The organism is Streptomyces sp. NPDC090088, from assembly GCF_044747345.1.
GTDB lineage: Bacteria > Actinomycetota > Actinomycetes > Streptomycetales > Streptomycetaceae > Streptomyces.
In genome coordinates this window covers 115,344-229,093 of the sequence record NZ_JBIVDZ010000009.1, presented here as the reverse complement: position 1 = coordinate 229,093, position 113,750 = coordinate 115,344, and the positions used below count along the sequence as shown (strand labels likewise).

At 71.2% G+C, this 113,750-nt stretch carries 105 protein-coding genes and 7 tRNA genes (1 of these 112 only partly in view); 87 read left to right on the top strand and 25 right to left on the bottom strand.

Annotation, left to right across the window (positions count from 1 at the left end):
- The 8 genes from ACIPSJ_RS37925 to ACIPSJ_RS37890 form a co-directional block, all read left to right on the top strand.
- A protein-coding gene (locus tag ACIPSJ_RS37925; protein WP_359222681.1) for an ATP-binding cassette domain-containing protein crosses the window boundary here: on the top strand, nt 1–24 show its 3' end. Its footprint begins 1,011 nt before the window's first position; only the last 24 of its 1,035 coding nucleotides appear in the window; the start codon falls outside the window, past its left edge; the stop codon is at nt 22–24.
- Nucleotides 21–746 carry a methionine ABC transporter permease gene (locus ACIPSJ_RS37920; protein ID WP_401352736.1) on the top strand — a complete coding sequence of 242 codons (726 nt, stop codon included), beginning with the start codon at nt 21–23 and terminating at the stop codon, nt 744–746. Before ACIPSJ_RS37925 ends, ACIPSJ_RS37920 begins: the two co-directional genes overlap by 4 nt.
- Nucleotides 747–813: 67 nt before the next feature.
- Nucleotides 814–1,650: a MetQ/NlpA family ABC transporter substrate-binding protein gene (locus tag ACIPSJ_RS37915; protein WP_401352734.1), complete on the top strand. Its 837-nt coding sequence runs from the start codon at nt 814–816 to the stop codon at nt 1,648–1,650.
- Between the two features lie 156 nt (nt 1,651–1,806).
- Nucleotides 1,807–2,436: a GNAT family N-acetyltransferase gene (locus ACIPSJ_RS37910; RefSeq protein WP_401352732.1), complete on the top strand. Its 630-nt coding sequence runs from the start codon at nt 1,807–1,809 to the stop codon at nt 2,434–2,436.
- 112 nt (nt 2,437–2,548) lie between these two features.
- The gene (gene cbiE / locus ACIPSJ_RS37905; RefSeq protein WP_401352730.1) at nt 2,549–3,775 is read left to right on the top strand and encodes a precorrin-6y C5,15-methyltransferase (decarboxylating) subunit CbiE; all 1,227 of its coding nucleotides are present in this window, start codon (nt 2,549–2,551) and stop codon (nt 3,773–3,775) included.
- A gap of 344 nt (nt 3,776–4,119) precedes the next feature.
- Nucleotides 4,120–7,812: a nicotinate-nucleotide--dimethylbenzimidazole phosphoribosyltransferase gene (cobT, locus tag ACIPSJ_RS37900; protein ID WP_401352728.1), complete on the top strand. Its 3,693-nt coding sequence runs from the start codon at nt 4,120–4,122 to the stop codon at nt 7,810–7,812.
- Nucleotides 7,813–8,021: 209 nt separating this feature from the next.
- Nucleotides 8,022–9,254, top strand: a complete 1,233-nt coding sequence (gene cobA, locus ACIPSJ_RS37895; protein WP_359222686.1) for a uroporphyrinogen-III C-methyltransferase — start codon at nt 8,022–8,024, stop codon at nt 9,252–9,254.
- 92 nt (nt 9,255–9,346) lie between these two features.
- Complete coding sequence (locus tag ACIPSJ_RS37890; RefSeq protein WP_093505269.1) at nt 9,347–10,165, top strand: RNA methyltransferase; 819 nt, start codon at nt 9,347–9,349, stop codon at nt 10,163–10,165.
- Nucleotides 10,166–10,171: 6 nt separating this feature from the next.
- Here ACIPSJ_RS37890 and ACIPSJ_RS37885 read toward each other — a convergent pair whose 3' ends face one another.
- Nucleotides 10,172–11,497, bottom strand: a complete 1,326-nt coding sequence (locus ACIPSJ_RS37885) for a protein kinase (protein WP_401352725.1) — start codon at nt 11,495–11,497, stop codon at nt 10,172–10,174.
- Between the two features lie 196 nt (nt 11,498–11,693).
- On the opposite strand from ACIPSJ_RS37885, the gene ACIPSJ_RS37880 reads away from it, so the two are divergent.
- The 4 genes from ACIPSJ_RS37880 to ACIPSJ_RS37865 all read left to right on the top strand — a co-directional run bounded on the left by ACIPSJ_RS37880 (nt 11,694) and on the right by ACIPSJ_RS37865 (nt 14,069).
- Entirely contained in the window at nt 11,694–11,969 is a 276-nt protein-coding gene (locus tag ACIPSJ_RS37880; RefSeq protein ID WP_355711013.1) for a hypothetical protein, read from the top strand.
- Nucleotides 11,970–12,176: 207 nt separating this feature from the next.
- Nucleotides 12,177–12,353: a hypothetical protein gene (locus ACIPSJ_RS37875; protein ID WP_046726640.1), complete on the top strand. Its 177-nt coding sequence runs from the start codon at nt 12,177–12,179 to the stop codon at nt 12,351–12,353.
- Nucleotides 12,354–12,729: 376 nt separating this feature from the next.
- Nucleotides 12,730–13,656, top strand: coding sequence for an aminoglycoside phosphotransferase family protein (locus ACIPSJ_RS37870; protein ID WP_359222688.1), 927 nt, complete (start codon nt 12,730–12,732; stop codon nt 13,654–13,656).
- Nucleotides 13,657–13,799: 143 nt separating this feature from the next.
- Nucleotides 13,800–14,069, top strand: a complete 270-nt coding sequence (locus ACIPSJ_RS37865; RefSeq protein ID WP_401352722.1) for a zf-TFIIB domain-containing protein — start codon at nt 13,800–13,802, stop codon at nt 14,067–14,069.
- Nucleotides 14,070–14,123: 54 nt separating this feature from the next.
- Here ACIPSJ_RS37865 and ACIPSJ_RS37860 read toward each other — a convergent pair.
- The 5 genes from ACIPSJ_RS37860 to ACIPSJ_RS37840 form a co-directional block, all read right to left on the bottom strand.
- Nucleotides 14,124–14,195: transfer RNA gene (locus ACIPSJ_RS37860), tRNA-Val, on the bottom strand.
- A gap of 34 nt (nt 14,196–14,229) precedes the next feature.
- Nucleotides 14,230–14,301: transfer RNA gene (locus ACIPSJ_RS37855), tRNA-Val, on the bottom strand.
- Between the two features lie 35 nt (nt 14,302–14,336).
- A tRNA-Val gene (locus ACIPSJ_RS37850) sits at nt 14,337–14,408 on the bottom strand.
- Between the two features lies 1 nt (nt 14,409).
- Nucleotides 14,410–14,483, bottom strand: a tRNA-Cys gene (locus ACIPSJ_RS37845).
- Between the two features lie 38 nt (nt 14,484–14,521).
- A tRNA-Gly gene (locus ACIPSJ_RS37840) sits at nt 14,522–14,594 on the bottom strand.
- 178 nt (nt 14,595–14,772) lie between these two features.
- Here ACIPSJ_RS37840 and ACIPSJ_RS37835 point away from each other — a divergent pair.
- The 3 genes from ACIPSJ_RS37835 to ACIPSJ_RS37825 are packed head-to-tail and all read left to right on the top strand — an operon-like array spanning nt 14,773 to nt 17,522.
- Complete coding sequence (locus ACIPSJ_RS37835; protein ID WP_401352720.1) at nt 14,773–15,825, top strand: chorismate-binding protein; 1,053 nt, start codon at nt 14,773–14,775, stop codon at nt 15,823–15,825.
- Entirely contained in the window at nt 15,822–16,643 is an 822-nt protein-coding gene (locus tag ACIPSJ_RS37830; RefSeq protein WP_359222691.1) for an aminodeoxychorismate lyase, read from the top strand. Before ACIPSJ_RS37835 ends, ACIPSJ_RS37830 begins: the two co-directional genes overlap by 4 nt.
- Before the next feature lie 54 nt (nt 16,644–16,697).
- The gene (locus tag ACIPSJ_RS37825; RefSeq protein ID WP_401352718.1) at nt 16,698–17,522 is read left to right on the top strand and encodes a GNAT family N-acetyltransferase; all 825 of its coding nucleotides are present in this window, start codon (nt 16,698–16,700) and stop codon (nt 17,520–17,522) included.
- A gap of 158 nt (nt 17,523–17,680) precedes the next feature.
- Here the strand turns inward: ACIPSJ_RS37825 and ACIPSJ_RS37820 are convergent, their stop codons facing one another.
- Complete coding sequence (locus tag ACIPSJ_RS37820) at nt 17,681–18,199, bottom strand: DsbA family protein (protein ID WP_359222693.1); 519 nt, start codon at nt 18,197–18,199, stop codon at nt 17,681–17,683.
- A gap of 245 nt (nt 18,200–18,444) precedes the next feature.
- On the opposite strand from ACIPSJ_RS37820, the gene ACIPSJ_RS37815 reads away from it, so the two are divergent.
- Both ACIPSJ_RS37815 and ACIPSJ_RS37810 read left to right on the top strand, forming a co-directional pair.
- Entirely contained in the window at nt 18,445–18,891 is a 447-nt protein-coding gene (locus tag ACIPSJ_RS37815; RefSeq protein WP_359222694.1) for a hypothetical protein, read from the top strand.
- A 165-nt stretch (nt 18,892–19,056) separates the two neighbouring features.
- Nucleotides 19,057–19,209: a hypothetical protein gene (locus ACIPSJ_RS37810; RefSeq protein WP_355711021.1), complete on the top strand. Its 153-nt coding sequence runs from the start codon at nt 19,057–19,059 to the stop codon at nt 19,207–19,209.
- A gap of 56 nt (nt 19,210–19,265) precedes the next feature.
- On the opposite strand, the gene ACIPSJ_RS37805 is transcribed toward ACIPSJ_RS37810, so the two are convergent.
- Nucleotides 19,266–19,826 carry a CGNR zinc finger domain-containing protein gene (locus ACIPSJ_RS37805; protein ID WP_401352715.1) on the bottom strand — a complete coding sequence of 187 codons (561 nt, stop codon included), beginning with the start codon at nt 19,824–19,826 and terminating at the stop codon, nt 19,266–19,268.
- A gap of 267 nt (nt 19,827–20,093) precedes the next feature.
- On the bottom strand, nt 20,094–20,507 hold the full coding sequence (locus ACIPSJ_RS37800; protein WP_004002642.1) for an SsgA family sporulation/cell division regulator: 414 nt from the start codon (nt 20,505–20,507) through the stop codon (nt 20,094–20,096).
- A gap of 191 nt (nt 20,508–20,698) precedes the next feature.
- Between ACIPSJ_RS37800 and ACIPSJ_RS37795 the strand changes: the two genes are divergently transcribed.
- Both ACIPSJ_RS37795 and ACIPSJ_RS37790 read left to right on the top strand, forming a co-directional pair.
- Nucleotides 20,699–21,163 (top strand): TIGR02611 family protein, encoded by a 465-nt coding sequence (locus ACIPSJ_RS37795; RefSeq protein ID WP_359222696.1) that lies wholly within the window; start codon nt 20,699–20,701, stop codon nt 21,161–21,163.
- A gap of 75 nt (nt 21,164–21,238) precedes the next feature.
- A tRNA-Val gene (locus tag ACIPSJ_RS37790) sits at nt 21,239–21,310 on the top strand.
- A gap of 303 nt (nt 21,311–21,613) precedes the next feature.
- Here ACIPSJ_RS37790 and ACIPSJ_RS37785 read toward each other — a convergent pair.
- Nucleotides 21,614–21,745, bottom strand: coding sequence for a hypothetical protein (locus ACIPSJ_RS37785; protein ID WP_401352713.1), 132 nt, complete (start codon nt 21,743–21,745; stop codon nt 21,614–21,616).
- A 206-nt stretch (nt 21,746–21,951) separates the two neighbouring features.
- Here ACIPSJ_RS37785 and ACIPSJ_RS37780 point away from each other — a divergent pair, with 206 nt between their 5' ends.
- From ACIPSJ_RS37780 to ACIPSJ_RS37750, 7 genes are all read left to right on the top strand, one after another.
- A complete protein-coding gene (locus tag ACIPSJ_RS37780) occupies nt 21,952–23,238 on the top strand; it encodes a substrate-binding domain-containing protein (RefSeq protein ID WP_359222697.1) in 1,287 nt (428 codons plus the stop codon).
- Between the two features lie 8 nt (nt 23,239–23,246).
- On the top strand, nt 23,247–24,215 hold the full coding sequence (locus ACIPSJ_RS37775) for a carbohydrate ABC transporter permease (protein ID WP_401352710.1): 969 nt from the start codon (nt 23,247–23,249) through the stop codon (nt 24,213–24,215).
- Nucleotides 24,212–25,084, top strand: a complete 873-nt coding sequence (locus ACIPSJ_RS37770; RefSeq protein ID WP_359222698.1) for a carbohydrate ABC transporter permease — start codon at nt 24,212–24,214, stop codon at nt 25,082–25,084. The genes ACIPSJ_RS37775 and ACIPSJ_RS37770 overlap by 4 nt, the downstream gene beginning before the upstream one ends.
- Nucleotides 25,085–25,088: 4 nt before the next feature.
- The gene (locus tag ACIPSJ_RS37765; RefSeq protein WP_401352708.1) at nt 25,089–25,676 is read left to right on the top strand and encodes a hypothetical protein; all 588 of its coding nucleotides are present in this window, start codon (nt 25,089–25,091) and stop codon (nt 25,674–25,676) included.
- A gap of 97 nt (nt 25,677–25,773) precedes the next feature.
- Nucleotides 25,774–28,512, top strand: a complete 2,739-nt coding sequence (locus tag ACIPSJ_RS37760) for a Tat pathway signal sequence domain protein (protein WP_401352706.1) — start codon at nt 25,774–25,776, stop codon at nt 28,510–28,512.
- A gap of 121 nt (nt 28,513–28,633) precedes the next feature.
- A complete protein-coding gene (locus ACIPSJ_RS37755; protein WP_401352704.1) occupies nt 28,634–29,080 on the top strand; it encodes an SRPBCC family protein in 447 nt (148 codons plus the stop codon).
- 39 nt (nt 29,081–29,119) lie between these two features.
- A tRNA-Val gene (locus tag ACIPSJ_RS37750) sits at nt 29,120–29,194 on the top strand.
- A gap of 326 nt (nt 29,195–29,520) precedes the next feature.
- On the opposite strand, the gene ACIPSJ_RS37745 is transcribed toward ACIPSJ_RS37750, so the two are convergent.
- A complete protein-coding gene (locus ACIPSJ_RS37745; protein ID WP_359222702.1) occupies nt 29,521–29,736 on the bottom strand; it encodes a hypothetical protein in 216 nt (71 codons plus the stop codon).
- Between the two features lie 363 nt (nt 29,737–30,099).
- Nucleotides 30,100–30,825, bottom strand: coding sequence for a 3'-5' exonuclease (locus ACIPSJ_RS37740; RefSeq protein ID WP_359222703.1), 726 nt, complete (start codon nt 30,823–30,825; stop codon nt 30,100–30,102).
- Nucleotides 30,826–30,994: 169 nt separating this feature from the next.
- Between ACIPSJ_RS37740 and ACIPSJ_RS37735 the strand changes: the two genes are divergently transcribed.
- The 3 genes from ACIPSJ_RS37735 (at nt 30,995) to thrS (ending at nt 34,880) form a co-directional block, all read left to right on the top strand.
- Complete coding sequence (locus tag ACIPSJ_RS37735; RefSeq protein ID WP_355711031.1) at nt 30,995–31,561, top strand: DUF4365 domain-containing protein; 567 nt, start codon at nt 30,995–30,997, stop codon at nt 31,559–31,561.
- On the top strand, nt 31,558–32,793 hold the full coding sequence (locus ACIPSJ_RS37730) for a hypothetical protein (protein ID WP_359222704.1): 1,236 nt from the start codon (nt 31,558–31,560) through the stop codon (nt 32,791–32,793). Before ACIPSJ_RS37735 ends, ACIPSJ_RS37730 begins: the two co-directional genes overlap by 4 nt.
- 110 nt (nt 32,794–32,903) lie before the next feature.
- Nucleotides 32,904–34,880 (top strand): threonine--tRNA ligase, encoded by a 1,977-nt coding sequence (gene thrS / locus ACIPSJ_RS37725; protein ID WP_401352701.1) that lies wholly within the window; start codon nt 32,904–32,906, stop codon nt 34,878–34,880.
- A gap of 30 nt (nt 34,881–34,910) precedes the next feature.
- On the opposite strand, the gene ACIPSJ_RS37720 is transcribed toward thrS, so the two are convergent.
- Nucleotides 34,911–35,570 carry a potassium channel family protein gene (locus tag ACIPSJ_RS37720; protein ID WP_401352699.1) on the bottom strand — a complete coding sequence of 220 codons (660 nt, stop codon included), beginning with the start codon at nt 35,568–35,570 and terminating at the stop codon, nt 34,911–34,913.
- 67 nt (nt 35,571–35,637) lie between these two features.
- Between ACIPSJ_RS37720 and ACIPSJ_RS37715 the strand changes: the two genes are divergently transcribed.
- Nucleotides 35,638–36,198, top strand: coding sequence for an HIT domain-containing protein (locus tag ACIPSJ_RS37715; protein WP_355711035.1), 561 nt, complete (start codon nt 35,638–35,640; stop codon nt 36,196–36,198).
- Between the two features lie 54 nt (nt 36,199–36,252).
- Here the strand turns inward: ACIPSJ_RS37715 and ACIPSJ_RS37710 are convergent, their stop codons facing one another.
- Both ACIPSJ_RS37710 and ACIPSJ_RS37705 read right to left on the bottom strand, forming a co-directional pair.
- Nucleotides 36,253–37,896: a hypothetical protein gene (locus tag ACIPSJ_RS37710; RefSeq protein ID WP_359222707.1), complete on the bottom strand. Its 1,644-nt coding sequence runs from the start codon at nt 37,894–37,896 to the stop codon at nt 36,253–36,255.
- A gap of 161 nt (nt 37,897–38,057) precedes the next feature.
- The gene (locus tag ACIPSJ_RS37705) at nt 38,058–40,256 is read right to left on the bottom strand and encodes an elongation factor G-like protein EF-G2 (RefSeq protein ID WP_355711037.1); all 2,199 of its coding nucleotides are present in this window, start codon (nt 40,254–40,256) and stop codon (nt 38,058–38,060) included.
- A 280-nt stretch (nt 40,257–40,536) separates the two neighbouring features.
- Here ACIPSJ_RS37705 and pgsA point away from each other — a divergent pair, with 280 nt between their 5' ends.
- The 18 genes from pgsA to ACIPSJ_RS37615 all read left to right on the top strand — a co-directional run bounded on the left by pgsA (nt 40,537) and on the right by ACIPSJ_RS37615 (nt 58,828).
- Nucleotides 40,537–41,214, top strand: coding sequence for a phosphatidylinositol phosphate synthase (gene pgsA / locus ACIPSJ_RS37700; RefSeq protein ID WP_359222708.1), 678 nt, complete (start codon nt 40,537–40,539; stop codon nt 41,212–41,214).
- Complete coding sequence (locus ACIPSJ_RS37695; RefSeq protein ID WP_359222709.1) at nt 41,211–42,119, top strand: phosphatidylinositol mannoside acyltransferase; 909 nt, start codon at nt 41,211–41,213, stop codon at nt 42,117–42,119. The genes pgsA and ACIPSJ_RS37695 overlap by 4 nt, the downstream gene beginning before the upstream one ends.
- Nucleotides 42,116–43,276: a glycosyltransferase family 4 protein gene (locus ACIPSJ_RS37690; RefSeq protein WP_401352696.1), complete on the top strand. Its 1,161-nt coding sequence runs from the start codon at nt 42,116–42,118 to the stop codon at nt 43,274–43,276. The genes ACIPSJ_RS37695 and ACIPSJ_RS37690 overlap by 4 nt, the downstream gene beginning before the upstream one ends.
- Before the next feature lie 136 nt (nt 43,277–43,412).
- Nucleotides 43,413–43,955, top strand: coding sequence for a hypothetical protein (locus tag ACIPSJ_RS37685; RefSeq protein ID WP_365685188.1), 543 nt, complete (start codon nt 43,413–43,415; stop codon nt 43,953–43,955).
- Between the two features lie 105 nt (nt 43,956–44,060).
- Nucleotides 44,061–44,966, top strand: a complete 906-nt coding sequence (gene pdxS / locus ACIPSJ_RS37680; RefSeq protein ID WP_355711042.1) for a pyridoxal 5'-phosphate synthase lyase subunit PdxS — start codon at nt 44,061–44,063, stop codon at nt 44,964–44,966.
- On the top strand, nt 44,966–45,568 hold the full coding sequence (pdxT, locus tag ACIPSJ_RS37675; RefSeq protein WP_401352693.1) for a pyridoxal 5'-phosphate synthase glutaminase subunit PdxT: 603 nt from the start codon (nt 44,966–44,968) through the stop codon (nt 45,566–45,568). Before pdxS ends, pdxT begins: the two co-directional genes overlap by 1 nt.
- A 52-nt stretch (nt 45,569–45,620) precedes the next feature.
- Nucleotides 45,621–46,373: a YebC/PmpR family DNA-binding transcriptional regulator gene (locus ACIPSJ_RS37670; RefSeq protein WP_401352691.1), complete on the top strand. Its 753-nt coding sequence runs from the start codon at nt 45,621–45,623 to the stop codon at nt 46,371–46,373.
- A 160-nt stretch (nt 46,374–46,533) separates the two neighbouring features.
- The gene (gene ruvC / locus ACIPSJ_RS37665) at nt 46,534–47,073 is read left to right on the top strand and encodes a crossover junction endodeoxyribonuclease RuvC (protein ID WP_359222714.1); all 540 of its coding nucleotides are present in this window, start codon (nt 46,534–46,536) and stop codon (nt 47,071–47,073) included.
- Nucleotides 47,070–47,675: a Holliday junction branch migration protein RuvA gene (gene ruvA, locus ACIPSJ_RS37660; RefSeq protein ID WP_359222715.1), complete on the top strand. Its 606-nt coding sequence runs from the start codon at nt 47,070–47,072 to the stop codon at nt 47,673–47,675. Before ruvC ends, ruvA begins: the two co-directional genes overlap by 4 nt.
- A 27-nt stretch (nt 47,676–47,702) precedes the next feature.
- Nucleotides 47,703–48,776: a Holliday junction branch migration DNA helicase RuvB gene (ruvB, locus tag ACIPSJ_RS37655; protein ID WP_355711046.1), complete on the top strand. Its 1,074-nt coding sequence runs from the start codon at nt 47,703–47,705 to the stop codon at nt 48,774–48,776.
- 242 nt (nt 48,777–49,018) lie between these two features.
- The gene (yajC, locus tag ACIPSJ_RS37650) at nt 49,019–49,558 is read left to right on the top strand and encodes a preprotein translocase subunit YajC (RefSeq protein WP_359222716.1); all 540 of its coding nucleotides are present in this window, start codon (nt 49,019–49,021) and stop codon (nt 49,556–49,558) included.
- Between the two features lie 140 nt (nt 49,559–49,698).
- Nucleotides 49,699–51,486, top strand: a complete 1,788-nt coding sequence (gene secD, locus ACIPSJ_RS37645; protein WP_401352688.1) for a protein translocase subunit SecD — start codon at nt 49,699–49,701, stop codon at nt 51,484–51,486.
- 3 nt (nt 51,487–51,489) lie between these two features.
- Nucleotides 51,490–52,596 (top strand): protein translocase subunit SecF, encoded by a 1,107-nt coding sequence (gene secF, locus ACIPSJ_RS37640; RefSeq protein ID WP_359220443.1) that lies wholly within the window; start codon nt 51,490–51,492, stop codon nt 52,594–52,596.
- Nucleotides 52,593–53,132, top strand: coding sequence for an adenine phosphoribosyltransferase (locus tag ACIPSJ_RS37635; RefSeq protein WP_359220441.1), 540 nt, complete (start codon nt 52,593–52,595; stop codon nt 53,130–53,132). The genes secF and ACIPSJ_RS37635 overlap by 4 nt, the downstream gene beginning before the upstream one ends.
- A gap of 227 nt (nt 53,133–53,359) precedes the next feature.
- Nucleotides 53,360–55,885 (top strand): RelA/SpoT family protein, encoded by a 2,526-nt coding sequence (locus ACIPSJ_RS37630; RefSeq protein ID WP_401352686.1) that lies wholly within the window; start codon nt 53,360–53,362, stop codon nt 55,883–55,885.
- 90 nt (nt 55,886–55,975) lie between these two features.
- Nucleotides 55,976–57,298: a serine/threonine-protein kinase gene (locus ACIPSJ_RS37625; RefSeq protein ID WP_359220435.1), complete on the top strand. Its 1,323-nt coding sequence runs from the start codon at nt 55,976–55,978 to the stop codon at nt 57,296–57,298.
- Nucleotides 57,299–57,330: 32 nt separating this feature from the next.
- A complete protein-coding gene (locus tag ACIPSJ_RS37620; protein ID WP_359220433.1) occupies nt 57,331–57,708 on the top strand; it encodes a hypothetical protein in 378 nt (125 codons plus the stop codon).
- Nucleotides 57,689–58,828, top strand: coding sequence for a caspase family protein (locus ACIPSJ_RS37615; protein WP_359220430.1), 1,140 nt, complete (start codon nt 57,689–57,691; stop codon nt 58,826–58,828). Before ACIPSJ_RS37620 ends, ACIPSJ_RS37615 begins: the two co-directional genes overlap by 20 nt.
- Nucleotides 58,829–58,899: 71 nt before the next feature.
- On the opposite strand, the gene ACIPSJ_RS37610 is transcribed toward ACIPSJ_RS37615, so the two are convergent.
- Nucleotides 58,900–60,129, bottom strand: a complete 1,230-nt coding sequence (locus ACIPSJ_RS37610; protein ID WP_390972731.1) for a DUF349 domain-containing protein — start codon at nt 60,127–60,129, stop codon at nt 58,900–58,902.
- 135 nt (nt 60,130–60,264) lie between these two features.
- Nucleotides 60,265–61,086 carry a peptidylprolyl isomerase gene (locus ACIPSJ_RS37605; RefSeq protein ID WP_359220425.1) on the bottom strand — a complete coding sequence of 274 codons (822 nt, stop codon included), beginning with the start codon at nt 61,084–61,086 and terminating at the stop codon, nt 60,265–60,267.
- A gap of 177 nt (nt 61,087–61,263) precedes the next feature.
- Here ACIPSJ_RS37605 and ACIPSJ_RS37600 point away from each other — a divergent pair, with 177 nt between their 5' ends.
- Together ACIPSJ_RS37600 and hisS are read left to right on the top strand one after the other, a co-directional pair.
- Nucleotides 61,264–61,977, top strand: a complete 714-nt coding sequence (locus ACIPSJ_RS37600) for an MBL fold metallo-hydrolase (protein WP_359220422.1) — start codon at nt 61,264–61,266, stop codon at nt 61,975–61,977.
- 13 nt (nt 61,978–61,990) lie between these two features.
- Nucleotides 61,991–63,253, top strand: a complete 1,263-nt coding sequence (gene hisS / locus ACIPSJ_RS37595; protein WP_401352682.1) for a histidine--tRNA ligase — start codon at nt 61,991–61,993, stop codon at nt 63,251–63,253.
- Between the two features lie 67 nt (nt 63,254–63,320).
- Here the strand turns inward: hisS and ACIPSJ_RS37590 are convergent, their stop codons facing one another.
- Both ACIPSJ_RS37590 and ACIPSJ_RS37585 read right to left on the bottom strand, forming a co-directional pair.
- On the bottom strand, nt 63,321–64,169 hold the full coding sequence (locus ACIPSJ_RS37590; RefSeq protein WP_359220416.1) for an ABC transporter permease: 849 nt from the start codon (nt 64,167–64,169) through the stop codon (nt 63,321–63,323).
- On the bottom strand, nt 64,166–65,032 hold the full coding sequence (locus tag ACIPSJ_RS37585) for an ABC transporter ATP-binding protein (RefSeq protein ID WP_359220414.1): 867 nt from the start codon (nt 65,030–65,032) through the stop codon (nt 64,166–64,168). Before ACIPSJ_RS37585 ends, ACIPSJ_RS37590 begins: the two co-directional genes overlap by 4 nt.
- 145 nt (nt 65,033–65,177) lie before the next feature.
- On the opposite strand from ACIPSJ_RS37585, the gene ACIPSJ_RS37580 reads away from it, so the two are divergent.
- From ACIPSJ_RS37580 to rpsD, 3 genes are all read left to right on the top strand, one after another.
- The gene (locus ACIPSJ_RS37580; RefSeq protein ID WP_359220411.1) at nt 65,178–65,834 is read left to right on the top strand and encodes a vitamin K epoxide reductase family protein; all 657 of its coding nucleotides are present in this window, start codon (nt 65,178–65,180) and stop codon (nt 65,832–65,834) included.
- A gap of 43 nt (nt 65,835–65,877) precedes the next feature.
- A complete protein-coding gene (locus ACIPSJ_RS37575) occupies nt 65,878–67,233 on the top strand; it encodes a replication-associated recombination protein A (protein ID WP_401352679.1) in 1,356 nt (451 codons plus the stop codon).
- 304 nt (nt 67,234–67,537) lie between these two features.
- The gene (rpsD, locus tag ACIPSJ_RS37570; RefSeq protein WP_355725830.1) at nt 67,538–68,152 is read left to right on the top strand and encodes a 30S ribosomal protein S4; all 615 of its coding nucleotides are present in this window, start codon (nt 67,538–67,540) and stop codon (nt 68,150–68,152) included.
- Nucleotides 68,153–68,179: 27 nt separating this feature from the next.
- Here the strand turns inward: rpsD and ACIPSJ_RS37565 are convergent, their stop codons facing one another.
- Nucleotides 68,180–70,345: an ATP-binding protein gene (locus ACIPSJ_RS37565; protein ID WP_401352676.1), complete on the bottom strand. Its 2,166-nt coding sequence runs from the start codon at nt 70,343–70,345 to the stop codon at nt 68,180–68,182.
- Between the two features lie 151 nt (nt 70,346–70,496).
- Here ACIPSJ_RS37565 and ACIPSJ_RS37560 point away from each other — a divergent pair, with 151 nt between their 5' ends.
- From ACIPSJ_RS37560 to nusB, 13 genes are all read left to right on the top strand, one after another.
- The gene (locus ACIPSJ_RS37560) at nt 70,497–70,937 is read left to right on the top strand and encodes a DUF948 domain-containing protein (RefSeq protein WP_355725835.1); all 441 of its coding nucleotides are present in this window, start codon (nt 70,497–70,499) and stop codon (nt 70,935–70,937) included.
- A 12-nt stretch (nt 70,938–70,949) separates the two neighbouring features.
- Nucleotides 70,950–71,294: a hypothetical protein gene (locus tag ACIPSJ_RS37555; protein WP_359220402.1), complete on the top strand. Its 345-nt coding sequence runs from the start codon at nt 70,950–70,952 to the stop codon at nt 71,292–71,294.
- Entirely contained in the window at nt 71,294–73,966 is a 2,673-nt protein-coding gene (gene alaS, locus ACIPSJ_RS37550; protein ID WP_359220400.1) for an alanine--tRNA ligase, read from the top strand. Before ACIPSJ_RS37555 ends, alaS begins: the two co-directional genes overlap by 1 nt.
- Nucleotides 73,967–73,980: 14 nt before the next feature.
- Entirely contained in the window at nt 73,981–74,445 is a 465-nt protein-coding gene (gene ruvX / locus ACIPSJ_RS37545) for a Holliday junction resolvase RuvX (RefSeq protein ID WP_123978522.1), read from the top strand.
- Nucleotides 74,446–74,567: 122 nt separating this feature from the next.
- On the top strand, nt 74,568–76,313 hold the full coding sequence (gene mltG / locus ACIPSJ_RS37540) for an endolytic transglycosylase MltG (protein ID WP_359220398.1): 1,746 nt from the start codon (nt 74,568–74,570) through the stop codon (nt 76,311–76,313).
- 49 nt (nt 76,314–76,362) lie between these two features.
- Nucleotides 76,363–77,202 carry a shikimate dehydrogenase gene (locus ACIPSJ_RS37535; protein ID WP_401352673.1) on the top strand — a complete coding sequence of 280 codons (840 nt, stop codon included), beginning with the start codon at nt 76,363–76,365 and terminating at the stop codon, nt 77,200–77,202.
- A 202-nt stretch (nt 77,203–77,404) separates the two neighbouring features.
- Nucleotides 77,405–78,589, top strand: a complete 1,185-nt coding sequence (aroC, locus tag ACIPSJ_RS37530) for a chorismate synthase (protein WP_359220394.1) — start codon at nt 77,405–77,407, stop codon at nt 78,587–78,589.
- A 14-nt stretch (nt 78,590–78,603) separates the two neighbouring features.
- Nucleotides 78,604–79,107 carry a shikimate kinase gene (locus ACIPSJ_RS37525; protein ID WP_355725896.1) on the top strand — a complete coding sequence of 168 codons (504 nt, stop codon included), beginning with the start codon at nt 78,604–78,606 and terminating at the stop codon, nt 79,105–79,107.
- A complete protein-coding gene (gene aroB, locus ACIPSJ_RS37520; protein ID WP_359220392.1) occupies nt 79,104–80,195 on the top strand; it encodes a 3-dehydroquinate synthase in 1,092 nt (363 codons plus the stop codon). The genes ACIPSJ_RS37525 and aroB overlap by 4 nt, the downstream gene beginning before the upstream one ends.
- Nucleotides 80,196–80,313: 118 nt before the next feature.
- Complete coding sequence (locus ACIPSJ_RS37515) at nt 80,314–81,138, top strand: Pro-rich N-terminal domain-containing protein (RefSeq protein WP_359220390.1); 825 nt, start codon at nt 80,314–80,316, stop codon at nt 81,136–81,138.
- A 273-nt stretch (nt 81,139–81,411) separates the two neighbouring features.
- Nucleotides 81,412–82,518: an aminopeptidase P family protein gene (locus ACIPSJ_RS37510; RefSeq protein ID WP_359220388.1), complete on the top strand. Its 1,107-nt coding sequence runs from the start codon at nt 81,412–81,414 to the stop codon at nt 82,516–82,518.
- 52 nt (nt 82,519–82,570) lie between these two features.
- Nucleotides 82,571–83,137 (top strand): elongation factor P, encoded by a 567-nt coding sequence (gene efp / locus ACIPSJ_RS37505; RefSeq protein WP_351487768.1) that lies wholly within the window; start codon nt 82,571–82,573, stop codon nt 83,135–83,137.
- A gap of 2 nt (nt 83,138–83,139) precedes the next feature.
- Nucleotides 83,140–83,571: a transcription antitermination factor NusB gene (nusB, locus tag ACIPSJ_RS37500; protein ID WP_355725862.1), complete on the top strand. Its 432-nt coding sequence runs from the start codon at nt 83,140–83,142 to the stop codon at nt 83,569–83,571.
- 249 nt (nt 83,572–83,820) lie between these two features.
- Here the strand turns inward: nusB and bldD are convergent, their stop codons facing one another.
- Nucleotides 83,821–84,324, bottom strand: a complete 504-nt coding sequence (gene bldD, locus ACIPSJ_RS37495; RefSeq protein ID WP_020938842.1) for a transcriptional regulator BldD — start codon at nt 84,322–84,324, stop codon at nt 83,821–83,823.
- Nucleotides 84,325–84,577: 253 nt separating this feature from the next.
- Between bldD and pyrR the strand changes: the two genes are divergently transcribed.
- The 13 genes from pyrR to metK all read left to right on the top strand — a co-directional run bounded on the left by pyrR (nt 84,578) and on the right by metK (nt 98,978).
- Complete coding sequence (pyrR, locus tag ACIPSJ_RS37490) at nt 84,578–85,153, top strand: bifunctional pyr operon transcriptional regulator/uracil phosphoribosyltransferase PyrR (RefSeq protein WP_355725865.1); 576 nt, start codon at nt 84,578–84,580, stop codon at nt 85,151–85,153.
- A gap of 84 nt (nt 85,154–85,237) precedes the next feature.
- The gene (locus ACIPSJ_RS37485) at nt 85,238–86,218 is read left to right on the top strand and encodes an aspartate carbamoyltransferase catalytic subunit (RefSeq protein ID WP_355725868.1); all 981 of its coding nucleotides are present in this window, start codon (nt 85,238–85,240) and stop codon (nt 86,216–86,218) included.
- A 5-nt stretch (nt 86,219–86,223) separates the two neighbouring features.
- The gene (locus tag ACIPSJ_RS37480) at nt 86,224–87,510 is read left to right on the top strand and encodes a dihydroorotase (RefSeq protein WP_359220381.1); all 1,287 of its coding nucleotides are present in this window, start codon (nt 86,224–86,226) and stop codon (nt 87,508–87,510) included.
- A complete protein-coding gene (locus ACIPSJ_RS37475) occupies nt 87,507–88,076 on the top strand; it encodes a hypothetical protein (RefSeq protein WP_393661807.1) in 570 nt (189 codons plus the stop codon). The genes ACIPSJ_RS37480 and ACIPSJ_RS37475 overlap by 4 nt, the downstream gene beginning before the upstream one ends.
- Complete coding sequence (gene carA, locus ACIPSJ_RS37470) at nt 88,073–89,230, top strand: glutamine-hydrolyzing carbamoyl-phosphate synthase small subunit (protein WP_401352667.1); 1,158 nt, start codon at nt 88,073–88,075, stop codon at nt 89,228–89,230. The genes ACIPSJ_RS37475 and carA overlap by 4 nt, the downstream gene beginning before the upstream one ends.
- On the top strand, nt 89,223–92,534 hold the full coding sequence (gene carB, locus ACIPSJ_RS37465) for a carbamoyl-phosphate synthase large subunit (protein ID WP_359220373.1): 3,312 nt from the start codon (nt 89,223–89,225) through the stop codon (nt 92,532–92,534). Before carA ends, carB begins: the two co-directional genes overlap by 8 nt.
- A 156-nt stretch (nt 92,535–92,690) precedes the next feature.
- Nucleotides 92,691–93,797 carry a quinone-dependent dihydroorotate dehydrogenase gene (locus ACIPSJ_RS37460; protein ID WP_401352664.1) on the top strand — a complete coding sequence of 369 codons (1,107 nt, stop codon included), beginning with the start codon at nt 92,691–92,693 and terminating at the stop codon, nt 93,795–93,797.
- Nucleotides 93,794–94,639 carry an orotidine-5'-phosphate decarboxylase gene (gene pyrF / locus ACIPSJ_RS37455; RefSeq protein WP_393537925.1) on the top strand — a complete coding sequence of 282 codons (846 nt, stop codon included), beginning with the start codon at nt 93,794–93,796 and terminating at the stop codon, nt 94,637–94,639. Before ACIPSJ_RS37460 ends, pyrF begins: the two co-directional genes overlap by 4 nt.
- Before the next feature lie 278 nt (nt 94,640–94,917).
- The gene (locus ACIPSJ_RS37450; RefSeq protein WP_003977346.1) at nt 94,918–95,241 is read left to right on the top strand and encodes an integration host factor; all 324 of its coding nucleotides are present in this window, start codon (nt 94,918–94,920) and stop codon (nt 95,239–95,241) included.
- A 60-nt stretch (nt 95,242–95,301) separates the two neighbouring features.
- Nucleotides 95,302–95,895, top strand: a complete 594-nt coding sequence (gene gmk / locus ACIPSJ_RS37445) for a guanylate kinase (RefSeq protein WP_355725887.1) — start codon at nt 95,302–95,304, stop codon at nt 95,893–95,895.
- A gap of 51 nt (nt 95,896–95,946) precedes the next feature.
- Nucleotides 95,947–96,219, top strand: a complete 273-nt coding sequence (gene rpoZ, locus ACIPSJ_RS37440; RefSeq protein WP_005319902.1) for a DNA-directed RNA polymerase subunit omega — start codon at nt 95,947–95,949, stop codon at nt 96,217–96,219.
- A 105-nt stretch (nt 96,220–96,324) separates the two neighbouring features.
- On the top strand, nt 96,325–97,530 hold the full coding sequence (gene coaBC, locus ACIPSJ_RS37435; RefSeq protein WP_401352661.1) for a bifunctional phosphopantothenoylcysteine decarboxylase/phosphopantothenate--cysteine ligase CoaBC: 1,206 nt from the start codon (nt 96,325–96,327) through the stop codon (nt 97,528–97,530).
- A 239-nt stretch (nt 97,531–97,769) separates the two neighbouring features.
- Nucleotides 97,770–98,978 (top strand): methionine adenosyltransferase, encoded by a 1,209-nt coding sequence (metK, locus tag ACIPSJ_RS37430; protein ID WP_359220362.1) that lies wholly within the window; start codon nt 97,770–97,772, stop codon nt 98,976–98,978.
- A gap of 83 nt (nt 98,979–99,061) precedes the next feature.
- On the opposite strand, the gene ACIPSJ_RS37425 is transcribed toward metK, so the two are convergent.
- A complete protein-coding gene (locus ACIPSJ_RS37425; RefSeq protein ID WP_401352659.1) occupies nt 99,062–100,438 on the bottom strand; it encodes an MFS transporter in 1,377 nt (458 codons plus the stop codon).
- Between the two features lie 185 nt (nt 100,439–100,623).
- Between ACIPSJ_RS37425 and ACIPSJ_RS37420 the strand changes: the two genes are divergently transcribed.
- Nucleotides 100,624–102,807 (top strand): primosomal protein N', encoded by a 2,184-nt coding sequence (locus ACIPSJ_RS37420; RefSeq protein WP_401352657.1) that lies wholly within the window; start codon nt 100,624–100,626, stop codon nt 102,805–102,807.
- 301 nt (nt 102,808–103,108) lie between these two features.
- Here ACIPSJ_RS37420 and ACIPSJ_RS37415 read toward each other — a convergent pair whose 3' ends face one another.
- Nucleotides 103,109–103,657 (bottom strand): hypothetical protein, encoded by a 549-nt coding sequence (locus ACIPSJ_RS37415; RefSeq protein ID WP_359220354.1) that lies wholly within the window; start codon nt 103,655–103,657, stop codon nt 103,109–103,111.
- Between the two features lie 316 nt (nt 103,658–103,973).
- Between ACIPSJ_RS37415 and fmt the strand changes: the two genes are divergently transcribed.
- From fmt to ACIPSJ_RS37395, 4 genes are all read left to right on the top strand, one after another.
- Complete coding sequence (gene fmt, locus ACIPSJ_RS37410; protein WP_355720968.1) at nt 103,974–104,906, top strand: methionyl-tRNA formyltransferase; 933 nt, start codon at nt 103,974–103,976, stop codon at nt 104,904–104,906.
- An 83-nt stretch (nt 104,907–104,989) separates the two neighbouring features.
- Nucleotides 104,990–106,408, top strand: a complete 1,419-nt coding sequence (locus ACIPSJ_RS37405) for an RsmB/NOP family class I SAM-dependent RNA methyltransferase (protein ID WP_401352655.1) — start codon at nt 104,990–104,992, stop codon at nt 106,406–106,408.
- Nucleotides 106,409–106,668: 260 nt separating this feature from the next.
- Entirely contained in the window at nt 106,669–107,355 is a 687-nt protein-coding gene (rpe, locus tag ACIPSJ_RS37400; protein ID WP_123978547.1) for a ribulose-phosphate 3-epimerase, read from the top strand.
- A 78-nt stretch (nt 107,356–107,433) separates the two neighbouring features.
- The gene (locus ACIPSJ_RS37395; protein WP_355720960.1) at nt 107,434–108,477 is read left to right on the top strand and encodes a sugar-binding domain-containing protein; all 1,044 of its coding nucleotides are present in this window, start codon (nt 107,434–107,436) and stop codon (nt 108,475–108,477) included.
- A gap of 66 nt (nt 108,478–108,543) precedes the next feature.
- Here the strand turns inward: ACIPSJ_RS37395 and ACIPSJ_RS37390 are convergent, their stop codons facing one another.
- Together ACIPSJ_RS37390 and ACIPSJ_RS37385 are read right to left on the bottom strand one after the other, a co-directional pair.
- The gene (locus tag ACIPSJ_RS37390) at nt 108,544–109,131 is read right to left on the bottom strand and encodes a TetR/AcrR family transcriptional regulator (RefSeq protein ID WP_359220346.1); all 588 of its coding nucleotides are present in this window, start codon (nt 109,129–109,131) and stop codon (nt 108,544–108,546) included.
- Nucleotides 109,132–109,188: 57 nt separating this feature from the next.
- Nucleotides 109,189–110,490 (bottom strand): MFS transporter, encoded by a 1,302-nt coding sequence (locus tag ACIPSJ_RS37385; protein WP_401352652.1) that lies wholly within the window; start codon nt 110,488–110,490, stop codon nt 109,189–109,191.
- 297 nt (nt 110,491–110,787) lie between these two features.
- On the opposite strand from ACIPSJ_RS37385, the gene ACIPSJ_RS37380 reads away from it, so the two are divergent.
- The 3 genes from ACIPSJ_RS37380 (at nt 110,788) to ACIPSJ_RS37370 (ending at nt 113,738) form a co-directional block, all read left to right on the top strand.
- Nucleotides 110,788–111,714, top strand: a complete 927-nt coding sequence (locus ACIPSJ_RS37380) for a Dyp-type peroxidase (RefSeq protein ID WP_401352650.1) — start codon at nt 110,788–110,790, stop codon at nt 111,712–111,714.
- Between the two features lie 112 nt (nt 111,715–111,826).
- Nucleotides 111,827–112,144, top strand: coding sequence for a barstar family protein (locus tag ACIPSJ_RS37375; RefSeq protein WP_359220339.1), 318 nt, complete (start codon nt 111,827–111,829; stop codon nt 112,142–112,144).
- Nucleotides 112,145–112,295: 151 nt separating this feature from the next.
- Nucleotides 112,296–113,738 (top strand): GuaB1 family IMP dehydrogenase-related protein, encoded by a 1,443-nt coding sequence (locus ACIPSJ_RS37370; protein WP_401352648.1) that lies wholly within the window; start codon nt 112,296–112,298, stop codon nt 113,736–113,738.
- Nucleotides 113,739–113,750: the final 12 nt, after the last annotated feature.

The window sequence follows — 113,750 nt, the reverse complement described above, 5'->3', positions numbered from 1 at the left end:
CTGGTGAAGGAAGGTGCCAAGTGAGCTGGTCCGAGATGCAGCCGCTGCTGTCCCAGGCGTGTTGGGACACCCTCTACATGGTCGGCTGGTCCACGGTGATCGCCGTGGTCGCCGGACTCCCGCTCGGTGTCCTGCTCGTCCTCACCGACCGCGGCGGCCTGCTGCAGAACGTACTGGCCAACAAGGTCATCGGGCAGATCGTGAACATCGCCCGCTCGATGCCGTTCATCATCCTGATGGTGGCGCTGATGAGCTTCACCCGCTGGATCACCGGGACGACCATCGGCCGTGAGGCCGCCATCGTGCCGCTCGCCATCGGCGCCATCCCCTTCTTCGCGCGCCTCGTCGAGACGGCTGTCCGCGAAGTGGACGGCGGGCTCGTCGAAGCCGTGCAGTCGATGGGCGGCAACACCTGGACCGTCGTCCGCAAGGTCCTCGTCCCCGAGTCGCTGCCCTCGCTCATCTCCTCCACCACGACCACGGTCGTCGCGCTCATCGGCTACTCCGCCATGGCCGGCACGGTCGGTGCCGGCGGCCTCGGCGACATCGCCATCCGCTACGGCTACCAGCGCTTCGAGACCGAACTGATGTGGATCACGGTGGCCATCCTCGCCGTCGTCATCTCGGTCATCCAGTTCGCCGGCGACTACGCCGCGCGCTCGCTGCACCGCCGCGGCGGCACGTCGGGCCCTGCGCCGAAGCTGCGCCTGCTGAAGGCGTCGGCGGCCACCGGCAAGACCGGCTGAGCCCACCCCTGTTCTCCCCGCACCACCCCTCGCGGGGTCGCTCCACCCTTAAGGAAAGGCACTTTTCGTGCGTAACACCGCCAAGCTCACCACCGCCGTCCTCGCCGCCGGAGCCCTCACCTTCGGGCTGACCGCCTGCGGCTCCGGCAAGGACTCCGCCTCCGGCTCCGCCGACTACAGCGGCCCGCTGGTCGTCGCCGCGAGCCCGACCCCGCACGCCGAGATCCTGGACTACGTCAAGGACAACCTGGCGAAGAAGGCCGGACTCGACCTGGAGGTCAAGGAGTTCACGGACTACATCACGCCCAACACGGCGACCGAGGACGGCTCGGTGGACGCCAACTACTTCCAGAACCAGCCGTACCTGGACGACTTCAACAAGAAGCGCGGCACCCACATCGTGCCGGTCGTCACGGTGCACCTGGAGCCGCTCGGCCTCTACTCCCACAAGGTGAAGAGCGCCGACGCGCTGAAGAGCGGTGCGACGATCGCCGTCCCCAACGACGCCGTGAACGAGGCGCGTGCCCTCAAGCTGCTCGCCGCCAACGGCCTCATCACCCTCAAGGACGGCGCCGGCAGCGAGGCGACCCCGCAGGACATCGCGAAGAACCCGAAGAACCTCCAGTTCAAGGAGGTCGAGGCGGCCCAGACCGCGCGCTCCCTGGACGACGTGGACGCCGCGGTGATCAACGGCAACTACGCCATCTCGGCCGGCATCAAGCCCGCCAAGGACGCCCTCGTCCTGGAGTCCGCGAAGAACAGCCCCTACGGCAACTTCCTCGCGGTGAAGAAGGGCAACGAGAAGGACCCGCGCGTCAAGAAGCTCGCGAAGCTCCTCACCTCGCCCGAGGTCAAGAAGTTCATCGAGGACAAGTACCAGGGCTCGGTCATCGCGTCCTTCTGACGGCACGTATACGGCGTATCGCCACGCACGGGGTCCACTCGGTCACCACGGGTGGACCCCGTCGTGCGGTTCGGTGGTTTCATGCTGCATGCTGGGCAGTTCGCGGGTCCATGAGGTCTGGGCCCGGAAGGATTTCCGAAGGTTACGGAGCGGCGCATGACTAGCACCTTCCCCAACATCTCCATCAGCACGGAGCGGTTGGTGCTGCGTCCCCTCGACGAGGACGACGTGCCCGCCCTGGCCGAGATGATGAACGACGAGCAGGTCGGGGCCTGGACCGACGTACCGCAGCCGTTCACCGAGGACGGCGCCCGGCGCTGGATCGCCGAGTACGCGCCCGCCGAACGCATCGCCGGCCGGGGACTCGACCTCGCGGTCACCGAGTTCCTGACCCAGCGGCTGGTCGGCATCATCCAGCTCGCCAAGACCAACTGGCACGTCCGCTCGACCGAGTTGTCGTACATCGTCGCCCCCTGGGCCCGCGGCGAGGGCTACGCCTCCGAGGCCGCGCTCGCCACCGCGCAGTGGCTCTTCGGCGACCAGAAGCTGGAACGCATCGAGGTCCGCACCGCCGCCGACAACACCGCCTCGCAGCAGGTCGCCCAGAAGATCGGCTGTATCAGCGAGGGCGTGCTGCGCAACGCCTGCATAGTCCACGTCCGCACCGAGGACGGCACCTGGGTGGACGCGCGCACCGACTACATCGTGTGGAGCCTGCTGCCCGAGGACCTGGACGGCGCGGGCGAGGAACTCGCCGAGAGCGGCGGGTTCACCTCCTGGAACTGACGCGACGGGACTCGCCCGCCGCGTTCCGGACACCTCCACCAGGTACTCTCACGGAGCCCGCCCCCTGGGCCCCGACCCTGACGGCCTGCGAAAACCCTGGAGACTGACGACGATGGCCGACCGGGTCACGGTGATCGGCTGGGACGGCTCGCCCCTGACCGCGGCAGCCCGCGGCGCCCTGGGCGCCGCCACCCTCGTCGCGGGCGCCGCCCATCATCTCGCCCTGCCCGAGGTGCCGCCCCGCGCCGAACGCATCCGCCTCGGCAGCGTCGCCCTCGCCGCCCGCCGCATCGCCGGCCACCGCGGCACCGCCGTGGTGCTCGCCGACGGCGACCCCGGCTTCTTCGGTGTCGTACGGACCCTGCGCGCGCCCGAGTTCGGCCTGGAGGTCGAGGTCGTCCCCGCCGTCTCCTCGGTGGCCGCCGCCTTCGCCCGCGCCGGCATGCCCTGGGACGACGCACAGGTGGTCGTGGCACACCGGCGCACCCTGCGACGCGCGGTGAATGTGTGCCGCGCCCACACCAAGGTCGCCGTCCTCACCTCACCCGGCGCCGGACCGGCCGAACTCGGCCTGCTGCTGGAGGGCGTCCACCGCACCTTCGTCGTCTGCGAGGAACTGGGCACCGACCGCGAGCAGGTGCACATCGTCACCTCCGACAAGGCCGCCGACCGCGCCTGGCGCGACCCCAACGTCGTCATCGTCATCGGCGGACCGGCCGGTCCGGTGACGGCGGCCGAGGGCGGCGGCTGGATCGCCGGCCGGGACCCGTCGGTCGGCCCGCGCGGCTGGGTGCAGCCCGACACGGAGTACGGCGACGGAGCCGCGCTCGGCGAAGGGGAAACGGATCTGCTCCGGGCCGCCCAACTCGCCAGGCTGGGGCCCCGGGTCGGCGACCTCGTCTGGGACATCGGCTGCGGCAGCGGGGCGTTCGCCACCGAGGCCGCGCGCGCCGGGGCCGCCGTCATCGCCGTCGACCGGGACCTGACGGCCTGTGTGCGCAGCGAGACGGCCGCCCGGAAGTTCGGCGTCCAGCTCCAGATCGTGCACGGCGGCGCGCCCCACGTACTGGAGAACCTGCCCGAACCCGACGTGGTCCGGGTCGGCGGCGGGGGAGCGGCCGTCGTCACCGCGGTCGCCGACCGCCGCCCGCAGCGCATCGTCACCCACGCCGCCACCCGGGACGCGGCCGAACTCATCGGCCGCGACCTGACCGAGCACGGCTACGACGTCGAATGCGCCCTGCTGCAGTCCGTCGAACTCGACACCAGGGCGTGGACGGAGACCGAGCGGAACGTCGCGTTCCTGCTCAGCGGTGTTCTCCCCGAGCGCGCCCCGTGATCCTGTTGTCATACTGCGCGCGGTAGGCTGGCCGATCGCTGCACCGCACCGGTGGCCCGGAAATTCGTTCGTCAATGTCCGGAAAACACGCCCCTTTTGGGACGGGTGTGGTACGGCAGAACCGGGGACGCGCAACGTGGCGCAGTCCACAGCGGGCTGTCGCGGATCACGCTGTCGCGACGGTCGAACGGCCGGGACAATGCCACTGAATGGCTTTGTCGCCTTTTCCGGCGGGTCGTTCGTGCCGCTGGGCACGCACGCTCGTTCTTCACTGTGGGGCGGTCGGTGCGCCGCCCCGGGTGAGCTGGTCGTAGAAGGCACTAACCGATGGGCGAGGGGTACGCATGACGGACACCGGCCAGGTCCCGGGCGAGGGACTGCCGGAGAGCGCAGGCATGGTGGAACAGCCGGGCGTTCCCGCGCACGGCGCGTACACCTACCTCTCCGAGTCGCCCGCCGAGGACGAAGAGCTGCTGCTCCCCGGCGCCCAGGGCGCCTGGGGCAACGAAGTGCCGCCGCCGGCACCGGAACCGGTCGTGGAGACCGTCCACGAGCCCGGCCCGCACGAGACGGCGGGCCGCGACAGCGGCTCGGTCGACCTCACCGGCGTCCGGCTGCCCAGCTCGGTCCCCGCGTCCCCGATCCTCTCGGTGCCGCACGACCCGGCCGCCGCCCCGGCCCCGCGCCGCCCGCTCCATCTCGGGCCGCCGATCCCGGACACCTCCACCAGCCCGGTCCGTTCCCTGGCCGACCGCGGCCCGGCGGGCGCACCGGTACGGCAGCCGGGCCCGCCGGCCTCCGGCGGCCCCGAGTACCTCGACGCCCAGCCGCTGCGCGAGGCCGTACCGCAGTCCGCCGCGCCCTGGGGTGCCCCGCAGGCGGTCCCGCAAGCCGTCCCGCAGGCCGCTCCGGTGGCACAGGTGGGCGTACCGGCCCCGGCTGCCGAAACGGTTGTTCCAGTGGCGGAGACCGTGTCCTCCACTGCTCTCGCCGCTCCTGCCGCGCCGCCCGCCCCCGCCGTCCCGGCGGCTCCCGCCGTTCTGGTGCCGGAGTTCGCGGTGGGCCCGCAGGTCCCGACTCCCGACCCGTCCGGCATCGCCCACGCGACTCTCGCCCGGCTTGCCACGGAGGCGGGCGTCGTGGGTGTGGCGGTGGAGCAGCCGATGGCGGCGGGCGCGGCCCAGCCGGCCGACGGGAGCGTTCCGGTTCCCGTCGCCGAGCCGGTGGCACCGCAGGCCGTGGCCGCACCGGAACCGGTACCGGCCACGCTCGTCCCCCCGATTCCGCAGGCTCCGCACGGTCACGACCCGGTGCAGGCGCCGGTACCCGTGCAGGTGCCCGGCGACGGGGCGGCTGCCGCTGAGCCCGTCGCGCCCGAGGCCGTGCCCGTGGCCGTGCCCGTGGCCGTGGCCGTGGCCGTGGCCGTCGTGGAGGAGACCGGTCAGCTCGCGGAGCCCGTCGCTCCGGAGCCGGTCACCGAGGCCGTGTCCGTGGCCGCCGTGGCCGCCGAGGCCGTCGTGACCGAGCCGCCGCAGTCCGTCCTGCCGGTCCCGCCGGTCGAGTCGGCCGAGCCGGAGCCGCAGGCCGAGGAGCCGGTCGTACCCGAGCAGGCCGTTGAGCCCGTTCCGGCCCCGGAGACCGTGGCGGCAGCGCCGGTTCCGGCCCCGGAGGCCGTCGTGGCCGAGCCAGTCCAGCCGGTGGTGGCGGCACCGCCCGCGCCGGTGCCGTCCGAGGAGGCCGTCATCGAGGAGTCCGCCCCGCCGGCCCCCGAGCCCGTCGCCGAGGCCCCGCAGGCGCCGGAGCCCGTCGCTGCCGTGGCCCAGGAGGCCGCGGAACCCGTGCCGTTCGCCCCGGAGCCGGTGGGCGCCGAGGCCGCCGCCGAGGTCGTCGTACCCCCGGCCGATGCGCAGCCCGTCCCGCAGGTGGAGGTGCCCCTCGCCGGCCCGCAGACGCAGGGCCCCCCGCCCGAGGAGACCCCGGTGACCCCGGAGCCGCAGGCCGCGGCCGTCCCGGTGGAGCCGGTGCCGGACCAGCCCCTCGGCGAGTTCGTCGCCGTGGACGGCCAGGTGCCGACCACCCCGCACCTCGCCCCGACCCCGCCGCACCCCCTGGTCTTCCCCGCGCAGGACCAGGGCGAGCCGGCGCCGGAACAGGCCGCGACCGTCCCCGCCCCCCGCGAGGCCGAGCCCGGACCCGTGGCGGAGCCCCACCCCGATGTCGTACAGCAAGCGGAGGACCTGGACACCAGGGCCGCCGACCAGGAAGAGAGCACGGCCCCCGTGGCAGAAGCACGACAGTCCACCGGCCCGGCCGCGCCCGCCTACGACGACGCCGAGCGCGAGGCCGTCCTCAAGGTCATGCGCGAACGCCGTGACATCCGCAACGGCTTCCGCAGCGACCCCATCCCGCACGAGGTGCTGCTGCGCGTCCTGGAGGCCGCCCACACCGCGCCCTCCGTCGGCCACTCCCAGCCCTGGGACTTCGTCGTCATCCGCTCGGCCGACACCCGCCGCTCGATGCACGAACTGGCCATGCGCCAGCGCGACGCCTACGCCAAGTCCCTTCCCAAGGGCCGCGCGAAGCAGTTCAAGGAACTGAAGATCGAGGCCATCCTCGACACCCCGGTCAACATCGTCGTCACCGCCGACCCCACCCGCGGCGGCCGCCACACCCTCGGCCGGCACACCCAGCCGCAGATGGCGCCCTACTCCGCCGCCCTCGCCGTCGAGAACCTCTGGCTCGCCGCCCGCGCCGAGGGCCTCGGCGTCGGCTGGGTCAGCTTCTTCGACGAGCGCGAGATGGTCCGCGCGCTCGGGCTGCCCGAGCACCTCGAAGTCATCGCCTACCTCTGCGTCGGCTACGTCGACGAGTTCCCGGACGAGCCCGAGCTGATGCAGGCCGGCTGGTCCAAGCGCCGCCCGCTGTCCTGGGTCGTCCACGAGGAGACGTACGGCCGCCGCGCGCTGCCCGGCGAGGACCCGCACGACCTGCTCGCCGAGACCGTCGCCAGCGTCCGCCCGCTGGACGCCAAGGCGCTCGGCGAGGCCTGGGAGCGCCAGAAGCGGATGACCAAGCCCGCCGGCGCGCTCGGCATGCTGGAGATCATCTCCGCCCAGCTGTCGGGCCTGTCCCGGCAGTGCCCGCCGCCGATCCCGGAGCCCGCGGCCGTCGCGATCTTCGCCGGCGACCACGGGGTGCACGCCCAGGGCGTCACCCCCTGGCCGCAGGAGGTCACCGCCCAGATGGTGGCCAACTTCCTCGGCGGGGGAGCGGTCTGCAACGCGTTCGCCGGCCAGGTGGGCGCCGAGGTGTGCGTGGTGGACGTCGGCGTGGCGACCGATCTCCCGGCCACGCCCGGGCTGCTGCCCCGCAAGGTCCGTGCCGGCACGTCCGACATGACGACCGGTCCCGCGATGACCCGCGAGGAGGCCAAGCAGGCCATCGAGGTCGGCATCGAGACCGCCCGCGACCTGGTGGCCGCCGGCAACAAGGCGCTGCTGACCGGCGAGATGGGCATCGCGAACACGACGGCGTCCGCCGCCCTCATCTCCGTCTTCACCGGCGCCGACCCCTCCGAGGTCACCGGCCGCGGCACCGGCATCAACGACGAGACCCTCGCCCGCAAGACCGAGGTCGTCCGCCGCGCCCTGGAACTCCACCAGCCGGACCCGGCCGACCCGATCGGTGTCCTCGCGGCCGTCGGCGGCTTCGAACACGCCGCGATGGTGGGCCTGTTGCTGGGCGGCGCCTCCCTGCGCACCCCGGTGATCCTGGACGGCGTCAGCGCCGGCGCCGCCGCCCTGGTGGCCCGCGCCATCGCCCCCGAGGTCCTCGCCGCCTGCATCGCCGGCCACCGCAGCGCGGAACCGGGCCACGTGGCAGCCCTCAACAAGCTGGGCCTGCGCCCCCTGGTCGACCTCGACCTCCGCCTGGGCGAGGGCACCGGCGCCCTGCTGGCCCTTCCGCTGGTCCAGAGCACGGCCAGGGCCATGCACGAGGTGGCCACGTTCGACTCGGCGGGCGTGACGGAGAAGTAAGGGACTGAGGTTCCGGCTTCCTCGTAATACGGGGCTGGTGGTTGTGGGCAGTCGTTCCGCAGGGCGGAACGGGTGGGCGCAACCACCCACAGCCATGCACCCGGCAGGCAACGCCCAGCCACCGGACACCTGGCCCGCCGAAACCCCGCCCCGCTTAAAATGCCCACGTCAGGGCTATCGCACCGCCGCCTCAAGAGGAGCCGCACCTCATGGCAGAACACCCCGCCTACCCCGTAGGCCTCCGCCTCACCGGCCGCAAGGTGGTCGTCCTCGGCGGCGGCCAGGTGGCCCAGCGCCGTCTCCCGGCCCTCATCGCGGCGGGCGCCGAGATCACCCTCGTATCGCCCGAGGCGACCCCCTCGGTCGAGGCGATGGCGGACACCGGCGAGATCACCTGGACCAGGCGGCCGTACCAGGACGGCGACCTCACCGACGCCTGGTACGCCCTCATCGCCACCAGCGACCCCGCCGCCAACACCGCCGCCTCCGCCGAGGCGGAGCGCCACCGCGTCTGGTGCGTGCGCTCCGACGACGCCGACCAGGCCACCGCCTGGACCCCGGCGACCGGCCACAGCGAGGGCGTCACGGTGGCCGTCCTCACCACCGACGCACGCGGCCGCGACCCCCGCCACACGGCCGCCATCAGGGACGCGGTCGTCGAGGGCCTCCGCGACGGCACCCTCGTCGCTCCGCACCACCGCACCCGCACCCCCGGCGTCGCCCTGGTCGGCGGCGGCCCCGGCGACCCCGACCTGATCACGGTCCGCGGCCGCCGCCTGCTCGCGGAGGCCGACGTCGTCATCGCCGACCGCCTCGGCCCCCGCGACCTCCTCGCCGAACTCCCGCCGCACGTCGAGGTGATCGACGCGGCGAAGATCCCGTACGGCCGCTACATGGCCCAGGAGGCCATCAACAACGCCCTGATCGAGCACGCCAAGCAGGGCAAGTCGGTCGTACGGCTGAAGGGCGGCGACCCCTACGTGTTCGGCCGGGGCATGGAGGAGGTCCAGGCGCTCGCCGAGGCAGGGATCCCCTGCACGGTCGTGCCCGGTATCTCCAGCTCGATCTCGGTACCGTCCGCCGCGGGCATCCCGGTCACCCACCGGGGAGTCGCGCACGAGTTCACCGTGGTCAGCGGCCATGTCGCACCGGACGACGAGCGCTCGCTGGCCGACTGGCCGTCCCTCGCGAAGCTCACCGGGACCCTCGTCGTCCTCATGGGCGTCGACAAGATCGGGAAGATCGCCGAGACGCTCGTCGCCCACGGCAAGTCCCCGGACACCCCCGTCGCCCTCGTCCAGGAGGGCACGACGGCCGCTCAACGCCGGGTCGACGCCACCCTCGCCACCGTGGCGGAGGTGGTCCGCGCGGAGGAGGTGAAGCCCCCGGCGGTCATCGTGATCGGCGAGGTCGTGAACGTCGGCCCGCACCCGGCGGCCTGAAAGGGCACCCGCCCGGGCACCGACGTAACCCCGGGTAACACAACCCGTTCCAGACCATTGGCACCCCACCCAGGACAAGGCAGTATCACCCTGTGGCCGATCTCATCACCGTTGAGGATCCCGACGACCCGCGCCTGCGTGACTACACGGGCCTGACCGACGTCGAGTTGCGCCGCAAGCGCGAACCCGCCGAGGGCCTGTTCATCGCCGAGGGCGAGAAGGTCATCCGCAGGGCCAAGGACGCGGGCTACGAAATGCGTTCGATGCTGCTGTCCGCCAAGTGGGTCGACGTCATGCGCGATGTCATCGACGAACTCCCCGCCCCCGTCTACGCGGTCAGCCCGGAACTCGCCGAGAAGGTCACCGGCTACCACGTGCACCGCGGCGCGCTCGCCTCCATGCAGCGCAAGCCGCTGCCGACGGCGACCGAACTGCTGCGCACCACCCGCCGGGTCGTCGTCATGGAGTCGGTCAACGACCACACCAACATCGGCGCGATCTTCCGCTCGGCCGCCGCCCTCGGCATGGACGCGGTGCTGCTCTCACCCGACTGCGCCGACCCGCTCTACCGGCGCAGCGTGAAGGTCTCGATGGGCGCGGTCTTCTCCGTGCCCTACGCCCGTCTCGACACCTGGCCCAAGGGGCTGGACTCGGTCCGCGAGGCCGGGTTCACCCTGCTCGCCCTCACCCCGGACGAGAAGGCCCGCAGCCTCGACGAGGCCGCCCCGCACCGCATGGACAGGGTCGCGCTCATGCTCGGCGCGGAGGGCGACGGCCTCTCCACCCAGGCCCTGGTCGCCGCCGACGAATGGGTGCGCATCCCGATGTCCCACGGCGTCGACTCCCTCAACGTGGGCGCGGCGGCCGCGGTCGCCTTCTACGCGGTGACCGCCGGCCGCCCCGAGGCATAGGGCCCGCTACTCCCGCAGGGCCACGGTCTTCGCGGGTGCGGCACCACCGGACACGGCACCACCGGGTTCGACACCCATCCCGTGCGCCGGTCCGGAACAGCCCTGGGCCAGCGCGATCCCCAGCGCCACCAGCAGCGTCACCACGACGAACACGAACAGCCGCTGGCGCAGCAGCCGCGGATTGGCCGGCCGCCGTCCGGTGCCCGTGGGACGCGGCGCCGGACGCCCGCCACCACCGCGCGAGGCGGTCCGGTTGCCGTTCCCGGGCCGGGTGCCGTTGCCGCGCGGCGCGGGGGTGGGACGTACGCCGCCCGGCCGTGACGGCACACCGCCGTTGACCCGCGGACCGCTGCCGCCCCGCGAGGGCGGGTTGGTGCCGCGAACCGGCGTCCCCTGCGTCCGCCGCTGGGTGCGCTGCGGCTCGGGGTAGGTCTCGGCGAGCCGTCCGGTGGGCCGGTCCGCCTCCGCGGCCCGCGGCGCCGGCGGACGTACGTCGGGCAGCCCCTGTGCCTCGCGCGCGGCGATCTCCTTCAGCCGGAGCGAGAGCTGCAGCGTGCTCGGCCGCTCCTCCGGGTCCTTCGCCAGGCAGGCCCGCACGAGCGGCGCGAGCGCGTCCGGTACCCCGTGCAGGTGCGGCTCCTCATGGACCACGCGGTAGAGCATCACCTCGGAACTGCCGTGCCCGAAGGGCGAGTCACCGGTCGAGGCGTACGCCAGGGTCGCGCCGAGCGAGAACACGTCCGTGGCCGGCGTGACCGCGGCTCCGCGCACCTGCTCGGGGGCGAGGAAGCCGGGGGAGCCCACCGCCGTACCGACGTGGGTGAGCGTGGAGGCGCCGGTGGCCCAGGCGATGCCGAAGTCGATGATCCGCGGGCCCTTGGGGGACAGCAGGATGTTGGACGGCTTGAGATCCCGGTGCACGACCCCGGCCTCGTGGACCGCGACCAGCCCCTCGGACAGCGCGGCCCCGACCGCCGCGGCCTCGGCCGCGTGCAGCGGGCCCTCGTCGGCGACCTTGTCGTGCAGCGAGGGCCCGGGTACGTACTGGGTGGCGAACCACGGCCGCTCGGCCTCCAGGTCCGCCGCGACCAGCCGTGCCGTGCAGCCGCCCCTGATCCGCCGGGCCGCCGACACCTCGCGGGCGAAACGCGACCGGAACTCCTGGTCCTCCGCCAGATCGGGCCGGATCACCTTCAGCGCGACCCGCTGCCCCTTCTTGTCGGAGCCGAGGTAGACCACGCCCATGCCGCCGGCGCCGAGCCTTCTGTGAAGCCTGAACGAGCCGACGACGCGCGGGTCCTCGCGCCTCAGGCGCATCATCGCCATGTTCATCCCCGCTGCCCGGTCCGTTTGACGTGGCACAGCTTACGTTTACCGGGCCGCCCGTGCGCAGAGGCCGCGCCCTCTCGGCCCGATGGATTGTCAGTGCCGGGTGCGAGACTTGAGGAGTGGTCAGGAAGGCGCCGTATTCGGCGCCTTTGAGCACCCGTCTGCTCCAACAAGCCGTCACAGAAGGGGGATTGAAGCTGTGAAGGGTGACCGAGTGGAGATAGTCGTCGACGCCGGAGACACGACCCGCACGTACGAGGTGGTGGCGAGCAGGGCGGGCCGCCGGGTGGAGACGGCGGTACGGCGAGGGGTGGTGGAAGTGAGCGAAGTCACGCGAAACGGGACCGTTGTCCGTACCGCCCGGTTCATGGCCACCCGGGTCCTCGCCCTCGTCGAGCAGCCGGTGCCCCGTGAGGACAGCTCGGAAAAACAGGGAAGGACCGGGCACCCCCTCGGGGAAGACCCCGAGACGTAGGACGAGACCGGGTCACCGTCTCCACCCAGGGGAGTAGACCGCAGGTCATGGCTCATCCTCTCGGAGGCCCGCGATTCGATACGAGGGCATGACGCCCGCCGGACGCCGCACGCCTAGATTTGAGGTCAAGCGGCGGGTGCAGCACTCGTCCCCCGAGGTCAGACACCCGCCGCTGCCAGACAACTGAGAACGGTCAGGAGAGGGACCATGGCCCTTACGGCACAGCGGACACACACCACCCGCCCCCGCCGACAGGGCCGTCGCCACCCACTGGTGGCGACGCTCATGGCCCTCCCCCTGGCGGCCCTGCTCCTCCTCGTCTTCGACGGCTGGGAGACGGTGGCCACACAGGCGTCGTCCGTGGGAGTGATGCTGGGGCGCTGAGCGGCGACCCCAGGCCCGGAAGAGCGGTCCGGGCGGGGACATCCACCCATGAAACCCCGTGGGGACGGGGGTGCGGCGGACGGCACAAATGCCGGCGCAGCTGGGGAGCTGCGCCGGCATTGCTTTTTGCGTGCGCGGGCCGGTGCGAACGAGGGAGCGTGGACGTTCCGCAGCGGGCCGCAGCCGTGTCTCACACAGCTGCGGGCATGCGTGCCGCCCGGGGCGGCACGGGCGGGCGCAGCGGCACCCTGCCGGCGCCGGCAAGCGATCCGCCCCGCCCCCAGCCCCCTCCTCGGGCCACGACCCCCACGTACGCTCACCTCACCACCGCAGCGCACCTCACCACCGCGCCGCACCCCCGCACCCCCGAGGCCCCGTGACGACCGCAGACGTACTCCCTCAACTGACCGCCAAGATCAGAGCCGCCGCCCACCCCGACCCGGCGGCGCCCTGTGCCTGCGGCACCACCACCCTCGCCGACCGCCCCGACACCACGGTCCTGCGCCACGCGGAAACCGTCGCCAAGGCACACGCCCCCGGCACCGACCCCGCCGCCCTCGCCCTCCGCCTCGCCACCGCCTCCCTCCTCCCCGACGTCTTCCTCGCCCCGCTCGCGCCCACCCCGGCCACCCTGGCAGGCGCCCGCCCGGTCACCCTCTGGCCGTACGGCGCTCCGATCGACCCGGAGGGCGACCCGGCCGAGGCCCCCTGGGAAGCCGCCGCCTCCCTCCTCGCCCGTCTCCACCGCACCCCGCCCCCTCCCGGCACACCGGCCATGCGCGGCCCCGCCAAGGCCGCCCACGCGATGGCCCGGCTGCGCGAGACGCTGGCCGCCTCGCCCCCGCATCCCGCCGCCCCGCCCGTCCTCCGCGCCTGGTCCGCGCTGCCCGGCTGGGCCCGCGCCGAGGCTCCGATGCCCGGCATCCCCGCCCTCTGCCACGGCGATCTGCACCTCGGCCAGCTGGTCCGGCACCCGGCGCCCGACGGACCCTGGCGGCTGATCGACGTCGACGACCTCGGCGTCGGCGTCCCCGCCTGGGACCTCGCCCGTCCCGCCTCCTGGTACGCCTGCGGCCTGCTGCCGCCCGAGGACTGGACCCGCTTCCTCACCGCCTACCGCGCGGCCGGCGGCCCGGCCGTACCGGAGGACGGCGACCCCTGGCCCGCCCTGGACGTCCCGGCCCGTGCCCTCACCGTCCAGACGTCCGCCCGCTACCTCGCGAAGGCGATCGCGGCGGACCGCCCGCTGGACGAGGTCGAGCAGTCCCTGATCGACGCGTGTGCCCGCATGGCGCCGGAATGATCCCGCAATGCTCCTGAATGACTTTGGTCCCCGCCCGGTTGACCCTCGATTTCCCGAAGTAGGGTGCAACCGACCGGGTGCGGACGGAGTCTGTCCTGGGAGAACCGCGAAGAAGTTTTGACCGGCGAGGAGTTGAGCCGACCATGCAGTGTCCGAAGTGTCATGCGCCGATGCACACCTACAACCGCAATGGCGTCCAGATCGAGCAGTGCAGCGGCTGCCGGGGCATCTTCCTCGACTACGGCGAGCTGGAGGCGCTGACCCAGATGGAGGCCCAGTGGGCGAAGCCCGTCCCGCCGGCCCCGCAGGCCTACCCGGCCCCGCCCGCGCCGGCCTGGGGCGCCCCGCACCACGGCGGTCACCACGGCGGTCACCACAACAAGAGCTGGGCCCACATGCTCTTCTCCAGCTGAGCACCGCACGAAGAAGCCCCGGCCGTTCGAGACGGCCGGGGCTTCTTCATCGTGTGGACGATACTGGGATTGAACCAGTGACCTCTTCCGTGTCAGGGAAGCGCTCTCCCGCTGAGCTAATCGTCCTCGGGGCCATGATCCGAAGATCACGGGCACTGCGTGCGCGATACTGGGATTGAACCAGTGACCTCTTCCGTGTCAGGGAAGCGCTCTCCCGCTGAGCTAATCGCGCGGGATCGGATACTCGATCGTCAGACCAAGATCCAGTGGACGATACTGGGATTGAACCAGTGACCTCTTCCGTGTCAGGGAAGCGCTCTCCCGCTGAGCTAATCGTCCTTGGAGGTGGAGACGGGATTTGAACCCGTGTAGACGGCTTTGCAGGCCGTTGCCTCGCCTCTCGGCCACTCCACCAGGAGTGTAGGGGATCGGGAAGACCCCTGTTTCCTTCGAGCGGACGACGAGGCTCGAACTCGCGACCTCAACCTTGGCAAGGTTGCGCTCTACCAACTGAGCTACGTCCGCCTGTCGTTTCGGTCCGCTCTCGCGTCCCGGCGACGTGTTGAACTCTAGCGGATTCCCCGGCCAGCACAAAAACGCGTTTACGCAGCGTGCTGCGCCGGACCCGGCCGACCACGTGGCCGGGACCCCCTCGGCGACATGCCCGGGCCACCCCCAGGACACCCGCCATAGACTCGACGACGTGCTCCGTCTTCCTCCCCTCGCCCGGTTCGGCGGTCAGGTCGCCACCGGTCTCCTCGACGTCACCCGCGATCCCGCGGCCCTCGACTCCACCGGGTTCTGGGCCGTGTGCGCGGACTTCGAGGGCCGGCTGACCTGTGCCCGCTTCGCCGACGTACGGCAGGAGCCGGTGCCCGCGCCGGTGCCGGGGGAGTGGCACGGCCCGGCGGCCGGTGACTGGGCGTCGTCCCTGGACCGGGCCGCGTACCGGGCGGCCGTGGAGCGGATCCGCGCGCACATCGCGGCGGGCGAGGTCTACCAGGCCAACCTCTGCCGGGTGCTGTCCGCCCCGGTCGCCCCGGACGCCGACGTGGACGCCCTGACCGCGCTGCTGGCCCGCGGCAACCCGGCGCCGTACGCCGGAACGATTCGCCTGCCCGGACACGGCGTGGAGATAGCGACCGCCTCGCCCGAACTCTTCCTGCGCCGGACGGGTCGGACCGTCGAGAGCGGGCCCATCAAGGGCACCGGCCGGACCGAGGCGGACCTGCTGGAGAAGGACTACGCCGAGAACGTGATGATCGTGGACCTGGTCCGCAACGACATCGGGCGGGTCTGCGCCACCGGCACGGTGACCGTCCCCGACCTGTGCGCCGTGGAGAAGCACCCGGGGCTCGTCCATCTGGTCTCCACGGTCCGGGGCGAGCTCCGCGCGGACGCCGGCTGGCCCGAGCTGCTCGTCGCCGCCTTCCCGCCGGGCTCGGTCACCGGCGCGCCGAAGTCCAGCGCGCTGCGGATCATCGAGTCCCTGGAGACCGCGCCGCGCGGCCCGTACTGCGGCGGCATCGGCTGGGTCGACGCGGACCGGGGTGTCGGCGAGCTGGCCGTGGGGATCCGTACCTTCTGGATCGACCGGACCGCCGAGGACGCCGCCATGCTCCGGTTCGGGACCGGCGCCGGGATCACCTGGGGTTCCGACCCGGAGGGTGAATGGCGGGAGACCGAGCTGAAGGCCGCCCGGCTGCTCGCGGTAGCGTCGGGTACGTACGACGTGAACGAAGGGGGCCTCGGGTGAGGATCTGGCTGGACGGCGAGCTGCAGGACGCCGAGTCCGCGCGTGTCTCCGTCTTCGACCACGGGCTGACCGTGGGGGACGGCATCTTCGAGACGGTGAAGGCGACGGACGGCGAGCCGTTCGCGCTCACCCGCCATCTGGACCGGCTGACCCGCTCGGCGCGGGGCCTCGGCCTGCCCGACCCGGACCACGACGAGGTGCGCCGGGCCTGCGCGGCGGTCCTCGCCGCCAACCCGATGCCGCTGGGCCGGCTGCGCATCACCTACACCGGCGGTCACGGACCCCTCGGCTCCGACCGCGGCGACCGCGGGCCCACCCTGGTGGTCGCCCTCGGCGAGACCGGCCGCCGTGCCGACTCCACCGCCGTGATCACGGTCCCCTGGACCCGCAACGAGCGGGGCGCCCTCACCGGCCTGAAGACCACCTCGTACGCCGAGAACGTCGTCGCGCTGGCCCGCGCGAACCGGCACGGCGCCTCCGAGGCCCTGTTCGCCAACACGGTCGGGCAGCTCTGCGAGGGCACCGGCTCCAACGTCTTCGTCGTCCTCGACGGCGAGATCCACACTCCGCCGGTCGCCTCCGGATGCCTGGCCGGCATCACCCGCGCCCTGGCCGTCGAGTGGACCGGCGCCAGGGAGACCGACCTGCCGCTGGACGTCCTGGGGCGGGCCGACGAGATCTTCCTCACCTCCACCCTGCGCGACATCCAGGCCGTGCACCGCGTCGACGACCGTGAACTCCCCGGCACCCCGGGCCCGGTGACCGCCAAGGCGATGCGCATCTTCGACGAGCGGTCGGGCGAGGACCTGGACCCGTAGGGGTTGCCGGAAAATGGGCTGCTGTGCGGCCTCTCCACGGGTAGAACACCCCTGATGACCACGACCCTGCGGCCGACCGAGCCGCTCCAGCACGGCGCCGACGGGGCGCTGTCCCGGCGCTTCCAGGTATGCGTGAACAGCCGGCCCGTCGGCACCCTCCACCTCGGCACCTCGCCGAACCTCGGCGCCCGGGTGGCCCGCATCGTCGACCTGAGCGTCGAGGAGCCCGACCGCCGCCGCGGCCGGGGCACGGTGGCCGCGCTCGCCGCCGAGGAGGTGGCGCGCGGCTGGGGCTGCCGGCAGATCGAGGCGCATGTGTCCGCCGCCGCGGAGCCGGCCCTGCACCTCGTGCGGGCGCTCGGCTACGTCCTGCGCAACCGCGGTATGGAGAAGCGGCTCGGCCGGACCCCGCACGCGCTGCCTGCGGGCAGCCGGGGCCGCGACATGACCGGGGCCGAGTTCGAGGCGTGGCTCGCCCACGAGTCCGAGCACTACGCGCGCGTGTGGATCGGGTACGGCGTGCCGGAGGCCGAGGCCTTCGAGAACTCCCGGATCGGCCACGAGAAACTGCTGCCCCAAGGGCTCGCCACGGACGGCATGCGGTTCAGCGTCCTCGAACACGAGGGAGCCCACGTCGGCGTCCTGTGGGTGGCCTTCCGGGAGAACGGCGCGTGGGTGTACGACGTCGAGGCCGACGCCGCCCACCGTGGCCACGGGCACGGCCGCACCCTCATGCTGCTGGCCGAGAACCAGGTGATCGCCTCCGGCGGAAGCACCCTCGGCCTCAACGTCTTCGCCGGCAACACCCCGGCCGAGCGGCTCTACGACTCGCTGGGGTACGTCACCATGTCGCACTCCTTCTACAAGGACCTGATCTGACCACCAGAACCTGCGCCGACCGCGAGGACTTGAGCCGGCTGCCAGTACCCGGGTCGGCCGCGGGGGCCTGCGCCGACTGTGAGGACCTGAGCCGGCTGCCAGTACCCGGGCCGACCACGAGAACCTGCGCCGACCGAGAGGCCTGATCCGAGTTCCGGTCAGGCCTGCCCGGCCAGCAGCCGGTCCGCGATCTCCTCGACGCGCTCCCGCAGGCCCTGCTGGCTCTTGCCGCCGTCGAGGCGCTCGCCGCCGATGACATAGGTCGGGGTGCCGGTCACGCCGATGGCCTTGCCCTCGGCCTGGTCGGCGTCGACGATCAGGATGTGCCGGCCGTCGATCAGCGCGGTGTCGAACTCCTCGGCGTCCAGGCCGAGTTCACGGGCGACCTCGACCAGGAACGGCTCGCCCCGGCGGTCCAGCTCCTCGACCCGGCCGAGGACCGCCTCGACGTACTCCCAGCCCTTCCCCTGCTCCAGCGCCTCCTCGGCGGCCTGCGCGGCGGCGAACGCGTGCTTGTGCTTCTCCAGCGGGAAGTGGCGCAGCCGCAGCTCCAGCCGGTCGCCGTACCGGGCCCGCAGGGCGCGGACGTCGTCCAGGGCGCTGCGGCAGTCGGGGCACTGGAGTTCGCACCAGACGTCCAGGACGGGGGCGCCGGGGGCGGGGGAGGAGTCGTTCATGAACGCCAGTCTTCCAGGCCGGGCTCCGGCCACCCAATCGAGACGGTGGGCCGCGGCTCGCGGCTGATGAGGTGAGGGCTCGTACCTGGGGTGGAGACGACCCGGAGCGGACCCCGAGATCGCCCTGATTGTCGGGCCTGGGCATGGATCGCACGGGCCGGGCGGTGCACGATGGAAGGGGCGAAGCACCACACGTGCCGCGCCCGAGGCACCGCATGCCCGACCCAGCCCGCCAGGAGGACCGGATGATCGCCGAGACAGTCTGTTCCGCCGTGTCCGCGGCCGGCCTGGGCATCGCCGTGGTCACCGCGTACCGCAAGCGGTATCTGGCGGCCGCCCGCATCGCCGCCTACTCGCTCGTGCCCGTCGGCCTGGTCATGACCGGAGTCGTCGGCTGGCTGGCCGACACCGCCTTCAGCCCGACCGCCTGGGCGGGCTTCGGTGTGCTCGGCGCGGCCTGGGCCCTGTTCTCCACGACCCGTGCCGTGGAGCGCCGGCGCGGTGGCACCCGTGCCGAGCGCAAGGCGGCCGCCCGGGGTGCGCAGCGTGACGCCGTCGCCCCCACCGCCTCGGCCCCCTCGCTGAGCCCTGCCACCCGTCCGGCCGCCAAGCCCGCGGCGACGCCCCGGAGCGGCACCTCGGGCGACGACTTCAGCGACATCGAGGCCATCCTCAAGAAGCACGGCATATGACAGTCACATAAGGCATTGAAACGACACAGTGCGCCCGCGGCACGCACGCAACCGTTCACGGGGCGGGCGGAAGCGAAACGGACATCACGGAATTCGGCGAACTCCCGCCCATTGCGGGCGTGTTGATCGCGCGGCGGGTGTCTTCTAGGTCATCATCGCCGCGAGATGCTGGACACGAAACAGAGCGAGGCCGCGTCGCCGGAGGACGAGCCGCGCGGGTGCCTCTTCGCCCTTTCCCAGCCACCGCTGATGATCTTCCTTGCGGTGATCGGGTGTCTGCTCCTCATGGCTGCGCTGCACGACCTGCTGTGGCTGTGAGCCGTACCCGCCCGTCCCGGCGCCATCCGCCGGGGCAGGCGTCGGCATCCCGCCGATCAGCCCGCCGCCTCCTTGCGGCGCGCCCGGTACGCGGCGACGTGCAGGCGGTTTCCGCAGGTCCGGCTGTCGCAGTAGCGGCGCGAACGGTTGCGGGAGAGATCGACGAAGGCGCGCCGGCAGTCCGGGGCCTCACAGCGCCGCAGCCGCTCCTGCTCTCCGGCGACGACGAAGAACGCGAGCGCCATCCCGCAGTCGGCGGCGAGATGGTCGGCCACCGAGGCGCCGGGCGCGAAGTAGTGCACATGCCAGTCGTAGCCGTCGTGGTCCGTGAGCTGGGGGGTGGTGCCGGCCGCCGCGACCAGCTCGTTGATCATCCCGGCCGCAGTCCGGGCGTCCGGGGCGGCGAAGACCGCCGCGAACCGTCCGCGGATCTTGCGCACCGCCGACAGGTCGAACTCCGACAGCACACCGACATCGCTCATGTCGTGGCTTCGTACGAAATTCTGGAGGGCCGGGACATCGGACAGCCCGTCCAGCGCCGTGTCGTCCTCCGGCGCGGTGTTCACCAGATCCACCACAGCGTCGAGGGAACACCGGGTGTCGTGGGTGATCAGCACGTTTCGCTCCCTGGCCTGGGGGTCGGGCGGGCGCCCGCCGATGGTGGCCGATGGTAGCGACATACGGAGGCCCCGCACCGTGCCCTGCCCCACTGATGGCTGTCCCGTAGAACGGCCGGGGCCCGGCGGAGGTTCCCCAGGGCACACGGACACACCGGCGCCGCCCCGTGACCGAACACGGTGGCGGCGCCGGTGCTGCCGTATGCGGTTGTCTAGGCCCGAGCCGTCTCCCCGAGTGGACGGCGCCGGGCGGCTTTCAGGGGCGGCCTAGCTCTCCGCCAGAATGTGCGAGAGCTCCTGATCGAGATCGAAGTGCCGGTGTTCCGTGCCGGGCGGCACGGCGGCGTCTGTTCGCTTCAGGAAGGACTCCAGGGCCCGCGCCGGGGCCTCGAGCAGAGCTTCCCCCTCCGGGGAGCTCAGGGCGATGCACACGACGCCCTGACCGTGGCTGCGGGACGGCCAGACGCGGACGTCGCCGGTGCCGGTGGGGCGGTGCAGCCCCTCGGCGAGGAGGTCGCGGGCGAACACCCACTCGACGGTCTCCTCGGCTCCGGTGTGGAAGGTGGCGTGCACGGCGTAGGGGTCGGCCGTGTCGTACCGCAGGCCTGCGGGGACAGGCAGGGAGGACTCGCTCGACACAACGAGGCGCAGGTGCAGCTCGCAGCTGACCGTGGTGTTCATAAGCGCCAGGGCCTTTCGCTCAGTGTGCGCTCGGGGATTCGCACGTCGGCGAAATCGACATGCCACCTACGGTGCCGTTGTAAACCCCTCTGAGTGTTTTGCGTGTGTTTACGTAACTCTTCCGGCCGAGAAGCTGAGCATGATCTACGACCATTCCGGTGACCGGAATCGCTCAGGTAGGGTTTGGTCGTATGAATACGGGGAGTAACGAACCGGGCGAGGTCGCCGTGGCCTCGGACGGGAACGAGGCGGACGGCGCGACGGCGGCCGGGGCGCGCGACGAGCGGGGGCTCGGTTCGAGGGCGCCCGGCTTCGTCAAGGCGCGCCGGGTGCTGCACCTGAGCTGGCAGGTCGGGGTCTTCACGGTCGGCCTCGCGGTCGTCGCCGTGGGCATCGTCCTGCTGCCGTTGCCCGGTCCGGGCTGGGTGGTCATCTTCGGCGGCATGGCGATCTGGGCGACCGAGTTCGTCTGGGCGCAGCTGGTGCTCCGCTGGACGAAGCGCAAGGTCACGGAGGCGGCCCAGAAGGCCCTCGACCCCAAGGTGCGCCGCCGCAACATCACGCTGACGACGGTCGGCCTGGTGATCGTGGCCGGCCTGGCCGGGGTCTACCTGTCCAAGTTCGGCGTCGTGATGCCATGGAGGATCGAGGAGTGACCCGACCCTCGGTCGCGGGCCCCGGCGACTGGTCGGGAGCACCCCCTGACATGGGGTAATGTTCTTCCTGCGTCCGGGCGATTAGCTCAGTGGAAGAGCGCTTCGTTCACACCGAAGAGGTCACTGGTTCGAACCCAGTATCGCCCACCGGAACTGCGGCCCACCTGCGAGACAGCAGGTGGGCCGCAGTCGTTCCCGGGGTCTGGGGGAGTGGGGTCGCGGACACGGTCCGTGGTCGACGGGCGGCCGCCGTCGGAGGGTGCGGTCGATCTTCGGGGCGGGCCGCGCGGGCGGGGTGCGGCGGCTGTAGTGGTCGGAGGTGTCCGTCTCTCGTCCGCTCCGGGGCCGTCTGGATCACCGGCACCGGCTCGTACCGTCCCCAGGGCGAGCCGACGGATCCTCGTCGTGACGAGCCGATGGATCTTCGCCGCGGTCGTGGATCCGTGGGGTCTACAGGAACCCCTTGGCCGCCCCGCGGTGGATCTTCGCCGCCCCCTCGCCGTCGGCCCGTCCCGGCGTGAACCGCTCGCCGAGGCCAAGCCGTAACCCCGGCGCCGGTCCGGCCGCCTGACGTTCGGTCACCCGACCGTGCGGCCCTCACCTGCGACGTCATCGGCCTCCCGGCCGCCGCGCCGGTGCGGCGCCACCCCGCTCGGCCGCCCCCGTTCACAAGAAAATCCTGTCCGAATCATTGACGCCTCACCGGGCCCTCCGTAACTTGTGCCAGCAAGCGCTTACTTGAAACGATTCATGCAGACGGCGGCGACGCTGCGGGGAGGGGCCCGACTGTGGGAACCAGCAGGAATGTGGAGCGGCGGACCATCCTGAAGGCGGCCGGTGCCTCGGCGGCCGTGCTCGGTCTGGGAGCGACGACCGCGTGCGGTGGCGGCAGCGGCTCCGGGGACGGCACGGTGACGATCCGTTACTCGTGGTGGGGTGCCGACGAACGCGCCAAGAAGATCAACCAGACCATCAAGCTCTTCGAGAAGAAGTACCCGAAGATCAAGGTGAAGACGGACTTCCAGGACTATCAGTCGTTCTGGGAGAAGTTCCAGACGCAGGCCGCGGGCGGAAATCCCCCGGACGTTTTCCAGAATGCTGTCGGATTTCTTCGGAAGTACGACAAGAGAGGAATTCTGCTCGACCTCAACTCCCAGGTAAAGGCGGGCAACCTGAGCCTGGATCACTTCCGGGCGGGGGTCACCAAGGTCGGCGAGGTCGACGGCAAGCAGCTCGGTGTCCCGGTCGGTTCGAACACCATGGCGCTGGTCATCGACAAGAAGGTGTTCGAGAAGGCGGGCGTGGACCCGCAGACCGGCTGGACCTGGGACGAGTACTTCAAGGCCCTGAAGACCATCCACGACAAGACGAAGATCGCGGGTGACACGGGCTACTTCTCCATCATGTACCTGTACGACCTGTACCTCCGCCAGAACGGCAAGGCCTTCTTCACCAAGGAAGGGCTCGGTTTCGACCAGGCCGACCTGACGGAGTGGTGGCAGGACGGCTACGGCAGGGTCAAGGCGGGCATCGTCACCGACCCGAAGATCGTCGCCCAGGACCAGCCCAAGTCCTCCCTCTCCGCCGGCCACGCGGCCTCCGAGTTCACCTGGGACAACTTCACGGTCCGCTACTCGGCGGAGGGCACCAGCACCTACGGCCTCGGCCCGATCCCCACCACCGACGGCACGCACACCGGCCAGTACCTGGCCTCCCTGATGCTGAGCGCCTCCGCCCGCACCGCGCACCCCAAGGAGGTCGCCCAGTTCATCGACTTCATGGTCCACGACCCCGAGGTCGGCACGATCATGGGCTACGACCGGGGCATCCTGGCCAGCACCGAGCAGTACGCGGCGTTCAAGCCGACCGACACGGTCAGCAAGGAGATCGCCCAGTACGAGGACGACACCGCCAAGGCCGGTGTCCTCGGCACGATCACCCCGCACCCGTCCGGCGCCGACACCATCGAGGCCGCCTTCCTGCGCATCGGCGGCGACATGTCCCAGGGCAAGACCAAGGTCTCCGACGCGGTGAAGCAGTTCTTCTCCGAGTCCGAGGCCGCCTTCCAGGCCTGACCAGTCCGATGGGAACCGCCGTGACGCTCGTCAAGGACACCGCTCCCGCCGCCCGCAGGGCACACCCCGCCGCCCCCGCCACCGCGCGGCGGCGGGGCCGCCGGGAGAACCTCGCCGGCTACCTCTTCATGTCCCCGTGGATCGCGGGCTTCCTCCTGCTGACCGCGGGCCCCATGGTGGCCTCGCTGTACTTCGCCTTCACCGACTACAACCTCTTCAACACCCCGAAGTGGGTCGGCCTCGACAACTTCACCCGGATGTTCGACGACCCGCGGTGGCAGAAGTCGGTCGAGGTCACCGCGAAGTACGTGATCATCGGCACCCCGATCAAGCTGCTGCTCGCCCTCGGTGTCGCCCTGCTGCTCGCCCAGAACCGCCGTGGCCAGGCCTTCTACCGGGCCGCCTTCTACGCGCCGTCGCTGATCGGCGCGAGTGTCTCGGTCGGGTTCGTCTGGCGGTCGCTCTTCTCCGACGGCGCCGTCGTGGACCGTACCCAGTCCTTCCTCGGCTTCCATGTCGGCGGCTGGGTCGGCAACCCCGACTGGATCCTCTACTGCCTGGTCGCCCTGACGGCGTGGCAGTTCGGCGCCCCCATGGTCATCTTTCTCGCCGGACTCAAGCAGGTCCCCAAGGAGCTGTACGAGGCCGCCGAGATGGACGGGGCCGGGCCGCTGCGCAAGTTCTGGAACATCACCCTGCCGATGATCTCCCCGGTGCTCTTCTTCAACGTGCTCCTGGAGACCATCCACTCCTTCCAGATCTTCGGCTCGGCCTACGTCGTCTCCAACACCCAGTGCGGGCCGGCCGACGCCACGCTCGTCTACACCTGTTACCTCTACCAGCAGGGCTTCAAGAACGCGCAGATGGGCTTCGCCGCCGCGATGGCCTGGATGCTGCTGCTCGCGGTGGCCCTGGTGACGGCCGTCCTCTTCTGGTCCCAGAAGAAGTGGGTGCACTACGAGGAGGACGCCCGATGAGCGCGACCACCACCAAACCGTCCCTGCTGAACCGTCGCCGGAGCGGTTCCCTGGGCTGGCACCTCGGCGCCCTGCTGATCCTCGCCGTCATCCTCTACCCGGTCGTCTGGGTCCTCGGGGCGTCCTTCAAGCCCAGCAAGGACATCATCAACAGCCTCACGCTGTTCCCGTCCCACCCGATCCTGGACAACTTCAAGGGGCTCGCGGACGGCATCGCGGACGTCTCGATCTGGACCTTCTTCCAGAACTCCCTCTTCTACGCCGTCGGAGCCGTCGTCGGCGTGCTCGTCTCCTGCTCGCTCACCGCCTACGCCTTCGCCCGCATCCGGTTCGCCGGCCGCAACCTGCTCTTCTCCCTGATGATCGGCACGCTGCTGCTGCCGTACCACGTGCTGCTGATCCCGCAGTACGTGATGTTCCAGAAGCTGGGCTGGATCAACACCTACGTCCCGCTGCTGATCGGCAAGTACCTCGCCACCGAGGCCTTCTTCGTCTTCCTGATGGTGCAGTTCATGCGGAACCTGCCCCGGGAGCTCGACGAGGCCGCCCGGCTCGACGGCTGCGGGCACTTCCGCATCTACTGGTCGATCGTGCTGCCGCTGTGCCGGCCCGCCCTCATCACCAGCGCGATCTTCACCTTCATCAACGCCTGGAACGACTTCATGGGCCCGCTGATCTACCTCAACGAACCCGGCAAGTACACGGTCTCCCTGGGCCTGATGATGTTCCGCGACTCCGACGGCGTGGCCGCCAACTACGGCGGGATGATCGCCATGTCCCTGGTCGCGCTGCTGCCCGTGCTGCTGTTCTTCCTCGCCTTCCAGCGTTATCTGATCGACGGAATGGCGACCTCCGGACTGAAGGGCTGAAGCCATGGCCGACGACGCGCGAGTGAAGCCGACGCCTCTCTCGGACCGGTTCGGTGTCTTCGCCGAGTCTCTGCTCACCGGGGTGTGGATCGCCGTCGCCTCCCTGGGGGTCGTCACCTATCCGGCCGCCTTCGCCGCCGGTGCCCGGCATCTGCGCCGCCGCACCGGTCAGGTGGGCGGTGGCTGGCGGGAGTTCGTGAGCGACTTCCGGGCCGCGCTGCCCGGCGGCGCGCTCGTCGGGCTCGTCGGCTGGGGCGCGGTCGCGGTCGCCTGGGTGGACGTCCAGGCGGTGCGCGCCGGGCTGCCCGGCGGGCCGCTCGTGGGGGCCGTCGGCCTGTTCGCGGTGATCGGCCTCGCGGTCGCGGGGCTGCGCGCGGCGGCCGTCTGGGCGCCCGGCGACCGCTGGCGCACCCTGCTCGCCGCGGCCGGCCGCCGTACCGTCCTCGACCCCGGCGGATCGTTCCTGCTCGTCGGGGGAGCGGTCCTCGTGATCTGTTCCGCCCTGCTCGTCGCGCCGCTGGCGGTCCCCGTGCTCGGTGCCGTCGCGGCGGCGGCCGTCGCCGTGGAGGAGCGCCACCGGCGCCGTCACTGACGGGCTCCGCACCAGGGGCGGCGCCCGGTCGGCGCCGCACCTCTCTCTGTCATGCCCCTGACCACCCTTGCGTGTGCACGGAAAGGAAAGGCGGACTATGTCTCCCATCCCTCGCAGGTCCCTCCTCAAGGCGGCCGCGGTCGCCGGTGCCGCCGCCCAGTTCAGCTGGGCGCTCGGGGCGAAGGACGCGCAGGCCGCGCCCAGAACCGAGGCCGCCGACGCGGATCCGGTGACCCTGGACTGGCTGGAGGACGGCGGCCTCGGCGCCGCGCCCGGCTCGACCGTCGGCGTGCCCTGGCCGATGGGCGCGTTCCAGGAGGACCAGACCTTCGCGCTGACGGACGCGGACGGCAAGGACGTGCCCGTCCAGTCCTGGCCGATCGCCTACTGGCCCGACGGCTCCCTCAAGTGGACCGCCCACGCCGTGAGTTCGGGGAGCGGAAAGCTCACCCTCGCGGCGGGCGACGCGACCGCGCCGGAGAAGAAGGTCACCGTCGACAGGAGCGGCGGCACCATCGACGTGTCGACCGGTGTGATCGCCGTGAAGATCGGCAAGAACGGCTCCACGATCGTCAAGTCCGTCACCCGGGGCTCCACCGAGATCGCCAGGAACGGGCGGCTGGTCCTCATCCGCCAGCCCGAGGTCGAGGACGAGGACCAGGGCACGGTCAAGACCGAGCGCTTCGACGGCGCGATCGACTCCGTCACCGTCGAACAGGACGGCCCGGTCCGCGCGGTCGTCCGTATCGACGGCAAGCACCGCAAGGGAAGCCGGAGTTGGCTGCCGTTCTCGATCCGTCTCTACTTCTACGCGGGCGCCGACTCCTTCCGCATGGTCCACACGATCACCTACGACGGCACGCAGGAGCCCGGCAAGGCCAGTGGCGACTTCATCCGCGGGCTCGGCGTCCGCTTCAGCGTGCCGATGCGCGACGAGGCCTACGACCGCCACATCCGCATCGGCGGCGAGGGGACCGGCCTGCTGCGGGAGGCCGTCCAGGGCATCACCGGCCTGCGCCGCGACCCGGGCGCGGCGGTCCAGGCGGCCCAGTACGCGGGCCAGAAGCTGCCCGACCCGGCCACCTGGGACCAGCGCGTCACCACCCGTCTCCAGTACATCCCGCACTGGGGCGACTACACCCTCTCCCAGCTCTCCGCCGACGGCTTCACCCTGCGCAAGCGCACCAGGAAGGGGTACGGCTGGATCGCGGCCGGCGGCGGCAAGCGCGCCTCCGGATTCGGTTACGTGGGCGGCGCGAGTGGCGGATTCTCCTTCGGGCTGCGGGACTTCTGGGAGAAGTTCCCGGCCCAGCTCGACATCCGCGACGCCCACACCGACGCGGCCGAGGTCACCCTCTGGCTCTGGTCGCCCGAGGCCCAGCCGATGGACCTGCGCTTCTACCACGACGGCATGGGCCAGGACACCTACGCCGAGCAGCTCGAAGGCCTCAACATCACCTACGAGGACTACGAGCCGGAGTTCGGCACCCCCTACGGCATCGCCCGCACCTCGGAACTCCTCTTCTGGGCCAACGAGTCGACGCCGACCCCGGAGGTACTCGCCGACCAGGTCGAAGCGGTCCGGGTCCTCCCGCAACTCACCGCCCCGCCCAAGCAGTTGATCAAGTCCAAGGTCTTCGGCCCGGGCCTCTACTCCGAGCCCGACCGCTCCACCGCCGCCAAGGCGAAGATCGAGGACCACCTGGACTTCCTCTTCACCTACTACAAGGACCAGGTGGAGCAGCGCCGTTGGTACGGCTTCTGGGACTACGGCGACTTCATGCACACCTACGACACCGTGCGCCACCAGTGGCGGTACGACGTCGGCGGCTACGCCTGGGACAACTCCGAGCTCTCGCCCGACCTGTGGCTCTGGTACGCGTACCTTCGAAGCGGCCGCTCGGACATCTTCCGGTTCGCCGAGGCGCTCACCCGGCACACCGGCGAGGTCGACGTCTACCACATCGGCCAGTGGGCGGGCCTCGGCACCCGGCACGGCGTCCAGCACTTCGCGGACAGCGCCAAGCAGCAGCGCATCTCCAACACCACCTACCGGCGCTTCTACTACTTCCTCACCGCCGACGAACGCGTCGGCGACCTCATGGCCGCCAACGTCGACTCCGACGAGACCTTCCTCGTCCTCGACCCGCTGCGCAAGGTCCGCACCGACCCCTACACCCCCGACCGGCACGCCCTGTCCATCGGCTTCGGCACCGACTGGAGCGGTTTGGTCTCGGCCTGGCTCACCGAGTGGGAACGCAAGGGCCCCAAGTGGGAGAAGGCCAAGGCACGCGTCCTGTCCACCATGGAGGGCATCGCCGCCCAGCCCAACGGCTTCGTCCAGGGCAGCGGCCTCTACGACCTCGACACCGGCAAGTTCGCCACCGCGGACACCCCGGTCGTCTCGGTCTCCCACCTCTCGGCGGTCTTCGGCCTCAACGAACTCTGCGCCGAACTCATCCACCTGGTCGACATGCCGAAGTTCAACGAGGTCTACTTCGACTACTGCCGCTACTTCAACGCCACCAAGGCCGAGCAGGCGGCACGCTACGGCTCCAACTTCGGCACCCTGCTGCTCTTCCAGGGCCACTCACGGCTCGACGCCTACGCCGCCGTACAGACCGGCGACGAGACGCTGGCCAAGCGCGCGTGGACGAAGTTCTACAGCTCCGACGGGTACCTGGAGTCCTCGCCGTGGAAGACCGAGCCGCTCTCCGGGCCGGTCACCCTCGTCGCGGGCAGCGAGGCGAGCTGGGTGTCCTCCAACGACACCGCGCTGTACGGGCTCGCCGCCATCGAGAACCTGGCGCTGCTCGGCGACAAGATGCCTTCGTAGCAGGTGAGAGGGGGAGCGCCGTCGCACGGGCGGCGGCGCTCGTACGGTGAGTGTGGTCCAGGTCACTCCATGGAGGCATGAGTACGCGTACTCAGATCGCCTTCCCGGGCAGACTGCGCCCATGGACTGGACCCACTACCGCTTTCTGAGCCTGTGGCAGCTGCCCTACGGGGTCGCGGCCGTCTACCGGGCACTCGAACGCGTCGAGGACTACCCGGACTGGTGGCCCCAGGTGCGTTCGGTGAGCCGCCTGAACGACACCACGGGCGTCATCACCATCCGCTCGGTCCTGCCGTACGACATGACCTTCACCGCCCGCGAGACACGACGCGATCCCGAGGCCGGCCTGCTGGAGATCGCCATGACCGGGGACATCGAGGGCTGGGCCCGCTGGACGGTCGCCGCCGACGGCACCGGCACGCTCGCCCGTTACGACCAGGTCGTCGACGTCAACAAGCCGCTGCTGCGGCGACTGGCCGTGCCCGGACGGCCGTTCTTCCGCGCCAACCACCGGCTGATGATGGGCGCCGGGCGGCGCGGACTGCTCGGGCACCTGCAAGCGGTTTGAACGAAACGCGCCGGTCCCTGTATTGTTCACTCCGGTCCCGGGCGATTAGCTCAGTGGAAGAGCGCTTCGTTCACACCGAAGAGGTCACTGGTTCGAACCCAGTATCGCCCACCATAAAAAGTTCATTGGAACCCGGTACCTTCCAGGGGCCGCCCACCAGGGCGGCCTCTGTCAGTTGCAGGCCGGCGCCCGTCCCCGGCCGGTCGACCGGGGGAAGACGGACGCGGCACGCCACTCAAGGTCATCACACTGCGGCGAACGTCAACGACGTCACCCGGGCCCTCGCCCGCAGCCTCATCTGCCGGCGCCGGCTCAAGAAGGCTCGCTCCTGATCCTGTTGCGAACTCTGAGTGGCGTACGTATCTCGGTGTGAACGTGATGGGGCGGCATGCTCGCGCGGGAGCGCCCCGCGGCGCGTGGCTGCGGGGCGCCAGTGGGCGTTAGTCGACCATCTGCCCGTCGCCCGTACCGCCGACGCACTTCATCCCGACCACCTTTCCGCCGCCGTCCACGCACTCACCCGGGGTGAGGCTTTCGGTGTGGGCGGTGGCGGGGGTGTTGTGGGTGGCGGCCGTGGCCGTGGCGGCACCTGTGAGGCCGAGCCCGGCGAGGGCTGCCGTGGCGATGACGGCGGCGAGAGTTCGTCGAATGCGCATGTGGTTTCCCTTTCACGGATAGCCTCGGTTGGGGCACTACTCAGCTTGATCTTCACCCATGTGGGTGGCGCATTTGGTTACTCCATTCGGGTGAAACCTGCCGGAGTGGCCTTGGGGGCCGTGCTCGCATTCACGTACGCAGGTATCGCCAGTACGACAATCCTTAGCGCCGGTGCCGGCGGATGAGGCTGCAGGCGAGGGGGACGAAGGCGTCAGGATCCGGCGTTTGCGCAGCTCATCGCGGTTCGGGTTCGAGTCGTAGGCCTTGTCGCCGACCAGGTGGTGCAGTCGCCAGGCGAGGCCTTGTCGCCCACTATCGGGAAGGCCGGTCCGCGTGAGCGGACCGGCCTTTCGCGCGGACCGTCACGCGGCCGTCGGCAGGTCCGGCCGGAGTGGCCAGTCCTGGTTCACCGTCTCCGGCGTGCCGCTGCGGGTGAACCATGCCTGGAGGCCGCGGGCCTGCGCCGCGTGCCAGGTCGTCTGCAGGGTGTGCAGTTCGGCGGGGGACAGGCGCTCCAGGCGGGTGGCGAAACGGCGGCCCAGGGCCCGTACGACCTCCAGGGACGCGAGCGCGTCGGCGCCCGCGTCGTGCGCGCCCTCAAGGGTGACCTCGTAGTGCGCGCACAGGTCGGTCAGGGTGCGGCGGCCCTTGCGGTAGCGGTCCAGATGCTTGTCCAGGACCCGGGGGTCGAGGACGAGCAGGGGGCTCGCCTCGAACCAGTGGTCCAGCGAGGACGCCCGATGGCGGCGCAACTCGCGGTCCAGCAGGGTCAGATCGAACGGCGCGTTCATCACCACCAGCGGGCGGTGCATCGCCGCGTGCTCGGCCAGTTCCTCGGCTATCTCATGCATCACCGGCGCCGGCCAACGGCCGTTGCGCTGCAGGTGTTCCTCCGTGAGCCCGTGCACCGCCGTCGCCGCTTCCGGCACCGGCACACCCGGGTTCACCAGCCAGCGGGTCACCCGGGGACGGGTGCCCGGGGCGTCCTGGACGACGACCGCGGCGGACACGATGCGGTCGGTCTCCACGTCCACGCCCGTGGTCTCCGTGTCGAAGGCCGCCAGGGGCCCCTCGTACCAGCACGTCATGCCAATACAACTCCTCGTTCACCCACGGCAGATGACGTTCCGTCTTCTGCCCGTTTGGTGATACCCGGGCCGTTTGCGACGTACGCCGGAAGGACACAACAGGAGTGCGGGTCTTTGCAGTTCAGCGGCCCGCCACGGGGAAACTCTTTGGCTGGGAAGGCTGTTGGTCATGGCGATAGCGCAGCCCGAGCGGGGCGGGCTGCTGCCCGAACGCACGGGCCCCCATCGCGGCACGCTCGCGACCACCGCCTGCATGGAGACACTGCAGGTGGGCTATCTGCATGCCGTCGCGGCGGCGGCCGGCTGCTCGCTGTCGCAGCCGTTTCCGGACAACGGCATCGACTGGCACGTCAGTCATGGCTCGCCCGGGCACACCGTCGACGACGAGGTGACCATCAAGGTGCAGCTCAAGTGCACGTACCAGATCGCGCCCAACCCGCCGGGGCGTTTCTTCTCCTTCACGCTGGACAACGACCACCTGCGCAAGCTCGCCCGCACACCGGTGTCGGTGCACAAGATCCTGGTGGTGATGCTGGTACCGCGCTCCCAGGACGACTGGCTGCGCGCCAGCCACGACCGGCTCGATCTGCGCCACTGCTGCTACTGGGTCAACCTGGCAGGGCAGCCGATCACCGGCCGGCACCGGACCACCGTGCGGATCCCGACTTCGCGCATCTTCGACGACCGGGCGCTCTGCGAGATCATGACGCGGGTCGGGACGGGAGGCAGGCCATGAGGCACCGTCCGTACGAGGAGCAGCTGCGGGAGGTCCGCCCGCATCCCGACGATCTCCACGGGCCGCACTGGAACCATCCCCCCGAGCCCGCCGAGGTCGACCCCGTCGTGCTCGGCGCCCTGCTGCGCCGGCACGGCTGGCAGCGGCGCGGGGGAGCACCGGGCCGGTACGGCCGCTGGACCCCACCCGGGCCGGGCAACACCGGCACCAGCCTGCTGGTACCCGAGAGCCGCGCCTTCCCGGACAGTGACGACCTGCTCGGGGAGGCGCTCACCGCTCTCGTGCGCAGCGGCACGCCCGCCGCCCGTGAGGTGCTGGTCGGGCTCGCCGTGCCCAGCGACGAGATCCGCTGGTGGCGGGATGTCCCGAGCGGACCGGCGGACGCCGCGTCCTGGACGGCCGAGGAGCAGTTGCGCACCGCCGCCCGGCAGACCCTCCTCGCCGGCGCGCTCGCCACCCGCGCGCGGGCCGGCTACTACGGCGCCCGGCACAAGCGCGCCGCCGCCGCGCTGCTCGACTCCGTCCTCGTCGGCTCCGCGGAGGGCGGGCGCGGACTGACCGCCTTCGTGCCCGTCGGCACCGGCCGGCCGCTCGCCGTACGCCTCCACCAGGCGCTGTACGCGGCCCGCGAGGCCATCGACTACCAGCGGGCCACCGGCGGCATGGACGCCTTCGACGGGGCGGTCGAGGCCGGCGTCAGCCGCGAACTGACCGACGCCCTCGTCACGCTCGTACGCGGCACGGAAGGCGCCCGTATCTCCGTCGAGTGGGCACCCGGCGCCGGGGTCCCCGACGACTGCGCGTCGGCCGCCGAGCCCGTCGAGTTCTCGCCCGGCGACCTGCCCGTGCTGCGCGAGGCGAGCGCCCGCTACCTGCGCGACGAACCCTCGGTGGCGGTCCGCGTCACCGGCACCGTGGTCCGGATGCGCCGCTCCGAACCGCGCGGCGAGGGTGCCGTACGACTGCGGGTGCTGGCCGGGGCCGACGTGCCCTACGTCCGGGTCACCCTCGACGAGGAGGACTACCGGATCGCCGGACAGGCGCACATCGTCGGACTCCCGGTGCGGGTGCACGGGCGGCTGGAGAGCCGCGGCGGCTTCCGGCGGCTGTCCGGCGCTTCCGGGGTCGTACCGGTGCAGGTGGAGGAGGCGGAGCGGGACCGGCTGATGAAGTCGCTCCAGGAGAACCTCGACTTCTTCGAGGAGGCGTGCAGCGGCGACGACTGCGACTGAGGGGCGACTGTCGGTAACCGTTTCGCAGTCGGTGGGGCCGGGTCGGTACGATCCGGTATGGCGTGCGCTCCGGTACGGCGCCCGCATCCACCTTCAGTCAGGAGAGACCGGTGTCAGACGTCCGTGTGATCATCCAACGCGATTCCGAGCGGGAAGAACGCGTGGTGACGACGGGCACTACGGCCGCCGAGCTCTTCGCCGGCGAGCGCTCGATCATCGCCGCCCGGGTGGCCGGAGAGCTCAAGGACCTCGCCTACGAGGTACGGGACGGCGAGACCGTCGAGGGCGTCGAGATCTCCTCCGAGGACGGCCTCAACATCCTGCGCCACTCCACCGCGCACGTCATGGCGCAGGCCGTCCAGGAGATCTTCCCGGAGGCCAAGCTGGGCATCGGCCCGCCGGTCAAGGACGGCTTCTACTACGACTTCGACGTGGCGAAGCCGTTCACGCCGGAGGACCTCAAGGCCGTCGAGAAGAAGATGCAGGAGATCCAGAAGCGGGGGCAGAAGTTCTCCCGCCGTGTGGTCACCGACGAGGCGGCCCGCGAGGAGCTGGCGGACGAGCCGTACAAGCTGGAGCTGATCGGCCTCAAGGGCTCCGCGTCCTCGGACGACGGCGCGGACGTCGAGGTCGGCGCCGGTGAGCTGACGATCTACGACAACCTGGACGCCAAGACCGGCGAGCTGTGCTGGAAGGACCTCTGCCGCGGTCCCCACCTGCCCTCCACCCGTCTCATCCCGGCGTTCAAGCTGATGCGCAACGCGGCCGCCTACTGGCGCGGCAGCGAGAAGAACCCGATGCTCCAGCGCATCTACGGCACCGCCTGGCCGTCCAAGGACGAGCTGAAGGAGTACCTGGACTTCCTCGCCGAGGCCGAGAAGCGCGACCACCGCAAACTGGGCAACGAGCTGGACCTGTTCTCCATCCCGGAGCAGATCGGCTCCGGCCTCGCCGTCTTCCACCCCAAGGGCGGCATCGTCCGCCGGGTGATGGAGGACTACTCGCGCCGCCGGCACGAGGAGGAGGGCTACGAGTTCGTCTACACCCCGCACGCCACCAAGGGGAAGCTCTTCGAGACGTCCGGGCACCTGGACTGGTACGCCGACGGCATGTACCCGCCCATGCAGCTCGACGAGGGCGTGGACTACTACCTCAAGCCCATGAACTGCCCGATGCACAACCTGATCTTCGACGCGCGCGGCCGCTCCTACCGTGAACTGCCGCTGCGCCTCTTCGAGTTCGGGACCGTGTACCGGTACGAGAAGTCCGGTGTCGTGCACGGCCTGACCCGGGCCCGCGGCTTCACCCAGGACGACGCGCACATCTACTGCACCAAGGAGCAGATGGCGGAGGAGCTCGACAAGACGCTCACCTTCGTCCTGAACCTGCTGCGCGACTACGGCCTCACCGACTTCTACCTGGAGCTCTCCACCAAGGATCCGGAGAAGTTCGTCGGTTCCGACGAGGTCTGGGAGGAGGCGACCGAGACGCTCCGCGCGGTCGCCGAGAAGCAGGGCCTCCCGCTCGTCCCCGACCCGGGCGGCGCCGCCTTCTACGGCCCGAAGATCTCGGTGCAGGCCAAGGACGCCATCGGCCGCACCTGGCAGATGTCCACCGTCCAGCTGGACTTCAACCTGCCCGAGCGCTTCGACCTGGAGTACACCTCCGCCGACGGTTCCAAGCAGCGCCCGGTGATGATCCACCGCGCCCTGTTCGGCTCCATCGAGCGGTTCTTCGCGGTGCTCCTGGAGCACTACGCGGGCGCCTTCCCGGCCTGGCTGGCGCCGGTCCAGGCGGTGGGCATCCCGATCGGGGACGCGCACGTCGACTACCTGCACAAGTTCGCCGCCGAGGCCAGGAAGAAGGGCCTGCGGGTCGAGGTCGACGGCTCCTCCGACCGGATGCAGAAGAAGATCCGCAACGCCCAGAAGCAGAAGGTGCCCTTCATGGTCATCGCGGGCGACGAGGACATGGCGGCCGGTTCGGTCTCCTTCCGCTACCGCGACGGCTCGCAGGAGAACGGCATCCCGTTCGACGAGGCCATCGCCAAGATCGTGAAGGTGGTCGAGGAGCGGGCGCAGGTCTGATCGCACCCGCTCGCGCGAGGCCCCTGGAGATCAGTTCTCCGGGGGCCTTCCGTCGTTCTCGCTCCCCGAGAACCGCTGCAGCATCCAGGACGAGAAGGACCCGGTGACCGTGCCCAGCAGGGCCAGACCGCAGGCCATCAGCCCCGCGGCGATGAACCGCCCCAGGGTGGTCACCGGGACGTAGTCGCCGTAGCCGACCGTGGAGAGGGTCGAGCAGGTCCACCAGAGGGAGTCGCCGAAGGTCCGGATGTTGGCGTTCGGGGCCGAGCGTTCGGCCTGGTAGACGGCGAGGGCGCCGGAGAAGCCCAGCAGCGAGATCGACAGCGCCGAGTAGGCCGCCACGCGCGCGTGCAGCCCCATCCGGGGCTCACCGTGCCGGCGCTGCATCGCCTCGTACGTCCGCACGACCCGCACCGGCCGCAGCAGGGGCAGCACCAGGACGACGGTGTCCAGCCAGTGCCGTCGTACGAACCCCGGTCCCTCGCGGCTGAGCCGCCAGCGCACCGCGTAGTCGACGCCGAACATCGCCCAGGTCGTGTAGGTGAGTGACAGCAGGACGGCGTGCACGGCCTCGGGCAGGTTCGGCTCCAGCACATGCACCGCGTACGAGCTCAGGAAGACCAGCGACGCGATGCCGAGCGGCAGGTCGGTCCGTCGGTCCCAGCGGTCCAGCCGGCTGTGGTCGTCCATCCGCCCAGCTTCGCCGCCGAGCGGTTTGTGCTGGCCCCGGCGACACGCCGCGAACGGGCGAAGCCATATGCTTTCTGGCATGACGAGTGAGCCGGAGCAGCAGATCGGAGTGGGGACGCAGGACGCGTTCCAGCGCCTGTGGACGCCCCACCGGATGGCCTACATCCAGGGCGAGAACAAGCCGACCGGCCCCGGGGCCGATGACGGCTGTCCCTTCTGCTCGATCCCGGCCAAGTCCGACGAGGACGGACTGATCGTCCGGCGCGGTGAGCATGTCTACGCGGTGCTGAACCTCTACCCGTACAACGGCGGCCACCTGATGACGGTGCCGTACCGCCATGTCGCCGACTACACGGACCTGACCGGCCCGGAGACCGTCGAACTCGCCGAGCTGACCAAGCAGGCGATGACGGCCCTGCGCAGCGCGTCCGGCGCCCACGGCTTCAACATCGGCATGAACCAGGGCACGGTGGCGGGCGCCGGCATCGCGGCCCACCTGCACCAGCACATCGTGCCCCGCTGGGGCGGCGACACCAACTTCATGCCGGTGGTGGGCCATACGCGCGTGCTGCCGCAGCTGCTGGCCGACACCAGGAAGATGCTGGCCGAGGCCTGGCCGACGGCCTAGGCCCGACGGCTCCCCACTCCTGCGGTTCCCCTTCCCCAAGCCGGGGGGAGGGGCTCAGGCGTCGTACTTGTCGGCCTTCTTCGGTGACGCCTCCTGGACCGACCCGCTGAGGGCGCCCGCGCGTGACGTGAACTTGTCGGTGTTGACGTCGTGTTCCTTGAGCACGCTGAGCGCGGCCCGGTGCACCGCGCGGAGTATCGGGGTGGCCGCGCGCAGCGCGTCGTCGGCCATGAAGCGGTGGTTCCAGGGCTGGTCGGCCCAGGCGTGCCGCAGGCCGAACGGCTCGGGCAGGCCTATGGAACCGCCGAGCCACTTCAGCAGCGGCGGGTACCAGCTGACCGTCGCCCGCGCGGCGAGCCGGACCACCTCGTCCGGGGTGACCAGCGGCAGCTTGACGGTCCGGGTCTCCCAGAACCGCACGGTCTTGGCGACCGTCTTCGTGGGCGCCTCGGGCTTGCCGCTGAACAGGCCGTTGACCGGGCCCAGGGCATGGCCGGTGACCTCGATGCGGAGGGTCTCCTTGAGCACGGTCACGGTGGCCATCATCGTGATGATCAGCTCGCCGTTCCACAGGTGCGGCCACTGCACGCCGAGGTAGTGCCGGTCGCCCTTGTCGAAGTGGTTCTTGTTGCAGATGTCCTCGACGTCCTTGGGCCCGACCTTGTAGTCGGTTCCCTCGGGCCGGGACACCGCCTTGGCGCCCTCACCGACGTGGCTGACGATCCAGTGCCTGACCTGCGGTTCGGGGAAGCCGCCGGTCTTGAGGTGCTGCCGGTGCAGCACGCTCAGCTCCTTCTCGATCTCCCGGACCACCGTCCAGGCGCGGAACTCGTGGATGCCCTTGACCGGGTCGAGCGGGACCAGCTCCTCCGCGAGGTGCCAGGAGCCCCAGCGGGTGCCCATGCCGAGTATGCCCTTGGAGCCGGCGTAGAAGACCGCGTTGGACTGCTGCTCGGCGCTGAGCCGGGCCAGGGACTGGCGCAGCTGCTCGGCCGCGGCCTGGTCGGGGCTGGTCGGCACCGCCTCGGGGACCTTCGCGCCGACGCTGCCGCCGGAGAGCAGACCGCCCCAGGCCTCGCGCAGGTCCTTCGCGGTGCTCTCGCACAGCCGCTTGGCCAGGTACCAGCCGACGACCGGGAGCACGATGCAGCCGCGCGCGTACCAGCCCCAGAAGCCGGTGAGCGGCATCCGGATCAGGAAGATCACCGCGAGCACGCCGACGGCGGCCAGCAGGGCGCTGCCGAGCCCGGAGACCCGCTTGTTGTCGGCCTTCAGCATGGTGGCCCGGAGCTGGAAGACGAGCAGCCAGATCAGCAGGCCGGGCAGGAAGAGCACCCCGCACAGGAACATGATGGCGGTCAGCCGCTGGTCGCGTTCCCGGCGGATGCGGTTGGCGGCGAGGCAGTGTTCGACGACCACCTGGGGCTCGCTGCCGAAGGACTGGATGAGCGGCTTGCGGCCGACGCCCAGCATGCGGTCGATGACGGCCTGGGAGTACGCCTCACCGAAGTTGGGCCGGAAGATCTTCGCCCACTTGCGGCCCTCGTTGACCGCGGACTGGTGCCACTCGTTGTCGGCCTTCTTGATCTCCTCCATCGGCGTGTCCCGGTAGGCGGCCGAGGCCAGGGCGTAGGTCGGGGCCTGCGCCTCGCCGCCCGGCCTGGGCACCTGCGGCCCGAAGAAGTCCTCGAAGCTCATTCCCGCCCCCACTTGCCGCCGTCCCGCTCCTGCGGCTTTCCCGACTTCCGTACTCCGCACACCTGTTGATCAAGTACTCAGAGTATCCCCAGCCACCGACAACCGTCGGCGGACGGCCGAAGCCGTCCGCCGAACACCGTTGTTGTCGACTATGAGGGCACCTACGAGGCTTCCTTCGCCTGTTCACGGATCCGGTCGGCGATCTGCGGGGGCATCGGCTCGTGCCGGGCGTAGGAGCGGCTGAAACGCGCCGTCCCGTGCGACAGCGAGCGCAGGTCCACCGCGTACCGGCCGATCTCGAACTCGGGCACCTCGGCCTTGATGAGGGTGCGCCCGCCGCTGGTCTGCTCGGTGCCCAGCACCCGGCCGCGCCGCCCGGACAGGTCGCTCATCACCGCGCCCACGTAGTCGTCGCCGACCAGCACCGACACCTCGGCCACCGGCTCCAGGAGATGGATCCTGGCATCCGCGGCCGCCTCCCTCAGCGCCAGCGCGCCCGCCGTCTGGAAGGCCGCGTCGGAGGAGTCCACCGAGTGCGCCTTGCCGTCGAGCAGGGTGACCCGCACGTCGATCAGCGGATAGCCGGCGGCGACCCCTTTGGCGGCCTGGGCCCGGATGCCCTTCTCGACGGACGGGATGAACTGCCGGGGCACCGCGCCGCCGACCACCTTGTCGACGAACTCGATGCCCGAGCCGCCGGGCAGGGGTTCCACCTCGATCTCGCAGATCGCGAACTGCCCGTGCCCGCCGGACTGTTTGACGTGCCGGCCGCGTCCGCCGGACTTCCCGGCGAACGTCTCCCGCAGGGACACCCGGTGCGGTACGACGTCGACCTGGACGCCGTACCGGCTGCGCAGCCGCTCCAGGGCGACGTCCGCGTGCGCCTCGCCGAGGCACCACAGCACCACCTGGTGGGTGTCCTGGTTCTGTTCGAGCCGCATCGTCGGGTCCTCGGCGACCAGGCGGGACAGGCCCTGCGAGAGCTTGTCCTCGTCCGGCTTGCTGTGCGCCTGGATGGCGAGCGGCAGCAGCGGGTCGGGCATCTCCCAGGGCTCCATGAGCAGCGGGTCGTCCTTGCCGGAGAGGGTGTCCCCGGTCTCCGCCCGGCCGAGTTTCGCCACGCACGCGAGGTCACCGGCGATGACATGGGTGACCGCGCGCTGCTGTTTGCCGAACGGGGTGGACAGGGCGCCGACCCGTTCGTCGACGTCGTGGTCCTCGTGGCCGCGGTCGGCCAGGCCGTGCCCGGAGACATGGACGGTCTCGTCGGGGCGCAGGGTGCCGGAGAAGACCCGGACCAGCGAGACGCGGCCGACGTACGGGTCGGACGCGGTCTTCACGACCTCCGCGACCAGCGGACCGCCGGTGTCGCACGGTTTGATCTCGCGCGGTGTGCCGTCGAGGGTGGTGACACCCGGCGTGGGGTGCTCGAACGGGGTCGGGAACCCGCCCGTGACCAGTTCGAGGAGTTCCACCGTGCCGAGCCCCTGGCGGGCGCCGTCGGCGGCCGGGGCGGCGGCCAGGACGGGGAAGAACGCCCCGCGGGCCACGGCCCGCTCCAGGTCCTCGATCAGGGTCTTGAGATCGATCTCCTCGCCGCCCAGATAGCGGTCCATGAGGGTCTCGTCCTCGCTCTCCGAGATGATCCCCTCGATGAGCCGGTTGCGGGCCTCCTCGATGTCCGGCAGCTGGTCGGGGCCCGGCTCGGCCTCCTTGCGCTCCCCGGAGGAGTAGTCGAACAGCTTCTGGGTGAGCAGCCCGACCAGCCCGGTCACGGGCGCGTGCCCGTCCGGGCCCGCCGCGCCGTGCAGCGGCAGGTAGAGGGGGAGCACGGCGTCGGGGTCGTCGGCGCCGAACGCCTCGGCGCACACCCGGGTCATCTCCGCGAAGTCCGCGCGGGCGGCCTCCAGGTGCGTGACGACGATCGCCCGCGGCATCCCGACCGCCGCGCACTCCTCCCACACCATCCGGGTCGAGCCGTCCACCCCGTCCGAGGCCGAGACGACGAAGAGGGCCGCGTCCGCCGCGCGCAGACCGGCCCTCAGCTCACCGACGAAGTCGGCGTATCCCGGGGTGTCCAGGATATTGATCTTGATTCCGTTCCAGTCGACCGGTACCAGCGACAGCTGTACGGAGCGCTGCTGCCGGTGCTCGATGTCGTCGTAGTCCGACACGGTGCCGCCGTCCTCCACACGGCCCGCCCGGTTGACGGCTCCCGCGGTCAGCGCGAGAGCCTCCACCAAGGTGGTCTTGCCCGATCCGGAGTGGCCGACCAGCACCACATTCCGTACGGACGCGGGGTGGTCGGCCGCCGTAGCCCTGCCGGCGGCCCCGGGGTGTTCCTTGATCTTGTCGCCCATGGCTATGCCTCCCGTGCACGGTGAGGTCTCTGTGGGCGCGGGCGAGCATGGCGGGCCGCGTGCGGTGGCGGCTCCGATGACGCCCGCGGTTATTCGAGCTTTCCACTCCCGTCACGGTGCGTCCATACGGACGACGCGATCGTGCCCGCGGGACCCGTCCCGGAGGACCGCCGGTGCCGTCTGCGAGTGCCCGCCCGTCGCACACACGCGCGCGTGGCTACGATGGGCCAGCCGGGGTGGCCAGCAGGGGCCGCACGGCGCTACGACCGTCGGGAAGGCCATGCTGAACAAGTACGCGCGTGCATTCTTCACGCGTGTCCTCACACCGTTCGCCGCGTTTCTCATCCGCCGGGGAGTGAGCCCGGACACGGTCACGCTCCTCGGCACGGCCGGAGTGGTCGCGGGCGCGCTGGTGTTCTTCCCCCGGGGCGAGTTCTTCTGGGGCACGATCGTGATCACGCTGTTCGTGTTCTCGGACCTGGTCGACGGCAACATGGCCCGCCAGCTGGGCCGCACCAGCCGCTGGGGCGCCTTCCTGGACTCCACCCTGGACCGGGTCGCCGACGGCGCGATCTTCGGCGGCTTCGCCCTCTGGTACGCGGGCAACGGGAACGACAACGTGCTGTGCGCGGTCTCCATCTTCTGCCTGGCCAGCGGCCAGGTGGTGTCGTACACCAAGGCGCGCGGCGAGTCGATCGGGCTGCCGGTGGCCGTCAACGGTCTCGTGGAGCGCGCCGAGCGCCTGGTGATCTCGCTGGTGGCGGCCGGTCTGGCCGGTTTCCACAAGTTCGGCGTGCCGGGCATCCAGATCCTGCTCCCGATCGCCCTGTGGGTGGTCGCCGCCGGCAGCCTGGTCACCCTGATCCAGCGGGTCGTCACGGTCCGTCGCGAGTCCGCCGAGGCGGAGGCGGCGGCCGAGCGCGAGAAGGCCTCGCACGGGAGCGAGGCCTCCCAGTGAGCGCCGCCGACCGGCTCACCGACGCCCTGTACGGACTCGGCTGGGGCACCGTGAAGAAGCTCCCCGAGCCGGTCGCCGTACGCCTGGGCGACTCCATCGCGGACCTCGCCTGGCGGCAGCGCGGCAAGGGCGTCCAGCGGCTGGAATCCAACTACGCGCGCGTGGTGCCCGACGCGAGCCCGGAGCGGCTGCGCGAGCTCTCCCGCGCGGGCATGCGCTCGTACCTGCGCTACTGGATGGAGTCCTTCCGCCTCCCCGCCTGGAGCGAGGACCGTGTCCGGGGCGGATTCGACGTCAAGGACGTCCATCACCTCACCGACGGCCTCGCCTCGGACCGGGGCGTGATCATCGCGCTGCCGCACCTGGCCAACTGGGACCTGGCCGGCGCCTGGGTCACCACCGAGCTGAAGACCCCGTTCACCACGGTCGCCGAGCGCCTCAAGCCCGAGACGCTCTACGACCGGTTCGTCGCCTACCGCGAGGGCCTCGGCATGGAGGTCCTGCCGCACAGCGGCGGCACCGCCTTCGGCACCCTGGCCCGCAGGCTCCGCGACGGCGGCTTGATCTGCCTGGTGGCCGACCGCGACCTGTCCGAGTCGGGGGTGGAGGTCGACTTCTTCGGCGACACCGCGCGGATGCCCGCGGGACCCGCCCTGCTGGCCCAGCAGACCGGCGCGATCCTCCTGCCCGTCACGCTCTGGTACGACGACACCCCCGTCATGAAGGGCCGGGTGCACGCCCCGGTCGACGTGCCCGAGTCAGGTGACCGGGCCTCGAAGACGTCTGTCATGACACAGGCGCTGGCCGACGCCTTCGCCACCGGGATCGCCGAGCATCCGGAGGACTGGCACATGCTGCAGCGTTTGTGGCTCGCGGACCTCGACCCCGCGAAGGGACCGTCGTGAGGATCGGCATCGTCTGCCCCTACTCCTGGGACGTCCCGGGTGGCGTCCAGTTCCACATCCGCGATCTCGCCGAGTACTTCATCCGGCTCGGCCACGACGTCTCCGTGCTCGCCCCCGCCGACGACGACACCCCGCTGCCGCCCTACGTCGTCTCGGCGGGCCGCGCGGTCCCGGTGCCGTACAACGGCTCGGTGGCCCGCCTCAACTTCGGGTTCCTGTCTGCGGCGCGGGTGCGCCGCTGGCTGCACGACGGCGCGTTCGACGTGGTCCACATCCACGAGCCGACCTCGCCCTCCCTCGGCCTGCTGACCTGCTGGGCCGCCCAGGGGCCGATGGTCGCGACCTTCCACACCTCCAACCCGCGCTCCCGCGCGATGATCGCCGCCTACTCGATCCTCCAGGCCGCCCTGGAGAAGATCAGCGCCCGGATCGCGGTCAGCGAGTACGCCCGCCGCACGCTGGTGGAGCACCTCGGCGGGGACGCGGTGGTCATCCCCAACGGTGTCGACGTCGACTTCTTCGCCAAGGCCGAACCGCGCCCCGAGTGGCAGGGCGACACGATCGGCTTCATCGGCCGGATCGACGAGCCCCGCAAGGGCCTGCCGGTCCTGATGAGGGCCCTCCCCAAGATCTTCGCCGCGCGCCCGCAGGCCAGGCTCCTGGTGGCCGGCCGGGGCGACGAGGAGGCCGCGGTCGAGTCCCTCCCCGCCGAACTGCGCTCCCGCGTCGAGTTCCTCGGCATGGTCAGCGACGAGGACAAGGCCCGCTTCCTGCGCAGCCTCGACCTGTACATCGCGCCCAACACGGGCGGCGAGAGCTTCGGCATCATCCTGGTCGAGGCCCTGTCCGCGGGCGCTCCCGTCCTCGCCTCCGACCTCGACGCCTTCGCCCAGGTCCTGGACCAGGGCGCGGCCGGCGAGCTCTTCGCCAACGAGGACGCGGACGCGCTGGCCGAGGCGGCGGTACGGCTCCTGGAGAACCCGGAACGCCGGGCCGAGCTGCGCGAACGCGGCAGCGTCCATGTGCGGCGCTTCGACTGGTCCACGGTGGGCGCGGACATCCTGTCGGTGTACGAGACGGTGACGGCGGGCGCGGCGGCGGTGGCGGCGGACGAGCGGTCGGGGTTGCGGGCGCGGTTCGGGTTGGCGCGGGATTAGTGAGCCGCGAGGGGTCGTCTGATCTGGTGCGGCTTCGTTGTGGCTGGTCGCGCCCGCGCGGCGGTAGCCGCACATCGGATACAGCCCCGCGCCCCTTCGGGGCGCTCGTGTCGGCGTCTCCTATAGCGTTCCGTCCGTGACCGCAACGCTCATCTGGATTCTTGCCGCCCTTGTGGTGATCGGCCTGTACCTGAGCTGGACCGCAGGGCGGCTCGACCGGCTGCACTCGCGGATCGACGCCGCCCGTGCCGCCCTCGATGCCCAGCTGCTCAGGCGTGCCTCCGTGGCGCAGGAGCTGGCGACCTCGGGGGTGCTGGATCCTGCCGCCTCGATCGTGCTGTACGAGGCGGCGCACGCCGCCCGGCAGGCCGAGGAGGAGCAGCGGGAGGTCGCGGAGAGCGAACTGAGCCAGGCGCTACGGGCGGTCTTCGAGGATCCGCAGCAGGTGGAGGAGGTTCGTGAGGCGCCCGGTGGCGAGGCCGCGGCGACCGAGCTGGCCGAGGCCGTGCGCCGGGTCCCGATGGCCCGCCGTTTCCACAACGACGCCGTCGGCGCGGCCCGCCGGCTCCGCGAACACCGCAAGGTCAGGTGGTTCCGGCTGGCCGGACACGCGCCCTTCCCACTGGCCTTCGAAATGGACGACGAGCCGCCGACCGCGCTGGTCGAGCGGGCCGCCTAGGGCCAAAACGATCCACCGGCTTCCCATTGGCCCTTGCTGTGGACTGGTCCGCTCGCGTTTCCTCGGTGTTCGCAGAAACCCTCTTTCACTTCAGCGAGGTCACCCGTGTCCACCATCGACAACCAGGCCCCCGAGACCGGTACCGCCCGTGTGAAGCGCGGCATGGCCGAGCAGCTCAAGGGCGGCGTGATCATGGACGTCGTCACGCCGGAGCAGGCGAAGATCGCGGAGGACGCGGGCGCCGTCGCCGTCATGGCCCTGGAGCGGGTCCCGGCCGACATCCGCAAGGACGGCGGGGTCGCCCGGATGTCCGACCCGGACATGATCGAGGGCATCATCGAGGCCGTCTCCATCCCGGTCATGGCCAAGTCCCGCATCGGCCACTTCGTCGAGGCCCAGGTCCTGCAGTCCCTCGGCGTCGACTACATCGACGAGTCCGAGGTCCTCACCCCGGCCGACGAGGTCAACCACTCCGACAAGTGGGCGTTCACCACCCCCTTCGTCTGCGGCGCCACCAACCTCGGTGAGGCCCTGCGCCGGATCGCCGAGGGCGCGGCCATGATCCGCTCCAAGGGCGAGGCCGGCACCGGCAACGTCGTCGAGGCGGTCCGCCACCTGCGCCAGATCAAGGGCGAGATCGCCAAGCTGCGCGGCTGCGACAACAACGAGATCTACGCCGCCGCCAAGGAGCTGCGCGCCCCCTTCGAGCTGGTCAAGGAGGTCGCCGAGCTCGGCAAGCTGCCGGTGGTGCTGTTCTCCGCCGGTGGTGTCGCCACCCCAGCCGACGCCGCGCTGATGCGTCAGCTCGGCGCCGAGGGCGTCTTCGTCGGCTCCGGCATCTTCAAGTCCGGCGACCCGGCCAAGCGCGCCGCGGCCATCGTCAAGGCGACCACCTTCTACGACGACCCGAAGATCATCGCGGACGCGTCCCGCAACCTCGGCGAGGCCATGGTCGGCATCAACTGCGACACCCTCCCCGAGGCCGAGCGTTACGCGAACCGGGGCTGGTGATGACCACTCCCGTGGTCGGAGTGCTCGCGCTCCAGGGCGACGTACGGGAACACCTCGTCGCCCTGGCCGCGGCCGACGCCGTGGCCAGGCCGGTCCGGCGCCCCGAGGAACTCGCCGAGGTGGACGGCCTGGTCATCCCCGGCGGCGAGTCCACCACCATCTCCAAGCTGGCCGTCCTGTTCGGCGTGATGGAGCCCCTCCGCGCGCGCGTGCGGGACGGTCTGCCCGTCTACGGCACCTGCGCGGGCATGATCATGCTCGCCGACAAGATCCTCGACCCGCGCTCGGGCCAGGAGACGATCGGCGGTATCGACATGATCGTGCGCCGCAACGCCTTCGGTCGTCAGAACGAGTCGTTCGAGGCGGCGGTCGACGTACGCGGCGTCGACGGCGATCCTGTAGAGGGCGTGTTCATCCGCGCCCCCTGGGTCGAGTCCGTGGGCGCCGACGTCGAGGTGCTCGCCGAGCACGAGGGCCACATCGTCGCGGTCCGCCAGGGCAACGCGCTCGCCACGTCGTTCCACCCGGAACTGACCGGCGACCACCGTGTGCACTCCCTGTTCGTCGACATGGTGCACGCGAACCGGGCGACGGAGTCCTAGTAGGATCTCTGGCGTTCGTTGTTCGGATGGGTTACGCGAAGGAGACAGGCAGATGTCCGGCCACTCTAAATGGGCTACGACGAAGCACAAGAAGGCCGTGATCGATGCCAAGCGCGGCAAGCTCTTCGCGAAGCTGATCAAGAACATCGAGGTCGCGGCCCGCATGGGCGGCGTCGACATCGAGGGCAACCCGACCCTCTACGACGCCATCCAGAAGGCGAAGAAGCAGTCGGTCCCCAACAAGAACATCGACTCCGCGGTCAAGCGCGGCGGTGGTCTTGAGGCCGGTGGCGCCGACTACGAGACGATCATGTACGAGGGCTACGGCCCGAACGGCGTCGCGGTGCTCATCGAGTGCCTCACCGACAACCGCAACCGCGCCGCCTCCGACGTGCGCGTCGCCATGACCCGCAACGGCGGCAACATGGCCGACCCGGGCTCGGTGTCGTACCTCTTCAACCGCAAGGGCGTCGTCATCGTCCCCAAGAGCGGGCTGACCGAGGACGACGTCCTCGGTGCCGTCCTGGACGCGGGCGCCGAGGAGGTCAACGACCTGGGCGAGTCCTTCGAGGTGCTCAGCGAGGCCACCGACATGGTCGCCGTCCGCACCGCCCTCCAGGACGCCGGGATCGACTACGACTCCGCCGAGGCCAACTTCGTCCCGACCATGCAGGTCGAGCTGGACGAGGAGGGCGCCAAGAAGATCTTCAAGCTGATCGACGCGCTCGAGGACAGCGACGACGTGCAGAACGTCTTCGCCAACTTCGACGTCAGCGACGAGGTCATGGAGAAGGTCGACGCGTAACGCCGCATCGGGCCGCATCAGGCTGAACGGACCGAACGGGCCGACGGGACACACCCGTCGGCCCTTCGTCATGTCGGCCGTTGTCGGTGGTACCGGATAGCCTGCACAAACTGGGGGCACCTCCCAGCGATAGCTGGGGGAGACCGAAGGGAGAGGGCGCGTGCGCGTCTTGGGGGTGGACCCAGGGCTGACCCGCTGTGGTGTCGGGGTCGTCGAGGGCGTGGCCGGGCGGCCGCTCACGATGGTGGGCGTGGGGGTCGTACGGACGCCGGCGGATGCCGAACTCGGCCTGCGGCTCGTCGCCATCGAGCAGGGCATCGAGCAGTGGCTGGACGAGCACCGGCCCGAATTCGTCGCCGTGGAGCGGGTGTTCAGCCAGCACAACGTACGGACCGTGATGGGCACCGCCCAGGCCAGTGCCGTCGCCATGCTGTGCGCCGCCCGCCGGGGCATCCCCGTCGCCCTGCACACCCCCAGCGAGGTCAAGGCCGCCGTCACCGGCTCCGGACGCGCCGACAAGGCCCAGGTCGGCGCCATGGTCACCCGGCTGCTCCGGCTCAGCGCCCCGCCCAAGCCCGCCGACGCCGCCGACGCCCTCGCGCTCGCCATCTGCCACATCTGGCGCGCCCCCGCCCAGAACCGACTCCAGCAGGCCGTCGCCCTGCACGCAGCCAACGCAACGAAAGGCCGTACGGCATGATCGCCTTCGTCAGCGGCCCGGTCGCCGCCCTCGCCCCGGACTCCGCGGTCGTCGAGGTCGGAGGGATCGGCATCGCCGTCCAGTGCTCGCCCAACACCCTGTCCGGGCTGCGCATGGGCCAGCAGACCAAACTCGCCACCTCCCTTGTCGTACGGGAGGACTCGCTCACCCTGTACGGCTTCGTCGACGACGACGAGAAGCAGGTCTTCGAGCTGCTGCAGACGGCGAGCGGTGTCGGCCCCCGGCTCGCCCAGGCGATGCTCGCCGTGCACAGCCCGGACGCGCTGCGCCGCGCGGTCGCCACGGGCGACGAGAAGGCGCTGATCGCCGTGCCCGGCATCGGCAAGAAGGGCGCGCAGAAGCTGCTGCTGGAGCTGAAGGACCGGCTGGGCGAGCCCATCGGCGCCCCCGCGATCGGCGCGCCGGTCAGCCAGGGCTGGCGGGACCAGCTGCACGCGGCCCTGATCGGCCTCGGCTACGCGACCCGGGAGGCCGAGGAGGCCGTGACCGCCGTGACCCCGCAGGCCGAGGCGGCGGGCGGCACCCCGCAGGTCGGCCAGTTGCTGAAGGCCGCCCTCCAGACCCTCAACCGCGCCCGCTGACCCCACCACCGCTGAGGCACATCACTTATGAACTGGGACGACACGACCGACACCGGCGCCGACGCGGAGCGGCTGGTGGGCGCCGTCGCCGACCGTGAGGACCAGGCCGTAGAGGCCGCGCTGCGCCCCAAGGACCTGGGCGAGTTCATCGGGCAGGAGAAGGTCCGCGAGCAGCTCGACCTGGTCCTGCGCGCCGCACGCGCGCGGGGCGCCACCGCCGACCACGTGCTGCTCTCCGGCGCGCCCGGCCTGGGCAAGACCACCCTCTCCATGATCATCGCGGCCGAGATGGGCGCGCCGATCCGCATCACCTCCGGTCCCGCCATCCAGCACGCGGGCGACCTGGCCGCGATCCTCTCCTCCCTCCAGGAGGGCGAGGTCCTCTTCCTCGACGAGATCCACCGCATGTCGCGGCCCGCCGAGGAGATGCTGTACATGGCGATGGAGGACTTCCGCGTCGACGTGATCGTCGGCAAGGGCCCGGGCGCCACCGCGATCCCGCTGGAGCTGCCGCCGTTCACGCTGGTCGGCGCCACCACGCGCGCGGGCCTGCTGCCGCCCCCGCTGCGCGACCGTTTCGGTTTCACCGCGCACATGGAGTTCTACGAGCCCACCGAGCTGAAGCGGGTCGTCCATCGCTCGGCCAACCTCCTCGACGTCGAGATCGACCCCGCGGGCGCCGCCGAGATCGCCGGCCGCTCGCGCGGTACGCCCCGGATCGCCAACCGGCTGCTGCGCCGGGTCCGCGACTACGCGCAGGTCAAGGCCGACGGGCTGATCAACCGCGAGATCGCGCACGCGGCGCTGGCCGTCTACGAGGTGGACGAGCGCGGCCTCGACCGGCTCGACCGGGCCGTCCTGGAGGCCCTGCTCAAGCTGTTCGGCGGCGGCCCGGTGGGCCTGTCGACGCTGGCGGTGGCGGTGGGGGAGGAGCGCGAGACGGTCGAGGAGGTCGCCGAGCCCTTCCTGGTCCGCGAGGGCCTGCTCGCCCGCACTCCGCGCGGCCGCGTCGCCACCCCCGCCGCGTGGGCCCATCTGGGCCTGACCGCCCCGCGCGGTGCGGCGGGCGGAACCGGTCAGCAGGACCTTTTCGGCACGTGACGCCCCCGCGGCGGGGCTGGCGGACGGGTCGCCGCCCGTCCGCCAGGGCCCGACGCCAGACGTGATCTCTTCGTGACGGCGGGGTATTGGCGGGCGCAGGAACCCAGGTGCCATGCTGAGCGTTGTTCCATGCGCGCGGACTCGCTTAGACTCCGCCGATGCCGCCTTTGCGGGCGGCGCCGACCACGCCCCCATCATCCAGGCCGCTCACCGCCGCGGCTGCGCGAAGGAAATTCCGTCCCGTGAATACCTTGACCCTTCTCCCGCTCATCGTGCTCATCGCGGCCATGTTCCTGCTGACGCGGTCGAACAAGAAGAGGCAGCAGCAGGCCCAGAACATGCGGAACGAGGTGCAGCCCGGCAGCGGTGTCCGCACCATCGGCGGCATGTACGCGACGGTCAAGGAAGTGAACGACGACACGGTCCTGCTCGACGCGGGCCCGGGCGTCGAGCTTCTCTTCGCGAAGAACGCGATCGGCTCCGTCCTCACCGACGACGAGTACAACCGCATCGTGCACGGCGTCGAGCACGACCTGAAGTCCGACGCCGCCGTCGTCCCGGACGACGCCTCCTCCCTCACCGAGACCGACGACGAGTCGGCCGACGCTGCCGCCGCCTCCGACGACAAGGCCGTCGACCTCGGCAAGAAGGACGAGGCCGAGGAGACCGCCGAGGCGAAGACCGAGGACAAGGCCGAGGACGAGGTCGAGGAGGCCGGGACCGTCGAGGCGAAGGCCGGCGAAGAGCCGAAGAAGACCGACGGCGAGACCGACGCGAAGTAGCCGCGACCCGGGGGGTGGTGCGCGCGTCCCGCGCGCACCCCGCACCCCGGGCGCGTCTGTTTCCCGCAAGGGATCCCGACACCAGTCATGGCCGACCGCGCCGACCAGGCGCGCGGCGGCCCGAGAGGGAGTACGAGAAGGTGGCAGCACCTAAGAGGGGCCGGAGCGCGAGCGCCCAGAGCAAGCCAGGGCGCTCGCTGGCCCTGATCCTGATCGCCATCGTGGCGCTCACCGGCGGAATGTTCGCCTCGGGGCACACCACTCCGCGCCTGGGCATCGACCTCGCCGGCGGCACGAGCATCACGCTGCAGGCGAAGGCCGACCAAGGGTCCGCGATCAACAAGGCCAACATGGACACCGCGGTCGACATCATGAACCGCCGTGTCAACGGTCTCGGTGTCTCCGAGGCGGAGGTGCAGACCCAGGGGACGAGCAACATCATCGTCAACATCCCCAAGGGCACCAACTCCGAGGAAGCCCGTCAGCAGGTCGGCACCACCGCGAAGCTGTACTTCCGCCCGGTCCTGGCCAGCGAGGCCAGCGCCGGCGCCGCGGCGAGCGCCTCCCCGAGCGCGTCCGCCAGCGGCAGCTCCACCGCCTCGCCCAGCGCGACCCCGTCGAGCAGCGCGTCGGCCTCCGAGAAGGCGACCGGAACGTCCTCCGCGTCCCCGTCGTCCTCCGCCACCTCGCAGGGCCGGGCCGTCACCGACGCCCTGAAGGCCGACTCCACGCCGTCCTCCTCGGCGAGCGCCTCCTCCTCGGCGAGCCCCTCCGCCGACGCCTCGGCCTCCGCGAGCGCCTCGGCCGCCGCCTCGAAGCTGGAGGCCCAGTACACCGCGCTGGACTGCTCCAAGCCCGCGCAGCGCGCCACGGCCGGCAAGAAGGCCAAGCCGACCGACACGACCGTCGCCTGCGGCAAGATCTCCGGCGTCTGGTACAAGTACGTGCTCGGCCCGGCCGCCGTCGACGGCACCGAGGTCAAGAAGGCCCAGGCCGTCTACGACACGCAGGGCGCCTCCGGCTGGCAGGTCCAGATGACCTTCACCGGCAACGGATCCAAGAAGTTCGCCGACATCACCGGCCAGCTCGCCAAGAACTCCCAGCCGCAGAACGAGTTCGGCATCGTCCTGGACGGCGAGGTCGTCTCCAGCCCGTACGTGAGCCAGTCCATCGTCGGCGGCCAGGCGGAGATCTCCGGCAGCTTCACCCAGGAAGAGGCCCAGAGCCTCGCCAACGTGCTGTCGTACGGCGCGCTCCCGCTCTCCTTCCGCGAGGAGAGCGTCACCACCGTGACCGCCGCGCTCGGCGGCGAGCAGCTGCACGCCGGTCTGCTGGCCGGTGCCATCGGCCTCGCGCTCGTCATCATCTACCTGGTGGTCTACTACCGGGGCCTGTCGCTCGTCGCGATCGCCTCGCTGCTGGTCTCCGCGGTCCTGACCTATGTGCTCATGGCCCTGCTGGGCCCGGCCATCGGCTTCGCGCTGAACCTGCCGGCCGTCTGCGGTGCCATCGTCGCGATCGGTATCACAGCGGACTCGTTCATCGTGTTCTTCGAACGCATCCGGGACGAGATCCGCGAGGGCCGCACGCTGCGCCCCGCCGTCGAGCGGGCCTGGCCGCGCGCCCGGCGCACCATCCTGGTCTCCGACTTCGTGTCGTTCCTGGCCGCCGCCGTGCTGTTCATCGTGACCGTCGGCAAGGTCCAGGGCTTCGCGTTCACCCTCGGTCTGACCACCGTGCTCGACGTCGTCGTCGTCTTCTTCTTCACCAAGCCGCTGATGACGATCCTCGCCCGGCGTAAGTTCTTCGCGGGTGGCCACAAGTGGTCCGGACTCGACCCGAAGGGCCTGGGCGCCAAGCCGCCGCTGCGCCGCACCCGCCGTCCCGCCGGTCCCGTCGCCGGCCCTGTCGACCCGAAGGAAGCGTGAGCGATGTCGAAACTCGGCAACCTCGGCGCCCGACTCCACCGCGGCGAGATCAGCTACGACTTCGTCGGCAAGCGCAAGATCTGGTACGGCATCTCCATCCTGATCACCATCACGGCCATCGTCGGCCTGGCGGTGCGCGGCCTGAACATGGGCATCGACTTCCAGGGCGGTGCCGTCTTCACCACCCCGAAGACCAGCGTCTCGGTGTCCCAGGCGGAGACCTACGCGAAGGAGGCCGCGGGCCACGACGCGGTCGTGCAGAAGCTCGGCTCGGGCGGTCTGCGCATCCAGATCGCGGGCATGGACACCGCCAAGTCCGACGCCACCAAGGCGAAGCTCGCCAAGGACATGAACATGTCCACCGAGTCCATCGCCGCCGACCTGGTCGGCCCCAGCTGGGGTGACCAGATCGCCAACAAGGCCTGGGAGGGCCTGGCGATCTTCATGGTCCTCGTGGTGATCTACCTGGCGATCGCCTTCGAGTGGCGGATGGCGGTCGCGGCCCTGGTCGCGCTGATCCACGACATCACCATCACGACCGGTATCTACGCCCTGGTCGGCTTCGAGGTCACGCCCGGTACGGTCATCGGTCTGCTGACGATCCTCGGTTACTCGCTCTACGACACGGTCGTCGTCTTCGACAGCCTCAAGGAGCAGACGAAGGACATCACCAAGCAGACCCGGTTCACCTACAGCGACATCGCCAACCGGTCGATCAACGGCACCCTGGTCCGTTCGATCAACACCACGGTCGTCGCGCTGCTGCCGGTCGCCGGTCTGCTGTTCATCGGCGGCGGCTTCCTCGGCGCGGGCACGCTCAACGACATCTCGCTGTCGCTGTTCGTCGGTCTCGCCGCCGGTGCCTACTCCTCGATCTTCATCGCCACGCCGCTCGTCGCCGACCTCAAGGAGGCCGAGCCGCAGATGAAGGCCCTGAAGAAGCGCGTCCTCGCCAAGCGGGCCCAGGCCGCCGCCGAGGAGGAGCTGGCCGAGACCCGTGGCGGTGCCGACGAGCCCGAGGACGCCGCCGCGGCCGTCGTCGGCCCGCGCAACCAGCCCGCGTCCCGCACCCGGGGCGGCCGTGGCCGGCCCTCGGGGAAGCGCCGATGACCGACGTCAGGGAACTGCTGCTCAGCCGCATCCGGGACGTCGAGGACTACCCGGAGCAGGGCGTGATGTTCAAGGACATCACGCCGCTGCTCGCGGACCCGGCCGCGTTCACCGCGCTCACCGACGAACTGGCCGGGATCGCCGCCGCCACCGGCGCCACCAAGGTCGTCGGCCTGGAGGCCCGGGGCTTCATCCTGGGCGCCCCGGTCGCCGTCCGCGCCGGCCTCGGCTTCATCCCGGTCCGCAAGGCGGGCAAGCTCCCCGGAGCCACCCTGCGCCAGTCCTACGAGCTGGAGTACGGCTCGGCCGAGATCGAGGTACACGCCGAGGACCTCGGCCGGGACGACCGGATCCTGATCGTCGACGACGTGCTCGCCACCGGAGGCACCGCCGAGGCCGCGATCCAGCTGATCCACCGCGCCGGCGCCGAGGTCGCGGGGGTCGCGGTCCTGATGGAGCTGGGCTTCCTCGGCGGCCGAGGCCGCCTGGAGCCGGCCCTGGACGGAGCGCCGCTGGAGGCCCTGCTCCAGGTCTGAGCGCCGTACGACCGGCAGAACGCCCGCCTCTCGGAGGCGGGCGTTCGCGCGTTCCGAGGGCCCCCGGCCACCTGTCGGACACCCCGGAGGAATCCCGCTGCAGCCTCGTGTGTTTCTCCCGTATACGGTTCCCGGTCCGGCCTGCAGGAGATGACCTGGCCCAGGATCGCTACCATGGGGTCTCCGGAACCTGACCGGGGGACCCGGATCGCGCACGAGGAGCCCTCTTGCCAGACGAGGCCCAGCCACTGACAGCCGCCAAGCCCGAGCCCGCCTCGGCGCCCGCGGCCAAGCCCGCGCCGAACGTGTCGCAGACGAAGAACGACACCCGTGGGCCGGTCGAGCATGCCCAGTCCGCGCCCGCCGAGAAGTCGGCCGAGACCTCGCGCCCCAAGCCGGCCCCTCCCGAGCGCCCCGCCGCCCGCCCCAACGCCGGCCAGCCCGCGCGCTCCGGCTCCTCCAACCGCGTCCGCGCCCGCCTGGCCCGCCTCGGCGTGCAGCGCGCCAACCCGTACAACCCGGTCCTGGAACCGCTGCTGCGCATAGTCCGCAGCAACGACCCCAAGATCGAGAACGCCACCCTGCGCCAGATCGAGCGCGCCTACCAGGTCGCCGAGCGCTGGCACCGCGGCCAGAAGCGCAAGAGCGGCGACCCGTACATCACGCACCCGCTCGCGGTCACCACGATCCTCGCCGAACTCGGCATGGACCCGGCGACCCTGATGGCGGGGCTGCTGCACGACACCGTCGAGGACACCGAGTACGGCCTGGAGGACCTGCGCCGCGACTTCGGCGACGTCGTCACGCTGCTCGTCGACGGCGTGACCAAGCTGGACAAGGTCAAGTTCGGCGAGGCCGCGCAGGCCGAGACCGTGCGCAAGATGGTCGTCGCCATGGCCAAGGACCCGCGCGTCCTGGTCATCAAGCTCGCCGACCGCCTGCACAACATGCGCACCATGCGCTACCTCAAGCGCGAGAAGCAGGAGAAGAAGGCGCGCGAGACCCTGGAGATCTACGCGCCGCTCGCCCACCGCCTGGGCATGAACACCATCAAGTGGGAACTGGAGGACCTCGCCTTCGCGATCCTCTACCCCAAGATGTACGACGAGATCGTCCGGCTGGTGGCGGAACGGGCGCCGAAGCGCGACGAGTACCTCGCCATAGTGACCGACGAGGTGCAGTCCGACCTGCGCGCGGCCCGGATCAAGGCGACCGTCACCGGCCGCCCGAAGCACTACTACAGCGTCTACCAGAAGATGATCGTCCGCGGCCGGGACTTCGCGGAGATCTACGACCTGGTGGGCATCCGCGTCCTGGTGGACACCGTCCGCGACTGCTACGCGGCCCTGGGCACCGTCCACGCGCGCTGGAACCCGGTTCCGGGGCGCTTCAAGGACTACATCGCGATGCCCAAGTTCAACATGTACCAGTCGCTGCACACGACGGTCATCGGCCCCAACGGCAAGCCCGTCGAACTCCAGATCCGCACGTTCGACATGCACCGTCGCGCCGAGTACGGCATCGCCGCGCACTGGAAGTACAAGCAGGAGGCCGTCGCCGGCGCCTCCAAGGTGCGCACCGACGTGCCGAAGGCCGGCAAGGGCAAGGACGACCACCTCAACGACATGGCGTGGCTGCGCCAGCTCCTCGACTGGCAGAAGGAGACCGAGGACCCCAGCGAGTTCCTGGAGTCCCTGCGCTTCGACCTCTCCCGCAACGAGGTCTTCGTCTTCACCCCCAAGGGCGATGTCATAGCGCTCCCGGCCGGCTCCACCTCGGTGGACTTCGCGTACGCGGTGCACACGGAGGTCGGTCACCGGACGATAGGGGCGAGGGTCAACGGCCGTCTCGTCCCGCTGGAGTCGACGCTCGACAACGGCGACCTGGTGGAGGTCTTCACCTCCAAGGCGCCCGGCGCCGGTCCCTCCCGGGACTGGCTGGGCTTCGTCAAGTCGCCGCGCGCCCGGAACAAGATCCGCGCCTGGTTCTCCAAGGAGCGCCGGGACGAGGCGATCGAGCAGGGCAAGGACGCCATCGTCCGCGCGATGCGCAAGCAGAACCTGCCGATCCAGCGCATCCTCACCGGCGACTCCCTGGTCACCCTCGCGCACGAGATGCGCTATCCGGACATCTCCTCGCTGTACGCGGCGATCGGCGAGGGCCATGTGGCCGCGCAGAACGTCGTGCAGAAGCTGGTGCAGGCGCTCGGCGGCGAGGAGGCGGCCACCGAGGAGATCGACGAGGCGGTCCCGCCGTCCCGGACCCGCGGCCGCAAGCGGCGCAGCAACCAGGACCCCGGCGTGGTCGTGAAGGGCGTCGACGACGTCTGGGTCAAGCTGGCCCGCTGCTGCACGCCGGTCCCCGGCGACCCGATCATCGGCTTCGTCACCCGCGGCAGCGGGGTGTCGGTGCACCGCAGCGACTGCGTCAACGTCGAGTCGCTGTCCCGTGAGCCCGAGCGCATCCTTGAGGTCGAGTGGGCGCCCACCCAGTCCTCGGTCTTCCTGGTCGCCATCCAGGTCGAGGCCCTGGACCGCTCCCGGCTCCTGTCGGACGTCACCCGGGTGCTGTCCGACCAGCACGTCAACATCCTCTCCGCGGCCGTCCAGACCTCCCGCGACCGGGTGGCCACCTCCCGCTTCACCTTCGAGATGGGCGACCCCAAGCACCTGGGCCACGTCCTGAAGGCGGTACGGGGCGTGGAGGGCGTCTACGACGTCTACCGGGTGACCTCGGCGCGGCAGCAGCGTTAGTCCTGCGGGGCAAGTCTCCGTTACCGCACGGAGATTGCCCCCGGGGCGGCGGACGCCGGACCATCGGAGGAGACGTAACCGGGGGGTGGCGTGGCCGAGTTAGGGGTCATCGGGGACCGTTACGAGATCGGTCGGCAGCTGGGCGCGGGCGGCATGGGCCGGGTCTACGAGGCGCTGGACATGCGGCTGGGGCGCCGCGTCGCGGTCAAGGTGCTCAGTACCGGTCTGGCCGACGCGGACCTGCGGCAGCGCTTCATGCGCGAGGCCCGTGCGCTGGCGCGGATCAGCCACCCCAACACCGTCGTGCTGCACGACTTCGCCCTCCACGAGGACACGCCCTACCTCGTCATGGAGCTCCTGGAGGGCGTCGACCTGGCCCGTCTGCTGGGCATCCGGCGCACCCTGCCGCACGCCCTGGTGCGGGCCATCGGCGCCGGCATGTCCTCCGGCCTGTCCGCCGTGCACAACGCCGGGATGCTGCACCGGGACGTGAAACCGAGCAACGTCCACCTGACCCGCGAGGGCCGGGTGGTCCTCCAGGACTTCGGGATCTCCCACCTCCTGGACGCGGCCCACTCCCGGCTGACCGCCACGGGCGCCTTCATCGGCACCCCGCTCTACATGGCGCCCGAGATCATCAGCGGCGACCGGGCCGGACCGTACTCCGACCTCTACGGCCTCGGCACCTGCCTGTACGAGATGCTCAAGGGCGAGCGCCCCTTCGACGGCGGCTCCCCGGTGACCACCCTGTACCGCGTGGTCCAGGAGGAGGCACCCTCACTGGCCGGCGTGCCGGGCGTCCCCGACGACCTCGCCGCCCTGGTCGCCCGCCTGATGGCCAAGGACCCCGCACAGCGCCCGGGCGACGCCGAGGTGCGCGACCTGCTGCGCGCCCCGCCCAACGCCGCCGAACTGATCGCCGAGGCGGCCACCGGGGAACTGCGCGAACGCGCGGTGCGCGGCTTCACGGCCCCCGCCGACGAGGACCACCCGCCCACGCTCCTCCCCGCGCCGCGGCCCCTGGAGGACTTCAGGGACGCCTGGCCGCCGCCGGAGGGGACGTCCCCGCCGCACACCGCCGCGGGACGTCACCGGCGCGGCGGGAGCGAGCTGGGCCTGAGCAGCGCCACCCTCCACCAGATCCGCCGGGGTATCTCCCCGGAGATGGCCGAGGCCCGCCAGCGCGAGGCCGTCGACCTGGTGCTGCGCGGCTCCCTGGCCGAGGCGGTCGAACTGCTCGGCACGGTCGCCGAGGTCTGCCGGACGTCCTTCGGCAGCCACCACCCCGTGACCCTCACCTGCCACTACTGGCAGGGCGTCTGCCTGGCCCGGCTCGGGGCCGGCGGCGAGGCGGTCACGATGTTCGCCGATGTCACGTCCGCGGTGACCGAGGCGCTCCAGGAGCAGGTGTGACAGCCGGTACCGGACCGGCGGAAGGGGGAACCGTGACCGCGATCGAGGTCCGGGTGCACGACGTGGCGGACCCGGAGACGGAATTGCGCTCGCTGCTGCGCTGGCTGACGGCCGACGAGGAGGTCGGCCGCGCCGTGCACGGCAGGCTGGCCGGCTCCGCACCCGCCCGCCCGGACCACCAGGGCACCCTGATCGACCTGATCTCGCTGGCGGTGAGCGGCGGACTGTCCGCGGCCCAGCTCTCCTTCGCCGTCGACCAGTGGCGCACCCAGCGCCGGGGCTCGCCCCGGGTCACCCTGCGCCGGGGTGGTCTGGAGGTCGAGGTGGACGGGAGCGACGAGGACACCCTGCGCAAGGTCGTCGCACTGCTGGAGAGCGAGGAGCGGACCGGTGACGGCGGGACTGCCTGACCCCTCGGCCTCCGCCGCCGTCCTGATCGGGACCTCCCGCTACGCCCACCTGGCCCAGCTGCCGGCCGTGGAGAGCAACCTCGCGGAACTCGGGACCGTCCTTCAGGACCCGACGGTGTGGGGGCTGCCCGAGGCGCACACCCTGACCGTGCGCGAGCCGGCGAACGCCACCGCGCTGCTCGACCCCGTGTACAGCGCGGGGGAACGGGCCGTCGACACCCTGATCGTCTACTACTGCGGGCACGGCCTGAGGGACTCGGAGTCCGCCGACCTGTATCTCGCCCTGACCGGATCACGGGAGGGCGCCGGATACACCGCGGTCGAGTACCGGCATCTGCGCAGCGCCATCCTGTCGTCCCCGGCCCGCCGCAAGATCGTCGTCCTGGACTGCTGCTTCAGCGGGCGCGCCGCGCGCACGCTCGCCGCTCCCAGCGCGCTGGCCGCCCAGGCCGGCATCCAGGGCGCCTACGTGCTCACCGCGTCCCCCAAGGACCATGTGGCGCTCGCCCCCGAGGGGGAGCGGCACACCGCGTTCACCGGCGAGCTGCTGCACGTCCTGCGGCAGGGCGTGCCCGACGCTCCCGAGACCCTGGACCTGGAGACCGTCTACCGGGCCGTGGACCACCGGCTCGGCGCCCGCAACAGGCCCCGGCCGCAGCGCAGCCAGGAGAACGACGTGGGCCGCCTGCCGCTGGTGCGCAACCGGGCCCGCGCCTCGCGACGCGCCCCGGCCGGGCCGGTGATCGACGCCGAGGTCGAGGCGGCGATGATCTCCTCGGGGCTCCAGCTGGCCCGGCTGCTCAGATCCGTGGGCCGCACCCGCGACGCCCTGCCGGTGCTGCGGATGATCCTGCAGAGCGGCACCCCGGACGCCGACGGCGACAGCGTCATCGTCCATCTGGAACTGGCCGAACTGCTCACCGAGTCGGGCCAGGACCGGCAGGCCATCGAGGTGCTGGAGAGCGCCTTCCAGCTGACGCACAAGCGGTTCGGCCCCGAGGCGGTCACGGTGTGCCGGCGCCTCGCCGAACTGCTCCAGTCCGCCGGCAACCACAGCCAGGCCTGCGAAGTGCTCCGGCACGCCCTGGACACCCTGGAACGGGGCATGCGGTCCCGCTGACGGCAGCACACGACCCCGCCACCCGGAGAGGGTGACGGGGCCGCGCGGGGACCACGACGGGGCGCGGGACGTCAGCCGCCGAACTCCTGCAGGCCCTTGAGAGCCTGGTCCAGGAGCGCCTGGCGGCCCTCCAGCTCGCGCTCCAGCTTCTCCGCCTTGGACGCGTTGCCCTGGGCGCGGGCCTGCTCGATCTGCGCCCGCAGCTTGTCCACGGCGGCCTGCAGCTGGCCGGTCAGACCCGCGGCACGCGCGCGTGCCTCCGGGTTGGTCCGGCGCCACTCGGCCTCCTCGGCCTCCTGGATGGCCCGGTCGACCGTGTGCATCCGGCCCTCGACCTTCGGACGCGCGTCGCGCGGCACGTGGCCGATGGCCTCCCAGCGCTCGTTGATCGAGCGGAAGGCGGACCGCGCGGACTTCAGGTCGGTGATCGGCAGGAGCTTCTCGGCCTCGGCGGCCAGCTCCTCCTTCAGCTTCAGGTTCTCCGTCTGCTCCGCGTCCCGCTCGGCGAACGCGGAACCGCGCGCCGCGAAGAACACGTCCTGGGCGCCGCGGAAGCGGTTCCACAAGTCGTCCTCGTGCTCGCGCTGGGCGCGGCCGGCGGCCTTCCACTCCGTCATCAGCTCGCGGTAGCGCGCGGCCGTCGGACCCCAGTCCGTCGAGTCCGACAGCGACTCGGCCTCGGCGACCAGCTTCTCCTTGGCCTTGCGGGCGTCCTCGCGCTGCGCGTCGAGCTGCGCGAAGTGCGCCTTGCGGCGCTTGGAGAACGCCGACCGTGCGTGCGAGAAGCGGTGCCACAGCTCGTCGTCCGACTTGCGGTCCAGCCGCGGCAGACCCTTCCAGGTGTCCACCAGGGAGCGCAGCCGCTCACCGGCGGCCCGCCACTGGTCGGACTGGGCCAGCTGCTCCGCCTCGACGACCAGGTCCTCCTTGGCCTTGCGGGCCTCGTCGGACTGCTTGGCACGCTGTGCCTTGCGCTCCTCGCGGCGCGAGTCCACGGTCTTCACCAGCTCGCCGAGCCGGGTGCGCAGCGCCTCCAGATCACCGACCGCGTGGTGCGCCTCCACCTGCTCGCGCAGGTGGTCGATGGCGACCTGGGCGTCCTTCGCGGACAGGTCGGTGGTCTGTACTCGCTTCTCGAGGAGGCCGATCTCGACAACCAGGCCCTCGTACTTGCGCTCGAAGTAGGCCAACGCCTCCTCAGGGGAGCCCGCCTGCCAGGAACCGACGACCTGCTCGCCGTCGGCCGTACGCACGTACACGGTCCCCGTCTCGTCGACGCGGCCCCACGGGTCGCTGCTCACAGCGCCTCCTCCACATGATGCCTGCAAGGGGCCTCTGTACCCCCGGGCATCGTCCACAGTTTCGTCACGGCCAACATAGGCGACCAGCGGGTTGCCTGTCCGCATCCCGCGCGACCGAAATTTCGCAGTTGGTGGTCAGGATTTGGTGACCGTGGCCTTGTTGATCACGACCGTCGCGTTCGGTGCTCCGTCACCCGCTCCGGTGTTCTCACCCGCGGCGGCGATTTTCTTCAGGACCTTCAGTCCGGCCGCGTCGACCGTGCCGAACGGGGTGTAGCTGGCCGGCAACTGGCTGTCCTGGTAGACCAGGAAGAACTGGCTGCCGCCGGTGTGCTTCTGACCCGTGTTGGCCATCGCGACCGTGCCCGCCGGGTAGACACCGCCCTTCAGGCTTTTGTCCTTGAGGTTCTCGTCGGGGATCGTGTACCCCGGACCGCCGCTGCCGGTGCCCGTCGGGTCACCGCACTGCAGCACGTAGATGCCGTTGGTGGTGAGCCGGTGGCACTTCGTGTGGTCGAAGTAGCCCTTCGACGCGAGGAAGTCGAACGAGTTGGCCGTGTGCGGGGCCGCCGCCGTCTTCAGCGCGATGCCGATGTCGCCGCAGGTCGTCGCCAGCGTCATCGTGTAGTCGGCCGACGTGTCGATCGACATCGCCGGCTCCTTCTTCCAGCTCAGCTTCTTCACCTTGCCGGCCGCGGCCTTCTCGCACGGGTCCGGCGCCTTGCTGGCACTGGGCGAGGCGCTGGGCGTCGTCTCCGAGCTCGCGTTCGCCTTGTCGTCGTTCTTGAACACATTGGTCGTGTACAGCGCGACACTGCCGATCACGATCACGCCGAGCACGGACGCGATCACGGAGTTGCGCATGCGTGACTTGCGCCGTGCGCTGGTGCGCCGCTGCTGCTGCCGCAAGAACTTCTCCCGGGCGAGCTGACGCCGCCGCTGCTCCTGGCTGACCACCGGGTTCTCTCCTCATGCGTGTCGTGTGTCGACCGGTACGCGTGCGTCCTGAGCGCTGTGTGAGCCGACCGCTGCGTGTGCCCCGTACCGTATATGGGTTCGCTGAGGAAACGGCAGCGCCGGTAGGCTCTGGACCACAGCTTGTAGCCACCCGAACCGACACAACGAAGGACGATCGTGCTCATTGCCGGGTTCCCCGCCGGGGCCTGGGGGACGAACTGTTATCTCGTCGCCCCCGCCGCCGGTGAGGAGTGCGTGATCATCGACCCCGGCCACGAGGCCGCCGAAGGCGTCGAGGAAGCGCTGAAGAAGCATCGGCTCAAGCCCGTCGCCGTCGTCCTCACCCATGGCCACCTCGACCACGTGGCCTCGGTCGTCCCCGTCTGCGGAGCGCACGACGTACCGGCCTGGATCCACCCCGAGGACCGGTACATGATGAGCGACCCCGAGAAGGCGCTCGGCCGGTCCATCGGCACGCAGCTGATGGGCGAGCTGACCGTGGGGGAGCCGGACGACGTGAAGGAACTGACCGACGGCGCGCGGCTCGCGCTGGCCGGTCTCGAGTTCTCCGTCGCGCACGCGCCGGGCCATACCAGGGGGTCGGTGACGTTCCGGATGCCGGAGACGCCCGAGATCCCCTCGGTGTTCTTCTCCGGTGACCTGCTCTTCGCCGGCTCCATCGGACGCACGGACCTGCCGGGCGGCTCCATGGACGACATGCTCGCCTCGCTGGCCCGCGTGTGCCTGCCGCTCGACGACTCCACCGTGGTGCTGTCCGGCCACGGCCCCCAGACGACCATCGGCCAGGAGCGCGCCGCCAATCCGTACCTACGGGAGCTGGCCGCCGGCCCGGGAGCGAACGCCGATGCCGCTCCCCGACGAGGAATGTGACGAGAGACCTTCCGTGAGCACCTTTCAGGCCCCCAAGGGCACGTACGACCTGATCCCGCCGGACAGCGCCACGTACCTGGCCGTCCGTGAGGCGATCGCCGCTCCGCTGCGCAACTCCGGCTACGGCTACATCGAGACCCCGGGCTTCGAGAACGTCGAGCTCTTCGCGCGCGGTGTCGGCGAGTCCACCGACATCGTCACCAAGGAGATGTACGCGTTCGAGACCAAGGGCGGCGACAAGCTGGCCCTGCGTCCCGAAGGCACGGCCTCCGTGCTGCGCGCCGCCCTGGAGGCGAACCTCCACAAGACCGGCAACCTCCCCGTCAAGCTCTGGTACTCCGGCTCGTACTACCGCTACGAGCGTCCGCAGAAGGGCCGTTACCGCCACTTCTCGCAGGTCGGTGCCGAGGCGATCGGCGCCGAGGACCCGGCGCTCGACGCCGAGCTGATCATCCTCGCCGACCAGGCGTACCGCTCGCTGGGTCTGCGCGACTTCCGCATCCTGCTGAACAGCCTGGGCGACAAGGAGTGCCGCCCGGTCTACCGCGCGGCCCTGCAGGACTTCCTGCGCGGCCTGGACCTGGACGAGGACACCCTGCGCCGGGCCGAGATCAACCCGCTGCGCGTCCTGGACGACAAGCGTGAATCGGTCCAGAAGCAGCTGGGCGACGCACCCCTGCTGCGGGACTACCTCTGCGACGCCTGCAAGGCGTACCACGAGGAGGTCCGCGAACTGATCACGGCGGCGGGCGTCTCCTTCGAGGACGACCCGAAGCTGGTCCGCGGCCTGGACTACTACACGCGTACGACCTTCGAGTTCGTCCACGACGGTCTGGGCTCCCAGTCCGCGGTGGGCGGCGGCGGCCGCTACGACGGACTGTCCGAGATGATCGGCGGCCCCGCGCTGCCGTCCGTCGGCTGGGCCCTCGGCGTGGACCGCACGGTCCTCGCCCTGGAGGCCGAGGGTATCGAACTGGACCTCCCCTCCGCCACCAGCGTCTTCGCGGTACCGCTGGGCGAGGAGGCCCGCCGGGTCCTCTTCGCCAAGGTCACCGAACTGCGCCGGGTCGGCGTCGCGGCGGACTTCTCCTACGGCGCCAAGGGCCTCAAGGGCGCCATGAAGAACGCCAACCGCAGCGGGGCCCGCTACACCATCGTGGCCGGCGAGCGCGACCTCGCCGAGGGCGTCGTCCAGCTGAAGGACATGGAGTCCGGCGAGCAGACGGCGGTGGGCGTGAACGAGATCGTGGCGGAACTGGAGTCCAGGCTGGGCTGACGGCCCGCCGGGGCGGCGGGGGTGTTCCCACATCCCCGCCGCCCCTCTCGCTACCCGCCGCCCCCGGTCAGCCGTCGCGCCGGCTCTTCCACCGGAAGGTCAGCAGACACAGCACCAGTCCGCCGACGCACCAGGCGGCCAGCACCAGCGCGATCCGCCCGAACTCCCAGTCGCCCGCCTGCTCCAGAGCCTTCGCCGAGTCGGGCAGGAACACCCCGCGCAGGCCCTGGCACAGCCACTTCAGCGGGAACAGCGCGCCGATGTCGAGCATCCAGCCGGGGATGGTGTCGACCGAGATGTAGACCCCGGAGATGAACTGCAGGACCAGGAACGGCAGTACGACCACCGAGCTGGCGCTCCGGGCCGACTTCGGCACCGAGCTGATCGCGATGCCGAGCAGCGCGCATCCGGTCAGCCCCAGCACGAAGATCCAGGCGAAGTCCAGCCAGCGCCCCGCGTCCGACGGGAGCGAGACGTCGTAGAACGTGGTGCCGACGGCGAGCAGGATCGCCGTCTCCAGGACGCCCGTGAAGAGCACCAGCCAGATCTTGCCCAGGAAGTAGGCGGACGGCGGCATCGGCGTCCCGCGCAGCCGGCGCAGGACCTTCTCGTCCCGTTCCACCGCGATGGAGATGCCCAGCGACTGGAAGCTCGTCGACATGATCCCGGAGGCCATCATGGCCGGCACGTACAGCTGGGACGCCGTGACCCCGCTGCCCTCGACGTCGTCGTGGAAGATCGACGCGAAGAGGAAGAGGAAGACGACCGGGAAGGCGAAGGTGAAGACGACCTGGTCGCGCTGGCGGAAGAACTGCCGGATCTCCAGGGCGCCCCGGCGCAGCCCGAGCGGCCAGGCGCCCGGCAGGCGGGCGTCGCCGTCGCGGGTCCGGGCGGGTGCGGTGGTCGTCGCGGTCATCGCGCGGCCTCCTGTCCGGTCAGCCTGAGGTAGACGTCCTCCAGGGTGGGGCGGCTCACCCGCAGCCCCGGGATCTCGCCGTCGAAGCGCCGCATGAGTTCACCGACCGTCCTGGTCGGGGTCTCTGTGTGCTCCGCCCGCGTGGTGCCGTCGGGGTCGGTCCACTCGACGGTGGCGCCGGTGCCGAAGCGGTCCCGGAGCTCCTGCGGCTCGCCCTCGGCGACCACCCGGCCCCGGGCGACGATCGCCAGCCGGTCGGCGAGGGCCTCCGCCTCCTCCAGGTAGTGGGTGGTGAGCAGGATCGTCGTGCCCTCGTCCGCGAGGAGGCGGATCAGCTCCCAGAACCGGCGCCTGGCCGCCGGGTCGAAACCGGTCGTCGGCTCGTCCAGGAGCAGCAGCTCGGGTCCGCCGATCACCCCCAGCGCCACGTCCAGGCGGCGGCGCTGGCCGCCCGAGAGGGCCTTGATCCGGCTGTCCGCCTTGGCCTCCAGACCGACCAGCCCGATCACCTCCTCCGGGTCGCGCGGCCTGGGGTAGTAGTGCGCGAAATGCCGTACCGTCTCGCGGACCGTCAACTCGGCGGGCGCCGATTCGTCCTGCCAGACGATGCCCACACGGGACCTCCACGCGCGCGTGCCCGCCGCCGGGTCCGCGCCCAGGACCGAGACCTCGCCCGCGTCCCGGGTCCGGTTGCCCTGGAGGATCTCCACCGTCGTGCTCTTGCCCGCCCCGTTGGGCCCGAGCAGGCCGAACACCTCGCCCCGCCGGATGCCCAGATCGATGCCGTCCACCGCGGTCACGTCGCCGTACCGCTTGCGCAGCCCCCGGACGTCCACCGCGAATTCGTTCGCGTGTGCTGTCATCCCACGAGGGTCGGCCAGAACCGAGCGTTCCGGGACCTCCTTGCGTACTTCCTTATGCGCACCGAACGGTGGACAGGGCGCCCCGTGCGGCACAATGGCCCCTGCCCGAAGAAGTTCCAACTCTCAAACAGACGGAATCGGCGTGATGAGCAAGACGACAGTCAAGGACGTCTCCACCGAGCCCGAGCCCGAGCACGCCCCCGCGGCACCGCGCACGGAGGGCGGCAGTCTCGCCTTCGCGCTGCTGCTGATCATCACGGGTGCCGCCGGCCTGCTGGCCGCCTGGGTCATCACGATCGACAAGTTCAAGCTGCTGGAAGCCAAGGTCGAGGGCAAGACGTTCACCCCCGGGTGCAGCCTCAACCCGGTCGTCTCCTGCGGCAGCGTCATGGAGTCCAAGCAGGCCGCCGCCTTCGGCTTCCCGAACCCGATGCTCGGACTGGTCTGCTACGGCATCGTCATCTGCGTCGGCATGAGCCTGCTGGCCCGCGCCCGCTTCCCGCGCTGGTACTGGCTGACCTTCAACTTCGGCACGCTCTTCGGCGTCGGGTTCTGCACCTGGCTGCAGTTCCAGTCCCTGTACCGGATCAACGCGCTGTGCCTGTGGTGCTCGCTGGCCTGGGTCGCCACGATCACCATGTTCTGGTATGTGACCTCCTTCAACATCCGCAAGAGCTTCCTGCCGGCCCCGAACTGGCTGAAGTCCTTCTTCGGCGAGTTCACCTGGGTGCTGCCGGTCCTGCACATCGGCATCATCGGCATGCTGATCCTGACCCGCTGGTGGGACTTCTGGACCAGCTGACAGCGCGCGCCGCGTTGTCAGTGCGGTGATTTAGGGTTTCAGCGTGGAACCCGACCTGTTCACCGCAGCCGCCGAAGAACGCCAGGAGAAGGACCCGACCGGCAGTCCCCTGGCGGTGCGGATGCGCCCGCGCACCCTCGACGAGGTGGTGGGCCAGCAGCACCTGCTGAAGCCGGGATCCCCGCTGCGCAGACTGGTCGGCGAGGGCGGCGGCGGTCCCGCCGGCCCCTCGTCCGTCATCCTCTGGGGGCCGCCCGGCACCGGCAAGACGACCCTGGCGTACGTCGTCTCCAAGGCCACCAACAAGCGGTTCGTGGAACTCTCCGCGATCACCGCCGGGGTCAAGGAGGTCCGCGCGGTCATCGACGGCGCCCGCCGCGCCACCGGGGGATACGGCAAGGAGACCGTCCTCTTCCTCGACGAGATCCACCGCTTCAGCAAGGCCCAGCAGGACTCCCTGCTCCCGGCCGTCGAGAACCGCTGGGTCACCCTGATCGCCGCCACCACCGAGAACCCGTACTTCTCGGTGATCTCCCCGCTGCTCTCCCGCTCGCTGCTGCTCACCCTCGAACCCCTCACCGACGACGACGTGCGCGGCCTGCTGCGCCGGGCCCTCACCGACGAACGCGGTCTCAAGGCGGCCGTCACCCTCCCCGAGGACACCGAGGAACACCTGCTGCGGATCGCCGGCGGCGACGCCCGCCGCGCCCTGACCGCCCTGGAGGCCGCCGCCGGGGCAGCCCTCGACAAGGGCGAGCAGGAGATCGGGCTGCGGACCCTGGAAGAGGTCGTCGACCGCGCCGCGGTGAAGTACGACCGCGACGGCGACCAGCACTACGACGTCGCCAGCGCCCTCATCAAGTCCATCAGGGGCTCCGACGTGGACGCGGCCCTGCACTACCTGGCCCGGATGATCGAGGCCGGCGAGGACCCCCGCTTCATCGCCCGCCGCCTGATGATCTCGGCGAGCGAGGACATCGGCCTCGCCGACCCGAACGCCCTGCCCATGGCCGTGGCCGCCGCCCAGGCCGTCGCCATGATCGGCTTCCCCGAGGCCGCCCTCACCCTCAGCCACGTCACCATCGCCCTCGCGCTGGCCCCCAAGTCCAACTCCGCGACCATGGCGATCGGCGCCGCCCTGGAGGACGTCCGCAAGGGCCTGGCCGGCCAGGTGCCCCCGCACCTGCGTGACGGCCACTACAAGGGCGCCGCCAAGCTCGGCCACGCACAGGGCTACGTCTACCCGCACGACCTGCCCGAGGGCATCGCCGAGCAGCAGTACGCCCCGGACCCGATCAAGGACCGCGAGTACTACACCCCGACCCGGCACGGCGCCGAGGCCCGCTACGCCGACGCCGTCGAGTGGACCCGGAACCACCTCGGTCGCAGGCGGTCCTGAGCAGCCTGTAGAATCCCTCGAAGCGCTGAGTCCCGCGCTGTCAGAGCGGGACAACCAGCCGGAACCTCCGCAAGGGGGATCCAGGAGCGTCGCGCACCGTCGAACGGTGTCGCGGGCAGCCCACCACCATCCGTCGCACGACGGGACCGGTCGGTGGGCCACTCGCGTGCTGCACGTATGTGCCCAGACCAGGGGAGCGGCTGCCCACCAGGCCCGGCAACGGGTCCCGGCGGGTTTCCCCGGCTGCGGATTGCGACCTCCCTCAACCCTGACAAGCCGAATAGTCAGAAGGAAGAAAGAGACAGTGGCGAACCAGTCCCGCCCCAAGGTCAAGAAGTCGCGTGCCCTCGGCATCGCGCTGACCCCGAAGGCCGTCAAGTACTTCGAGGCCCGTCCCTACCCGCCGGGTGAGCACGGCCGCGGCCGCAAGCAGAACTCGGACTACAAGGTCCGTCTGCTGGAGAAGCAGCGTCTGCGCGCGCAGTACGACATCTCCGAGCGTCAGCTGGTCCGCGCCTACGAGCGTGCCTCCAAGGTGCAGGGCAAGACCGGTGAGGCCCTGATCGTCGAGCTCGAGCGCCGCCTCGACGCGCTGGTCCTGCGTTCGGGCATCGCCCGCACGATCTACCAGGCCCGCCAGATGGTCGTCCACGGCCACATCCAGGTCAACGGCCAGAAGACCGACAAGCCGTCCTTCCGGGTCCGCCCGGACGACGTCGTGCAGGTCCGCGACCGTTCCAAGGACAAGACGCTCTTCCAGATCTCCCGTGAGGGCGGCTTCGCCCCCGACGGCGAGACCCCGCGCTACCTGCAGGTGAACCTCAAGGCCCTGGCGTTCCGCCTGGACCGCGAGCCGAACCGCAAGGAAGTTCCGGTCATCTGCGACGAGCAGCTCGTCGTCGAGTACTACGCCCGCTGATCACCGGCCGGGTGTAGCACCTCAGCGTCAGCCCGCCGTCTCCCCGCCCTTCCGGGTGGGCGAGGCGGCGGGCTTCCGCATGTCGGCGGCCTCCCGCCGCTGCCGCACCGGCCCGCGCGGCGTCGGCAGCACCTCCAGCGGCCGGACCCCGAAGTACCCCAGCGCCCGGGCCACCGCCGCCTCCCGGTCCAGCCTGCTGCCCTGTCGTACGCACTCCGCGTACCGCTCGTCGCCCAGCGCCCGCCGGGCCGTCGCCTCGCACAGCTCGTGCGGGGCGTTGTAGTACGCCGAGCCGAACAGCGGCAGCCCCACCGACGGCCACAGCCGCCCGGCCGCGCCCTGCAGCACCGCCGCCTCCGCCGGATCGCCCTGCGCCACCGTCACCAGGGCGAGCAGCTCGATCGACAGCACCGAACCCAGCAGGTCACGGAAGCCGTGCGCATGGCGCAGACAGTCCGTCAGCAGTTCGCGGGCGGCCGGGTGGTCGCCGTCCTGCCAGGCCGCGTAGGCCAGGACGTACAGCGCGTACGAGCGGGCCCAGTGCTCGCCGTGGTCCTCGCACACCCGGCGCACGTCCTCGCACAGCCGCACCGCGTCCGGCAGATCACCGAGGAACGCCCGGGTCATCGCCAGTTCGACCTGGCCCATCAGCACATTGCTGTTCAGCTCGCCGATCTCCTGGTAGCGGTCGAGAGCCGAACGCAGCAGGGTCTCCGCGCGGGGCATGTCATCGGTGACCAGGGCCAGACAGCCGGTGCGGTGCTCCGCGTACGCCACCGCCGTCGGGTCGGCGACCAGCTCGGCCTCCTCACGGCACTCCTGGAGCGCGGCCAGCGCGGGCACCGCGTCCCCCTGGAGGATCGCCACATAGCCGAGCACCCACAGCGCCTTCAGCCGGGACTGCGGATACTCCGAGTCCAGCTCCAGGCTCCGCTCCAGCCAGCGCCGGCCCTCCGAGAGCCGGCCGCAGCCCGCCCAGTAGAACCAGAGCGAGCCCGCCAGGTACTGGCCCAGATGCGCCTCGTCCGGCTCGGTCAGGCAGTGGTCCAGGGCGGCCCGCAGATTCGGCAGCTCGGCCTCGACCCGCGCGGCCACCTCGCCCTGCCGGGGCGAGAACCAGTCCAGCTCGCACCAGGTCGCCAGGCCCATGAACCAGTCCCGGTGCCGGCGCCGCAGCCGGCCCGCGTCCCCCGTCGCCGCCAGCCAGTCCGCGCCGTATGCCCGCACGGTGTCCAGCATCCGGTAGCGCACGCCCGTCGGGGTCTCCTCCCGCGCCACCACCGACTGCGCGAGCAGCTCGGCCAGCACGTCCAGGACGTCCTCGGACGCCAGCCCCTCCCCGCCGCACACGTACTCGGCGGCCTCCAGCTCGAAGGTCTGCGCGAACACCGACAGCCGCGACCACAGCAACCGCTCGGCCGGGGTGCACAGTTCATGGCTCCAGCCGATCGCCGTGCGCAGCGTCTGGTGCCGGGCGAGCCCGTCCCGCCCGCCGCCCGTCAGCAGCCGGAACCGGTCGTCGAGCCGCTCCAGCAGCTGCCCGGGCGACAGCGCCCGCAGCCGCCCGGCCGCCAGCTCGATCGCCAGCGGGATCCCGTCCAGGCGCCGGCACACCTCCCGTACGTCCGCGCGGTCCCCCACGTCCAGCCCCTGCCGCCCGGCACGCTCGGCGAACAGCTCCACCGCCTCGTCCTCGCCGAGCGGCGCCAGCGGGAACAGCCGCTCGCCCGCCACCCCGAGCGGCCGCCGCCCCACCGCCAGCACGGTCAGCTCGGGCAGCCGGCGCAGCAGCTCGGCCACCAGCTCCGCGCACGCGTCGACCAGGTGCTCGCACCCGTCCAGCACCAGCAGGATCCGGCGGCCGGCCAAGTGCTCCAGCAGCGCCTCGCGCGGCAGCCGGGTGGTGTGGTCGGTCAGGCCCAGCGCCTCCACGACCGCGTACTCCACGAACTCCGGATCGCGCACCGGCGCCAGCTCCACCCGCCACACCCCGCCCCGGGGCGCCGCTCCGGCCGCCGCCCGGGCCGCGAGCCGCGACTTGCCGACCCCGCCGACCCCGGTCACCGTCACCAGCCGGGCGGACTCCAGGGCCCGGGCCAGCTCGCCGAGTTCGGCCGACCGGCCCACGAAGGCGGTGAGTTCCAGGGGCAGATTGCCGTCCGCCGAAGAGCCGGGGCGCTGAGGACCTCGCATGGGACACGGAGCGTACTTAACCGTGTTCGGTCCGTACAATCGCTTCCCGGAAGTCCGCCTGCCACGCGCCGTAATCCGGTACGGAGCCCCATCCCCGGCGCGATAGGCTCGGTGCAGACTTTTCGATGTTGAGGCACGTTTCAGGGAGCGGGTGCGCGCAGTGTCCGGTGGAGAGGTGGCCGGGATCCTGGTGGCCGTCTTCTGGGCGATCCTGGTCTCCTTCCTCGCCGTCGCACTGGCGAGGCTGGCCCAGACGCTCAAGGCGACCACCAAGCTCGTGGCGGACGTGACCGACCAGGCCGTCCCGCTGCTCGCCGACGCCTCCGCGGCCGTACGCTCCGCGCAGACCCAGATCGACCGGGTCGACGCGATCGCCTCGGACGTCCAGGAGGTCACGTCCAACGCCTCCGCGCTGTCCTCCACCGTCGCCACCACCTTCGGCGGCCCGCTGGTCAAGGTCGCGGCCTTCGGCTACGGCGTGCGCCGGGCGCTGTCCGGCCGCAAGGCGGACGTGCCCGTGAAGGAGCCCAGGCGTACCGTGATCGTGGGCCGGACGGTCCCGGCCGCACGGCGGAAGAACCGGGGAAAGTAGGAGCCAGGCCATATGTTCCGCCGTACGTTCTGGTTCACCACCGGTGTCGCCGCCGGGGTCTGGGCCACCACCAAGGTCAACCGCAAGCTGAAGCAGCTGACCCCGGAGAGCCTCGCCGCCACCGCCGCCAACAAGGCGCTGGAGACCGGCCACCGGATCAAGGACCGAGCGGTCGGGTTCGCGCTCGACGTCCGCGACAACATGGCCCAGCGGGAGGAGGAGCTGGGGGACGCGCTGGGCATCAACGCGGACCCCGAGTTCCCCGCGCCCCGGCGGTTCGCCGCCATCGAGAACCGCAGCAACCCGAAGTACCCCGACACCACGAGGTACTCGCACAACCGGAATGAGGACCACTGATGGAGTCGGCAGAGATTCGCCGCCGCTGGCTGAGCTTCTTCGAGGAGCGCGGGCACACCGTCGTCCCTTCGGCGTCGCTCATCGCGGACGACCCGACTCTGCTCCTCGTCCCGGCCGGCATGGTGCCCTTCAAGCCCTACTTCCTGGGTGAGGTCAAGCCGCCCTTCGACCGCGCCACCAGCGTGCAGAAGTGCGTGCGCACCCCGGACATCGAAGAGGTCGGCAAGACCACCCGGCACGGCACCTTCTTCCAGATGTGCGGCAACTTCTCCTTCGGCGACTACTTCAAGGAAGGCGCCATCAAGTACGCCTGGGAGCTGCTCACCAGCCCCCAGGACAAGGGTGGTTACGGCCTGGAGCCGGAGAAGCTCTGGATCACCGTCTACAAGGACGACGACGAGGCCGAGCGCATCTGGCACGACGTCGTCGGCGTGCCGAAGGAGCGCATCCAGCGCCTCGGCATGAAGGACAACTACTGGTCCATGGGCGTCCCCGGCCCCTGCGGCCCGTGTTCCGAGATCAACTACGACCGCGGCCCCGAGTTCGGCGTCGAGGGCGGCCCCGCCGTCAACGACGAGCGGTACGTGGAGATCTGGAACCTCGTCTTCATGCAGTACGAGCGCGGCGAGGGCATCGGCAAGGACAACTTCGAGATCCTCGGCGAACTGCCCAGCAAGAACATCGACACAGGCCTCGGCATGGAGCGCCTCGCGATGATTCTGCAGGGCGTGCAGAACATGTACGAGATCGACACCTCGATGGCCGTCATCAAGAAGGCCACCGAGCTGACCGGCGTCCACTACGGCGAGGCCCACGCCTCGGACGTCTCGCTGCGGGTCGTCACCGACCACATGCGTACGTCGGTCATGCTCATCGGTGACGGCGTCACCCCCGGCAACGAGGGCCGCGGCTACGTGCTGCGCCGCATCATGCGCCGCGCCATCCGCAACATGCGCCTGCTCGGTGCCACGGGTCCGGTCGTCCTCGACCTGATCGACACCGTGATCGCCATGATGGGCCAGCAGTACCCGGAGCTGGTCACCGACCGCGAGCGCATCGAGAAGGTCGCTGTCGCCGAGGAGAACGCCTTCCTCAAGACGCTGAAGGCCGGCACCAACATCCTCGACACCGCCGTCACCGAGACCAAGGAGTCCGGCGGCACGGTCCTCGCCGGCGACAAGGCGTTCCTGCTCCACGACACCTGGGGCTTCCCGATCGACCTCACCCTCGAAATGGCCTCCGAGCAGGGCCTTTCCGTGGACGAGGAGGGCTTCCGCCGCCTGATGAAGGAGCAGCGGGAGCGCGCCAAGGCCGATGCCCAGGCCAAGAAGACCGGGCACGCCGGCGCCGGCGCCTACCGCGAGATCGCCGACAGGACCGGCGAGACCGACTTCATCGGCTACAGCGACACCGAGGGCGAGACCACGATCGTCGGCATCCTCGTCGACGGCGTCTCCTCCCCGGCCGCCACCGAGGGCGACGAGGTCGAGATCGTCCTGGACCGCACCCCGTTCTACGCCGAGGGCGGCGGCCAGATCGGCGACACCGGCCGGATCAAGGTCGACACCGGTGCCGTCATCGAGATCCGCGACACCCAGAAGCCGGTCCCGGGCGTCTACGTCCACAAGGGCGTCGTCCAGGTCGGCGAGGTGACGGTCGGCGCCAAGGCCCACGCCTCGATCGACCAGCGCCGCCGGACCGCCATCGCCCGCGCCCACTCGGCCACCCACCTCACCCACCAGGCGCTGCGCGACGCCCTCGGCCCGACGGCCGCCCAGGCCGGTTCCGAGAACCAGCCCGGCCGCTTCCGCTTCGACTTCGGCTCGCCGTCGGCCGTTCCGACGGCCGTGATGACCGACGTCGAGCAGAAGATCAACGAGGTGCTCGCCCGCGACCTCGACGTGCGCGCCGAGATCATGGGCATCGACGAGGCCAAGAAGCAGGGCGCCATCGCCGAGTTCGGTGAGAAGTACGGCGAGCGGGTCCGCGTGGTGACCATCGGCGACTTCTCCAAGGAGCTGTGCGGCGGCACCCACGTCCACAACACCTCCCAGCTGGGCCTGGTCAAGCTGCTCGGCGAATCGTCGATCGGCTCGGGTGTCCGCCGTATCGAGGCTCTCGTCGGCGTCGACGCCTACAACTTCCTGGCCCGTGAGCACACGGTGGTCGCCCAGCTCCAGGAGCTGATCAAGGGCCGTCCGGAGGAGCTGCCGGAGAAGGTCTCCGCGATGCTCGGCAAGCTGAAGGACGCCGAGAAGGAGATCGAGAAGTTCCGCGCGGAGAAGGTGCTTCAGGCCGCCGCCGGTCTCGTCGAGTCCGCCAAGGACATCCGCGGGATCGCCGTGGTGACCGGGCAGGTCCCGGACGGCACCACCCCGGACGACCTGCGCAAGCTCGTCCTCGACGTGCGCGGCCGCATCCAGGGCGGACGCGCCGCCGTGGTCGCCCTGTTCACGGTCAACAACGGCAAGCCGCTCACGGTCATCGCCACCAACGACGCCGCCCGCGACCGCGGTCTCAAGGCCGGTGACCTGGTCCGCACCGCCGCCAAGACGCTCGGCGGCGGCGGTGGCGGCAAGCCGGACGTCGCCCAGGGCGGCGGCCAGAACCCGGCCGCGATCGGTGAGGCCATCGACGCCGTCGAGCGTCTGGTGACCGAGACCGCGAAGTAAGGAAACGGTCGGAAATGCGCAGAGGACGTCGACTCTCGATCGACGTCGGGGATGCCCGGATCGGGGTCGCCTCGTGCGACCCCGACGGGATCCTCGCCACCCCGGTCGAGACCGTCCCCGGCCGGGACATCCCCGCCGCCCATCGCAGGCTGCGGCAACTGGTCGAGGAGTACGAACCGATCGAGGTCGTCGTCGGACTCCCTCGCTCCCTCAAGGGGGGCGAGGGGCCGGCCGCCGTCAAGGTCCGCGCCTTCGCCCAGGAACTCGCCAAGGGCATCAAACCGGTACCGGTCCGGCTGGTCGACGAGCGGATGACGACAGTAACGGCCAGCCAGGGGCTGCGCGCTTCTGGAGTGAAGGCCAAGAAGGGCCGCTCGGTCATCGACCAGGCCGCGGCGGTCATCATCCTTCAGCAGGCACTGGAATCCGAACGGGTGTCAGGTAAACCACCCGGCGAGGGCGTCGAAGTAGTCATCTGATCGCGATACGGTAACGTTCCGCGCGATGCGATGGTTTTCGAACAGCCACCGCACAGCAAGAGGCGGAACGGGAACCGGCCCACCAGCCGCGCACCGTACCGCCTCGCGGCTCTAGGGGATCGATGACTGAGTATGGCCGGGGCCAAGGCTCCGAACCGTGGCATCCGGAGGACCCGTTGTACGGGGACGACGGATGGGGCGGACAGCAGGCCCACGTGGGCCAGCAGTCCCCCTACGGCGGCCAGCCACAGCACTACCCACAGCAGTCGCAGCAGTCGCAGCAGCAGTACGGCGACTGGGACCAGCACCCGCAGGGCGGCTACGACCAGCAGCAGTACGCCACGTACTACGACGAACAGGGCAACCTCCGGTACGCCGACGGACAGGGCCAGCAGCACTACGACCAGCAGCAGTACGACCAGCAGTACGCCGGGCATGCCCAGGTCCAGTACCAACACGGCGGCTGGGACGCGACCGGCACCCACGGCCAGGTCCCCTACGCCGCCGACCCCGGCGACCCCTACGGCCAGCAGCCCGTGGCCTACGGCGGGGAGCAGCCCGACTTCTACGGCACCGAGGACGCCTACCCGCCGCCGGAGCCGCCCGGCCGCCGGCGCCCCGAGCCGGAACCGCAGCCGGAGCCCGCGGTCGAGGAGGAGGAAGAGGAGCAGCACCCCTTCTTCACGGGCGCCGATGACGACGGCGACGACGGCGAGGACGGCGACGACCCGAAAGGGCGCCGCGACAAGGGCCGGGGCAAGGACGCCAAAGGCGGCAAGGGCGCCAAGAAACGCCGCAGCGGCTGCGCCTGCCTGGTGGTCTGCCTGGTCTTCGGCGGCGGCGCGAGCGTCGTCGGCTACTACGGCTGGCACTTCTACCAAAATCGTTTCGGCGCGTCCCCGGACTACGCGGGCAGCGGCAACGGCGAGACCACGACCGTCTCGATCCCCAAGGGCGCGGGCGGTTACGACATCGGCCGCATCCTGAAGGCGGCCGGCGTGGTCGAGAGCGTCGACGCCTTCGTCTCCGCGCAGACGGCGAACCCCGACGGCAAGACGATCCAGGACGGCGTCTACACGCTGCAGAAGGAGATGTCCGCGGCCAGTGCGGTGGAGCTGATGCTCAACCCGAAGAGCCACAGCAACCTGGTCATCGCCGAGGGTCTGCGCAACTCCGCGATCTACGAAATGATCGACAAGCGGCTCGCCGTGAAGAAGGGCACCACCGCGGCCGTGGCGAAGAAGGACTACAAGTCCCTCGGCCTGCCCAAGTGGGCGCTGAACCACGCCAACCTGAAGGACCCGCTGGAAGGATTCCTCTTCCCCTCCAGCTACGCCGTCTCCAAGGGGCAGGAGCCCAAGGCCGTCCTCACCGAGATGGTGGCCCGCGCCAACGACCAGTTCCAGACGCTCGGCCTGGAGAAGAAGGCCGCCGGCCTCGGCCTCGACGGGCCCTGGCAGCTGCTCACCGTGGCCAGCCTGGTGCAGGCCGAGGGCACCAGCCACGACGACTTCCGCAAGATGGCCGAGGTGGTCTACAACCGCCTCAAGCCCGGAAACTCCGAGACCTACGGCGCGCTGGAGTTCGACTCCACGTACAACTACGTGAAGAACCAGAGCAAGATCGACCTGTCGATCGCCGAACTGCGCCGCTACAACAACCCCTACAACACGTACTACGTCAAGGGACTGCCGCCCGGGCCCATCGACAACCCCGGCGAGGAGGCGCTGCAGGGCGCCCTCAACCCGACCGACGACGGCTGGTACTACTTCATCTCGATGGACGGCAAGACCAGCGAGTTCACCAAGACGCTCGCCGAGCACGAGAAGCTCGTGAACGAGTGGAACGCCTCACGGAAGAAGAGCTGAGCCGCGCGCGCCGGCGGCGCGGCCCCGCCCCTGCACAAGGACAGATTCGATGCCACCTAGGGCAACCGATGCCCGCCGGGCCGCCGTGCTCGGTAAGCCCATCGCCCACTCCCTCTCCCCGGTGCTGCACCGGGCCGCGTACGCCGAACTCGGGCTCACCGACTGGTCGTACGAGCGCTTCGAGGTCGACGAGGCCCAGCTGCCCGGCTTCCTCGGCAAGCTGGGACCGGAGTGGGCGGGGCTGTCGCTGACCATGCCGCTGAAGCGGGCGGTCATCCCGCTCGTCGACGAGATCAGCGAGACGGCGGCCTCCGTCGACGCGGTCAACACCGTGGTCTTCACGGAGGACGGACGGCGCGTCGGGGACAACACCGACATCCCCGGCATGGTCGCCGCGTTGCGCGAGCACGGAATCGAACAGGTCGACTCCGCCGCCATCCTGGGCGCCGGCGCCACCGCCTCCTCCGCGCTGGCCGCGCTCGCCCGGATCTGCACCGGCGAGGTCGTCGCCTACGTCCGCAGCGAGGCCCGCGCCGCCGAGATGCGGGAGTGGGGCGAGCGGCTCGACGTCGAGGTGCGTACCGCCGACTGGGCCGACGCCGAACAGGCCCTGAGCGCCCCCCTGGTGATCGCCACCACCCCCGCGGGCAGCACCGATGCCCTCGCCGGCGCCGTACCCGAGCGTCCCACCACCCTCTTCGACGTGCTCTACCATCCCTGGCCCACCGCCCTCGCCGCCCGCTGGTCCATGTTCGGCGGGGCCGTGGTGAGCGGCCTCGACCTCCTGGTCCACCAGGCCGTGCTCCAGGTCGAGCAGATGACCGGCCGCGCTCCGGCGCCGGTGGACGTGATGCGCCGGGCCGGGGAGAAGGCGCTCGCGGAGCGCTGAGGGCCGGGGGAGGCCGCGCCCGCGGAGCGCTGACCTGACATATCCGCGTCCGACTGTTGGACCGGCGGCCGGGTTCGGCTGCCGGACGTGGGAGGATCGGAGGCGGCGGACCGGGGCCGCGCACCCGGTCGGGCCGTCGCCGTACGCGAGGACGCGCGTACGCAGGGCAGTAGTACCAGGGCGCGAGCACTGAGGAGCATCGTTGAGCAGGCTGCGTTGGCTGACCGCGGGGGAGTCCCACGGTCCCGCACTTGTCGCGACGCTGGAGGGCCTTCCCGCCGGCGTGCCGATCACCACGGAGATGGTCGCGGACCATCTCGCGCGGCGGCGGCTCGGCTATGGCCGTGGTGCGCGCATGAAGTTCGAGCGTGACGAGGTCACCTTCCTGGGCGGCGTCCGGCACGGGCTGACGCTGGGCTCCCCGGTGGCGATCATGGTGGGCAACAGCGAGTGGCCCAAGTGGGAGCAGGTGATGGCGGCCGACCCGGTGGATCCGGAGATCCTCGCCGGGCTGGCCCGCAACGCCCCGCTGACCCGCCCGCGTCCCGGCCACGCGGACCTCGCCGGTATGCAGAAGTACGGCTTCGACGAGGCCCGGCCGGTCCTGGAGCGCGCCTCCGCCCGCGAGACCGCGGCGCGGGTCGCGCTCGGCGCCGTCGCCCGCTCCTACCTGAAGGAGACGGCGGGCATCGAGATCGTCTCGCACGTCGTCGAGCTGTGCTCCGTGAAGGCACCGCAGGGCGTGTACCCCACCCCCGCCGACGTCGAGAAGCTCGACGCCGACCCGCTGCGCTGCCTCGACGCCGACGCCTCGAAGGCGATGGTCGCGGAGGTCGACCAGGCCCACAAGGACGGCGACACCCTCGGCGGTGTGGTCGAGGTGCTGGCCTACGGCGTCCCGGTCGGCCTCGGCTCGCACGTGCACTGGGACCGCAAGCTGGACGCCCGTCTCGCCGGGGCCCTGATGGGCATCCAGGCGATCAAGGGCGTCGAGATCGGCGACGGCTTCGAGCTGGCCCGGGTGCCCGGCTCGAAGGCACATGACGAGATCGTGGGCACGCCCGAGGGCATCCGGCGGGTCTCCGGCCGGGCCGGCGGCACCGAGGGCGGACTCTCCACGGGCGAGCTGCTCCGCGTCCGCGCCGCGATGAAGCCGATCGCGACCGTGCCGCGAGCCCTGCGGACCGTGGACGTCAGCACGGGCGAGGCCACCCAGGCCCACCACCAGCGTTCCGACGTCTCCGCCGTGCCGGCCGCCGGCATCGTCGCCGAGGCCATGGTCGCGCTCGTCCTCGCGGACGCGGTCGCCGAGAAGTTCGGCGGCGACTCGGTCCCCGAGACCCGCCGCAACGTGCGGTCGTACCTCGAGAACCTGGCCATCCGGTGAGCAGCGGCGCGCCGATGGTGGTGCTGGTCGGACCGATGGGCGTGGGCAAGTCCACGGTCGGGCAGCTGCTCGCCGAGCGGCTCGGCGTCGGCTACCGGGACACCGACGAGGACATCGTGGCCGCCGAGGGCCGCACCATCGCCGACATCTTCGTGGCCGAGGGCGAGCCCGCCTTCCGGGCCATCGAGAAGCGGGCGGTGCACACCGCGCTGGCCGAGCACGAGGGTGTCCTCGCGCTCGGCGGCGGCGCGATCCTCGACGCGGACACCCGCGCGCTGCTCGCCGGGCAGCGGGTGGTCTACCTCTCGATGGACGTCGAGGAGGCCGTCAAGCGCACCGGCCTGAACGCGGCCCGGCCGCTGCTCGCCCTCAACCCGCGCAAGCAGTGGCGCGAGCTGATGGAGGCACGGCGGCACCTGTACGAGGAGGTCGCCGCGGCCGTCGTGACGACCGACGACCGTACGCCCGAAGAGGTCACCCAAGCAGCCCTGGACGCACTGGAGTTGAAGGAAGCATGAGCGAGGCAGTCACCCGGATCCAGGTGGGCGGCACGGCGGGCACCGAGCCGTACGAGGTCCTGGTGGGCCGTCAACTCCTCGGCGAACTGGGCGCACTGGTCGGCGAGAAGGCCCAGCGGGTCGCGATCGTCCACCCCGAGGCGCTCGCCGAGACCGGCGACGCGCTGCGGGCCGATCTGGCCGAGCAGGGCTACGAGGCCGTCGCCATCCAGGTGCCCAACGCGGAGGAGGCCAAGACCGCCGAGGTCGCCGCCTACTGCTGGAAGGCGCTCGGCCAGTCCGGCTTCACCCGCTCCGACGTGATCGTCGGCGTGGGCGGCGGCGCCACCACGGACCTGGCCGGTTTCGTGGCCGCCAGCTGGCTGCGCGGGGTCCGCTGGATCGCCGTCCCGACCACCGTCCTCGCCATGGTGGACGCGGCGGTCGGCGGCAAGACCGGCATCAACACGGCCGAGGGCAAGAACCTGGTCGGTGCCTTCCACCCGCCGGCGGGCGTGCTCTGCGACCTCGCCGCGCTGGACTCGCTCCCGGTCAACGACTACGTCTCCGGGCTCGCCGAGATCATCAAGGCCGGCTTCATCGCCGACCCGGTGATCCTGGACCTCATCGAGTCCGACCCCGAGGCCGCGCGCACCCCGGCGGGCCCGCACACGGCCGAGCTGATCGAGCGGTCCATCCGGGTGAAGGCGGAGGTCGTCTCCTCCGACCTCAAGGAGTCGGGCCTGCGCGAGATCCTCAACTACGGCCACACGCTCGGCCACGCCATCGAGAAGAACGAGCGCTACAAGTGGCGGCACGGTGCCGCGGTCGCCGTCGGCATGCACTTCGCCGCCGAGCTGGGCCGGCTGGCCGGGCGCCTGGACGACGCGACGGCGGACCGCCACCGCACGGTCCTGGAGTCGGTCGGCCTCCCGCTGCACTACCGCTACGACCAGTGGCCCAAGCTCGTCGAGACGATGAAGGTCGACAAGAAGTCCCGCGGCAACCTGCTGCGCTTCATCGTCCTGGACGGTCTCGCCAAGCCGACGGTCCTGGAGGGCCCCGACCCGGCCGTGCTGCTCGCCGCGTACGGCGAGGTCGGCCAGTAGGTCCGCCTCGCGGCACGGGCACTTCGGACCGCCCCCGGCCGTTTCACCAAACGACGACCGGGGGCGGTACCGTTCGGTAACGAGCGCAGCCGAACATGACGAGACGGAGTGGCACCGGATGCAGCACGCAGTGGGATCTCCGCTGCCGCCGCCCCATCAGCCGGGGCAGGGACCGACCGGCTGGCAGCCGGCCGCACAGCACCCGGGAGCGCCCCAGGGCCCCGCGCCCGTGCCGCCACCACCGGCCGCGCCGCCGCACCCGACGGTTCCGCCACCGCCCTCGTCCCCGCCGCCCCCCGACACCACGGGCCACGTCCCGCTGCCGCCGGGCGCCCCGGTGGGGATGCCGAGCGCGCCGCCCGCCGCCACGGTCCCCGACCCGACGACCACCACCCTGGCCGTCCTCCTGATCGGCCCGGCCGGCGCGGGCAAGACCAGCGTGGCCAAGTACTGGGCGGACCACCGGCGGGTCCCCACGGCCCACATCAGCCTCGACGACGTCCGCGAGTGGGTCCGCTCCGGCTTCGCCGACCCCCAGTCCGGCTGGAACGACAACTCCGAGGCCCAGTACCGCCTGGCCCGCCGCACCTGCGGCTTCGCCGCCCGCAACTTCCTCGCCAACGGCATCTCGTGCATCCTCGACGACGCGGTCTTCCCGGACCGCCCGGTCGTCGGCCTCGGCGGCTGGAAGCGCCACGTCGGCCCCGGCCTCCTCCCGGTCGTCCTCCTCCCCGGCCTCGACATCGTCCTGGAACGCAACGCCGAACGCCGCGGCAACCGCCGCCTCACCGACGAAGAGGTCGCCCGCATCCACGGCCGCATGGCCGGCTGGTACGGCTCCGGCCTCCCCATCATCGACAACTCCCAACTCGACGTCCCCACCACAGCAAGACTCCTCGACGAGGTCCTCTCCAGGTCCATAGCCAGCCCCCCAACCTGGTAACCAGCCCCAGCAAAGCAACCCAGGGGCGCGCGGAACCGCGCGAATGCCCCCCCCCCGACCGGCAGCCGAAAGCCGACCTGTCTCCCCCCAGGGGCGCGGGGAACTGCGCGAAAGCCCCCCACCGGCGGGCAGCCGAGATGCGGCCGGTAGTTCCAGGGGCGCGGGGAACCGCCCGAAACCCACTCACGGACCCGCACCCGACAACGGCGCCCCGCCACCCCACTCGGCCCCCCTCAACCGGCACAAAACGCCCATTCCTCCTACGCTCGACTCATGTCAGACGTGTACGCGGCCCGCAGAACCAGGCTGAGGGAACGCTGCAACGCGGCCGGCAGCCAGTCCGCCGTCATCTCGCACCCCGCCAACGTGAGATACCTCGCCGGCACCGCCCCCCACGGCTCCGTCCTGCTGCTCGGCAAGCGCGAGGACCTCCTCGTCTGCCCCGGCCCGCCGGACGACCGCCCCACCGAGGCCCGCCCCGACGAGTCCCTCCGGCAGCACCTCCTGGAAGGCCCCGGCGGCGACCCCGCCGTCGCCGCCGCCGACCTCGCCGCCGCCCAGGACGCCGACGTCCTCGCCGTCGAGGAGCACCACCTCACCGTCGCCCGGCACCGCGCCCTCGGCTCGGTCGCCCCGCAGCTGCGCCTGACCGATCTCGGCGCCGCCGTCGAACAGCTCAGGGTCGTGAAGGACGAGGAGGAGATCTCCTGCCTCCGCATCGGCGCCGAGATCGCCGACCAGGCCCTCGGCGAGCTGCTGGAGTCGATCCTCGTCGGCCGCACCGAACGGCACCTCGCCCTGGAGCTGGAGCGCCGCCTGGTCGACCACGGCGCCGACGGCCGGGCCTTCCCCACCTCCGTGGCGACCGGACCCAACTCCGGCCGCCGAGGCCACCGCCCCACCGACCGCCGGGTCGAGGAGGGCGACTTCCTCTCCGTCTGCCTCGGCGCCACCTACCGCGGCTACCGCTGCGAGATCGGCCGCACCTTCGTCATCGGCACCTCGCCCGCCGACTGGCAGATCGAGCTCTACGACCTGGTCTTCGCCGCCCAGCGGGCCGGCCGGGAGAGCCTCGTACCCGGCGCCGCCTACCGTGACGTGGACCGTGCCGCCCGGCAGGTGCTGGGCTCCGCGGGCCACTCCGAGGGCCTGCAACCGCTCACCGGGCACGGCGTCGGACTCGAAATCGACGAGGAGCCGCAGCTGGCCCCCTCAGCCATGGGTAAACTGGACGCTTGCGTGCCGGTCACCGTCGAACCGGGGGTCCACCTCCCGGGCCGGGGCGGTGTCCGGATCGATGACACGCTCGTCGTGCGCCCCGAGGCGGACGGCGGACCCGAGCTACTCACCATCACGACCAAGGAGCTGCTCGCACTATAAGGAAGGTGCGTGCCCCGGGGTCGTCCACGTCAGTCCAGGAGATTCCGCAACCGTGGCTTCCACGAACGACCTCAAGAACGGCCTGGTGCTCAAGCTCGAAGGCGGCCAGCTCTGGTCCGTCGTCGAGTTCCAGCACGTCAAGCCCGGCAAGGGCCCCGCCTTCGTGCGCACCAAGCTCAAGAACGTGCTGTCCGGCAAGGTGGTCGACAAGACCTTCAACGCCGGCGTCAAGGTCGAGACGGCCACTGTCGACAAGCGCGACATGCAGTTCTCGTACATGGACGGCGAGTACTTCGTCTTCATGGACATGGACACGTACGACCAGCTGCACATCGACCGGAAGACCGTCGGCGACGCCGCGAACTTCCTGATCGAGGGCTTCACGGCCGTCGTCGCCCAGCACGAGGGCGAGGTGCTCTTCGTCGAGCTCCCGGCCGCCGTCGAGCTGGTCATCCAGGAGACCGAGCCGGGTGTCCAGGGCGACCGCTCCACGGGCGGCACCAAGCCGGCCACGCTGGAGACCGGTCACCAGATCCAGGTCCCGCTCTTCATCACCACCGGTGAGAAGATCAAGGTCGACACCCGTACGAGCGACTACCTCGGCCGGGTGAACAGCTAACCGTGGCTGCCCGCAACACGGCCCGCAAGCGTGCCTTCCAGATCCTCTTCGAGGGCGACCAGCGCGGGGCCGACGTCCTGACCGTGCTCGCGGACTGGATCCGGCTCTCCCGGGACGACACCCGGCAGCCGCCGGTGAGCGAGTACACGATGCAGCTGGTCGAGGGCTACGCCGAGCACACGCGGCGGATCGACGAGCTGATCGCCCAGTACGCCGTCGGCTGGACGCTCGACCGGATGCCGGTCGTCGACCGCAACATCCTGCGCCTCGGCGCCTACGAGCTGATCTGGGTCGACGAGACGCCGGACGCCGTCGTCCTCGACGAGATGGTGCAGCTGGCGAAGGAGTTCTCGACGGACGAGTCGCCCTCGTTCGTGAACGGGCTCCTGGGTCGGCTGAAGGAGCTGAAGCCGTCGCTGCGCCGGGAGGCGTAGCCGACGGAACGCCGGAAGGCCCGCAGCAAGCCGCTGCGGGCCTTCCGGCGTTCGTGTGCCCGATGGGGTGGGTGGGGCGGCCTTCGGGCGGCTGACGGCCGTCTGGGGCTGGTCGCGCAGTTCCCCGCGCCCCTAGGGGGTTGCACTTACGTCGCTCAAGACGTGAACGCTGAAGAAACCGCCGGGGTGGCCGGAACCGTCAAGTTCCGGCCACCCCGGCGGCACGTTTCTGCTCAGGTGTGGTGCGGCTCAGGCGTCTTCGTGGGTGGCCACGGCGCGGCGGGCGTCCGCGTCCAGTACGCCCCAGCTGATCAGCTGCTCGGTGAGGACCGAGGGGGACTGGTCATAGATGACGGCCAGTGTGCGCAGGTCGTCCTGGCGGATCGACAGCACCTTGCCGTTGTAGTCACCGCGCTGGGACTGGATCGTCGCCGCGTAGCGCTGCAGCGGGCCCGCCTTCTCGGCCGGCACGGTGGCCAGTCGCTCCAGGTCCAGGACCAGCTTCGGCGGGGGCTCGGCGGCACCGCCGGGGGTGGTGCCCGGCAGCAGCTCCTGCACCGGCACACCGTAGAAATCCGCCAACTCGGCAAGGCGCTGCACGGTCACGGCACGGTCGCCGCGCTCGTACGAACCGACCACCACGGCCTTCCAGCGCCCCTGGGACTTCTCCTCGACACCGTGGAGGGAAAGGCCCTGCTGGGTGCGGATGGCCCGGAGCTTGGCCCCGAGCTGTTTGGCGTATTCGCTGGACATATAGCTCCCCGGACACTGTGTCGACGCGGCCGGCCTTGGTTCCCGCCGCGCGGCTGGTAACTCACTGTGAGGTTACGCAGCGTTACTCTCCTGCGTCAAGCCGAATGGTCCGCACCGACTCTTCCGTGGTAGCGATGGCCGATTACGCCAAGGGGGTGATCGGGGGCCTCTCCGCCACCTGCTACGGTGGATGGCGCAAATCCGACGTCCTTTAAGGTCCGTCCCGTGAGGCGGAGAAGGGGGTCCGTTTCGTATGGACAAGCAGGGAAAGCCTGACCTTCAGGCAGGCGACGCACGGCCCGTTCTCGAAGGGCCCGACATCGCGCGGGTACTGACCCGCATCGCCCACGAGATCGTCGAGCGCGCCAAGGGCGCCGACGACGTGGTGCTCCTCGGCATCCCGACCCGCGGCGTCTTCCTCGCCCAGCGGCTCGCCGCCAAGCTCGAGCAGGTCACCGACCGCAAGATTCCGGTCGGTTCGCTCGACATCACCATGTACCGCGACGACCTGCGCATGCACCCGCCGCGTGCGCTGGCCCGCACCGAGATCCCCGGTGACGGCATCGACGGCAGACTGGTCGTCCTCGTCGACGACGTGCTCTTCTCCGGCCGCACCATCCGCGCCGCCCTCGACGCCCTCAACGACATCGGGCGCCCGCGCGCGGTCCAGCTGGCGGTCCTCGTCGACCGCGGCCACCGTGAACTGCCCATCCGCGCCGACTACGTCGGCAAGAACCTCCCCACGTCGTTGCGGGAGACGGTCAAGGTCCTGCTCGCCGAGGAGGACGGTCGCGACACCGTGCTGCTCGGCGCCAAGCCGACCCAATAGCGAGCCGAGGGGACGCGCCGGTCCGGCGCGCCCACGCCTGCCCGCAATCTCCCGATATGTGAACTGCCTTACGGAGCCTGACAGATGCAGCGTCATCTCATCTCGGCCGCCGACCTCACCCGCGACGACGCCGTCCTGATCCTCGACACCGCCGAGGAGATGGCCCGGGTCGCCGACCGGCCGATCAAGAAGCTGCCGACCCTGCGCGGCCGCACCGTCGTCAACCTCTTCTTCGAGGACTCGACGCGGACCCGGATCTCCTTCGAGGCCGCCGAGAAGCGCCTCTCCGCCGACGTCATCAACTTCACCGCCAAGGGGTCCAGCGTCTCCAAGGGCGAGTCCCTGAAGGACACCGCCCAGACCCTGGAGGCGATGGGCGTGGACGCCGTCGTCATCCGGCACGGCGCCTCCGGAGCGCCCTACCGCCTCGCCACCTCCGGCTGGATCGACGCCGCCGTCATCAACGCAGGCGACGGCACCCACCAGCACCCCACCCAGGCCCTCCTGGACGCCTTCACCATGCGCCGCCGGCTGGTCGGCCGGGACGCCGGGATAGGGCAGGACCTGGCCGGCAAGCGCATCACGATCGTCGGCGACGTCCTGCACAGCCGGGTCGCCCGCTCCAACGTCGACCTGCTGCACACCCTCGGCGCCGACGTCACCCTGGTCGCCCCGCCCACCCTGGTCCCGGTCGGCGTCGAGCGCTGGCCCTGCGAGGTGTCGTACGACCTCGACGCCGTACTCCCCAAGTCCGACGCCGTGATGATGCTCCGCGTGCAGCGTGAGCGCATGAACGCCGCGTTCTTCCCGACCGAGCGCGAGTACTCGCGGCGCTACGGCCTCGACGGCGAGCGGATGGCGAAGATGCCCGAGCACGCCATCGTGATGCACCCCGGCCCGATGGTCCGCGGCATGGAGATCACCGCCGAGGTCGCCGACTCCGAGCGCTGCACCGTAGTCGAGCAGGTCGCAAACGGAGTCTCCATCCGGATGGCCGTTCTGTACCTCCTGCTCGGCGGCAACGAACCCGCCGTCAGCCACGCCCGCACCATCGAGGAGAAGTAAGACCCATGAGCAAGATCCTGATCCGTGGTGCGAAGGTGCTCGGCGGTGAGCCGCAGGACGTACTGATCGACGGCGAGACGATCGTGGAGGTGGGCTCCGGGCTGTCCGCCGACGGGGCCGAGGTCGTCGAGGCCGCCGGGAAGGTGCTGCTGCCCGGGCTCGTCGACCTGCACACCCACCTGCGCGAGCCCGGCCGCGAGGACTCCGAGACCGTCCTCACCGGCACCCGCGCGGCCGCGAGCGGCGGCTACACGGCCGTCTTCGCCATGGCCAACACCTTCCCGGTCGCCGACACCGCCGGTGTGGTCGAGCAGGTCTACCGGCTGGGCCGGGAGCACGGCTACTGCGACGTCCAGCCCATCGGCGCCGTCACCGTCGGCCTGGAGGGCAGGAAGCTCGCCGAGCTGGGCGCCATGCACGAGTCCGCCGCCGGGGTCACCGTCTTCTCCGACGACGGCAAGTGCGTCGACGACGCCGTGATCATGCGCCGCGCCCTGGAGTACGTGAAGGCCTTCGGCGGGGTCGTCGCCCAGCACGCCCAGGAGCCGCGGCTGACCGAGGGCGCCCAGATGAACGAGGGCGTCGTCTCCGCCGAGCTGGGGCTGGGCGGCTGGCCGGCCGTCGCCGAGGAGTCGGTCATCGCGCGCGACGTGCTGCTCGCCGAGCACGTGGGGTCGCGGGTGCACATCTGCCACCTGTCGACCGCCGGGTCCGTCGAGATCGTGCGCTGGGCCAAGTCCCGCGGCATCGACGTCACCGCCGAGGTCACCCCGCACCACCTGCTCCTCACCGACGAGCTGGTCCGGTCGTACAACCCGGTCTACAAGGTCAACCCGCCGCTGCGCACCGAGCGCGACGTGTTCGCCCTGCGCGAGGCCCTCGCCGACGGCACCATCGACATCGTCGCCACCGACCACGCCCCGCACCCGCACGAGGACAAGGACTGCGAGTGGGCCGCCGCCGCCATGGGGATGGTCGGCCTGGAGACCGCGCTGTCGGTGGTGCAGGAGACCATGGTGGACACGGGCCTGCTGACCTGGGCCGGTGTCGCCGACCGGATGTCCTTCAAGCCCGCGCGGATCGGACAGGCCGCCGGCCACGGCCGTCCCGTCTCGGCTGGTGAGCCCGCCAACCTCACCCTCGTCGACACGGAATACCGTGGCCTGGTGGACCCCGCGGGCTTCGCCTCGCGCAGCCGCAACACCCCGTACGAGGGGCGCGAGCTGCCGGGCCGTGTCACCCACACATGGCTGCGGGGCAAGGCGACGCTCGTGGACGGGAAGCTGACGTGACACCTCTGATCCTGCTGGCCGACGAGAAGAAGTCGGCCGCGGTCACCGACTGGGCCGCGCGCATCGGCTGGCTGGTAGGTCTGGCCCTCTTCGTCGCGCTCGTCTACTGGCTGATGCGCGAGGGCTGGAAGTGGCGCGGCACCCTCCAGGGCGACCTTCCCGAGCTGCCCACCGCGCCGGACGAGCCCGGCGAGGCGAAACTGACCATGAGCGGCCGCTACCACGGCTCCACCACCGCCGGGCAGTGGCTGGACCGCATCGTGGCCCGCGGCCTCGGCTCCCGCAGCCGGGTCGAGCTCACCCTGACCGACGCGGGCCTGGACGTCGTACGCCCCGGGGCGACCGACTTCTTCATCCCCGCCGCCGCGCTCCGCGAGGCCCTGCTCGGCAAGGGCATCGCGGGCAAGGTCCTCACCGAGGGCGGACTCCTCGTGGTGACCTGGCAGCACGGCGACCGGCTGATCGACTCCGGATTCCGCTCGGACCACGCGGCCGAGCACGGCGAGTGGGTCGACGCCATCAACTCCATGACCAAGACACCCAGCACGGAAGGCGCCGAACGATGACGACCTCCACCAGGGGAGCCGGCAAGGTTCCCGCAGTACTCGTCCTGGAGGACGGCCGGATCTTCCGCGGCCGCGCCTACGGGGCCGTGGGGGAGACCTTCGGCGAGGCCGTGTTCTCCACCGGGATGACCGGCTACCAGGAGACCCTCACCGACCCCTCGTACGACCGCCAGATCGTGGTCGCCACCGCCCCCCAGATCGGCAACACGGGCTGGAACGACGAGGACGACGAGTCCAGCCGCATCTGGGTCTCCGGCTACGTCGTGCGCGACCCCGCGCGCGTGCCCTCCAACTGGCGCGCCAAGCGTTCGCTCGACGCGGAACTGGTGGCGCAGGGCGTGGTCGGCATCTCCGGGATCGACACCCGCGCCCTCACCCGCCACCTCCGCGAGCGCGGCTCGATGCGCGCCGGCGTCTTCTCCGGCGAGGCGATCGCCACCGACGCCGAGCTCCTCGCGCGCGTGCAGGCCCAGCCGCACATGAAGGGCGCCTCGCTGTACGAGGAGGTCGCCACCAAGGAGGCCTACGTCGTCCCGGCCGTCGGGGAGAAGCGATTCACCGTCGCCGCCGTCGACCTCGGCATCAAGGGGATGACCCCGCAGCGGATGGCCGAGCGCGGCATCGAGGTGCACGTGCTGCCCGCGACCGCCACCGAGGACGACGTGTACGCCGTCTCCCCGGACGGCGTGTTCTTCTCCAACGGCCCCGGCGACCCGGCCACGGCCGACGGCCCGGTGGCCCTGATGACCGCCGTCCTGGCGCGGAAGACCCCGCTCTTCGGCATCTGCTTCGGCAACCAGATCCTCGGCCGCGCGCTCGGCTTCGGCACCTACAAGCTGAAGTACGGCCACCGGGGCATCAACCAGCCGGTCCAGGACCGCACGACCGGCAAGGTCGAGGTCACCGCGCACAACCACGGCTTCGCCGTGGACGCGCCGCTCGACCGGATCAGCGACACCCCGTTCGGCCGCGCCGAGGTCTCGCACGTCTGCCTCAACGACAACGTGGTGGAGGGGCTGCAGCTGCTCGACCAGCCGGCCTTCTCCGTCCAGTACCACCCCGAAGCGGCAGCGGGCCCGCACGACGCCGCCTACCTGTTCGACCGCTTCACCTCTTTGATGAGCACAGTCCTGATGGAGGGCCAGCGTGCCTAAGCGCACCGATATCCAGTCCGTCCTGGTCATCGGCTCCGGCCCGATCGTCATCGGCCAGGCCGCCGAGTTCGACTACTCCGGCACCCAGGCCTGCCGCGTGCTGCGCGCCGAGGGCCTGCGGGTCATCCTCGTCAACTCCAACCCGGCGACGATCATGACCGACCCGGAGATCGCCGACGCCACGTACGTCGAGCCGATCACCCCGGAGTTCGTCGAGAAGATCATCGCCAAGGAGCGCCCCGACGCGCTGCTGCCCACCCTGGGCGGCCAGACGGCCCTGAACACCGCGATCTCGCTCGACGAGAACGGTGTCCTCGCCAAGTACGGCGTCGAGCTGATCGGCGCCAACGTCGAGGCCATCAACAAGGGCGAGGACCGCGACCTCTTCAAGGAGGTCGTGGAGGCCGTCCGCGCCAAGATCGGGTACGGCGAGTCCGCGCGCTCGGTCATCTGCCACACCATGGACGAGGTCATCGCGGGCGTCGAGGAACTCGGCGGCGGCTACCCGGTCGTCGTCCGCCCCTCCTTCACCATGGGCGGCGCCGGCTCCGGCTTCGCGCACGACGAGGAGGAGCTGCGCCGCATCGCGGGCCAGGGCCTCACGCTCTCCCCGACCACCGAGGTGCTCCTGGAGGAGTCCATCCTCGGCTGGAAGGAGTACGAGCTGGAGCTGATGCGCGACAAGCACGACAACGTCGTGGTCGTCTGCTCCATCGAGAACTTCGACCCGATGGGCGTGCACACGGGTGACTCCATCACCGTGGCGCCCTCGATGACGCTGACCGACCGCGAGTACCAGATCCTGCGGGACATCGGCATCGCCGTCATCCGCGAGGTCGGCGTCGACACCGGCGGCTGCAACATCCAGTTCGCGGTCAACCCCGAGGACGGCCGCGTGATCGTCATCGAGATGAACCCGCGCGTGTCGCGGTCCTCCGCGCTCGCCTCCAAGGCCACCGGCTTCCCGATCGCGAAGATCGCGGCGAAGCTGGCCGTCGGCTACACCCTGGACGAGATCCCCAACGACATCACGCAGGAGACCCCGGCCTCCTTCGAGCCCACGCTCGACTATGTGGTCGTCAAGGCCCCGCGCTTCGCTTTCGAGAAGTTCCCGCAGGCCGACTCCACGCTGACCACCACCATGAAGTCGGTCGGCGAGGCGATGGCCATCGGCCGCAACTTCCCCGAGGCCTTCCAGAAGGCGCTGCGCTCGCTGGAGAAGAAGGGCAGCCAGTTCACCTTCGTCGGCGAGCCCGGCGACAAGGACGAGCTGCTGCGCGAGGCGGTCCGGCCCACCGACGGCCGGATCAACACCGTCATGCAGGCCATCCGCGCGGGCGCCACGCCCGAGGAGGTCTTCGAGTTCACGAAGATCGACCCGTGGTTCGTGGACCAGCTCTTCCTCATCAAGGAGATCGCGGACGAGCTGGCCGAGGCCGCCGAGCTGACCCCCGAGCTGCTCGCCGAGGCCAAGCGGCACGGCTTCTCCGACCAGCAGATCGCCGAGATCCGCGGGCTGCGCGAGGACGTCGTCCGCGAGGTCCGGCACGCGCTGGGGGTGCGCCCGATCTACAAGACGGTCGACACCTGCGCCGCCGAGTTCGCCGCCAGGACGCCGTACTTCTACTCCTCCTACGACGAGGAGACGGAGGTGGCGACCCGCGAGAAGCCGGCCGTCATCATCCTGGGCTCCGGCCCCAACCGCATCGGCCAGGGCATCGAGTTCGACTACTCGTGCGTGCACGCGTCCTTCGCGCTGAGCGACGCGGGCTACGAGACGGTGATGGTCAACTGCAACCCGGAGACCGTCTCCACCGACTACGACACCTCCGACCGGCTGTACTTCGAGCCGCTCACGCTGGAGGACGTGCTGGAGATCGTCCATGCCGAGCAGCAGGCCGGTCCGGTCGCCGGTGTGGTGGTCCAGCTGGGCGGGCAGACCCCGCTCGGCCTCTCGCAGGCGCTGAAGGACAACGGCGTGCCGATCGTGGGCACTTCCCCGGAGGCGATCCACGCGGCCGAGGACCGGGGCGCCTTCGGGCGGGTGCTCGCCGAGGCGGGCCTCCCGGCCCCCAAGCACGGCACCGCCACCACCTTCGCCGAGGCCAAGGCCATCGCCGACGAGATCGGCTACCCGGTCCTCGTCCGCCCGTCGTACGTCCTCGGCGGCCGTGGCATGGAGATCGTCTACGACGAGACCCGCCTCGCCTCCTACATCGCCGAGTCGACCGAGATCAGCCCCTCCCGGCCGGTGCTCGTCGACCGCTTCCTCGACGACGCGATCGAGATCGACGTCGACGCGCTGTACGACGGCGAGGAGCTGTACCTCGGTGGCGTCATGGAGCACATCGAGGAGGCCGGCATCCACTCGGGCGACTCGGCCTGCGCCCTGCCGCCGATCACCCTGGGCGGCTTCGACATCAAGCGGCTGCGCGCCTCGACGGAGGCCATCGCCAAGGGCGTCGGCGTACGCGGTCTGATCAACATCCAGTTCGCGATGGCCGGGGACATCCTCTACGTCCTTGAGGCCAACCCCCGCGCGTCCCGCACGGTCCCCTTCACCTCGAAGGCGACGGCGGTGCCGCTGGCCAAGGCCGCGGCCCGGATCTCGCTGGGCGCGACCGTCGCCGAGCTGCGCGCGGAGGGGCTGCTGCCCGCGCGGGGCGACGGCGGCGAGCTGCCGTTCGACGCGCCGATCTCCGTGAAGGAGGCGGTCATGCCGTGGTCGCGGTTCCGGGACATCCAGGGGCGCGGTGTGGACACCGTGCTCGGCCCGGAGATGCGCTCCACGGGCGAGGTCATGGGCATCGACTCCGTCTTCGGCACGGCGTACGCCAAGTCGCAGGCGGGGGCGTACGGGCCGCTGCCGACCAAGGGCCGCGCGTTCATCTCCGTCGCCAACCGCGACAAGCGGTCGATGATCTTCCCGGCGCGCGAGCTGGTCGCCCACGGCTTCGAGCTCCTCGCCACGTCCGGCACGGCCGAGGTGCTCAAGCGCAACGGCATCAACGCGACGATCGTGCGCAAGCAGTCGGAGGGCGTCGGTCCGCAGGGCGAGAAGACGATCGTGCAGCTCATCCACGACGGCGAGGTGGACCTCATCGTCAACACCCCGTACGGCACGGGTGGCCGCCTGGACGGGTACGAGATCCGGACGGCGGCGGTGGCGCGGTCGGTGCCGTGTCTGACGACCGTGCAGGCGCTGGCGGCGGCTGTGCAGGGGATCGACGCCCTGAACCACGGGGATGTCGGGGTGCGGTCGCTGCAGGAGCATGCGGAGCGATTGACTGCCGCGAGGGACTGAGCGGCGGTAGTTCGGCTGCGGGCCGGTGGGGGCCGGTCGCGCCCACGCGGCGGAGCCGCAAATTGAGCACTGCCCCGCGCCCCTGACGGGGCGCGTTGCCCAGCTGTCTATGAAGGGGGGCACCGGTGACGGTGTCCCCCTCCGCATGAGGACTCCATGTACAAGATCTTCTTCAATCTCGTGTTCAAGCGGATGGATCCGGAACAGGCCCACTACCTGGCCTTCCGGTGGATCCGGCTCGCCGCCCGTATCCCCGTGCTGCGCACCTTCGTCGTCGCCGTGCTCGCGCCCCGCTACAAGGAACTGCGTACCGAGGCCTTCGGGCTGCGGATGCACGGGCCGTTCGGGCTGGCCGCCGGGTTCGACAAGAACGCGGTCGCGATCGACGGGATGTCGATGCTCGGGTTCGACCATGTCGAGATCGGCACGGTGACCGGGGAGGCGCAGCCGGGCAATCCGAAGAAGCGGCTGTTCCGGCTCGTCGCCGACCGGGCGCTGGTCAACCGGATGGGGTTCAACAACGACGGATCGCTCGCCGTCGCCGCCCGGCTCGCGACCCGGGAGGCCGTCTTCAACACCGTCGTGGGCGTCAACATCGGCAAGACCAAGGTCGTACCGGAGGCCGAGGCGGTCGGTGACTACGTGAAGTCCGCCGAGCGGCTCGCGGCGTACGCGGACTACCTGGTCGTGAACGTGTCGTCGCCGAACACGCCGGGGCTGCGCAACCTGCAGGCCACCGAGGCGCTCAGGCCGCTGCTGAGCGCCGTGCGCGAGGCCGCGGACCGGGTGGTGGCGCACCGCAGGGTGCCGCTGCTGGTGAAGATCGCGCCGGACCTCGCCGACGAGGACGTCGACGCCGTCGCCGACCTGGCCGTGGAGCTGGGTCTGGACGGGATCATCGCGACCAACACCACCATCGCGCGGGAGGGGCTGGGGCTGCGGTCCGACCCCGGCCTGGTGCAGGAGGCCGGAGGGCTCTCCGGGGCCCCGCTGAAGGCGCGCTCCCTGGAGGTGCTGCGGCGGCTGTACGCGCGCGTGGGCGACCGGATCACCCTGGTGGGCGTGGGTGGCATCGAGAACGCCGAGGACGCCTGGCAGCGCATTCTGGCCGGTGCCACGCTGGTCCAGGGCTACAGCGCCTTCATCTACGAGGGACCCTTCTGGGGCCGCACCATCCACAAGGGCCTCGCGGCGCGCCTGCGCACCAGCCCGTACGCCACCCTCGCCGACGCGGTCGGCGCCGATGTGAGGAAGACCGTATGAGCCCCCTGGAGCCCTTCGGCGCCCGGCTGCGCCGCGCGATGGACGAGCGCGGCCCGCTGTGCGTCGGTATCGACCCGCACGCCTCGCTGCTCTCCGAGTGGGGACTGAACGACGACGTGGCGGGCCTGGAGCGGTTCAGCCGGACCGTCGTGGAGGCGGTGGCGGACCGGGTCGCGGTCATGAAGCCGCAGAGCGCGTTCTTCGAGCGGTTCGGCTCGCGCGGGGTCGCCGTCCTGGAGCGGGTGGTGCAGGAGGCGCGGGCGGCCGGGACGCTGGTCGTCATGGACGCCAAGCGCGGCGACATCGGCTCCACCATGGCCGGATACGCGGAAGCCTATCTGATCAAGGACGCCCCGCTCTTCTCGGACGCCCTGACCGTCTCCCCGTACCTCGGCTACGGCTCGCTCAGCCCGGCCGTCGCGCTGGCCCGGGAGAGCGGGGCCGGCCTGTTCGTGCTGGCGCTGACCTCGAACCCGGAGGGCCCCGAGGTGCAGCACGCGGTGCGTGCCGACGGCCGGACGGTCGGCGCGACCATGCTCGCCCACCTCGCCGCCGAGAACACCGGGGAGGAGCCGCTGGGATCCTTCGGCGCCGTCGTCGGTGCCACGGTCGGCGACCTGTCGTCGTACGACCTCGACATCAACGGTCCGCTCCTCGCGCCCGGGGTCGGCGCACAGGGGGCGACGGCGGCCGATCTTCCCGCGGTCTTCGGTCCGGCGGTGCGCAACGTGGTTCCAAACGTGAGCCGAGGTGTTTTGCGTCACGGTCCCGACATCGGGGCGCTGCGGGCGGCCGCGGAGCGGTTCGCGGGTGAGATCCGGGACGTCCTCGCAGGTGGATGAGGACTCGGATGAGTGCTCGGACGGTGCTCCGGCGGGTCTCGCGGCGACGGTTCAAGCGTGAATACATCCTCAAATCCGGGGCAGTATGTCTGAAATGTCCGGCCTGGCGCAGGCTGACCAGGACTTTTCCGCTGTTCTCGCTGACTCTGGCGGACTTGCCCGCTAGTCTCCGAGCAGAGTCAACGGGCAAGCGTGTTGCTCGTAGCTCCCCTGGTGTGGGGCGACTAGGTTCCTCACCGGTCCGTATCCGACAGTTCGACATCCGAGGTGACGTAGGCGTGGCTCTTCCGCCCCTTACCCCTGAACAGCGCGCAGCCGCGCTCGAAAAGGCCGCCGCGGCTCGCCGGGAGCGGGCCGAGGTCAAGAATCGACTCAAGCACTCCGGCGCCTCTCTCCACGAGGTCATCAAGCAGGGTCAGGAAAACGACGTCATCGGCAAGATGAAGGTCTCCGCCCTGCTCGAGTCCCTGCCGGGCGTGGGCAAGGTCCGCGCCAAGCAGATCATGGAGCGACTCGGGATCTCCGAGAGCCGCCGCGTGCGTGGCCTCGGGTCCAACCAGATCGCTTCCCTGGAGCGCGAGTTCGGCAGCACCGGCTCCTGATCACCGGACCGCCCGGGAGGGCCGTCCCGGGCAGTCCGCGATTGCTGGAATAATCGCTGCATGGCTGCAACATTCCGGGGGACGACCCCCGAGCCCCCGGACGTACGTCCGCGGCTGACCGTGCTCTCCGGCCCCTCCGGGGTCGGCAAGAGCACGGTCGTCGCTCATATGCGCAAGGAACACCCCGAGGTCTGGCTCTCGGTGTCGGCGACCACCCGCAAGCCGCGCCCGGGCGAGAAGCACGGAGTCCACTACTTCTTCGTCACCGACGAGGAGATGGACAAGCTGATCGCCAACGGCGAGCTCCTGGAGTGGGCCGAATTCGCCGGCAACCGCTACGGCACCCCGCGACAGGCGGTGCTGGAGCACCTGGAGTCCGGTGTCCCCGTCCTCCTGGAGATCGACCTCCAGGGCGCCCGGCAGGTCCGCGAGTCCATGCCGGAGGGGCGGCTGGTGTTCCTGGCCCCTCCCTCCTGGGAGGAGCTGGTCCGCAGGCTCACCGGACGCGGCACCGAGGCGCCCGAGGTGATCGAGCGGCGGCTGGACGCGGCCAAGGTCGAGCTCGCGGCCGAGCCGGAGTTCGACGAAACCCTGGTCAACACCTCTGTCAAGGACGTGGCGCGTGAGCTGCTAGCCTTGATGGACGTTGTGTGATCGTTGCTGATCATTCAGACTGAATCTTTCCCATCCATCGGAAGGCAGAGCGTGTCCTCTTCCATCACCGCGCCCGAGGGCATCATCAACCCTCCGATCGACGAGCTCCTCGAGGCCACCGACTCGAAGTACAGCCTCGTGATCTACGCGGCCAAGCGCGCCCGTCAGATCAACGCGTACTACTCGCAGCTCGGCGAGGGCCTCCTCGAGTACGTCGGTCCGCTCGTCGACACCCACGTCCACGAGAAGCCGCTCTCCATCGCCCTGCGCGAGATCAACGCGGGTCTGCTGACCTCCGAGGCCATCGAAGGCCCGGCGCAGTAGTACTTTCGTATCGCAATTGCTTTATCCACAGGCCCGGCGCACGACTGCCGGGCCTGTGGTGTGTCATGGAGTCGTGAGTTCGTGGATTCGACGAGTGGAGGCCCGGTGAGCAAGCCGAAGGTCGTGCTGGGGGTCAGTGGCGGGATCGCCGCCTACAAGGCCTGTGAGCTGCTGCGAAGGCTCACCGAGTCGGGGCACGACGTCCGGGTGGTTCCGACCGCCTCCGCGCTGCACTTCGTCGGCGCCGCCACCTGGTCCGCGCTCTCCGGCAACCCCGTCTCCACCGAGGTCTGGGACCACGTCGAGGAGGTCCCGCACGTCCGCATCGGCCAGCACGCCGACCTGGTCGTCGTCGCCCCCGCCACCGCCGACATGCTCGCCAAGGCGGCCCACGGCCTCGCCGACGACCTGCTCACCAACACCCTCCTCACCGCCCGCTGCCCGGTCGTCTTCGCCCCCGCGATGCACACCGAGATGTGGGAGCACCCGGCCACCCAGGAGAACGTGGCCACGCTGCGCCGCCGTGGCGCCGTCGTCGTCGAGCCGGCCGTCGGCCGCCTCACCGGCGTCGACACCGGCAAGGGCCGGCTGCCCGACCCGGCGGAGATCTTCGAGGTCTGCCGCCGTGTCCTCGCGCGGGGCGTGCGGGAGCCCGACCTGGCGGGCCGCCATGTCGTCGTCTCCGCCGGCGGCACCCGCGAGCCCCTCGACCCCGTCCGCTTCCTGGGCAACCGCTCCTCCGGCAAGCAGGGCTACGCCCTCGCGCGCACGGCCGCCGCGCGGGGCGCCCGGGTGACGCTGGTCGCGGCGAACACCACCGGCCTGCCCGACCCGGCCGGCGTGGACGTCGTCCCGGTCGGCACCGCCGTCCAGCTGCGCGAGGCGGTGCTGAAGGCGGCCGCCGACGCCGACGCCGTGGTGATGGCCGCCGCCGTCGCCGACTTCCGCCCCGCGGTCTACGCGGCCGGGAAGATCAAGAAGAAGGACGGGCAGGAACCCGAGCCGATCGTCCTGGTGCGGAATCCGGACATCCTCGCGGAGATCTCGGCCGACCGGGCGCGGACCGGACAGGTGATCGTCGGCTTCGCCGCCGAGACCGACGACGTGCTCGCCAACGGCCGGACCAAGCTGCAACGCAAGGGCTGTGACCTGCTCGTGGTGAACGAGGTGGGGGAGCGCAAGACCTTCGGCTCCGAGGAGAACGAGGCCCTGGTGCTCGGTGCCGACGGCAGTGAGACGCCGGTGCCGCACGGGCCCAAGGAGGCTCTCGCCGACATCGTGTGGGATCTGGTCGCGGCCCGTTTGGGTTAACTTATTTCAGCCATATGTCAACTTTCCCGGACGGCACATTACGGTGTGGTGGCTCTGGTCAAGGCCGCCGGCCATTGGGCAGAATGCGCGTGCCGCAGGTCACAGCACTTCCGAGTGTCGAGACAGGTGGGCCGGCGGCAGAGTGCGACCGATAAACTGTTCTCGGACGGTGCCCGGGTGCAGCCCCCGTGTCGTCCGCCAATGATCAGACAGCAGCCGCTGCAACCCCAGGGAGCGTTGTGTCCCGTCGCCTGTTCACCTCGGAGTCCGTGACCGAGGGTCACCCCGACAAGATCGCTGACCAGATCAGCGACACCATTCTCGACGCGCTTCTGCGCGAGGACCCGACTTCCCGGGTCGCCGTCGAGACGCTGATCACCACCGGCCTGGTGCACGTGGCCGGCGAGGTCACGACCAAGACGTACGCGGACATCGCGACGCTGGTCCGCAACAAGATCCTCGAGATCGGCTACGACTCGTCGAAGAAGGGCTTCGACGGCGCCTCCTGCGGCGTCTCGGTGTCGATCGGCGCGCAGTCCCCCGACATCGCGCAGGGCGTGGACACGGCCTACGAGAACCGCGTCGAGGGCGACGAGGACGAGCTCGACAAGCAGGGTGCCGGCGACCAGGGCCTGATGTTCGGCTACGCCACCGACGAGACGCCCACCCTGATGCCGCTCCCGATCTTCCTGGCGCACCGCCTGTCGAAGCGCCTCTCCGAGGTCCGCAAGAACGGCACCATCCCCTACCTGCGCCCCGACGGCAAGACGCAGGTCACCATCGAGTACGACGGTGACAAGGCCGTCCGCCTCGACACGGTCGTCGTCTCCAGCCAGCACGCCTCCGACATCGACCTGGAGTCGCTGCTCGCGCCCGACATCCGCGAGTTCGTCGTGGAGCCGGAGCTGAAGGCCCTGCTGGACGAGGGCATCAAGCTCGACACCGAGGGCTACCGCCTGCTGGTCAACCCGACCGGCCGCTTCGAGATCGGCGGCCCGATGGGCGACGCCGGCCTGACCGGCCGCAAGATCATCATCGACACCTACGGCGGTATGGCCCGCCACGGTGGCGGTGCCTTCTCCGGCAAGGACCCGTCCAAGGTCGACCGTTCCGCCGCCTACGCCATGCGCTGGGTCGCCAAGAACGTGGTCGCCGCCGGTCTGGCGTCCCGCTGCGAGGTCCAGGTCGCGTACGCGATCGGCAAGGCCGAGCCCGTGGGCCTCTTCGTCGAGACCTTCGGTACCGCCAAGGTCGACGCCGAGAAGATCGAGAAGGCCATCGACGAGGTCTTCGACCTGCGTCCGGCCGCGATCATCCGCGACCTCGACCTGCTCCGCCCGATCTACGCCCAGACCGCCGCGTACGGCCACTTCGGCCGTGAGCTCCCCGAGTTCACCTGGGAGCGCACGGACCGCGTCGAGGCCCTGCGCAACGCCGTCGGCCTCTGAGCCACCGGCACCCGGCACATCTGACGTCGGCTCCCGTTCCCACCGCTCGGTGGGGACGGGAGCCGACGTCGTTCCCGCGACTCCTAGGACACGCGCGGCTGCTCGGTCGTGGTGTCCGTGGTGTCCGTGGTGTCCGCGGCGGGTGTCGCGGACACCGGGGCGTCGGCGGTGCGGGTCCCCCGGAGGTGGCGGGCCGCGAGGATCGCCAGCAGGGAGGCGGCGGAGAGGGTGTAGAGGCCGCCGTTGGTGCTGCCGGTCGTGTCCTTGAGGTACCCGAACAGGAACGGGGAGACGAAGCCGCCGAGGTTGCCGATGGAGTTGACGAGCGCCAGCCCGGGTGCGGCGATCCGCAGATCCAGGCCGGTCTGGGCCATCGGCCAGAACAGCGTCGCCGCGCACTTGGAGCCGACCCCGGCGAGGGTGATCGCGGCGAGTCCGAACCAGGGCGAGCCCAGCGTGGCCAGGTAGGTGCCGGCGGCCGACAGCAGCAGGGTCACCGCCAGGTAGGGGCGCCGGTCGGGCGCGCGGTCGGTGAAGTGGCTCATCGAGTACATCGCGATCATGGAGGCGATCGCCGGTACGGCGGCGAGCAGGCCGACCTCGAAGGGCGACAGCCCGTTGATCTCCTCGATGAGGCTGGGCAGCCAGAAGGTGATCGCGTACCCGGTGAGGGTCATCGCGAAGAACGCCCCGGTCAGCAGCGCGACCTGCGGATGGAACATCAGCCGCAGCCGCGACACGCGCGGCGCCCGCTCCCGCCGCGCCTCGTCCCTGGCCACGGACGCCCGCAGGGCGCCCTTCTCCTCGGCGGACAGCCAGCGCGCGTCCTCGATCCGGGAGACCAGGAAGAACCCGGCGATGACGCCGACGATGACCGAGAGGGTGCCCTCGATGCCGAACATCCACCGCCAGCCGGCGACACCGCCCGCGCCGTGCAGTTCGAGCAGGGCGCCGGTGACCGGTCCGGTGACGATGCCGGCGGCGGCCGAACCGCCCAGGAAGATCGCGGTGGCCCGGCCCCGGCTGGAGTCGGGCAGCCACTGCGTGATGTAGAGCATCGCGCCGGGGAAGAAGCCCGCCTCGGCGACACCGAGCAGGAAGCGCAGCACGTAGAACGTGGTGACGTTGTGGATGAAGCACATCGCCACGATCACCAGACCCCAGGTGATCATGATCCGGGTCAGCCAGACCCGGGCGCCGAAGCGCTCCAGGAGCATGTTGCTGGGCACCTCGAACAGCGCGTACCCGATGAAGAACAGCCCGGCCCCGAGCCCGTAGGCCGTCGCACTGACGCCGACGTCCGCGCGCAGCTCGTCCTGGATGAAGCCGACGTTCGTCCGGTCCAGGTTGTTGACCAGCAACATCAGCACGAGGATCGGCATCATCCGGCGGAGGAACTTCCCGGTCGCCCGTTGCTCGGCCGTCACCTGGGGCCCGGCCGCCACAGCCGCGTCTGACATCGTTGTCTCCCGCCCTTTGTGCATGTACATGAATTGCAGTCACGTAGATGGGCAGATTAGGGAAGCTGATCTTCCGGGTCAATGGGTTGAACCTGTGGATATGTATGTGAACCCATGGGCTGGCGAGGGCGGAACGGCGCCTCGCGGTACGGCCGTTGTCAGTGGCGTTTGGTAAGAATGCAAGCGTGAGCAGCGAGAACGGGCAGGAGAGCGGAGGCGCCGCAGGGGTGCCGCCGGAGCAGCTCGCGCTCATCCGGGAGAGCGTGCGGGAGGCCAAGGTGCCGCGGGCCAAGCCGCGGACCTGGCGGGGGGCCGCGCTGGCCGAGCGGTTGCCGGTCGCGCGGGTGCTCGTCGACAAGGGCGTGCTCCACCTCGACCGGTACTTCGACTACGCGGTCCCCGCCGAGCTGGACGCCGAGGCCCAGCCGGGGGTGCGGGTCCGGGTGCGGTTCGGGGCCGGGCGGCACCGGGTGCGGGACGGGCGCCGGGAGGGCGGAGGGCTCATCGACGGGTTCCTGGTGGAACGGCTCGCCGAGTCCGACTACTCGGGACCGCTGGCCGCGCTGGCCCAGGTCGTCTCGCCCGAGCCGGTGCTGAGCGAGGAACTGCTGCGGCTCGCGCGGGCCGTCGCCGACCGGTACGCGGGAAGCCTCGCCGACGTGCTGCAGCTGGCGGTGCCGCCGCGCAGCGCGCGGGCCGAGAAGCGCCCGTCCCCCGAACCGCTGCCACCCCCGCCGGCGCCCGACGCCGGTACCTGGACGCGATACGAGCACGGGCCGGCCTTCGTCGAGTCCCTCGCCTCCGGGGGCGCGCCGCGCGCGGTGTGGACCGCTTTGCCCGGACCGGAGTGGAGCGCCGAACTCGCCCGGACCGTCGCCGCCACGCTCGCCTCGGGGCGCGGCGCGCTCGTCGTCGTACCGGACGGACGGGCCGCCGCGCGGGTCGACGCCGCGCTGACCGAGGTCCTCGGCGCGGGACGGCACGCGCTGCTCACCGCCGACGCCGGGCCCGAGAAGCGGTACGCGCAGTGGCTCGCCGTCAGCCGGGGCACGGTACGGGCGGTGGTGGGGACCCGGGCGGCCATGTTCGCGCCGGTACGGGACCTCGGCCTGGTCGCCCTCTGGGACGACGGGGACGACAGCCACAGCGAGCAGCACGCACCGCAGCCGCACGCGCGGGACGTGCTGCTGCTGCGGGCGGCCCTGGACAAGTGCGCCTTTCTGGTCGGGAGCTGGAGCTGCACGGTGGAGGCCGCGCAGCTCGTCGCGAACGGCTGGGCGCGTCCCCTGGCGGCCGGGCGGGATCAGGTGCGCCGTGCCGCGCCGCTGGTGCGGACCGTGGGGGACGGGGACCTCGCACGGGACGAGGCCGCGCGGGCCGCCCGGTTGCCGACGCTCGCCTGGCAGGCCGTGCGGGACGGGCTGCGGCACGGTCCCGTGCTGGTGCAGGTGCCCCGGCGCGGCTATGTGCCCCGCATGGCCTGTGCGCAGTGCCGGGAGCCTGCCCGCTGCCGGCACTGCGCCGGGCCGCTGGAGGCGCGGGACGCGGGAGCGCTGGGCTGCGGGTGGTGCGGGCGCGAGGAGAGCGACTGGCACTGTCCGGCGTGCGGTGGCTTCCGGCTGCGGGCCCAGGTGGTCGGGGCCCGGCGGACCGCCGAGGAGCTGGGGCGGGCCTTTCCCGCCGTCCCCGTACGGACCTCCGGGCGGGAGCATGTGCTGGACACCGTGCCGGGGACGCCCGCGCTGGTGGTGAGCACCCCGGGCGCCGAGCCGGTCGCCGAGGGCGGCTACGCGGCCGCCCTGCTGCTGGACGGCTGGGCCATGCTCGGACGGCCGGATCTTCGGGCCGGCGAGGACGCGTTGCGGCGGTGGATCGCGGCGGGGGCGCTGGTGCGGCCGCAGGGGGACGGGGGGACCGTGGTCGTCGTCGCGGAGCCGACGCTGCGGCCCGTGCAGGCGCTGGTGCGGTGGGACCCCGTCGGGCATGCGGTGCGGGAGCTGGCCGAGCGGGCCGAGCTGGGGTTTCCGCCGGTGTCGCGGATGGCGGCGGTGTCGGGGACGGCGGCGGCGGTCGCCGAGTTTCTCGGTACGGCGCAACTGCCGCCGGACGCCGAGGTGCTGGGGCCGGTGCCGCTGCCCGTGGTGCGGGCCGGGGCGCCCCGGCGGGTGGGGGCGCCGCCGCCCGGGGAGCACTGGGAGCGGGCGCTGGTACGGGTGCCGCCGGGGAGCGGCGCCGCGTTGGCGGGGGCGCTGAAGGCGGCGCAGGCCGCGCGGATGGCCCGCGGGAGCGGGAGCGGGAACGCGAGTGGGGGAGGGGGAGGGGGAGGGGACGCGGTGCGGGTGCGGATCGATCCGCCGGACATCGGGTGAGGGCCGGGTGGGGCGGGGCCGCGACGTACGGCTGCCCTCCCGGGTGCTTGCCGGGAGGGCAGGGGCGGGAGGGTCAGCCCTTGAGGTCAGCCGTGGCGTGGTCGAGCCGTCGCGTGGGGCGGGCCGTGGTGCCGGCGGGCCGTCGCGTGTGTCGGTGGTCGCGCATGCCTGCGGTCGGTCGCGTACGTGGGCCGCTGCGGACGTCAGCGGCGGGTGTACGTCGGCCGTGGGGGCACCTCAGCGGTTGCGTACGTCAGCCGTTGTGTACGTCAGCCGTTGTGTACGTCAGCTGTTGTGTACGTCAGCCGTTGCGCGGGCCGGGGAAGGCGGTCGGTCGTGCCTCGTCGCGGAGGGTGGGGCTGCCCGCGGTGGGCTGGGTCGGCATGGAGCGGGCGGCCGGGACCGTCGGCACGGTGGGCAGACCGCCGCCCACGTTCATGGTGCGGGTGCCCGACGGCTCCGTCGGCCGTTCGGCCTCGGCGGTCACCGTCGTCTGGGCCGTGGTGCGACGGGCGCCGTAACGGCGGTGCACCGCCTGCTTGGTGACCCCGAGCGCGGAGCCCACCGCGTCCCAGGAGAAGCCGAGCGAGCGGTCGAAGTCCACGGCGGCCGTGACCAGGGTTTCGACACTGTCCCGGAGCTCCTGGGCGAGACGGACCGTCGGGGCGGGGGCGCGTCCGTAGACGACGAAGCCCGTGGACGGGCCGGAGCGGCGTGGGCGGTAGACGTTGCCCAACTGGGCGGTGAGCGTGCGCAGTGCGTCCACCTGGCGGCGGACCCGCTCGATGTCCCGCACCAGCAAGTGCAGGCTGGCCCGGGCCTGGGCGTCGTGGGTTGCGTGGTCGGCCATGAACAAGCCTCTCGAACCGGCGTGAAAGGAATGGGCCGCGCGTATGCGGCCCGTTGTGGTCAACTCTGTCTTGACCAACGCGTGGACGCTCCGCTGGTCACGGTGTGGGGGCGTATGGGCATATGCGTACGCCGTGCGGCCCGCTGTGCACCACCGTTTCCTCTCCCACTCGCGCACCGCCCGTTCGCGGTCGGCGGCGGGGTGCCGTCGGCGGCCTGCGGGCGGTGGGTTGTGGGCGGTGGGGTTGGTCCGGCGGGGCGGCATAAACTTGTGCGTTGCCCGTAAGTGACCCCGTCCGAGAGGCTCTCAGCCGCCCATGAAGCTTGTCTTCGCCGGTACTCCCGAAGTCGCCGTTCCCGCTCTGGACGCTCTCATCGCCTCCGGGCGGCACGAGGTGGCCGCCGTGGTCACGCGACCCGACGCGCCGGCCGGGCGGGGGCGCAGGCTGATCGCTTCTCCCGTGGCCGAGCGGGCGACGGAGGCCGGGATCGAGGTGCTGAGGCCGCTCAAGCCGCGTGATCCGGAGTTTCTGGCGCGGCTGGCGGAGATCGGGCCGGACTGCTGCCCGGTGGTGGCGTACGGCGCGCTGCTGCCGCGGGTCGCGCTCGACGTTCCGGCCCACGGGTGGGTCAATCTGCACTTCTCGCTGCTTCCCGCGTGGCGCGGGGCGGCGCCCGTCCAGCACTCCGTCATGGCCGGGGACGAGATCACCGGCGCCTCCACCTTCCTCATCGAGGAGGGGCTGGACTCCGGGCCCGTCTACGGGACCGTCACCGAGCAGGTCCGGCCCACCGACACCAGCGGCGACCTGCTGACCCGGCTCGCCTTCGCCGGGGCCGGGCTGCTCGCCGCGACCATGGACGGGATCGAGGACGGCACGCTCAAGGCCGTACCGCAGCCGGCGGAGGGCATCACCCTCGCGCCGAAGATCAGCGTCGAGGACGCGAAGGTGGAGTGGTCGGCGCCCGCGCTGCGCGTGGACCGGGTCGTGCGCGGCTGCACCCCCGCCCCCGGCGCCTGGACCGTCTTCCGCGGTGAGCGGCTCAAGCTGATCCAGGTCACCCCGGTGCCCGAGCGGACCGATCTCGCGCCGGCCGAGATCGCCGTCGGCAAGAACAGCGTGCACGTGGGGACGGGGTCGTACGCCGTGGAACTGCTCTGGGTGCAGGCCCAGGGCAAGAAGCCGATGCGGGCCGCCGACTGGGCGCGCGGTGCGCGCATCGGCACCGGCGAGACCCTCGGCGCCTGAGTCCCCTTTCTCAGCAGCGGCTTTCCGGTGTGCGCGGCGTACGCTGGGAGTCGCCTCATTCCCGTACCCGGAGCACCTTTTTCGTGAGCGAGCAGTCCCGGCGGCCGCGCAGGCCCGCCAAGCCCTACCGTCGTCCCCAGAAGGACCCCGTCCGTATCCTCGCCTTCGAGGCGCTGCGCGCCGTGGACGAGCGGGACGCGTACGCCAACCTCGTGCTGCCGCCCCTGTTGCGCAAGGCGCGGGAGAAGGGCGACTTCGACGGGCGGGACGCCGCGCTCGCGACCGAGCTGGTGTACGGGACGCTGCGCCGGCAGGGCACCTACGACGCGATCATCGCCGCCTGTGTCGACCGGCCGTTGCGCGAGGTCGACCCGCCGGTCCTTGACGTGCTCAGCCTGGGCGCCCACCAGCTGCTCGGGACCCGGATCCCGAGCCACGCCGCCGTGTCCGCCTCCGTCGAACTGGCCCGCGTGGTGCTGGGGGACGGGCGGGCCAAGTTCGTCAACGCCGTGCTGCGCAAGGTCGCACAGGACGACCTCGACGGCTGGCTCGTCAAGGTCGCGCCGTCCTACGACCAGGACCCCGAGGACCATCTCGCCGTCGTGCACTCGCATCCGCGCTGGGTCGTCTCCGCGCTCTGGGATTCGTTGGGTGGCGGACGGGCGGGGATCGAGGAACTGCTGGCCGCCGACAACGAGCGGCCCGAGGTGACCCTGGTCGCCCGGCCTGGGCGGGCCACCGCCGAGGAGCTGCTCGGCGAGGAGGCGGCCGTCGCGGGGCGCTGGTCGCCGTACGCGGTGCGGCTCACCGAGGGCGGGGAGCCCGGCGCGATCACGGCCGTGCAGGAGGGCCGGGCCGGTGTGCAGGACGAGGGCAGCCAGCTGGTCGCCCTCGCGCTCGCCAACGCGCCGGTCGAGGGGCCGGACACGAAGTGGCTCGACGGGTGCGCCGGACCCGGCGGCAAGGCCGCGCTGCTCGCCGCGCTCGCCGCGGAGCGCGGAGCCGTACTGCTCGCCTCCGAGAAGCAGCCGCACCGGGCCGGGCTCGTCGAGAAGGCACTGCACGGCAACCCCGGGCCCTACCAGGTCATCGCCGCCGACGGCACCCGGCCGCCGTGGCTGCCCGGCACCTTCGACCGGGTCCTGATGGACGTCCCCTGCACGGGGCTGGGCGCGCTCCGCCGCCGCCCCGAAGCACGGTGGCGGCGCCGCCCCGAGGACCTCGACAACTTCGGCCCGCTCCAGCGCGCCCTGCTGCGCACCGCGATCGACTCGGTGCGGGTCGGCGGAGTGGTCGGGTACGCGACCTGCTCCCCGCATCTGGCGGAGACGCGGGCGGTGGTGCAGGACGTGCTGAAGCAGCGCCCGGACACGGAGCTGGTGGACGCGCGTCCGCTGCTCCCGGGGGTACCGGAGCTGGGCGAGGGCCCGGACGTCCAGCTGTGGCCGCACCTGCACGGCACGGACGCGATGTACCTCGCGCTGATCCGTCGCACCGGCTGAGGCGGGGTGGGGACGCTTACCGGCGCCGGCAGGGTGCTTCCCCCAGCCTTCGGCCGGGGGGACCCCCAGCGCCCACCCGTGCCGCCGTGCGGCACGCCTGCCCGCAGCTGGGTGAGCTGGAAGGGCACCGCGGCTGCAGCGCCCCGCAAGGGGCGCGGGGAACTGCGCGGCCAGCCCCCACCCACCCGCAGCCGACACTCGTCCGCACCCACCCCGAACCCCACTCGGCCCACCCCGCCAGGGCATGGCACGCTTGGGGCATGGCCGCGCAGATCAACCCCAGCATCCTGTCCGCCGACTTCGCCCGCCTCGCGGACGAGGCGAAGGCGGTCGAAGGCGCCGACTGGCTCCACGTCGACGTCATGGACAACCACTTCGTCCCGAACCTCACGCTCGGCGTGCCGGTCGTAGAATCCCTGGCCCGTGCTACGGACATCCCGCTGGACTGCCACCTGATGATCGAGGCCCCCGACCGGTGGGCACCCCAGTACGTCGAAGCGGGGGCTTCCTCCGTCACCTTCCACGTGGAGGCGGCGGCCGCCCCGGTGCGGCTCGCCCGCGAGATCCGGGCGAAGGGCGCCCGCGCCTCCATGGCGCTCAAGCCCGCGACGCCCATCGAGCCGTACGAGGACCTGCTCCCCGAGCTGGACATGCTGCTCATCATGACCGTGGAGCCCGGTTTCGGAGGTCAGGCGTTCCTCGACATCATGCTGCCGAAGATCCGCCGCACCCGGGAACTGATCAGCAAGCACGGACTGGAGCTGTGGCTTCAGGTCGACGGCGGCGTTTCGGCGTCGACGATCGAGCGCTGCGCGGAGGCCGGGGCCGATGTTTTCGTGGCTGGATCGGCGGTGTACGGGGCAAACGACCCGGCAGAGGCGGTACGTGCACTACGCACCCAGGCGGAGTCGGCCACCGCCCGGGCGTCGTGGGCGTGCGACCACTGAGGTACGGGAACGTGAACGGCTCCGATCAGGGCTGATCAAGTGCGCCGGATCTGCAAGGATGAACGGCGTATCCAGAGTGTGAACAGCAGTGAGGAGATGGCCGTGTCGGGTATGTCGGCGGGCCGGTCAGCCATGCGGATGGGACCCGCTGAGCTGGTGCAGGCGGCGGCCATGGCCCGCCGCTTCTACCTCGAGGGCAAGTCCAAGATCCAGATCGCTGAGGAGTTCGGCGTCAGCCGCTTCAAAGTGGCCCGGGTACTGGAGACTGCCCTCGAAAGGGATCTCGTACGCATCGAGATCCGTGTGCCGGCCGAACTGGACGCCGAGCGCTCGGACGCGCTCCGCGCCCGCTACGGCCTGCGGCACGCCGTCGTGGTCGAGTCCCCGGCCGAGGCGGAGGAGACCCCGGACCCCGAGAACCTCGGCGAGGTCGCCGCGGACCTGCTCGGCGAGCTGGTCAACGAGGGAGATGTGCTCGGTCTGGCCTGGGGCCGGTCCACGATCCACATGGCGGCGGCGCTCGACCGGCTGCCGCCGTGCACGGTGGTGCAGCTGACGGGCGTGTACGACGCCGGGACCTCCGAGCGCGGGTCGGTCGAGGCCGTCCGGCGCGCCGCCCAGGTGTCGGGCGGGGACGCGCACCCCATCTACGCGCCGATGCTGCTGCCGGACGCTGCCACCGCGGCCGCGCTGCGCAGCCAGACCGGCATCGCCCGGGCCTTCGAGTACTTCGACAAGGTCACGGTCGCGTGTGTCTCCATCGGCTCCTGGGAGCCCGGTATCTCGACGGTGCACGACATGCTCAGCGACGAGGAGCGGGCGCACTACGCCACGCTCGGTGTCGCCGCCGAGATGGCCGCGCATCTCTTCGACGCCGAGGGCCGCCGGGTCGGGCGCGACCTGGGGGAACGTTGCATCACGGTCAAGGCCGACCAGTTGCGCCGGATCCCCGAGGTCGTCGCGATCGCGGGCGGGCAGCGCAAGGCGGCCGCGATCGACGCGGTGCTGCGGTCGGGGCTGGTCACCAGCCTCGTCACCGACACCTCGGCCGCCGACTATCTGATGACGGCGGGTTCGACGCCCAAGTCGACGCTGAACCGCTCCGACCCGGACGGTTCCTGACGCGGAACGGCGTAGCGCCGCGGCGGCACCGGTGACAACGCTGCCGCGGCGCCCGTCCGCGAAGTCTCAGCGTGCGCTCGAAACCGCCGCGTCGATCAGGACGCCGGCCGCCTCCCGGGCGACCGCGCCCGCCGACGGGTCGCGGTCCATGCGGGCGGAGAGGCCGCCCCCGTCGTACAGCAGGTGGAGTTGGCGGCCCAGGGTCTCGGGATCCCGGGCGCCGGCCTCCCGGGCGAGGCCGGTGAGCAGGGCGCGGACCCAGGCGCGGTAGGCGTCGGAGGCCTCTTCGACGGCGCTGCCGGGCTTGGCCTCGGCGCTGGCCGCCACGAAGGCGCACCCGTGGTAGTTCTGCTGGGCGAACAGCTCGGCCTGCGCGTCGAAGACCGCGAGGAGCCGCTCCCGCGGGGTCCCGGCCGCGTCGACCCGGCGCAGCAGCCGCTCGGTCAGCCGGGCGTGCCGGGAGTCGAGGTAGGCGCGGATGAGCTGTTCCTTGCCGCCGAAGGTGTTGTACAGGGAGGCCTTGGCGACCCCGGCGTGCTCGATGATCCGGTCGATCCCGACCGTCTGCACGCCCTCCGCGTAGAACAGCTCGTTCGCCGCCGAGAGCAGCCGCTCCCGGGCCGTGGGGGCCTTGGCACTCACCGTCTTCGTCATGCCACTCACCTTCTCGACATTCCTTGAGTCCAGGGCTGACCAGACCGGTCTACTCAGTCAGCGCGTCGCGTCCGCGTGCTCGGCCCGGGCGGCCGCGACGGGCTGCGAGCCGCCGGAGGCCACCAGCACTCCGGGCGCGCTCTGCGGCCGGCCGCGTACCAGCAGGGCGGCGAGGGCCAGCAGGGCCAGGGCGATGACCACCGCGCCGTACTCCTCGGAGGTCGGCAGCAGCCCGCCGCCGTGCACCACCAGCGCGCCGGCGGCCACGGAGGGGACGCCCATGCCGAGGTAGGCGACGACGAACAGCAGGGACAGCACCCCGGAGCTCTCATGCGGCTCGGCCAGCGGCAGCACGGTACGGATGCCGCCCTGGAAGCCGCTGCCGAAACCGAAGCCGGCGACGGCCGTGCCGACGAAGAACAGCGCCGGTGCGCTCTGCACGACGGCCACCAGCGTGAGGGCGACCCCGGCGACCAGCGCGCCGATGCCGGTGTACATCACGGTCGTCGCGGCGGCCTTGCGCAGGGCGAGCACGGAGCCGGCGGCGACGAACGCGAGGACGAAGAGGCCGAGGCCGCCGTAGACGGCGGAGGTGGAGCCGACCAGGGTGCGGACCAGGGCGGGGCCGAGGGAGCCGTAGAACCCGGCGAGCGCCCAGACGGCGAAGATGACGGGGGAGGCGGCGAGGACGGCGCCGCGGACCGAGCGCGGGAGCCTGATCTCGGGCACCAGGCTGGCCAGGGCTCCCGGGGCCTTGGTGACGGTCTCGTCGATCAGGGCGAGGGCGACCGCCTGGGCCACGAACACGCCCAGCAGGGCGAGGTAGATCGTGTGGGTCGGGGCCGGCAGGTACTGCACGACGAAACCGCTGACCAGGGCGCCCGTCGCGGTGCCGAGACCGGGGGCGAAGGCGTTCGCCAGCGTGCCGCGGGAGCGGTTGACGTCCATCATCGCGGCGCCCACCGCGCCGAGGGCGGCACCCGTGGACAGGCCCTGCACCACGCGGGCGACGAGCAGTTCGCCGACGCCCCCGGCGGTGGCGAACACCAGCATCGCGGCGGCCTGCGCGGCGATCGCGGCGATCAGGACGGGACGGCGGCCGACGTGGTCGGAGAGCTTGCCGAGGACCAGCAGGCCGGACAGGACGGCGATCGCGTAGACGCCGAAGACCAGGGTGGTGGTGATCGGGGTGAAGCCCCACTCGGCCTGGTAGGTCGCGTACAGCGGGGTGGGCGCGCTGGAGGCGGCGAGGAAGGAGACGACGACGGAGGCGAGCACATAGAACGCCGCGCGGGGCGGGATCGGCTTGCGCGATGCCGTGGTGCGCGCGGTTCGCTCGTGCGGTGCGAGGTGGTTCATCGGAGATCCTTCGCGGGGACGGGGCCGAAGAGCGTCGGTTCTGAGGCCCGTACCGGCCGGTCCTCAGTGAGTAGACCGGTCTGTCTGTCTGCTCGCCCTGGTCAACCCCATAGACAGGTCTGTCTATTCCGTCGGCGGGAAAAATTTTCGAGCACCCCGGCGCCGTCTCCCGTGTTGTGTTCGACTGGACGCCGTCGACCCCGAGTATGGGTACGACGACAGGCCGAGCGCCGAACCGATCGGGAGGACGCGTTGACCACTGGATCCCAGCCCGGGCCCGGAGCGGAACCACAGTCCGTGCTCAGGCCGTTGACGACCGCCGCGATCTTCCTGGTGGTGAGCGTCCGCCCCGGCGGCGAGGAGACCGCACGAGACGTGCTGGGCGAGCTGAGCGCGCTGCAGCGCAGCTTCGGGTTCGGCGCGCCGGACGCCGCCCTGAGCTGTGTCGCGGGCATCGGCTCCGACGCCTGGGACCGGCTGTTCGACCACCCGCGCCCCGCCGGGCTGCACCCGTTCCGGCCCCTGGAGGGACCCCGGCACAGCGCGGTCGCCACCTCCGGCGACCTCCTCCTCCACATCCGGGCCACCCGGTTCGACCTCTGCTTCGGGCTCGCCACCGAGATCATGCACCGGCTGCGCGACGCGGTGACCGTCGAGGACGAGGTACAGGGCTTCAAGTACCTCGACGCCCGCGACCTGCTGGGCTTCGTCGACGGCACCGAGAACCCGGTCGGCGCCGCCGCCCGCCGGGCCGTCCTGATCGGCCAGGAGGACCCCGCGCACGCCGGCGGCAGCTATGTGATCGTCCAGAAGTACCTGCACGACCTGGATGGCTGGAACGCGCTGCCGGTCGAGACGCAGGAGCGGATCATCGGCCGTACCAAGCTCGCCAACATCGAACTGGAGGAGCCGGCCTCCCATGTGGACCTGAACACGATCACCGGACCGGACGGCGAGGAGCAGCAGATCCTGCGCGACAACATGCCCTTCGGCAGCCCCGGCCACGGCGAGTTCGGCACCTACTTCATCGGGTACGCCCGTACCCCGGACGTCATCGAGCAGATGCTGCGCAACATGTTCCTCGGCACCCAGGACGCCACCCACGACCGGATCCTCGACTTCTCCACGGCGGTCACCGGCACGCTCTTCTTCGTGCCGTCCGCGGACTTCCTCGACGACCTGCCCCCGGCGCCCAAGGCCGCCGAGGCCGCCGAGAACGGGTGACGGGGTGTCCGCGCGGGTGATCGCCGCGTTGTCACCCGGGCCGCCGGTGGGATCTACTACACCGGTCCCACCGGTCCCACCGGCCCCCCAACTCCCCCCGGACGGTACTGAGATGACGTCGTATCCGAGTCCCCACCTGGTCACGCTCGATCTCGCCGGGGTCACCGACAAGGCGGCCCTGATGGACCGGGCCGTCGCCGCGCTGCGCCTGCCCGACTGGTTCGGCCGCAACTGGGACGCCCTGGCCGACAGCCTTCGCGACCCCTCGGTCTGGCCGCCGCAGGCCGTGGACCACGGGCTCCTGGTCGTCGTCACCGGCTGGCAGGAGTACGCGCGGACCCGGCCCGACGAGTGGCAGGTCGCCCAGGACGTCTTCGGCCAGGCGGCCGCGGGGGAACCGGCCCTGACGGTCGCCCTGGCTCTCGGCTGACGGCTTGGACGTTCCTCCCAAGCACCGCTGACCTGCCTGGACGTTCGTCCCGGGCATCACATACCGGCCCCCATGGGACAATGAAGTACGTGCTCTTCCCCTTGGCCGGCCGGTCCGGGGGTCACCTCTGATCGACTGGGATGTGCGGCACGTGCGTTTCCTCAATGACCTCCAGCCCCCGTACGACCTGACGTACGACGACGTCTTCATGGTGCCGAGCCGCTCCGCGGTCGGCTCGCGTCAGGGGGTGGACCTCAGCTCGCCGGACGGCACGGGCACCACCATCCCGCTGGTCGTCGCCAACATGACCGCGATCGCGGGCCGGCGGATGGCCGAGACGATGGCCCGGCGCGGCGGGCTCGTCGTGATCCCGCAGGACATCCCGATCGACGTGGTCACCGACGTCATCACCTGGGTGAAGAGCCGCCACCTGGTGCTGGACACCCCCATCGTGCTCGCCCCGCACCAGACCGTCGCCGACGCGCTGGCCCTGCTGCCCAAGCGCGCGCACAACGCCGGTGTCGTCGTCGACGAGGACGGCCGCCCGGTCGGTGTCGTCACCGACCGCGACCTCTCCGGTGTCGACCGCTTCACCCAGCTCGCCGAGGTCATGTCCCGTGACCTGCTGCTGATCGACGCGGACATCGACCCGCGCGAGGCGTTCAACAAGCTCGACGGGGCCAACCGCCGCTACGCCCCGGCCGTGGACCGGGACGGCAAGCTCGCCGGCATCCTCACCCGCAAGGGCGCCCTGCGCGCCACCCTGTACACCCCGGCGACCGACGCCGACGGCCGGCTGCGCATCGCCGCCGCCGTCGGCATCAACGGCGACTTCGTGGACAAGGCCAAGCAGCTCCTCGAAGCGGGCGTCGACACGCTCGTCATCGACACCGCGCACGGCCACCAGGAGTCGATGATCAACGCGATCAAGCTGGTCCGCGACCTCGACCCGCGGGTGCCGATCGTGGCCGGCAACATCGTCTCCGCCGAGGGCGTCAAGGACCTCGTCGACGCGGGCGCGGACATCATCAAGGTCGGTGTGGGCCCCGGCGCCATGTGCACCACCCGCATGATGACCGGCGTCGGCCGGCCGCAGTTCTCGGCGGTCCTGGAGTGCGCGGCCGAGGCGAGGAAGTACGGCAAGCACGTGTGGGCCGACGGCGGTGTCCGCCACCCGCGCGACGTGGCGATGGCGCTCGCCGCCGGCGCGTCCAACGTGATGATCGGGTCCTGGTTCGCGGGGACCTACGAGTCGCCGGGCGACCTCCAGCAGGACGCCGACGGGCAGCTGTACAAGGAGTCCTTCGGCATGGCCTCCGCGCGTGCGGTGCGCAACCGCACGTCCGAGGAGTCGGCCTACGACCGGGCCCGCAAGGCGCTGTTCGAGGAGGGCATCTCGACCTCCCGGATGTACCTCGACCCGGCCCGGCCGGGGGTGGAGGACCTGATCGACTCGATCATCGCGGGCGTGCGGTCGTCGTGCACCTACGCGGGCGCCGGGTCCCTGGAGGAGTTCGCCGACAAGGCGATCGTGGGCATCCAGAGCGCGGCCGGCTACGCCGAGGGCAAGCCGCTGCACGCCAGCTGGAGCTAGACGCTCCGCTGG

What these genes read in the sequence shown, in the direction of transcription:
- ACIPSJ_RS37910 (WP_401352732.1), top strand. Translation starts at nt 1,807, where the DNA reads ATGACTAGCACCTTCCCCAACATCTCCATCAGCACGGAGCGGTTGGTG.
- cbiE (WP_401352730.1), top strand. Translation starts at nt 2,549, where the DNA reads ATGGCCGACCGGGTCACGGTGATCGGCTGGGACGGCTCGCCCCTGACC.
- cobT (WP_401352728.1), top strand. Translation starts at nt 4,120, where the DNA reads ATGACGGACACCGGCCAGGTCCCGGGCGAGGGACTGCCGGAGAGCGCA.
- cobA (WP_359222686.1), top strand. Translation starts at nt 8,022, where the DNA reads ATGGCAGAACACCCCGCCTACCCCGTAGGCCTCCGCCTCACCGGCCGC.
- ACIPSJ_RS37885 (WP_401352725.1), bottom strand. Translation starts at nt 11,497, where the DNA reads ATGAACATGGCGATGATGCGCCTGAGGCGCGAGGACCCGCGCGTCGTC.
- ACIPSJ_RS37875 (WP_046726640.1), top strand. Translation starts at nt 12,177, where the DNA reads ATGGCCCTTACGGCACAGCGGACACACACCACCCGCCCCCGCCGACAG.
- ACIPSJ_RS37865 (WP_401352722.1), top strand. Translation starts at nt 13,800, where the DNA reads ATGCAGTGTCCGAAGTGTCATGCGCCGATGCACACCTACAACCGCAAT.
- ACIPSJ_RS37825 (WP_401352718.1), top strand. Translation starts at nt 16,698, where the DNA reads ATGACCACGACCCTGCGGCCGACCGAGCCGCTCCAGCACGGCGCCGAC.
- ACIPSJ_RS37820 (WP_359222693.1), bottom strand. Translation starts at nt 18,199, where the DNA reads ATGAACGACTCCTCCCCCGCCCCCGGCGCCCCCGTCCTGGACGTCTGG.
- ACIPSJ_RS37815 (WP_359222694.1), top strand. Translation starts at nt 18,445, where the DNA reads ATGATCGCCGAGACAGTCTGTTCCGCCGTGTCCGCGGCCGGCCTGGGC.
- ACIPSJ_RS37810 (WP_355711021.1), top strand. Translation starts at nt 19,057, where the DNA reads ATGCTGGACACGAAACAGAGCGAGGCCGCGTCGCCGGAGGACGAGCCG.
- ACIPSJ_RS37800 (WP_004002642.1), bottom strand. Translation starts at nt 20,507, where the DNA reads ATGAACACCACGGTCAGCTGCGAGCTGCACCTGCGCCTCGTTGTGTCG.
- ACIPSJ_RS37795 (WP_359222696.1), top strand. Translation starts at nt 20,699, where the DNA reads ATGAATACGGGGAGTAACGAACCGGGCGAGGTCGCCGTGGCCTCGGAC.
- ACIPSJ_RS37775 (WP_401352710.1), top strand. Translation starts at nt 23,247, where the DNA reads ATGGGAACCGCCGTGACGCTCGTCAAGGACACCGCTCCCGCCGCCCGC.
- ACIPSJ_RS37770 (WP_359222698.1), top strand. Translation starts at nt 24,212, where the DNA reads ATGAGCGCGACCACCACCAAACCGTCCCTGCTGAACCGTCGCCGGAGC.
- ACIPSJ_RS37765 (WP_401352708.1), top strand. Translation starts at nt 25,089, where the DNA reads ATGGCCGACGACGCGCGAGTGAAGCCGACGCCTCTCTCGGACCGGTTC.
- ACIPSJ_RS37760 (WP_401352706.1), top strand. Translation starts at nt 25,774, where the DNA reads ATGTCTCCCATCCCTCGCAGGTCCCTCCTCAAGGCGGCCGCGGTCGCC.
- ACIPSJ_RS37755 (WP_401352704.1), top strand. Translation starts at nt 28,634, where the DNA reads ATGGACTGGACCCACTACCGCTTTCTGAGCCTGTGGCAGCTGCCCTAC.
- ACIPSJ_RS37745 (WP_359222702.1), bottom strand. Translation starts at nt 29,736, where the DNA reads ATGCGCATTCGACGAACTCTCGCCGCCGTCATCGCCACGGCAGCCCTC.
- ACIPSJ_RS37740 (WP_359222703.1), bottom strand. Translation starts at nt 30,825, where the DNA reads ATGACGTGCTGGTACGAGGGGCCCCTGGCGGCCTTCGACACGGAGACC.
- ACIPSJ_RS37735 (WP_355711031.1), top strand. Translation starts at nt 30,995, where the DNA reads ATGGCGATAGCGCAGCCCGAGCGGGGCGGGCTGCTGCCCGAACGCACG.
- ACIPSJ_RS37730 (WP_359222704.1), top strand. Translation starts at nt 31,558, where the DNA reads ATGAGGCACCGTCCGTACGAGGAGCAGCTGCGGGAGGTCCGCCCGCAT.
- ACIPSJ_RS37720 (WP_401352699.1), bottom strand. Translation starts at nt 35,570, where the DNA reads ATGGACGACCACAGCCGGCTGGACCGCTGGGACCGACGGACCGACCTG.
- ACIPSJ_RS37715 (WP_355711035.1), top strand. Translation starts at nt 35,638, where the DNA reads ATGCTTTCTGGCATGACGAGTGAGCCGGAGCAGCAGATCGGAGTGGGG.
- ACIPSJ_RS37710 (WP_359222707.1), bottom strand. Translation starts at nt 37,896, where the DNA reads ATGAGCTTCGAGGACTTCTTCGGGCCGCAGGTGCCCAGGCCGGGCGGC.
- ACIPSJ_RS37705 (WP_355711037.1), bottom strand. Translation starts at nt 40,256, where the DNA reads ATGGGCGACAAGATCAAGGAACACCCCGGGGCCGCCGGCAGGGCTACG.
- pgsA (WP_359222708.1), top strand. Translation starts at nt 40,537, where the DNA reads ATGCTGAACAAGTACGCGCGTGCATTCTTCACGCGTGTCCTCACACCG.
- pdxT (WP_401352693.1), top strand. Translation starts at nt 44,966, where the DNA reads ATGACCACTCCCGTGGTCGGAGTGCTCGCGCTCCAGGGCGACGTACGG.
- ACIPSJ_RS37670 (WP_401352691.1), top strand. Translation starts at nt 45,621, where the DNA reads ATGTCCGGCCACTCTAAATGGGCTACGACGAAGCACAAGAAGGCCGTG.
- ruvA (WP_359222715.1), top strand. Translation starts at nt 47,070, where the DNA reads ATGATCGCCTTCGTCAGCGGCCCGGTCGCCGCCCTCGCCCCGGACTCC.
- ruvB (WP_355711046.1), top strand. Translation starts at nt 47,703, where the DNA reads ATGAACTGGGACGACACGACCGACACCGGCGCCGACGCGGAGCGGCTG.
- secF (WP_359220443.1), top strand. Translation starts at nt 51,490, where the DNA reads ATGTCGAAACTCGGCAACCTCGGCGCCCGACTCCACCGCGGCGAGATC.
- ACIPSJ_RS37635 (WP_359220441.1), top strand. Translation starts at nt 52,593, where the DNA reads ATGACCGACGTCAGGGAACTGCTGCTCAGCCGCATCCGGGACGTCGAG.
- ACIPSJ_RS37590 (WP_359220416.1), bottom strand. Translation starts at nt 64,169, where the DNA reads ATGACCGCGACGACCACCGCACCCGCCCGGACCCGCGACGGCGACGCC.
- ACIPSJ_RS37585 (WP_359220414.1), bottom strand. Translation starts at nt 65,032, where the DNA reads ATGACAGCACACGCGAACGAATTCGCGGTGGACGTCCGGGGGCTGCGC.
- ACIPSJ_RS37580 (WP_359220411.1), top strand. Translation starts at nt 65,178, where the DNA reads ATGAGCAAGACGACAGTCAAGGACGTCTCCACCGAGCCCGAGCCCGAG.
- ACIPSJ_RS37565 (WP_401352676.1), bottom strand. Translation starts at nt 70,345, where the DNA reads ATGCGAGGTCCTCAGCGCCCCGGCTCTTCGGCGGACGGCAATCTGCCC.
- ACIPSJ_RS37555 (WP_359220402.1), top strand. Translation starts at nt 70,950, where the DNA reads ATGTTCCGCCGTACGTTCTGGTTCACCACCGGTGTCGCCGCCGGGGTC.
- alaS (WP_359220400.1), top strand. Translation starts at nt 71,294, where the DNA reads ATGGAGTCGGCAGAGATTCGCCGCCGCTGGCTGAGCTTCTTCGAGGAG.
- ruvX (WP_123978522.1), top strand. Translation starts at nt 73,981, where the DNA reads ATGCGCAGAGGACGTCGACTCTCGATCGACGTCGGGGATGCCCGGATC.
- mltG (WP_359220398.1), top strand. Translation starts at nt 74,568, where the DNA reads ATGACTGAGTATGGCCGGGGCCAAGGCTCCGAACCGTGGCATCCGGAG.
- ACIPSJ_RS37535 (WP_401352673.1), top strand. Translation starts at nt 76,363, where the DNA reads ATGCCACCTAGGGCAACCGATGCCCGCCGGGCCGCCGTGCTCGGTAAG.
- ACIPSJ_RS37525 (WP_355725896.1), top strand. Translation starts at nt 78,604, where the DNA reads ATGGTGGTGCTGGTCGGACCGATGGGCGTGGGCAAGTCCACGGTCGGG.
- aroB (WP_359220392.1), top strand. Translation starts at nt 79,104, where the DNA reads ATGAGCGAGGCAGTCACCCGGATCCAGGTGGGCGGCACGGCGGGCACC.
- ACIPSJ_RS37515 (WP_359220390.1), top strand. Translation starts at nt 80,314, where the DNA reads ATGCAGCACGCAGTGGGATCTCCGCTGCCGCCGCCCCATCAGCCGGGG.
- ACIPSJ_RS37510 (WP_359220388.1), top strand. Translation starts at nt 81,412, where the DNA reads ATGTCAGACGTGTACGCGGCCCGCAGAACCAGGCTGAGGGAACGCTGC.
- bldD (WP_020938842.1), bottom strand. Translation starts at nt 84,324, where the DNA reads ATGTCCAGCGAATACGCCAAACAGCTCGGGGCCAAGCTCCGGGCCATC.
- pyrR (WP_355725865.1), top strand. Translation starts at nt 84,578, where the DNA reads ATGGACAAGCAGGGAAAGCCTGACCTTCAGGCAGGCGACGCACGGCCC.
- ACIPSJ_RS37485 (WP_355725868.1), top strand. Translation starts at nt 85,238, where the DNA reads ATGCAGCGTCATCTCATCTCGGCCGCCGACCTCACCCGCGACGACGCC.
- ACIPSJ_RS37480 (WP_359220381.1), top strand. Translation starts at nt 86,224, where the DNA reads ATGAGCAAGATCCTGATCCGTGGTGCGAAGGTGCTCGGCGGTGAGCCG.
- carA (WP_401352667.1), top strand. Translation starts at nt 88,073, where the DNA reads ATGACGACCTCCACCAGGGGAGCCGGCAAGGTTCCCGCAGTACTCGTC.
- ACIPSJ_RS37460 (WP_401352664.1), top strand. Translation starts at nt 92,691, where the DNA reads ATGTACAAGATCTTCTTCAATCTCGTGTTCAAGCGGATGGATCCGGAA.
- pyrF (WP_393537925.1), top strand. Translation starts at nt 93,794, where the DNA reads ATGAGCCCCCTGGAGCCCTTCGGCGCCCGGCTGCGCCGCGCGATGGAC.
- gmk (WP_355725887.1), top strand. Translation starts at nt 95,302, where the DNA reads ATGGCTGCAACATTCCGGGGGACGACCCCCGAGCCCCCGGACGTACGT.
- ACIPSJ_RS37425 (WP_401352659.1), bottom strand. Translation starts at nt 100,438, where the DNA reads ATGTCAGACGCGGCTGTGGCGGCCGGGCCCCAGGTGACGGCCGAGCAA.
- ACIPSJ_RS37415 (WP_359220354.1), bottom strand. Translation starts at nt 103,657, where the DNA reads ATGGCCGACCACGCAACCCACGACGCCCAGGCCCGGGCCAGCCTGCAC.
- fmt (WP_355720968.1), top strand. Translation starts at nt 103,974, where the DNA reads ATGAAGCTTGTCTTCGCCGGTACTCCCGAAGTCGCCGTTCCCGCTCTG.
- rpe (WP_123978547.1), top strand. Translation starts at nt 106,669, where the DNA reads ATGGCCGCGCAGATCAACCCCAGCATCCTGTCCGCCGACTTCGCCCGC.
- ACIPSJ_RS37390 (WP_359220346.1), bottom strand. Translation starts at nt 109,131, where the DNA reads ATGACGAAGACGGTGAGTGCCAAGGCCCCCACGGCCCGGGAGCGGCTG.
- ACIPSJ_RS37385 (WP_401352652.1), bottom strand. Translation starts at nt 110,490, where the DNA reads ATGAACCACCTCGCACCGCACGAGCGAACCGCGCGCACCACGGCATCG.
- ACIPSJ_RS37375 (WP_359220339.1), top strand. Translation starts at nt 111,827, where the DNA reads ATGACGTCGTATCCGAGTCCCCACCTGGTCACGCTCGATCTCGCCGGG.